Source organism: Kitasatospora sp. NPDC048194 (genome assembly GCF_043202455.1).
In the GTDB taxonomy this organism is placed as follows: domain Bacteria; phylum Actinomycetota; class Actinomycetes; order Streptomycetales; family Streptomycetaceae; genus Kitasatospora.
The window spans coordinates 112844-193835 of the sequence record NZ_JBIDAK010000012.1; the positions used below are offsets into that span (position 1 = coordinate 112844).

79 protein-coding genes (1 of these 79 only partly in view) are annotated in these 80992 nt (G+C 74.5%); 39 read left to right on the forward strand and 40 right to left on the reverse strand.

All coding sequences use genetic code 11. The features are described from left to right. Window positions 1-464 carry the 5' portion of a CarD family transcriptional regulator gene (locus ACGF07_RS17185; protein ID WP_030244332.1) on the reverse strand. 19 nt of this gene lie to the left of the window's left edge, so the window shows 464 of its 483 coding nt (coding positions 1-464); the start codon lies at window positions 462-464; its stop codon lies beyond the left edge, outside the window. 570 nt (window positions 465-1034) lie between these two features. Here ACGF07_RS17185 and ACGF07_RS17190 point away from each other — a divergent pair. Further along, window positions 1035-1748: a DUF461 domain-containing protein gene (locus ACGF07_RS17190; protein ID WP_350748260.1), complete on the forward strand. Its 714-nt coding sequence runs from the start codon at window positions 1035-1037 to the stop codon at window positions 1746-1748. Between the two features lie 151 nt (window positions 1749-1899). Here the strand turns inward: ACGF07_RS17190 and ACGF07_RS17195 are convergent, their stop codons facing one another. Together ACGF07_RS17195 and ACGF07_RS17200 are read right to left on the reverse strand one after the other, a co-directional pair. Then, a complete protein-coding gene (locus ACGF07_RS17195) occupies window positions 1900-2595 on the reverse strand; it encodes a response regulator transcription factor (RefSeq protein ID WP_030061050.1) in 696 nt (231 codons plus the stop codon). Then, entirely contained in the window at window positions 2592-4073 is a 1482-nt protein-coding gene (locus tag ACGF07_RS17200) for a sensor histidine kinase (RefSeq protein ID WP_392899491.1), read from the reverse strand. The genes ACGF07_RS17195 and ACGF07_RS17200 overlap by 4 nt, the downstream gene beginning before the upstream one ends. A 306-nt stretch (window positions 4074-4379) precedes the next feature. Between ACGF07_RS17200 and phoU the strand changes: the two genes are divergently transcribed. Together phoU and ACGF07_RS17210 are read left to right on the forward strand one after the other, a co-directional pair. Then, a complete protein-coding gene (gene phoU, locus ACGF07_RS17205) occupies window positions 4380-5069 on the forward strand; it encodes a phosphate signaling complex protein PhoU (RefSeq protein WP_350750022.1) in 690 nt (229 codons plus the stop codon). 265 nt (window positions 5070-5334) lie between these two features. Beyond that, window positions 5335-5514 (forward strand): hypothetical protein, encoded by a 180-nt coding sequence (locus ACGF07_RS17210; protein ID WP_350750019.1) that lies wholly within the window; start codon window positions 5335-5337, stop codon window positions 5512-5514. An 83-nt stretch (window positions 5515-5597) separates the two neighbouring features. Here the strand turns inward: ACGF07_RS17210 and ACGF07_RS17215 are convergent, their stop codons facing one another. Then, entirely contained in the window at window positions 5598-6194 is a 597-nt protein-coding gene (locus tag ACGF07_RS17215) for a lytic polysaccharide monooxygenase (RefSeq protein WP_392899494.1), read from the reverse strand. 275 nt (window positions 6195-6469) lie between these two features. After that, window positions 6470-7228, reverse strand: coding sequence for a phosphoglyceromutase (locus tag ACGF07_RS17220; protein WP_350740488.1), 759 nt, complete (start codon window positions 7226-7228; stop codon window positions 6470-6472). 151 nt (window positions 7229-7379) lie between these two features. Here ACGF07_RS17220 and ACGF07_RS17225 point away from each other — a divergent pair, with 151 nt between their 5' ends. Beyond that, on the forward strand, window positions 7380-8696 hold the full coding sequence (locus ACGF07_RS17225; protein WP_392899498.1) for an MDR family MFS transporter: 1317 nt from the start codon (window positions 7380-7382) through the stop codon (window positions 8694-8696). A gap of 74 nt (window positions 8697-8770) precedes the next feature. Here the strand turns inward: ACGF07_RS17225 and ACGF07_RS17230 are convergent, their stop codons facing one another. Continuing rightward, window positions 8771-9298, reverse strand: a complete 528-nt coding sequence (locus tag ACGF07_RS17230) for a YbjN domain-containing protein (RefSeq protein WP_392899500.1) — start codon at window positions 9296-9298, stop codon at window positions 8771-8773. A gap of 158 nt (window positions 9299-9456) precedes the next feature. Continuing rightward, the gene (mshA, locus tag ACGF07_RS17235) at window positions 9457-10830 is read right to left on the reverse strand and encodes a D-inositol-3-phosphate glycosyltransferase (RefSeq protein ID WP_392899502.1); all 1374 of its coding nucleotides are present in this window, start codon (window positions 10828-10830) and stop codon (window positions 9457-9459) included. Between the two features lie 241 nt (window positions 10831-11071). On the opposite strand from mshA, the gene ACGF07_RS17240 reads away from it, so the two are divergent. Next, complete coding sequence (locus ACGF07_RS17240; protein WP_392899505.1) at window positions 11072-11905, forward strand: class I SAM-dependent methyltransferase; 834 nt, start codon at window positions 11072-11074, stop codon at window positions 11903-11905. A 175-nt stretch (window positions 11906-12080) separates the two neighbouring features. Here ACGF07_RS17240 and ACGF07_RS17245 read toward each other — a convergent pair whose 3' ends face one another. Next, on the reverse strand, window positions 12081-12644 hold the full coding sequence (locus ACGF07_RS17245) for an O-acetyl-ADP-ribose deacetylase (protein ID WP_350740503.1): 564 nt from the start codon (window positions 12642-12644) through the stop codon (window positions 12081-12083). 236 nt (window positions 12645-12880) lie between these two features. Between ACGF07_RS17245 and ACGF07_RS17250 the strand changes: the two genes are divergently transcribed. Beyond that, on the forward strand, window positions 12881-14407 hold the full coding sequence (locus tag ACGF07_RS17250; RefSeq protein ID WP_392899507.1) for a SpoIIE family protein phosphatase: 1527 nt from the start codon (window positions 12881-12883) through the stop codon (window positions 14405-14407). 124 nt (window positions 14408-14531) lie between these two features. Here the strand turns inward: ACGF07_RS17250 and ACGF07_RS17255 are convergent, their stop codons facing one another. From ACGF07_RS17255 to ACGF07_RS17285, 7 genes are all read right to left on the reverse strand, one after another. Continuing rightward, window positions 14532-14882 (reverse strand): DUF2516 family protein, encoded by a 351-nt coding sequence (locus ACGF07_RS17255; RefSeq protein ID WP_350740509.1) that lies wholly within the window; start codon window positions 14880-14882, stop codon window positions 14532-14534. Window positions 14883-15026: 144 nt separating this feature from the next. Continuing rightward, window positions 15027-15515, reverse strand: coding sequence for a hypothetical protein (locus ACGF07_RS17260; RefSeq protein ID WP_350740512.1), 489 nt, complete (start codon window positions 15513-15515; stop codon window positions 15027-15029). A 2-nt stretch (window positions 15516-15517) separates the two neighbouring features. After that, window positions 15518-15925, reverse strand: coding sequence for a helix-turn-helix domain-containing protein (locus tag ACGF07_RS17265; protein ID WP_392899510.1), 408 nt, complete (start codon window positions 15923-15925; stop codon window positions 15518-15520). A 292-nt stretch (window positions 15926-16217) separates the two neighbouring features. Beyond that, window positions 16218-17297 carry a MerR family transcriptional regulator gene (locus tag ACGF07_RS17270; RefSeq protein WP_392899512.1) on the reverse strand — a complete coding sequence of 360 codons (1080 nt, stop codon included), beginning with the start codon at window positions 17295-17297 and terminating at the stop codon, window positions 16218-16220. Window positions 17298-17331: 34 nt separating this feature from the next. Beyond that, window positions 17332-18213, reverse strand: a complete 882-nt coding sequence (locus ACGF07_RS17275; protein ID WP_392899514.1) for an RNA polymerase sigma-70 factor — start codon at window positions 18211-18213, stop codon at window positions 17332-17334. Between the two features lie 17 nt (window positions 18214-18230). After that, complete coding sequence (locus ACGF07_RS17280; protein ID WP_392899516.1) at window positions 18231-18425, reverse strand: hypothetical protein; 195 nt, start codon at window positions 18423-18425, stop codon at window positions 18231-18233. Next, the gene (locus ACGF07_RS17285) at window positions 18422-21571 is read right to left on the reverse strand and encodes an SNF2-related protein (protein ID WP_392899518.1); all 3150 of its coding nucleotides are present in this window, start codon (window positions 21569-21571) and stop codon (window positions 18422-18424) included. The genes ACGF07_RS17280 and ACGF07_RS17285 overlap by 4 nt, the downstream gene beginning before the upstream one ends. A gap of 201 nt (window positions 21572-21772) precedes the next feature. Here ACGF07_RS17285 and ACGF07_RS17290 point away from each other — a divergent pair, with 201 nt between their 5' ends. Further along, entirely contained in the window at window positions 21773-22381 is a 609-nt protein-coding gene (locus ACGF07_RS17290) for a YceI family protein (RefSeq protein ID WP_350740529.1), read from the forward strand. Window positions 22382-22503: 122 nt separating this feature from the next. On the opposite strand, the gene ACGF07_RS17295 is transcribed toward ACGF07_RS17290, so the two are convergent. After that, window positions 22504-23481, reverse strand: a complete 978-nt coding sequence (locus tag ACGF07_RS17295) for a LysR family transcriptional regulator (RefSeq protein ID WP_392899521.1) — start codon at window positions 23479-23481, stop codon at window positions 22504-22506. Window positions 23482-23594: 113 nt separating this feature from the next. On the opposite strand from ACGF07_RS17295, the gene ACGF07_RS17300 reads away from it, so the two are divergent. Then, window positions 23595-24974, forward strand: a complete 1380-nt coding sequence (locus tag ACGF07_RS17300; RefSeq protein WP_392899523.1) for an MFS transporter — start codon at window positions 23595-23597, stop codon at window positions 24972-24974. Window positions 24975-24983: 9 nt separating this feature from the next. After that, window positions 24984-25463: a macro domain-containing protein gene (locus ACGF07_RS17305; RefSeq protein WP_350740538.1), complete on the forward strand. Its 480-nt coding sequence runs from the start codon at window positions 24984-24986 to the stop codon at window positions 25461-25463. On the opposite strand, the gene ACGF07_RS17310 is transcribed toward ACGF07_RS17305, so the two are convergent. Further along, the gene (locus tag ACGF07_RS17310) at window positions 25448-26026 is read right to left on the reverse strand and encodes a GNAT family N-acetyltransferase (protein ID WP_392899526.1); all 579 of its coding nucleotides are present in this window, start codon (window positions 26024-26026) and stop codon (window positions 25448-25450) included. The two genes, ACGF07_RS17305 and ACGF07_RS17310, sit on opposite strands and share 16 nt — an antisense overlap. A 192-nt stretch (window positions 26027-26218) precedes the next feature. On the opposite strand from ACGF07_RS17310, the gene ACGF07_RS17315 reads away from it, so the two are divergent. Both ACGF07_RS17315 and ACGF07_RS17320 read left to right on the forward strand, forming a co-directional pair. Continuing rightward, window positions 26219-27019, forward strand: coding sequence for a TetR family transcriptional regulator (locus ACGF07_RS17315; RefSeq protein ID WP_392899529.1), 801 nt, complete (start codon window positions 26219-26221; stop codon window positions 27017-27019). An 890-nt stretch (window positions 27020-27909) separates the two neighbouring features. Next, window positions 27910-28146 carry a hypothetical protein gene (locus tag ACGF07_RS17320; protein ID WP_392899531.1) on the forward strand — a complete coding sequence of 79 codons (237 nt, stop codon included), beginning with the start codon at window positions 27910-27912 and terminating at the stop codon, window positions 28144-28146. A gap of 128 nt (window positions 28147-28274) precedes the next feature. Here the strand turns inward: ACGF07_RS17320 and ACGF07_RS17325 are convergent, their stop codons facing one another. Together ACGF07_RS17325 and ACGF07_RS17330 are read right to left on the reverse strand one after the other, a co-directional pair. Next, window positions 28275-29555 (reverse strand): GNAT family N-acetyltransferase, encoded by a 1281-nt coding sequence (locus tag ACGF07_RS17325; RefSeq protein ID WP_392899534.1) that lies wholly within the window; start codon window positions 29553-29555, stop codon window positions 28275-28277. 40 nt (window positions 29556-29595) lie between these two features. Further along, a complete protein-coding gene (locus ACGF07_RS17330; protein WP_392899536.1) occupies window positions 29596-30120 on the reverse strand; it encodes a GNAT family N-acetyltransferase in 525 nt (174 codons plus the stop codon). 249 nt (window positions 30121-30369) lie between these two features. Between ACGF07_RS17330 and ACGF07_RS17335 the strand changes: the two genes are divergently transcribed. Continuing rightward, entirely contained in the window at window positions 30370-30897 is a 528-nt protein-coding gene (locus ACGF07_RS17335; RefSeq protein ID WP_392899539.1) for an SMI1/KNR4 family protein, read from the forward strand. 88 nt (window positions 30898-30985) lie between these two features. Here ACGF07_RS17335 and ACGF07_RS17340 read toward each other — a convergent pair whose 3' ends face one another. The 5 genes from ACGF07_RS17340 to ACGF07_RS17360 form a co-directional block, all read right to left on the reverse strand. Continuing rightward, complete coding sequence (locus tag ACGF07_RS17340) at window positions 30986-32260, reverse strand: C40 family peptidase (RefSeq protein WP_392899540.1); 1275 nt, start codon at window positions 32258-32260, stop codon at window positions 30986-30988. 239 nt (window positions 32261-32499) lie between these two features. Continuing rightward, window positions 32500-33579, reverse strand: a complete 1080-nt coding sequence (locus ACGF07_RS17345) for a hypothetical protein (protein ID WP_392899543.1) — start codon at window positions 33577-33579, stop codon at window positions 32500-32502. Between the two features lie 88 nt (window positions 33580-33667). Continuing rightward, window positions 33668-35422 carry a threonine/serine exporter family protein gene (locus ACGF07_RS17350; RefSeq protein WP_392899653.1) on the reverse strand — a complete coding sequence of 585 codons (1755 nt, stop codon included), beginning with the start codon at window positions 35420-35422 and terminating at the stop codon, window positions 33668-33670. A 609-nt stretch (window positions 35423-36031) separates the two neighbouring features. Next, on the reverse strand, window positions 36032-38398 hold the full coding sequence (locus ACGF07_RS17355; RefSeq protein WP_392899546.1) for a hypothetical protein: 2367 nt from the start codon (window positions 38396-38398) through the stop codon (window positions 36032-36034). 69 nt (window positions 38399-38467) lie between these two features. Further along, window positions 38468-40372 (reverse strand): ATP-binding protein, encoded by a 1905-nt coding sequence (locus ACGF07_RS17360; RefSeq protein ID WP_350740584.1) that lies wholly within the window; start codon window positions 40370-40372, stop codon window positions 38468-38470. A gap of 255 nt (window positions 40373-40627) precedes the next feature. On the opposite strand from ACGF07_RS17360, the gene ACGF07_RS17365 reads away from it, so the two are divergent. Continuing rightward, a complete protein-coding gene (locus ACGF07_RS17365; protein ID WP_350740587.1) occupies window positions 40628-40933 on the forward strand; it encodes a hypothetical protein in 306 nt (101 codons plus the stop codon). A gap of 71 nt (window positions 40934-41004) precedes the next feature. Here ACGF07_RS17365 and ACGF07_RS17370 read toward each other — a convergent pair whose 3' ends face one another. Then, the gene (locus ACGF07_RS17370; RefSeq protein ID WP_392899548.1) at window positions 41005-42153 is read right to left on the reverse strand and encodes a TetR/AcrR family transcriptional regulator; all 1149 of its coding nucleotides are present in this window, start codon (window positions 42151-42153) and stop codon (window positions 41005-41007) included. A gap of 196 nt (window positions 42154-42349) precedes the next feature. Here ACGF07_RS17370 and ACGF07_RS17375 point away from each other — a divergent pair, with 196 nt between their 5' ends. Continuing rightward, on the forward strand, window positions 42350-43507 hold the full coding sequence (locus tag ACGF07_RS17375; RefSeq protein ID WP_392899551.1) for an acyl-CoA dehydrogenase family protein: 1158 nt from the start codon (window positions 42350-42352) through the stop codon (window positions 43505-43507). Between the two features lie 128 nt (window positions 43508-43635). Here ACGF07_RS17375 and ACGF07_RS17380 read toward each other — a convergent pair whose 3' ends face one another. Then, window positions 43636-43902 carry a hypothetical protein gene (locus ACGF07_RS17380; protein WP_392899553.1) on the reverse strand — a complete coding sequence of 89 codons (267 nt, stop codon included), beginning with the start codon at window positions 43900-43902 and terminating at the stop codon, window positions 43636-43638. Between the two features lie 113 nt (window positions 43903-44015). On the opposite strand from ACGF07_RS17380, the gene ACGF07_RS17385 reads away from it, so the two are divergent. Continuing rightward, window positions 44016-44333 carry a cupin gene (locus ACGF07_RS17385; RefSeq protein WP_350748026.1) on the forward strand — a complete coding sequence of 106 codons (318 nt, stop codon included), beginning with the start codon at window positions 44016-44018 and terminating at the stop codon, window positions 44331-44333. 48 nt (window positions 44334-44381) lie between these two features. Here ACGF07_RS17385 and ACGF07_RS17390 read toward each other — a convergent pair whose 3' ends face one another. Continuing rightward, a complete protein-coding gene (locus ACGF07_RS17390) occupies window positions 44382-44972 on the reverse strand; it encodes a TetR/AcrR family transcriptional regulator (protein WP_350748023.1) in 591 nt (196 codons plus the stop codon). 110 nt (window positions 44973-45082) lie between these two features. Between ACGF07_RS17390 and ACGF07_RS17395 the strand changes: the two genes are divergently transcribed. The 4 genes from ACGF07_RS17395 to ACGF07_RS17410 all read left to right on the forward strand — a co-directional run bounded on the left by ACGF07_RS17395 (window position 45083) and on the right by ACGF07_RS17410 (window position 48964). Beyond that, window positions 45083-46819 carry an MFS transporter gene (locus ACGF07_RS17395; RefSeq protein WP_392899557.1) on the forward strand — a complete coding sequence of 579 codons (1737 nt, stop codon included), beginning with the start codon at window positions 45083-45085 and terminating at the stop codon, window positions 46817-46819. Window positions 46820-47116: 297 nt separating this feature from the next. Then, window positions 47117-47752 carry a class I SAM-dependent methyltransferase gene (locus ACGF07_RS17400; RefSeq protein WP_392899559.1) on the forward strand — a complete coding sequence of 212 codons (636 nt, stop codon included), beginning with the start codon at window positions 47117-47119 and terminating at the stop codon, window positions 47750-47752. Window positions 47753-48006: 254 nt separating this feature from the next. Then, window positions 48007-48279 carry a Sec-independent protein translocase subunit TatA gene (gene tatA / locus ACGF07_RS17405; RefSeq protein WP_350748015.1) on the forward strand — a complete coding sequence of 91 codons (273 nt, stop codon included), beginning with the start codon at window positions 48007-48009 and terminating at the stop codon, window positions 48277-48279. A 163-nt stretch (window positions 48280-48442) separates the two neighbouring features. Further along, complete coding sequence (locus ACGF07_RS17410; protein WP_350748009.1) at window positions 48443-48964, forward strand: ion channel; 522 nt, start codon at window positions 48443-48445, stop codon at window positions 48962-48964. Between the two features lie 85 nt (window positions 48965-49049). On the opposite strand, the gene ACGF07_RS17415 is transcribed toward ACGF07_RS17410, so the two are convergent. The 4 genes from ACGF07_RS17415 to ACGF07_RS17430 form a co-directional block, all read right to left on the reverse strand. Next, on the reverse strand, window positions 49050-49424 hold the full coding sequence (locus ACGF07_RS17415; protein WP_350748007.1) for a VOC family protein: 375 nt from the start codon (window positions 49422-49424) through the stop codon (window positions 49050-49052). A 29-nt stretch (window positions 49425-49453) separates the two neighbouring features. Beyond that, window positions 49454-51169 carry a protein kinase gene (locus ACGF07_RS17420; protein ID WP_392899564.1) on the reverse strand — a complete coding sequence of 572 codons (1716 nt, stop codon included), beginning with the start codon at window positions 51167-51169 and terminating at the stop codon, window positions 49454-49456. Window positions 51170-51774: 605 nt separating this feature from the next. Continuing rightward, window positions 51775-52815, reverse strand: coding sequence for a hypothetical protein (locus ACGF07_RS17425; protein WP_392899566.1), 1041 nt, complete (start codon window positions 52813-52815; stop codon window positions 51775-51777). Next, window positions 52812-53615: an RNA polymerase sigma factor gene (locus tag ACGF07_RS17430; protein ID WP_350749651.1), complete on the reverse strand. Its 804-nt coding sequence runs from the start codon at window positions 53613-53615 to the stop codon at window positions 52812-52814. Before ACGF07_RS17430 ends, ACGF07_RS17425 begins: the two co-directional genes overlap by 4 nt. Window positions 53616-53863: 248 nt before the next feature. On the opposite strand from ACGF07_RS17430, the gene ACGF07_RS17435 reads away from it, so the two are divergent. From ACGF07_RS17435 to ACGF07_RS17450, 4 genes are all read left to right on the forward strand, one after another. Then, window positions 53864-54589 carry a VC0807 family protein gene (locus tag ACGF07_RS17435; RefSeq protein WP_350749646.1) on the forward strand — a complete coding sequence of 242 codons (726 nt, stop codon included), beginning with the start codon at window positions 53864-53866 and terminating at the stop codon, window positions 54587-54589. Window positions 54590-54700: 111 nt separating this feature from the next. Beyond that, a complete protein-coding gene (locus ACGF07_RS17440; protein ID WP_392899569.1) occupies window positions 54701-55465 on the forward strand; it encodes a tyrosine-protein phosphatase in 765 nt (254 codons plus the stop codon). 49 nt (window positions 55466-55514) lie between these two features. Next, on the forward strand, window positions 55515-56273 hold the full coding sequence (locus tag ACGF07_RS17445) for a Clp protease N-terminal domain-containing protein (RefSeq protein WP_392899572.1): 759 nt from the start codon (window positions 55515-55517) through the stop codon (window positions 56271-56273). Window positions 56274-56443: 170 nt separating this feature from the next. Continuing rightward, entirely contained in the window at window positions 56444-56740 is a 297-nt protein-coding gene (locus ACGF07_RS17450; protein ID WP_392899574.1) for a GntR family transcriptional regulator, read from the forward strand. 32 nt (window positions 56741-56772) lie between these two features. Here the strand turns inward: ACGF07_RS17450 and ACGF07_RS17455 are convergent, their stop codons facing one another. The 3 genes from ACGF07_RS17455 to ACGF07_RS17465 form a co-directional block, all read right to left on the reverse strand. After that, window positions 56773-57078 (reverse strand): DUF6087 family protein, encoded by a 306-nt coding sequence (locus ACGF07_RS17455; protein WP_392899577.1) that lies wholly within the window; start codon window positions 57076-57078, stop codon window positions 56773-56775. A gap of 318 nt (window positions 57079-57396) precedes the next feature. Beyond that, window positions 57397-58263, reverse strand: coding sequence for a JmjC domain-containing protein (locus ACGF07_RS17460; protein ID WP_392899580.1), 867 nt, complete (start codon window positions 58261-58263; stop codon window positions 57397-57399). 85 nt (window positions 58264-58348) lie between these two features. Then, complete coding sequence (locus ACGF07_RS17465; protein ID WP_392899583.1) at window positions 58349-58588, reverse strand: hypothetical protein; 240 nt, start codon at window positions 58586-58588, stop codon at window positions 58349-58351. A 713-nt stretch (window positions 58589-59301) separates the two neighbouring features. On the opposite strand from ACGF07_RS17465, the gene ACGF07_RS17470 reads away from it, so the two are divergent. Beyond that, the gene (locus tag ACGF07_RS17470; protein WP_392899586.1) at window positions 59302-60069 is read left to right on the forward strand and encodes a helix-turn-helix domain-containing protein; all 768 of its coding nucleotides are present in this window, start codon (window positions 59302-59304) and stop codon (window positions 60067-60069) included. A gap of 189 nt (window positions 60070-60258) precedes the next feature. On the opposite strand, the gene ACGF07_RS17475 is transcribed toward ACGF07_RS17470, so the two are convergent. Next, window positions 60259-60750, reverse strand: a complete 492-nt coding sequence (locus tag ACGF07_RS17475) for an NUDIX domain-containing protein (protein ID WP_392899589.1) — start codon at window positions 60748-60750, stop codon at window positions 60259-60261. A 125-nt stretch (window positions 60751-60875) separates the two neighbouring features. On the opposite strand from ACGF07_RS17475, the gene ACGF07_RS17480 reads away from it, so the two are divergent. After that, entirely contained in the window at window positions 60876-61283 is a 408-nt protein-coding gene (locus ACGF07_RS17480; protein ID WP_392899592.1) for an STAS domain-containing protein, read from the forward strand. On the opposite strand, the gene ACGF07_RS17485 is transcribed toward ACGF07_RS17480, so the two are convergent. The 4 genes from ACGF07_RS17485 to ACGF07_RS17500 all read right to left on the reverse strand — a co-directional run bounded on the left by ACGF07_RS17485 (window position 61191) and on the right by ACGF07_RS17500 (window position 64124). Further along, on the reverse strand, window positions 61191-62168 hold the full coding sequence (locus ACGF07_RS17485) for a sigma-70 family RNA polymerase sigma factor (protein WP_350748476.1): 978 nt from the start codon (window positions 62166-62168) through the stop codon (window positions 61191-61193). The genes ACGF07_RS17480 and ACGF07_RS17485 overlap by 93 nt on opposite strands. A gap of 184 nt (window positions 62169-62352) precedes the next feature. Next, a complete protein-coding gene (locus ACGF07_RS17490; protein WP_392899594.1) occupies window positions 62353-62631 on the reverse strand; it encodes a hypothetical protein in 279 nt (92 codons plus the stop codon). Between the two features lie 181 nt (window positions 62632-62812). Continuing rightward, window positions 62813-63079, reverse strand: a complete 267-nt coding sequence (locus ACGF07_RS17495) for a UBP-type zinc finger domain-containing protein (RefSeq protein ID WP_350748481.1) — start codon at window positions 63077-63079, stop codon at window positions 62813-62815. 55 nt (window positions 63080-63134) lie between these two features. Then, complete coding sequence (locus tag ACGF07_RS17500; RefSeq protein WP_392899597.1) at window positions 63135-64124, reverse strand: helix-turn-helix transcriptional regulator; 990 nt, start codon at window positions 64122-64124, stop codon at window positions 63135-63137. A gap of 147 nt (window positions 64125-64271) precedes the next feature. On the opposite strand from ACGF07_RS17500, the gene ACGF07_RS17505 reads away from it, so the two are divergent. Together ACGF07_RS17505 and ACGF07_RS17510 are read left to right on the forward strand one after the other, a co-directional pair. Beyond that, window positions 64272-65033 carry an SDR family oxidoreductase gene (locus ACGF07_RS17505; protein ID WP_392899600.1) on the forward strand — a complete coding sequence of 254 codons (762 nt, stop codon included), beginning with the start codon at window positions 64272-64274 and terminating at the stop codon, window positions 65031-65033. 56 nt (window positions 65034-65089) lie between these two features. Then, window positions 65090-68188, forward strand: a complete 3099-nt coding sequence (locus ACGF07_RS17510) for a lysylphosphatidylglycerol synthase domain-containing protein (protein WP_392899603.1) — start codon at window positions 65090-65092, stop codon at window positions 68186-68188. Window positions 68189-68210: 22 nt separating this feature from the next. On the opposite strand, the gene ACGF07_RS17515 is transcribed toward ACGF07_RS17510, so the two are convergent. Further along, on the reverse strand, window positions 68211-68408 hold the full coding sequence (locus tag ACGF07_RS17515; protein WP_350743701.1) for a hypothetical protein: 198 nt from the start codon (window positions 68406-68408) through the stop codon (window positions 68211-68213). Window positions 68409-68750: 342 nt separating this feature from the next. Between ACGF07_RS17515 and ACGF07_RS17520 the strand changes: the two genes are divergently transcribed. From ACGF07_RS17520 to ACGF07_RS17575, 12 genes are all read left to right on the forward strand, one after another. Further along, complete coding sequence (locus ACGF07_RS17520) at window positions 68751-69395, forward strand: methyltransferase (protein ID WP_350743700.1); 645 nt, start codon at window positions 68751-68753, stop codon at window positions 69393-69395. Continuing rightward, complete coding sequence (locus ACGF07_RS17525; protein ID WP_350743699.1) at window positions 69392-69967, forward strand: TrmH family RNA methyltransferase; 576 nt, start codon at window positions 69392-69394, stop codon at window positions 69965-69967. Before ACGF07_RS17520 ends, ACGF07_RS17525 begins: the two co-directional genes overlap by 4 nt. A 265-nt stretch (window positions 69968-70232) precedes the next feature. Further along, on the forward strand, window positions 70233-70787 hold the full coding sequence (locus ACGF07_RS17530; RefSeq protein ID WP_392899607.1) for a hypothetical protein: 555 nt from the start codon (window positions 70233-70235) through the stop codon (window positions 70785-70787). A 151-nt stretch (window positions 70788-70938) separates the two neighbouring features. Continuing rightward, entirely contained in the window at window positions 70939-71871 is a 933-nt protein-coding gene (locus ACGF07_RS17535) for a 3-oxoacyl-[acyl-carrier-protein] synthase III C-terminal domain-containing protein (RefSeq protein ID WP_350743698.1), read from the forward strand. Between the two features lie 79 nt (window positions 71872-71950). Next, on the forward strand, window positions 71951-73375 hold the full coding sequence (locus ACGF07_RS17540; protein ID WP_392899609.1) for a hypothetical protein: 1425 nt from the start codon (window positions 71951-71953) through the stop codon (window positions 73373-73375). Further along, the gene (locus ACGF07_RS17545; protein WP_392899612.1) at window positions 73372-74655 is read left to right on the forward strand and encodes a type III PLP-dependent enzyme; all 1284 of its coding nucleotides are present in this window, start codon (window positions 73372-73374) and stop codon (window positions 74653-74655) included. The genes ACGF07_RS17540 and ACGF07_RS17545 overlap by 4 nt, the downstream gene beginning before the upstream one ends. Window positions 74656-74704: 49 nt before the next feature. Beyond that, the gene (locus ACGF07_RS17550; protein ID WP_392899614.1) at window positions 74705-74968 is read left to right on the forward strand and encodes an acyl carrier protein; all 264 of its coding nucleotides are present in this window, start codon (window positions 74705-74707) and stop codon (window positions 74966-74968) included. Between the two features lie 2 nt (window positions 74969-74970). Further along, a complete protein-coding gene (locus tag ACGF07_RS17555; protein WP_392899617.1) occupies window positions 74971-75840 on the forward strand; it encodes a hypothetical protein in 870 nt (289 codons plus the stop codon). Further along, window positions 75837-76574: a hypothetical protein gene (locus ACGF07_RS17560; RefSeq protein ID WP_392899618.1), complete on the forward strand. Its 738-nt coding sequence runs from the start codon at window positions 75837-75839 to the stop codon at window positions 76572-76574. Before ACGF07_RS17555 ends, ACGF07_RS17560 begins: the two co-directional genes overlap by 4 nt. Then, window positions 76571-77731 carry an acyl-CoA dehydrogenase family protein gene (locus tag ACGF07_RS17565; protein WP_392899620.1) on the forward strand — a complete coding sequence of 387 codons (1161 nt, stop codon included), beginning with the start codon at window positions 76571-76573 and terminating at the stop codon, window positions 77729-77731. The genes ACGF07_RS17560 and ACGF07_RS17565 overlap by 4 nt, the downstream gene beginning before the upstream one ends. Before the next feature lie 149 nt (window positions 77732-77880). Continuing rightward, window positions 77881-78474 (forward strand): 4'-phosphopantetheinyl transferase family protein, encoded by a 594-nt coding sequence (locus ACGF07_RS17570; RefSeq protein WP_392899621.1) that lies wholly within the window; start codon window positions 77881-77883, stop codon window positions 78472-78474. Window positions 78475-78627: 153 nt separating this feature from the next. Next, a complete protein-coding gene (locus ACGF07_RS17575; protein WP_392899623.1) occupies window positions 78628-80841 on the forward strand; it encodes an MMPL family transporter in 2214 nt (737 codons plus the stop codon). Window positions 80842-80992: the final 151 nt, after the last annotated feature.

Below are 80992 nucleotides of genomic sequence, written 5' to 3' on the forward strand. Positions count from 1 at the left end.
TCGAGCAGCGTCTCCGCCTTGTCCTCGTTGGTGTTCTCCGCCAGCGCGAGCTCGCTGACGAGGATCTGGCGCGCCTTCGCGAGCATCCGCTTCTCGCCGGCCGAGAGACCGCGCTCGCGCTCGCGACGCCAGAGGTCGCGCACAACCTCGGCGACCTTGATAACGTCACCCGAGGCGAGCTTCTCCAGGTTCGCCTTGTAGCGACGGGACCAGTTGGTCGGCTCTTCGGTGTACGGTGCGCGCAGCACCTCGAAGACCCGGTCCAGACCCTCCTGGCCGACTACATCGCGCACGCCGACGAACTCCGCGTTCTCGGCGGGCACCCGGAGCGTCAGGTCTCCCTGCTGCACCTTGAGCACCAGGTAGGTCTTGTCCACACCTTTGATCTGGCGAATTTCGATGGCCTCGATCAGCGCGGCCCCGTGATGGGGGTAGACCACCGTGTCGCCAACCTTGAACGTCATGTGACAGGACCCCTTCCGTGGCTTTCCAGAATAACACGCCTCGCGGCGCACCCGAAGGGCGTTTTCGCAGGTCAGGGCCGGTCTCGGGGCTTGACAAGGACCCCCATGACGTGCTGCGACCGGTGTTCGACAGGAGCTTCCCGCAGGTCGGAGGCGGTTCCGGCACCTGACGAAACCCTTGCGCAACCCCCCGGTAACCGTGATTGGATCTTGAGCTTTCACCCCTTTTCGAGTCGTGATCCGATCGTTATTTGATCTTGGTCGAAGCTTGTCCTCGGGGCTCCTCTCGGCCTCGCCCTTGGCGTGGCGCGGCGGGGCGACGCCTCGGAGCGGCGCCTCGGAGCGCCCTTTCGGATCGGTACCTCGGAGCGCCACCGCGGCGGGTGCGCTCGGACGGTGTCGCCGGAACGCGCCATCCCCGAGGCCTCGGGCACCAGCGCCCGTACGGCCGGACGGCCCCCAGGGGGCCCCGGGAGTGCGACACGGGGACCACCCCGTGAGGAGCGCATAAGTGAGGTCGATAATCTGAGACCTGACCTGTCGACACGTGACCTAGGAGAAGCCGCCGCCGTGAGCCGCAGCCTTCGACGCGGCAGCATCGCCGCCATCGCCGCCATCGCCATCGCCTCGCTGTCCTCCTGCGCGGCCGGCAACACGCCGGACACCCTGCAGATCAAGCCCGACAACGCGGCGGCGACCGTCGGGACGAACCTCCGGCTGAACAACATCGTGCTCGTCACCGGGGCGGGTACCTCGACCGACTACACGGGCCCCGTGAACGTGGTCGTCAACATCTCCAACACGGCCACCACGCCGGCCGAGCTGCAGTCGATCGCCGTCGGCACCAGCAGCGCCACCTTCGCGGACGCCGCCGGCGCCCCGCTGTCCAGCATCGTCATCCCGGCCGGTGGCTCGGTGTCGGTCGGCGGCCAGGGCAACCCGTCCGCCACCGTCCCGGCGGCCTCCGTCCGCGTCGGCGGCTTCGCCACCACCACCTTCACCTTCAAGGACGGCCAGAAGGTCGACGCCCAGGCCGCCGTCAGCCCGGACTCGGGCCCCGGGGGCCGCGGCCTGTACAACGGCTACGGACCGACGCCGTCGGCCACGACCTCCAAGAGCGCCACCCCGGCCTCCCCGGGCGCGACCACCCCGGCGGCCACCCCGTCCGCGGGCGCCACCACCCCGGCCGCCCCCGGCACCCCCTCGGCCGGCGCGACCACCGCCGCGGCCACGCCGTCCGGTGCCGCCGGCGCACCGACGACCGCTCCGGCCGCCGCCCACTGACGCGACGCACCGCCTCCCGCCGGCCCGCTCCGGGCGCACGGGAGAGCCGACACGCGGAAGGCCCCCACCGGTCGGTGGGGGCCTTCCGCTGTCGGAGGTCCTGCGGGCCGGGCACGACGGCCCGGGCCCACCGTTCCCGCTGTTCGGCGGCCTACGGCTCGAACTTGTAGCCGAGGCCGCGGACGGTGACCAGGTAGCGGGGCGCGCCCGGGTCGGGCTCGATCTTGGCCCGCAGGCGCTTCACGTGGACGTCCAGGGTCTTGGTGTCGCCGACGTAGTCCGCGCCCCAGACCCGGTCGATCAGCTGCATGCGGGTCAGCACCCGGCCCGCGTTGCGCAGCAGCATCTCCAGCAGGTCGAACTCCTTGAGCGGCAGGTCGACCTTGGCGCCGTCCACCGTCACCACGTGCCGGTCGACGTCCATCCGGACCGGGCCCGCCTCCAGGGCGCCCGGGCCGCCGCCGTTCTCGCCCGCGCCGCCGTCCTCGCCGCGGCGGCGCAGCACCGCGCGGATCCGGGCGACCAGCTCCCGGGTCGAGTACGGCTTGGTGACGTAGTCGTCAGCACCTATCTCCAGCCCGACGACCTTGTCGATCTCGCTGTCCTTGGCGGTCACCATGATCACCGGGACGTTGGAGCGCACCCGGAGCTGGCGGCAGACCTCGGTGCCCGGGAGACCCGGCAGCATCAGGTCGAGCAGGACGAGGTCGGCGCCGTTGCGTTCGAACTGCTCCAGGGCGTCGGGCCCGGTGGCGGCGACGGCCACCTCGAAGCCCTCCTTGCGGAGCATGTACGAGAGGGCGTCGCTGAACGACTCCTCGTCCTCGACCACCAGTACTCGGGTCACGATCGGGCCTCCGGGGCAAGCGTGGTTGGGGTTGTCAGGGGTTCTTTCCGCTCCCCGGCGGAGAGCGGGCGGGCCGTGCCGTGCGGACGGTCCGGGGTGAGGGTTCGTGGGGCGGTCCCGTCGGCGCCGTCGACGGCAGCGTCGACGTCGACGTCGACGTCAGCGGCGGCATCGGTGTCGGCGGCGTCGGCGTCGGTGTCGGCGGCAGCCGCGGGGCGGTCGCCGGTGGACCGGTCACCGTCGGCTTCGCCGGCGGGGCGGTCGTCGGCGGGCGCCTGTCCGGCGGGCAGCCGGAGGGTGAAGGTCGACCCCTGGCCCTCGACGCTCCACACCGAGACCGTGCCGCCGTGCGAGGCGGCGACGTGCTTGACGATGGACAGGCCGAGGCCGGTCCCGCCGGTCTGCCGGGAGCGGGCCGGGTCGACCCGGTAGAAGCGTTCGAAGACCCGCTCGCGGTCCTTCTCGGAGATGCCGATGCCCTGGTCGGTCACCGAGACCTCGATCAGCTCGCCGTCCGCCTCGCCGAGCGCCGCGGCGCTCGAGATCCGGCGGGTGGCGATCGCCACCCGGGTGCGGGGCGGACTGTAGTTGACGGCGTTCTCCACCAGGTTGCCGAGGGCGGCGGCGAGCTGGCCCCGGTTGCCGTGCAGGTAGAGCCCGGCGATGCCCCCGGCCGCGATCAGGATCTGCTTGGCGGCGGCCTGCTGGCGGCAGCGGTCGATCGCCTCGGCGATCAGCTCGTCCACCGCGACCGGCTCCGGATCGGCCATCAGCCGGTCGTCCTGGACCCGGGAGAGGTCGATGATCTCCTGCACCAGGCTGGCCAGGCGGGTCGCCTCGACCTGCATCCGGCCGGCGAAGCGCTGCACCGCCTCCGGGTCGTCGGCCGCGTCGGCGACCGCCTCGGACAGCAGGGACAGGGCACCCACCGGAGTCTTGAGCTCATGGCTGACGTTGGCGACGAAGTCTCGGCGGACGGCCTCCACCCGGCGGCGCTCGGTCTGGTCCTCGACCAGCACCAGCACCAGTCGGGAGCCCAGCGGGGCGACCCGGACCGACACCGCGAGCGGCTCCGCGGCACGGGCGGCGCCCGGGCGGGGCACCTCCAGCTCGACCTGCCGGATCTCGCCGTCCCGGCGGGTGGCGCGCGCCAGTGCGAGCATCGGGTCCACGGCGACCGCGCCGCCGCGCACCAGGCCCATCGCGTACGCCGCCGAGCTGGCCTTGACCACCTCGTCGCCCTCGCCCAGCACGATCGCGCAGGAGCGCAGCACGGAGAGTACGGTGTCCACCCCCGGCGGGAGCGGGGGTTCCGGGTTGCCGGTGCCCAGTGCCTGGTACCGGCCGTAGTGCCTGCCGCCGGGCTGCCTGCCCTTGGCCTGCTCGCGCTCGCTCCAGCGGAAGGCGATGGAGGCGGTGAGGCCGACGCCGAGCCCGGCTATGGCACAGGCGGCGGCAGCGGCCACGTTCACGTCCATGTGGCCAGCGTAAGCGTACGGCCAGGGCACTCCCCAAGGGCTGGATCAAGGCATCGACCACGCGTTGCCGAGAATTCACCTTCACGTAGCTGCCGATTCACCGCACCGGCCGTACGACGTCGCCCGAACGGCGGAGGGTTGGCTGTGCAGCCCGTGTGGGAGAGAACGGCGCGGCCGCCAGCGGCCACCGTCTCAGGTGTGCGCGTACGATTCGCGCCACCAGCAGCGGTCACCCGGACGCCGGAACGGCGGTCGGACGGGCTGACCGGTCGGCACCGCCACCGACACAGCTACTGAGGAGAGAACATGCGCGACGCGTACCACGAGGAACTGGACTCGATCGGCGACGGCCTGGTCGAGATGGCCCGGCTGGTCGGCTCGGCCATGGGGCGGGCCACCACCGCCCTCCTCGACGCGGACCTGGCGCTGGCGGAGAGCGTCATCGCCGCCGACGAGAAGGTCAACGACCTCCACCACGAGCTGGAGAACCGCGCCATCGACCTGCTCGCGCGGCAGCAGCCCGTCGCCACGGACCTGCGCATCGTGGTCACCTCGCTGCGGATGAGCGCCGACCTGGAGCGCTGCGGGGACCTCGCCCGGCACGTCGCCAAGGTCGCGCGGATGCGCTACCCGGAGACGGCCGTGCCGACCGACCTCCAGTCCACCGTCCTGGAGATGGGGCAGCTCGCCCAGCGGCTGGTGGCCAAGACGGGCCTGGTGATCGCCACCAAGGACGTCGACAAGGCCCTGGAGCTGGAGCAGGACGACGACGCCATCGACAGCCTGCACCGCGAACTGCTGTCGCACCTGATCGACGACCGCTGGCACCACGGCATCGAGACCGCCGTCGACATCACCCTGGTCGGCCGCTACTACGAGCGCTTCGCGGACCACGCGGTGTCGGTCGCCAAGCGCGTGGTGTACCTGGTGACGGGCGAGCACGTGGCCGAGTTCGTGGCCGCCACCGAGGCGGCAGGAGCCGTCGAGGCGGGATGACGTGGGCCGGCGGGTGACCGGCCCGGCGAGTGACCGGCAGGGGCGGGTGACCGGCAGGGGCGAGTGACCGGCAGGGGCAGGTGGCAGGCCCGGGGGGGTGACCGGCTCTCCTCCCGGAAGCGGGTAAACCTGCGGCGAGGGTGGTGCGGGCGCACGTTCCCCCGTACGTCCCACCACTGCGCGCCTGTTGACGCTCCCTCCGATCGGCCGCTTCACTCGATCTCGGGGGCACAGGAGTGCGCCCGTCAGAGGAGGGAAGAGCTCGATGAAGGCCAACCCGAGCCGACCGGCAACCGCCCATGACCCCGTCGAGCCGCCCGCCCCGAAACTGCTGCCCGTCCTCGCGGCCGGCTGCGGCTGCGGCCCGGGCTGCGGATGCGGCTGCCAGTCCGGCGCGCCCTGCCAGTGCGGCGGCGCGGACGGCGGCTGCTGCGGCGGCCACTGAGGAAACCGCCACCGAGGCGTCACGGGGTGCACGGCCGCCGAGCGGCCGTGCACCCCGCCGCCGTCTCCGACCGGGTCCCGGTGTCAGAACCGGACGTCGGTGCAGGAGTAGAAGGCGTTCCCGGTGTCGGCGATCGTCCAGACCGCGACGACCACCTGGTGGCCGGTGCGCCCGCTCGGGAGGGTCGCGGTGTGGCTGAGCGTGCCCGGCACCTGGCGGCCGTTGTACGGGACGGTGAGGAAGGGCGTCAGGTCCAGGTCGGCCCGGGTGACCGGCCGGCCGGCGTCGTAGCCCGGCTTGGTCATGTAGTACCTGAAGTCGGTGGTGGCGTGCCGGGCGGTGAACTTCCAGGTGAACGTGAGCCGCTGGCCCGCCGTCACCGCCGTGGTCGGCCAGGCGCCGCCGTGCGGGTCGTCCAGTTCGGCGAAGCGGGCGTTGCCGCCGGCGCAGATGGTCCCGTCGGAGGGCCCGGCTGCCGGGAAGCCCTTGGGACCCTCGACGCTCTGCGGCTCCCACTGGATGTCACCGCAGTCCCACGGCACGGCGCCCGCGTCGGCGTCGCAGAGCGCGGCCCGGCTGGGCGGCGTCGTGATGTAACCGTGGGACTGGGCGGGGAAGGCCAGGCCGAGCGGGACCGCCAGCGCGGCGACGGCCGCTCCGACCAGAAGACGTGTGCGCATGGTGCTCCTCCGTGGGGGTGGATGGAGTGTGCGCCGGGACGCAGGCGCGCGCGTGGGGGTGCGGCAGCCATGACCGGGGAAGTCCTTGGCATGCCTGCGCCATCCCGGTGCCCTCACGGTAGGAGCCCACGCCACCGCGCGTCAATGGTCTGAACCACTCTAGCGGCCCCAACTGACCTGGGAAACGGGCCGGTTGAACGACGAAGGCCCCGCCCCCGGCAATCCGGGAGCGGGGCCTCGGGCTGTCGGGCCTGGTTCCGGCCCTCCCCCTCGTCCTACTTCTTGCCCTGGTTCTTGACCGCCTCGATGGCGGCGGCGGCGGCCTCGGCGTCGAGGTAGCGGCCACCGGCCACGACCGGCTTGAAGTCGGCGTCGAGCTCGTAGACCAGCGGGATGCCGGTCGGGATGTTCAGCCCGGCGATGTCGGCGTCGGAGATGCCGTCCAGGTGCTTGACCAGCGCGCGCAGGCTGTTGCCGTGGGCGGTGACCAGGACCGTCCGGCCGGCGGCGAGGTCCGGGACGATGGCGTCGTACCAGTACGGGAGCATCCGCTCGACGACGTCCTTCAGGCACTCGGTGCGCGGACGCAGCTCGCTCGGGATGTCGGCGTAGCGGGCGTCACCGGCCTGCGAGTACTCCGCGTCGTCGGCGAGGACCGGCGGCGGGGTGTCGTAGGAGCGGCGCCACAGCTGGAACTGCTCCTCGCCGAACTCGGCCAGCGTCTGGGCCTTGTCCTTGCCCTGGAGCGCACCGTAGTGCCGCTCGTTCAGGCGCCAGCTGCGGCTGACCGGGATCCAGTGGCGGTCGGCCTTGTCCAGGGCGATCTGCGAGGTGCGGATGGCGCGGCGCAGCAGCGAGGTGTGCACCACGTCGGGGAACAGGCCCTCGGCGGCCAGGAGCTCGCCACCGCGGGCGGCCTCCTTCTCGCCCTTCTCGTTGAGGTCGACGTCGACCCAACCGGTGAACAGGTTCTTCTGGTTCCACTGGCTCTCGCCGTGGCGGAGCAGGATGAGTCGGTACGTCGTGTCAGCCATGGCCCCCAGCTTAGTGGAGGGCCGATAAACCCCTGGTGGGGACCTCGGACGGGTGGGTAATGTGTGCTCAGCACATCTGCCACTTACATGCGTCGGCTGACCGGGGCCTGCCTCCGCCGGTCGGCGGGCGCCTGCCCTCGGGAGCCCCCACATGCTCGTCCCCCAGGCCGCCGACGCCCGGTTCCGAAGAATGGTCCGCGAGACGGTGGGCGGGTTGCCGCGGGAGTTCTGGTGGCTCTGGGTCTCGACGCTGGTCAACCGGCTCGGCGCGTTCGTGGTCACCTTCCTGTCGCTCTACCTCACCGGCGACCGGGGGTACTCGGCTTCCTACGCGGGCCTGGTCGCCTCCCTGTTCGGGCTCGGTGCGGCGGTCTCGTCGATCGTCGCCGGCATCCTGACCGATCGGATCGGGCGCCGGCCGACCCTGGTCGCCGCGCAGGTCGGCACGGCCCTGTTCACCGCCGTCCTCGGCTTCACGGACGGCCAGGTGGCGATCGCCGTGGTGGCCTTCCTGGTCGGCTTCTGCAACAACGCCACCCGCCCGGCCATCTCGGCGATCATCGCGGACATCGTCCCGGCCGCCGACCGGGTCCGGGCCTACTCGCTGAACTTCTGGGCGATCAACCTGGGCTTCGGCCTCTCCGCAGCCGTCGCCGGCCTGATCGCCACCTACGGCTACCTCACGCTGTTCCTGCTGGACGCGCTCTCCACGCTGCTCTGCGCGGTGGTGATCTTCGTCAGGATCCCGGAGACCAGGCCCGACGCCCCGGCGGAGCGGGCGGACGAACCGGCGGTCGGCCTCGGCACCGTGGTCCGCGACAGCCGCTTCATGGCGGTGGTCGGGCTCACCCTGCTGATCGCGCTGGTGATGCAGCAGTCCTCCACCACGCTCCCGGTGGACATGGGCGAGCAGGGCATCACCTCCTCCCAGTACGGCCTGGTCATCAGCCTGAACGGGCTGCTGATCGTGCTGCTGCAGATCCCGCTCACCCGCTGGGTCGAAGGCCGCAGTCGAACGGCCATGCTGGTGGCCGCGGCGCTGCTCATCGGCTGGGGCTTCGGCATGACGGCCCTCGCCGGGGCGTCGGCGTGGTGGTACGCCGTCACCGTGGCGGTCTGGACGATCGGGGAGATCGGCTACACGCCGACCCTGATGGGTCTCGTCGCCGAGCTGTCCCCGCCCCAGGCGCGCGGCCGCTACCAGGGCGTCTACTCGCTCTCCTGGTCGCTGGCCCTGTTCCTCGGCCCGGCCGTGGGCGGTGTGGTGCTGGACCACGCCGGCGGCGGGGTGCTCTGGGGCACCTGCGGGGTGTGCGGCACCGTGGCCGCGCTCGGGTACGCGCTGCTGGGGAGGCGATCCGGCGCCCCGGCCGGCACCGGGGCCGTTGCGGCCGTTGCGGTGGCGGCGCCCGTGACGGCGGCCGGGAAGGCTCCGGCGGAGGCCGAGCAGGCTCCGACGGGCGTCTGAGCGGTCGGCCGGGGCCGGCGGGGCGCCGACCGGCGGCCGGTCGGCGGCCGGTCGGGCGGGCGATCGGGCGACGGTCAGCCGGCGAGCGGGCCCTCGGCGGGCGGGGCGGCCAGGTGGGCGAAGGCGGCCAGGTTGCGGGTGGACTCCCCGCGCTTGGTGCGCCACTCCCACTCGCGCCGGATCGCCGAGGCGAAGCCCAGCTCCAGCAGGGTGTTGAAGGGCTCGTCGGCGTTCTCCAGCACCGTCCCGAGCAGCCGGTCCACGGCCTCCGGGCCGAGTGCCTCCAGCGGCAGGCGGCCGGCCAGGTAGACGTCGCCCAGGCTGTCGATCGCGTACGCGACGCCGTACATCCGGGTGTTGCGCTCCAACAGCCAGCGGTAGACGGCCTCGTGGTTCTCGTCCGGGCGGCGGATCACGAAGGCGTTCACCGACAGGGTGTGGTCGCCGACCCGCAGGGCGCAGGTGGTGGACAGCTTCCGGGTGCCCGGAAGCGTCGCCACCAGGGTGTAGGGGTCGGCGGCGGCCGGCTCCCACGCCACCCCGGCGTCGTCCAGGGCGGTGCGCAGGAGGGTCAGGGCCTCGTCCTTGGTGCGGATAGCCATGGGGGTGACGTTACTCGGCGGTACCGCCGGACCGCAGCCCGCACCGCATGGCGGGGCCGCGGCGGACTTGGCAGCCGGCACCGCGCGGGGGCTGGAACCGCAGCCGGAACCGCGCGGCGAGGCCGGAACCGCAGCCGGAACCGCGCGGTGGGCGGGCGTCAGACCGGGCGGCGGCGGGCCCCGGCGAGGCGGCCGGCCGGCCGGGCCAGGCTCCCCGCGTACACCTCGGCGGTGGTCGCCGCGGCGGTGTCCCAGCCGAAGGCGGCCGCGTGCCGGGCCGCCGCCGCGCCGCGCCCGGCCACCAGCGCCCGGTCCGTCACGTACGGCTCCAGCGCGCGGGCCCACTCCAGCGGGTCGTGGCCGTTCACCAGGGTGCCGGACTCGCCGTCCCGCACCGCGACCGGCAGGCCCCCGACCGCGGCCGCCACCACCGGGGTGCCGCAGGCCTGCGCCTCCAGTGCCACCAGGCCGAACGACTCGCTGTAGGACGGCATCACCAGGGCCGTCGCCGCGCGGTACCACTCCGCGAGGTGCGTCTGGCCGACCGGGGGGTGGAACCGCACCACGTCGCCGATGCCCAGCTGGGCGGCCAGCTTGTGCAGGCTCTCCGGCCGGGCCAGCCCGGTGCCGGACGGCCCGCCGACCACCGGCACCACCAGGCGCTCGCGCAGCTCCGGACGGGCCTCCAGCAGCGCGGCCACCGCCCGCAGCAGCACGTCCGGCGCCTTCAGCGGCTGGATCCGGCCGGCGAACAGCAGCACCGCGGCGTCCTGCGGCAGGCCCAGCCGGGCGCGGGCCGCGGCCGAGGCGTGCGGCCCGCCGGGCCGGAAGACGTCCAGGTTCACCCCGGGGTGCACGACGGCCAGCTGGTCCGACCGGGCGCCGTAGTGCAGCGCCAGCTCGGCGGCCTCCTCGGTGGTGTTGGCGATCAGCCGGTCGGCCGCCTCGACCACCTGGGTCTCACCGATCACCCGGGCCGGGGGCTCGGGCGTGTCGCCTTCGGCCAGCGCGGCGTTCTTCACCTTCGCCATGGTGTGCATGGTGTGCACCAGCGGCACCCCCCAGCGCTGCGCGGCCAGCCAGCCGACCTGCCCGGAGAGCCAGTAGTGCGAGTGCACCAGGTCGTAGTGGCCGGGGCGGTGGCCCGCCTCGGTGCGCAGCACGCCGTGGGTGAAGGCGCACAGCTGGGCCGGCAGGTCCTCCTTGACCAGCCCCTCGTACGGCCCGGCGGTGACGTGGCGGACCAGCACGCCCGGGGCCAGCTCGACGGTCGGTGCGTCGTCCGAGCAGGTGGACCGGGTGAACACCTCGACCTCGATGTTCAGCTCCGCCAGGCGCTTGGCCAGCTCGACGATGTAGACGTTCATCCCGCCGGCGTCCCCGGTGCCGGGCTGGTGCAGCGGCGAGGTGTGGACGCTCAGCATGGCTATCCGGCGCGGGCGCCGGCGCCCCGGGACGAGCGACTGGAGCCGGCCGCGCGCGGGCCCGGCGGACTGGGCACGGCGTACCGAACGGACGGGGTGCTGGATCACCTGGCTGAAGCCTCCTCGTGTGCGGCCCGTCTCGGCGGTCCGCGTGGACGGGCCGCCGCATGTCCGGTGTGCGCTGCCCCGTCCGGGCACACATCACCACCAGTCTGCCAACCACACGGCGCCCGCCCGGCATTCCCGGCCCGGTGGGTGAGATGACAGGGACCGGCCAGCCGCGCCGGGGCCCGGGGCAGCCGTGCTGGTCAGGGGCGGTGCCGCCGTCGGCCCGACTACCCTTCTGGACATGGCCGCCTCCTTCGACCCCACGACCACCGCGCCCGCCCGCGGGCGGACCGGCCGTCCGGTGGGGAACGTCACCCGGGGCACCACCAACACCAACCGGCTGCGCCGGATGGACCGCTGGATCGCCCACGCCCTGGGCCCCGCCCTGCGGTCCGCCGAACGCCCGCCGGTGGCCGTCGACCTCGGCTACGGCGCGGCGCCGTGGACGGCCGTGGAACTGGCCGGGCGACTGCGGGCGGTGCGGCCGGACGTGCGGGTGGTCGGGATCGAGATCGAACCGGAGCGGGTCGCGGCCGCGCTGCCGTACGCCGAACCGCCGCTGCTCAGCTTCCGGCGCGGCGGCTTCGAGGTGCCGCTGGACGGCGGGGCGCGGGCCCAGCTGATCCGGGCGGCCAACGTGCTGCGGCAGTACGAGGAGTCGGCGGTGGCCGGGGTGTGGGAGCGGCTGTGCGCCCGGCTCGCCCCGGACGGGCTGCTGGTCGAGGGCACCTGCGACGAGATCGGACGGCGGCACGTCTGGGTCGCGCTCGGGCCGGAGGGGCCGCGCACGGTGACCTTCGCGGCCCGACTGGGCGGCCTGGAGCAGCCCTCCGACCTGGCCGAGCGGCTGCCGAAGGCGCTGATCCACCACAACGTGCCGGGGCGGCCGGTGCACGCCTTCCTGACCGACTTCGACCGGGCCTGGGCGGCTGCCGCGCCCTACGGGGCGTTCGGCGCGCGGCAGCGCTGGGTGGCCGCGTGCACGGCGCTGGCCGGCAGCTGGCCGCTGGTGGACGCGCGCGGCCGGTGGCGGCAGGGCGAGGTCACGGTGCCGTGGACGGCGCTCGCGCCGTAGCGGTCGGCCGCGGCACCGGCGAGCGGGCGCGGGTGCTCCCCCCGGGAGGCTTTCACTCGAACGAGTTATCGAATATCTCTGGCGCGTTGACGCTTCAGCACGCCACGATGGAGGCCGCCGAGCGGCGACACCACACGCCGCTCGGCGCCCACTCAGGCATGGCCGCGCACCACCGTCAGCCGTTCCGGCCGGGCAGCTCCGCCAGGGCCCGTTCGAACACCCCGTACATCTCCGACCCGAACAGCACGAACCGCACCTCCGCCAGCCCCGCGCCCGCAGGTTCGTCGTCGCCGTCCAGCACCTGGGCGACGGTGCCGAGCGCGATCCGGGCCGCGTCCTCCGGCGGCCAGCCGAAGATGCCGGCCGACACCGCGGGGAAGGCCACCGTGGCCGCGCCCAACTCCGCCGCCACGCGCAACGACTCGCGATAGCAGGAGGCCAACAGCCCAGCCCGCTCCTCGTACTCCTCCGCCAGGTACACCGGCCCGACGGTGTGCACCACCCACCGGGCCGGAAGCCGCCCGGCCGTGGTCGCCACGGCCCGCCCGGTGGGCAGCCCCTTGCCCCAGTGCGAGGCCCGCAGCCGGCGGCACTCCTCCAGGATCTGCGGCCCGCCCTTGCGGTGGATCGCGCCGTCCACCCCGCCCCCGCCCAGCAAGGACGAGTTGGCGGCGTTCACCACCGCGTCCACCCGCTGCTCCGTGATGTCACCCTCGACCAGGGTGATCCGCGGCACCATCAACTGTCCCCTTCCCCGGCCCCGCCCGTCGGCTGACGGGCGGGGATCCGAGCCGTCGTTCGAGTCCGATCACCACACCGCCACCGGCGTGGCAATAGCCACAACGGCGCCGGTCGGCCGAAGAAATCCCCGGAGATCACGTTATGGTCGCGAGAAGTTCCCCGACGCGAGGTGCCAGGCGGGCACCGCGGACGGACGCCGACCGTTACGCAGTCGGGGAAAGGGAGGAACGACCGATGCCCGCAACGGGAGACGGGCGGGCACCTGGTGCCGCGGACCTGCCGGGCGCCCATGACGGCGCCCCCGTCGGCCATGCCCGGAAACACCCGGCGACGACCGGACCGGCGACGGCGGCTCCCCCGATACCTCACCCCCGGTCGCAGGCGGTCCGGACCGCGCACGGCGGACGGCGCCCCCCGCACCCGGCCGAGCCCGGACGCCCGGCGCCCGCTGACGGCACCGCCGACGGCGGTGCCGCGCCGCTGCGGCTGCTGGTCATCGAGGACGATGCCTCGGACGCCCAGCTGATCAAGGCCGCGGTCGCCGACAGCGGCACCTCGATCGAGATCCACTGGGCCCGCGGCCTCGACCAGGCCGTCCAACTGCTCGCCCAGGGCTCCCCCGCCGCCCGGCGCGGACGCCCCCGCGGTGCGGAGTTCGGCTGCGTGCTGCTCGACCTCGCCGCCCCGGCCGACCTGCCGCACCCCTCCGACCCCTCGGACGGCCTGGAAGGGCTGCACGAATTGCTCCGCCGCGCCCCGCACATCCCGGTCGTGGTGCTCACCGACGCCGCCGGAGCCGAACTCGGCGCGGCCGCCGTCGCCGCCGGCGCCCAGGACTTCCTGCTCAAGCACGAGACGGACGGCCCACTGCTGGCCCGCGCGCTGCGCTACGCCGTCGAACGCAAGCGCGCCGACGAGTCCCAGCGCCGCCTCGTCGAGGCCGAACTGCGCGGGCAGGAGAACGCCCGGCTCCAGCGCCACCTCCTGCCCACCCCGCTGCTGGACGGCGCCGGACTGTCCTTCACCCGCCGCTACCGCCCCGGCCGCCGCCGGGCCCTGCTCGGCGGCGACTTCTACGACGCCGTACGCACCGACGACGGCACCGTTCACGTCGTGATCGGCGACGTCTGCGGCCACGGCCCGGACGAGGCCGCGCTCGGCGTCGCCCTCCGGATAGCGTGGCGCACCCTCGTCTTCGCGGGCCTCACCGGCGAGGCCCTGCTCACCACCCTCCAGCACGTGCTCGAGCACGAGCGGCGCAGCGACGAGATCTTCGCGACGCTCTGCATGCTCGTCATCGAGCCCGGCGCTGCCGACGGCGACCCCGGCTCGCCCGGCGCCCCGGCCGCCGACGAACGGGCCCGGCTCTACCTCGCCGGGCACCCGGCGCCGCTGCTGCTCGGCCGCGACCACGCCCCGCTGTCGCTGCCCGCCGACCACGCCGGGCCCGCGCTCGGCCTGCTGCCCTGCCACGACGGCCAGGCCGCCTGGCCCGCGCACGAGTTCGACCTCCGGGCGGGCTGGCGGCTGCTGCTCTACACCGACGGCCTGATCGAGGGGCGGGTCGGGGCCGGGTCACGCCGCCTCGGGCAGGACGGGCTGGCCGATCTGGTCGCCGACCACCAGTCCGCGGGGTTGACCAGGGGACGGCTGGTCGACAGCGTGATCGCCGAGGTCGAGGAGCTCAACGGCGGCGCGCTGACGGACGACGTCGCGGTGCTGCTGCTGGAGCGCAACCCGGTGCAGCTGATCCTCGGCTGAGTGCCGAGCCCCCCCGCCCGCGATCAGCCTCGGGGAACCGGGGAGGGCGACGACGCAGCCCGGGCGGGGATTCCCTGCCCGGGCTGCGGTGCGGTCTGCGGTGTGAGCTGCGGTCGGGGGCCGGTCACCAGGGGCCGTACGGCCCGGTGTTGCTCTGGCCGCCCCGGCCGCTGCCGCCGGTCAGGGCGCGGATCGCCGGGCGGACGTCCACCACGTAGACGATCGAGGCGACCAGGCCGACGAGCGTTCCGATGCTGCCGAGGAAGTTCGCCCCGAAGAGCAGGTCCCACCCGAAGCTGATTCCGAGGATGGCCACCCAGAAGCCCTTGGTCTTCTTGTCCGCCGCACGGTAGGCGTCCTCGCGGCGGGTGGCCGCGTCGAGCAGCGCGAAGAGCTTGTAGCCCAGGATGGCCACGGCCATCCACCAGAACGGGTTCAGGTAGGAAAAGGCCAGGATCTGGAACACTCCGGTCATCGCGATCTCCTACGTCTCTCGAGCTGCCGCACCCCCGCCGTCGCCCATCCTGGCACGGCGGCCGTCCGCAATGCGTCAACGTTCCGCCGACCCCGCACGTGCCCCGTCGGCCCGGGGAGTGCCCACCGGCCGGCGGGCCGCCGGTCAGTCCTCGGGGGTCGGGGTGCTCTTCCTGGCGCGGGAGGACTTCTTCGGCGCGGAGTCCCGGGCCTCGGCGCCGGTCGGCTGGGCGGGCAGCTCGGCGGCGTCGCCCTGCGGACGGGTCTTGTCGACCACGACCTTGCCGCGCTCGGCGAGCTCGTCGTACGTCTCCTTCGCCTTCACCGCCAGCTCGACGGCCCGGGCCACCTGCTGGAGGGCGAAGCCCTGGGCCCGCTCCTGCAGGGCCTTCAGGTCGGCGGGCAGGGTGGTGACGGCCTCGCTGACCTTGGCCGGAGCCCCGGCCAGCAGCTCCTGCGCCTCCTGGAGCTTGGCGGTGGCCTTCTCCTGGGCGCCCTTGCGGTCCGCCGCCAGTGCCTCGACCCTGCCGGGCACCTCGCGCAGCTTCGCGTAGGCGAGGTCCCCGGCGCCGGCCAGGGCGTACAGCGGGGTCGGGTCGGTGAGGGTCTTCTTGATGTCGTCCGTGATCGGCATGGTTACCGGTCCTCCCGGTGGGTGTTCGGGGTGGCTGCGACGTCGGCCGTGGGGCTGGAGGGCCGCGTCGCGTTCTCCTTGAGGAAGGCGTCGTAGACCGCGAGCAGCGACTGCTTCTGCTGCTCGGTGATCAGCGGATCGGCCAGGATCGAAGCCCGCAGCTCCAGGCCCTCGTCCTGCCGCTCCTCCAGGATCCCGGCCTGGACGTAGAGCGTCTCCGCCGAGATCCGCAGCGCCTTCGCGATCTGCTGCAGGATCTCCGCGCTCGGCTTGCGCAACCCTCGCTCGATCTGGCTGAGGTACGGGTTGGACACGCCGGCGGCCTCCGCCAGCTGGCGCAGCGAGTATTGCGCGTTGCGGCGTTGCTCGCGGATGTACGCGCCGAGGGAGCCGACGTTCAGGGAGGCCATGGGGACAGGGTGCAGGAGGGTGCTTGCAATTGCAAGCAGGGGGCGCGGTGGGGTGGGGGTGTGGGGTGGGGGCTCTCGGGAGGGTGGGTGCGGGGGCGGCTCCGGGGGTGGCCGCTCCGGGGGCTGGGTGATTTTCGGACTGCCGACTCTGTGGGTGGGGGGGCGGGCGCCGTTGGCAGTCCGAAAATCACCCGTCACGCCCCTCTCCGGGCCACCCCCTGCGCCGCCCCCTCCCGCAGCGCGTCCGTAGGTGGGGGGGTTGCTCTTACGGGCGTGCCGGGGTGCTTGGCGGTCAGGCGGGGAGGCGGACGGGCATGAGGACGGAGAAGGTGCCGGCGTCGTCCGGGGTGCGGATGGCCAGGGGGGCGATCGGGCCGCCGAGTTCGAGGAGGAGCTGTTCGGGGTGGCCGGCGTCGAGGGCGTCGAGGAGGAAGTCGCGGTTGACCGCGATCTGGAAGTCCTCGGCGGTCGGGTCGGTGGCGACGGTGAGGCGGCCGTCCTCGGTGAGGGTGAGGAGGGTGACGGCGCATTCGGCGCCGTGGGGGCCGGAGGGGAGGGTGCGGGTGGCGCCGGTCTCGACGGCGGTGCGCAGGGCGGCGGTGGGCAGGGTGATCCGGTGCTGCGGGGTGAGTCGGGTGAGGACCCGGTGGTCGGGGTAGTCGAAGTCCAGCGGGGTGCCCTCGATGCGGTGCTCGCCGGTCTCGGCGCGGAAGAGGCCGGCGGTCAGGGTGAGGTGGACCTCGGGCGGGGCGGCGGGGAGCAGGGCGCGCAGGGCGTCGACCAGGGCGGTGGGGACGATGGTGCCGGGGGTCGGCTGGTCGGGTGCGCCGGTGGCGGGCACTTCGGCGAGGGCCAGGCGGTAGCGGTCGGTGGCGACCAGCCGCAGGGCCGGGCCGTCCGGTTCGAAGAGCACTCCGGCGAGGGAGGGCTGGTCCGGGTCGCCGGAGACCGCGAAGCGGACCGCGTCCAGGGCGGCGGCCAGGTCGTCGGCGGGGACGGTGAGGTGGGTGGTGGTGGTCATCGGTTGCTCCCTCTGGTCGATCATCGTGCGGATCAGGGAGAGTTCGCGGCGGGCGTCGGCCAGGCCGTCCTCCAGTCGGCGCAGGTGCGCGTCGAGGACGTGTCGGGCGTCGCCGCTGCCGGGGGCGGCGGCGAGGACGGCGCGGATGTCGGCCAGCGGCAGGCCGACCCGGCGCAGCCGGGCCAGCAGGCGGGCGTCGGCGAGTTGGGCGGGCCGGTACCAGCGGTAGCCGGTGTGGGGGTCGACCCAGGCGGGGGTGAGCACCTCGGCGCCGTCGTAGTAGCGCAGGGTGCCGACGCCCAGGCCGCTGGCGCGGGCCAGTTCGCCGATGCTGTGCAGCTCGCTCTCCATGCCGATGACTCTCGGGGCTCGACCTGGTCGAGGGTCAAGCGAGGTGGGTGAGCTTCTCGGGGTTGCGGACGGCGCGGATGGCGGAGACCAGGGGGCGGCCGTCGGGGCCCTCGGTGAAGTCGAGGACCGAGACGGAGTCGACGGCGCCGTCCACGGTGATGAGGACGCCGGGTTCGCCGTTGACCAGGACCGGACGGGTGCCCGCGCCGGCGCCCAGCTTGCGGAGCAGGCCGAGGATGAAGCGGGCGACGTTCTCGGCGCCGGTGACCGGCCGCAGCGCGGCGCTGATCACGCCGCCGCCGTCGCTCCAGGAGGTGACGTCGGGGGCGAGCAGTTCGAGCATCCGGTTGAGGTCGCCGCCGACGCAGGCGGAGAGGAACTCGTCGGTGGCGCGGCGGCGCAGCTCCGGCGGGGCGTCGTAGCGGGGGCGGCGGGCGCGCACGTGGGCCCGGGCCCGGCTGCCGACCTGGCGGCAGGCGGCCTCGGTGCGGTCCAGGGCCTCGGCGATCTCCTGGTAGGAGAAGCCGAAGGCCTCCTTGAGCACGAAGACCGCGCGCTCCAGCGGGGACAGGCTCTCCAGCACGACCAGCAGGGCGAGCGAGACGGTCTCGGCGCGTTCCACGTCGCCGGTCGCGTCCGGCTCGGTGACCAGCGGCTCGGGCAGCCAGGGGCCGACGTAGGACTCGCGGCGGACGGCGGCCGAGTCGAGCCGGTTGAGGGCGAGGTTGGTGACCGTGCGGGCGAGGAACGCGCTCGGGCTGGCGACCGGGCCGGTGACCCGGCTCCAGCGCAGCCAGGTGTCCTGGACCAGGTCCTCGGCGTCGGCGACGCTGCCGAGCATCCGGTAGGCGATGCCGAAGACCATCCGCCGGTTGTCCTCGAAGTCGGCGAGGCGGGTGTCTGGAGTGTCGGTCACCCTGCGGACGTTACCCGTCAGCCGCGGAAGGTGTCGTAGGCGGGGGCGAGCAAGGTGGCGAGATCGCGGCCGTGCACGGTGATGCCGGAGCGGCCGAGCCGGCGCAGGGAGGACTCGTCGGGCTCCTCGTCCGGCGGGTCGGGGTGCAGGGTGAAGTCGCCGCGCCAGTAGGCGGCGACGTTGACCGGTGGGGGCTTGGTCGCTTCCGTCACGTCTCCTCCTCGGCGACGGCGTCCTCGCGGGTGAGGGCGACCAGTTCGCGCAGTGCGTCGACCGGCAGGTCGGTCAGCCAGTGCTCCCCCGCGCCCACCGCCGTGTCGGCCAGGGAGCGCTTGGCGGCGAGGAGTTCGTCGATCCGCTCCTCGACGGTGCCGACGCAGACCAGGCGGCGGACCTGGACGTCCCGGCGCTGGCCGATCCGGAAGGCGCGGTCGGTGGCCTGTTCCTCGACCGCCGGGTTCCACCAGCGGTCCAGGTGGATCACCTGGTTGGCGGCGGTCAGGTTGAGCCCGGTGCCGCCGGCCCGCAGCGAGAGCAGGAACACCCCCGGGCCGTCCGGGGCCTGGAAGCGCTGGACGAGTTCCTCGCGGCGGGTGCGGGGGACGCCGCCGTGCAGGTACAGCACCTCCTGGCCGAGCCGGCGTTCCAGGTACGGGCGCAGCATGGTGCCGAACTCGGCGTACTGGGTGAAGACCAACGTCCGGTCGCCCTCGGCCAGTGCCTCCTCCAGCAGTTCGGCGAGCCGCGCCACCTTGCCCGACCGTTCGCCCAACGGCGAGCCGTCGTGCAGCAGTTGGGCCGGGTGGTTGCACACCTGCTTGAGCTTGCCGATCGCGGCCAGCACGGTGCCGCGCCGCTCCACGCCCCGGACGCCCTCGACCCGTTGCAGCAGGTCGGCCACCACGGCCTGGTAGAGGCCGGCCTGTTCGGCGGTGAGGTTGCACCAGACGGTCATCTCCTGCTTGGCGGGCAGGTCGGCCGCCACCGCCGGGTCGGCCTTGAGCCGGCGCAGTACGAACGGGGCGGTGCGGCGGCGGAGTTCGGCGGTGCGCTCGGGGTTGCGGTGCAGCTCGACGGGGATCGCGTAGCGCTCCTTGAAGCGCTCGGCCGGGCCGAGCAGGCCGGGGTTGGCGAAGTCCAGCACGGCGTGCAGTTCGGCGAGCCGGTTCTCCACCGGGGTGCCGGTCAGGGCGATCCGGTGGCGGGTGACGGGCAGCGCGCGGATCGCCCGGGACTGCGCGGTGCCGCTGTTCTTGATGTGCTGCGCCTCGTCGGCGACCACCCGGCGCCAGCGGATCGCGCGCAGGGCGGCGAGGTCGCGCTGGACCAGCCCGTAGGTGGTGATGACCAGGTCCACGCCGTGGACGGCGGCGGCGAGGCGCTCCGCGTCGAGGCGGCCGGCGCCGTGGTGGACGTGGCGGCGCAGGTCGGGGGCGAAGCGCTCGGCCTCGCGCTGCCAGTTGCCGACCAGGGACATCGGGCAGACCAGCAGGGTCGGGCCGGTCGCCCCCTCGGCGCGTTCGGCGGCGAGCAGGGCGAGGGTCTGCACGGTCTTGCCGAGGCCCATGTCGTCGGCGAGCACGGCGCCGAGGCCGAGCCCGGACATGGTCCGCAGCCAGGCCAGGCCGCGCCGCTGGTAGGGGCGCAGTTCGGCGCGGAAGCCCGGGGGCGGCGCGGCGTCGGCCCGGCCGGCCCGGTCGGCGGCGGTGCGGCCGGCCAGCAGGTCGCCGAGCGGGCCGTCCACGCGGACGCCGGTGACCGGCAGTCCGGCGACGGTCGCTTCCGGGTCCAGGGCGAGCCGGAGCAGGTCGGCGGCGGCCAGGAGGCCGTCGCGCCGCTCGGTGAGGAAGGCGAGGGCGGCGGCGATCTGGGCCGGGTCGGCCTCCAGCCAGGTGCCCCGGACGCGCACCAGGCCCTGTTTGGCGGCGGCGAGTTCGGCGAGCTCGCGTTCGGTGAGCGGGGTGCCGTCCGGGCCGAGCGCGGCCTGCCAGCGGAAGGCGACCACGGCGTCCCGGTCCACCTGGCTGGTGACGGCGAGGGTGCCGGGGGCGGGCGGGCTGACGGCCCGCAGGGCGAGCCCGAGCCGGGGGCGGCGGCGCCACCAGGCGGGCAGCAGCACACCGAAGCCGCTCTCGGCGAGGGCGGGCGCGGCGGTGCTCAGGAAGTCGAGCGCGCCGGCCCGGTCGAGCGGGAGCGCGGACGGGCGGGAGCGGTGGCGCAGCCCGTCCAGGGCGGGCCAGCGGTGCGCGGCGCGGGCGAGTTCGGCGACCAGGATGTCGGCGGGTTCCCGGCCGCCCGTGGTCGTACGGGCGAGCGCGGCGTGCGCGGCGCCGCCCTGGTGCAGGTCGGCGGCGCGGACCAGGAGGGAGGGTTCGTCGACGGCCTGGAGCAGGAACTCGAGCTGCCAGGCGTCGTCGGAGGGGCGGCCGTCGGGGTCGTCCGGGTCGGGGCCGAGCGGTTCGAGCAGGCGGAAGCAGAGCCGCAGCGCGGGGTCGGCGGGTTCGGCGGCGGCGTACCAGGTGTCGATCCGTCGGCGGAGTCCGGCGACGTCCTCGGCGGGGACGCCGGTGAGCTCGCCGGAGGGGGTGCTGAGGGCGTGCAGCCACTGCTCGACGGCGGAGCGGCCGCCGGCGGGGAACGGCCGGTCGGCCAGCGCGGCACGGGCCTCGGCGTCCACCAGGGCACCGAGCGCGGCTTCCAGCAGCGCCTCCCCGGTGCCGGCTCCGGTGGGCCACTCCCCCAGCAGGACGGGTGGGCAGCCGGCCGCCAGGGCGGCCGCCTCGCGACGGCCGGCCGGGGTGAGGTCGGGCCGCCACCGGGCCCGGGGGCGGCCGCCGTCGGGGACGGGCAGGGGCAGCAGCCGGCCCCGGCCGACGGCGCGCCAGGCGAGGTCGTGCACTCCGGTGAGCCAGCGCAGCGCGGGGCCGTGGACCACTTCGACCCGGCCGGTGCCGGGCAGGTCGGTGACGGTGACGGCCCAGTGCGGGTCGTGCACCTCGCCGAGCAGTTGCGCGGCGGCCGGGGGGTCGAAGAGCAGGGCCGGGACCCGCCAGGGGCTGAGGTGGGCGCCGCCGCGCGGCGGGGTGACCGGCAGGTCGGGCGAGGGGGCGGGGTGGGCGCCGACGGTGGGCAGGAGGAGGGTGGCCCAGCGCTCGGGGGCCTGGCTTGCGAGCCAGCCGAGGCCGGGCCCGATGCCGCCGAGGACGGCGGCCAGTTCGCCGGCCGGGCAGGCGTACGGGTGGGCGCGCGGGGCGGGCCGCTCCGGCTGCGGTTCGGCGGTACCGGGGTGGGCGCGGGCGTCCTCGGCCCAGAGTGCCAGCCGCCCGTCCGCCCGCCAGAGCGCGTGGAGGACGAACATGAGGGGCCTCTCGGGCGGGGAACCGTTGTTCGCAGCCTAGCCCCGGGGTCCGACAGGGGCGGTCGGACCGGGGCGGCGGGCCGTCCGGGTGAATCCTGGGGCTCGTCCGGGTTCCATGGTTGAAATTTGAACGAAGGCGGCGTACGCTCGAACCAAGAAGTTGAAGCCTAAACAAAATGGCTTCGGACCCGAGGAGGAGCCATGGGCCTGTTCACCCGCACCAAGACCGCCGCCACCCCCGTCGCCGTCCAGCCCCAGGCCGGCCCCGACCTGTCGCACCTGAGCGGCGACTGGACCGTGGACGCCGCGCACAGCGAGATCGGTTTCTCGGTCCGCCACGCGATGGTCACCAACGTCAAGGGCCGCTTCACCGAGTACGACGGCAAGCTGCACCTGGACGGCGCCGAACCGGCCAACTCCTCGGCCGAGTTGGTGATCAAGGTCGCCAGCATCGACACCAACCAGGCCCAGCGCGACGAGCACCTGCGCACCGGCGACTTCTTCGCCGCCGACACCTACCCGGAGATCCGCTTCCGCAGCACCTCCGCCGAGGCGCTCGGCGACGACTCCTACCGGATGACCGGCGAGCTCACGATCAAGGGCACCACCCGCCCGGTGGTCCTGGACCTCGAGCACACCGGCAGCGCCACCGACGCCTACGGCGCCGAGCGGGTCGGCTTCGAGGGCAAGGCCGTCGTGGACCGTACCGACTTCGGCCTGACCTACAACGCGGCCCTGGAGACCGGCGGCGTCCTGATCGGCGAGAAGGTCAAGCTGACCTTCGACATCTCGGCCGTCAAGGCGGCCTGACCCGACCGGCCCCGCCGCCGGCCCCGCCCGGTCGGCCCCGCTGGGCTGACCCCGCCCGGTCGGCCCCGCCGCCGCCCGCGAGCCACCGCCCCTGCCCGACCCCCGGGGCAGGGGCGGTGTTCTCATCCCGGCACGAGCGCCGCGTCCGCCGCGGGCAGCCAACTGCCCGGCGGGCGCCGCAACCAGCCCTCGGCCGCGCCGAGTCCGGCCGCCGCGGCGGCCAGCGCCCGCAGCCCGGGATGGCGTTCGCCGGGCCGGTGCACCAGGCTGACCAGGCTCAGCGGCACCGGCTCCACCAGCGGCACGTTGACCGCCCCCGGGATCCGCGGGCCGCCGACCGTGGTCAGCATCGGGTCGCCGTGCCGGGCCAGGTAGCGGGCCGTCTCGTCCAGGCCCACCGGCGGGACATGCGGCGCGGCGGCGGCCAGGCCGTGCTCGCGCAGCAGCCGGTCGCCGAGGTCGGCCCACTCGGTGGTGGCCGGGTTGCCCGCACAGATGTCGACCGGGTGGCCGACCAGCTCGGCCAGCCGCAGCACCGGCCGGCCGGCCAGCGGATGGGTGTCCGCCATCATCACCGAGACCTGCTCCAACCGCACCGGAATCTGGGCGAGTTGGCCGCGCACCGGGGCGGGCAGCCCGGCGAAGCGGCCGAACGAGGCGTCCAGCCGGTGCGCCAGCAGCTCGGCGGCGGCCGCGGCCAGGCCGCCGTGGAAGCGGGCCAGCAGCTCCCCCTCCGGCCAGGCGGCGCGGGCCCGTTCGAGCACCCGGTCGCCGGTCAGGTCCGGGCCGGTGACGTCGCTGTTGAGATCGAGCAGCAGCGGGCGGGCGGACGCCCCGGCTCCGGCCTCGGCGAGGATCTCGTCGTGCAGGGCGAGGAGCCGGCGGGCCCGCGGCAGCAGCCGCCGCCCCGCCGGAGTGAGCTCGACGCTGCGGGTGGTGCGGGTGAACAGCGGCTCGCCGAGCAGCCCCTCCAGGGATCGGACGTCCCGGCTGAGCGCCTGCTGGGCGACGTGCAGCCGCTCGGCGGCCCGGCCGAAGTGCAGGGTCTCGGCGGTCGCGAGGAAGCCGCGGAGCAGACGGGGGTGGAGGTCGCGGGGCATGCGCGGCAGATTAACAACACCCTGTTGTGAGTGCGGCGAAACAGGTGTTGGACGCCCCGCCGCCCGCGCCGCCAGGGTGGGGGCATTCCCCGACGTCCTGCCCAGGAGCCCGCGTGCCCTCCCCCGCCCTGCTCACCTCCTACCGCCGGCTGTTCTCCGCCCCCGGCGCCGCCGCCTTCACCCTGGCCGGACTGCTGGGCCGGCTCGCGCTGTCGATGAACGGCGTCTCGCTGGTGGTGCTCCTCGCCGAACGGCGCGGCTCCTACGCCCTGGCCGGGACGGTCTCGGCGGCCGGGCTGGTCACCGGCGCGATCGGGATGCCGCTGCTCGGACGGCTGGTGGACCGCTACGGGCAGTCGCGGGTGACCGTGCGGGCCGCGCTGTACAACGCCGTCCCGCTGCTCGCGCTGCTGCTCTGCGTCCGGCTCGGCGCGCCCGACTGGACGCTGTACCCGTGCTGGGCGGCGGGCGCCGCCGCGCCCAATCTCGGCGGCATGGCCCGGGCCCGCTGGGCGCACCTGTACCGGGACGACCCGGCCGCCCGGCACCTGGCCAACTCCTTCGAACAGGCGCTGGACGAACTCTGCTTCATGGCCGGGCCGGTGCTCGCGATGCTGCTCTGCACGGCGCTCGCCCCCGAGGCCGGGCTGCTCACCGCCGGCACGCTCGGCACCGCCGGCGCCCTGCTGTTCGCCGCCCAACGGCGCACCGAACCGCCACTGCCGGCCGCCCGGGACACCGCGCGCGAGCCGGGGCGGGAGCGGGGGCAGGAGCAGGAGCAGGAGCGGGTGCGGGAGCCGGAGCGGGAGCGGGGGCGGGACCAGGAGCGGGGGCGGGAGCGGGCGCACGGCTCCCCGGTGCGGGCGCCCGGGCTGCGGGTGCTGGTGCTGACCTTCCTGGCCACCGGCATGGTCTTCGGCGCGACCGAGATCACCACCGTGGCGTACGCCGACGCGCTCGGCCACCGGGCGGCGGCCGGCTGGCTGCTGGCCCTGGTCGCGGGCGGTTCCTGCGTGGCCGGGTTGCTGTTCGGACTGCTGACGCCGCGTCGCGCCGCTGGGGTGCGCTTCCTCACCGGGGTCGGCGCGATGGCCGGCATGCTGCTGCTGCCGCTCGCGGCCGGGCTCGGCGGAGCCGGACTCGGGGTGCTCGGCGCGGCGCTGTTCGCCGCCGGCACGGCCACCGCGCCGACCATGGTGACCGGGATGACGCTGGTCCAGGAGCTCCTCCCGCAGCGGCAGTTGAACGAGGGCATGGCGCTCGCGGTGTCCGGCATCGTGGTCGGCATCTCGGCCGGCGCGGCGCTCGCCGGAACGGTCGCCGAGCACGCCGCCCCCGGCACCGGATACGCCCTGCCGGCCGCCGCCGCCGCGCTCGCCCTGGTGGTCGGCCTGGCCGGCCGCCGCCACCTGACGGCGCGCAAGCGGCCGGCCGCGGCGCGGGAGGAGCGGGCGGCGGAAAATTCCGAGCGGGCTGTCAGTGCCTCCGTCTAACTTCGAGTCATGGCAGGAATCACCTACGTCCGAGGCGATGCCACCACGCCCCAGGGCAAGGGCGTGAAGGTGATCGCGCACGTCTGCAACGACCTCGGCGGCTGGGGCAAGGGCTTCGTGCTCGCGCTCTCCAGACGCTGGCCCGAGCCCGAGAAGGCGTTCCGGCGCTGGCACCGGGAGCGGGCGACGAACGACTTCGGCCTCGGCGGCCTGCAACTGGTGCAGGTCGAGCCGTACGTCTGGGTGGCCAACATGGTCGGCCAGCGCGGCATCCGGACCGGACGCTCCACCGGAGCGCCGGTGCGGTACGAGGCCATCGACTCCGCGCTGGCCGCCCTGGGCGAGCGCGCGCTCGAACTCGGCGCCTCCGTCCACATGCCGCGGATCGGCTGCGGACTGGCGGGCGGCCGCTGGGCGCAGGTCGAGCCGCTGGTGGCGGCCCGGCTGACGGCGCGCGGCGTCCCGGTGACGGTCTACGACGTCGACTGACCCCTGGTCGACGACCGTCCGAGGGCCGGCCCGGGCGCGGCCGGCCAGGCGTACACGTACTCGGGCAGCACATGGCCGCCCGGGAAGACACCCTCCTGCACCCTGACCCGCACCCCGCCCTCCCGCTCGTAGAAGGCGACGGCACGGGTGTTGCCGCTCAGCACCTCCAGGTACAGCTCGGCCCCGGGGTGCCGTTCGGCGGCCTGGGCGCGGGCGGCGGCCAGCAGTTCGCGGCCGATGCCGCCACCGGTACGGCCGGGGCGGACGTGCAGGTTGTCCACCAGGACCCGACCGTCGGGCTGGGGCACCACGTAGACGAACCCGACCACGGCACCCGCCTGTTCGGCGACCTGAAGGACCGGAGTGTTCTCCGGCTCCCCGTAATCGGCCTGGAGGCGCAGCTCCCACAGCTCGCGCCGCTGGGCGGCCAGCCCGTCCCCGAGCGCGTCGTCGGGGACGATCCCCCGGTACGCGGTGCGCCAGCTGTCGGCGTGCAGCTCCGCGACGCTCGCGGCGTCCTGCTCTCCGCCGTACCGGATCCGGAGCGGGCCTGAAGTGATCACCTGACCAGCCTCCCACACAGATGGAGTTGAACATGTTCAATCGAACCGGATACAGTGCTCCCGCGGTTTTGAACGCGTTCGAAATCACGGGGGTGCGGTTCGTGGTACCGGATGCGGAGGGGGCATCCGGTACCGCGAGCACCGACAGCACCGACACCGGGTGGAGCGTCGTGTCCCGCTAGGCTCGTCCCCGTGGACGACCTGGCAGCGACGAACCGAACGGACGACGGGAAGGGTGCGGCCGAGCCCTCGGCCGCACCCGGCACGGAGACCGGGCCCCTGCCCGGCGGCCGGGCCCAACCGAAGACGGACAAGAGCGAGGCGACCCGGGCGCTGATCCTGGAGACGGCCATGCGGCTGTTCCAGGAGCGGGGCTACGAGAAGACCACGATGCGCGCCATCGCCGGCGAGGCGGGAATTTCGGTCGGGAATGCGTATTACTATTTCGCCGGAAAAGAGTTCCTAATTCAGGGCTTCTATGACCGGATGACTCATGACCATGCCGCGAATGCGCGAAATCGAATGACAGAAACGCGCGACTTTGCCGAGCGGCTGGAAATTGCCATCACGTCATGGATCGACACTGCGGCGCCGTACCACGAGTTCGCCGCCCAGTTCTTCCGGACAGCAGCGGACCCGACCAGCTCACTGAGCCCGTTCTCCAACGAGTCGCATCCGGCCCGTGCCACCGCCGTCGAGCTGTTCCGGGAAGTACTGGCCGGCTCCGACCTGGCACCAAAGCTGGATGCCGAGTTGGTCGGACTGCTGCCGGATGTCCTGTGGCTGCATCTCATGGTTGTGGTGCTTTATTGGGTCTTCGACCGGACCGAGGACACCGCGCGGACCCGGGAATTTGTCCGCAGGTCTACGCCCATGGCTGCCAGGTTGATCAACCTGTCGCGCTATCGAGTGTTCCGGCCGATCGTCCGGGATGCCAAGGGCCTGATCCAGGACTTCATCCTGCCGACCATAGGGAAAGTAGCCACGAAATAGTGAGCTTGAACTCGTGATGGCGGGAACGGGTTGGGCGTCGGGCCGACCTCAGGCCCATGGGCGGGCCAGCTTGATCACTGCCTGACACCAGCGGTCGAGCGATTCGCAGCTCGGCAGCCGCGCCGGTGGTGGCGAGTCGCATCCTCCGTTACCGGTATGATGCTCAGCCCGCTTCCGAGAGACCCTGGACAGTAAGGATGCGATCCTAGCCGTTTGCGGAGGGCGATATGTCCGCATGGCAGAAAATCCGGCGATTCCGGGGCCTGTATCGGGGCCGGATCTACTATGAGTACCCGCAAAGCTTGTGCCCTCATAGGCGGGTAAAAGTGCTGAGCAAGCAGTACATTGAGCTCCCAACGGGTGTCTCCTATTACAAGGACCCGGCCACCCAATTTGAATATAAGTGCAAACAATGCGGGCGCCAATGGACGGACGATGTTAGACACTATTAGGCACCTCACACTTCAGGGCTACCGGCGCTGGCCCTCCGATGTCAGGCGAACGGCGCTGACATCCCTCGATCAAGTTCGGTAGCCGTAGGTCCCGGCCACCTGTCAGACGGACGACGGGTTCGGCCGGGGCCTGTGGTGTGGTCCGGTCAGCTCACCTGGTGGCGCTCGGCTTTGACGGCAGCAAGAGCGACGACGCCACGGCCCTGGTGGGCGTGGACGTGGAGACCGGCCACGGGTGGGTGGTCGGCGTCTGGGCGCCGGGCTCCGGGGCACCGAGGCCGGCCAGGACAACCGCGTCGACCTCGGCGGGGTCCAACCAAGAATCGCTACTTGCGACCACGTGGTTGAGACAGAAGCGGTGCATCTCGCTGGGGTCGCTGGCGGGGTTGCGAGGTCCTCCAGGGCTCGGACCTGGCGCCGAAGCTCGACGCCGAACTGGTGGAGCTGCTGCCCGACGTGCTCTGGCTGAACCTGATGGTCGTCGTCCTCTACTGGGTCTTCGACCGGACCGAGGACACCGAGCGGACCCGGGAGTTCGTCCGCCGGTCGACTCCGATGGCCGCCCGGGTGATCAACCTCTCGCGCTACCGGGTGTTCCGGCCGATCGTGCGCGACGCCAAGGGGCTGATCCAGGACTTCATCCTGCCGACGATCGGCAGGACGGCGGTCAAGTAGCGCTGGGGGCCGGCGTCGGGGTCGTGGCCGCGGTGGGCCCGGCTTCGGCCGCCGGGACCGGGACGTCGGAGAACACCCGGGGGCCGGCCCGCCGTGCGCGGGCCGGCCACCCGGCGCGTCCGGGCGGTTCAGAACTCGGTCGGCGTCCACGGCTGCAGCGGGGCGCGCAACAGCAGGTCCGCGGCGGCCGCCGCGCCCGGACGCAGTTCGGTGAGCAGGGCCGCCGCGGCCAGCCTCGGGGCCGTCTCGCAGCCGAGGTAGAGCGAGCCCAACTCGGAAGCGCCGAGGGCGAGATCGGCGTCGTCGGTGGTCCGGGTGCAGCGGCCGCTGCCGTCCTCGGCGACCTCGATCGCGAAGCGGCCCGAGGCATAGCCGAGCCGGTCCTCGACCTCCAGCACCACCCGGCCGGGGGCGCCGTAGCTGCGGGCGCCGAAGGCGGCCTCGACGTCCAGCAGCCGCAGCCACATGAAGTCGGAGTTCTCCTCGTGCGGGGTGGCCGCGCGCGGGTCCCGGAGGAGCAGCGGCAGCGGGTCGTCCGGGGAGAGGTTGTCCACCACGACCTTGCGCACCCAGTCGACGGACAGGACCAGCCGCCACAGCTCGACCGCGGTGGGCAGGTCGAGGGCGAGGAAGTCGTCCACCGTGAGCGTGCAGTCGGGGTAGGAGCCGTCCCACTTGTCGTCGACCCGGTACACCACCAGGCCGGTGACCTCGCCGTCGGCGTCGCGGTGGACGGCGGCGAAGGGCTCCTTGAAGTCGTCGCCCGGCACCTGGATCTCGTTGGTGCGGCGCTGCCACCAGATGTCGTCCCGGGCGATCGCGCCGGGCTGGGTGAGCCGCCACCGGTCGTACAGCGGGGCGCCGAGTTCGCGCAGTTCCGCGAGGGTCGCGAAGTCGATCCGGCCGCCCGGCACGCCCGGCAGGCCCTCGCGCAGGCCGCCGGCGCGGCCCAGGTCGACCTTCCAGCCGCTGCCCCGAGTGGCCGGGCCGAAGCCGAACCGGCCGTAGATGCCGTACTCGGCGGCGACCAGGATGGCGACCGCGCAGCCGCGCTCGGCGGCCGAGGCGAGGTCCCGCCGCATCATCGCGCTCAGCAGGCCCCGGCGGCGGTGCGTCGAACTGACCGTCACATTGGTGATCGCGTCCGCCTGGACGACGGCACCGCCCGGGACGGTCAGCTCCACGTCGAAGCTGCGGAAGGTGGCGACCTGCCGGTCGCCGTCCAGCCCGGCCAGCATCCGGCCCGGCTGCCACTGCCTGCGGCGCAGGTCCGGCGCGACGCCCGCGTGGGGGCGCAGGAAGCCGAGATTGAGCGCCCGGTTCCAGGCCTCGACCTCGTCCACGGAGACGGCCCGGACCTGGAGCCCGCTCACGGTGTCAACGGCGGCTTCATCGTTGCTGTTGCCCATCCGGCCACCGTACGGCGGCCCGCCGGGCGGGGCATCCGATTTATTCCGTACCCGACCCGGTGTGCTCGCCCGGGGTCACCACCCAGTGGTTGGTGCGCAGGATCCGGCCCGCGAAGTCGACGTCCCGCTCGCCGAGCAGCCGGAAGCCGAGGGTGCGGCAGATCCCGTTGGAGGCGCCGTTGGCGACCCCCGGGTTGGCGTGCACCTCGCCCCAGCGGCCGTCCTGCGCCGCGGCGTCCAGGACCGCACGCGTCGCCGCCTTGGCGAAGCCGCGGCCCTGGTACTCGGGCAGCACCATCCAGCCGATCTCGCTGACGACGGCGCCGTCCTCCTCCTCGGCCTGCCAGAGCATGACGGCGCCGGCCACCTCCCCGTCGGCGGCGCCGTCCGGGACGATCATCTTGGCCCAGGCGCTGTCCTCCGCCACCAGCCGGAGGTCCTTGCGCAGCCGCTCCTCCACCGCCTCCCGCGGCAGCGGGCCGCCCAGCTCGGCCATCATCCCGGCGTCGCACCGCATCCGGACGTACGCCTCGACGTCGCCCGCTTCCACGTTCCGCAACCGCACGGTGCCTCCTCAGGGGTGATCGGACCGGCCACGCTAGCGTCGGCCACTGACATCCGCGGCCGACGCCGGTCACGGCCGCGGGGCCCGGGGCCCGGAGCTCGCGGCCCGGAGCTCGCGGTCGGCGGTAGGTCGCGCCGTCGTCCACGGCGTCCCGCCCGGCCGAGGTGGGTCGGTAGGAGGTGCGGCCTCGCCCCGGGCCGCGTGCCGGGGCGGCTCTCCGGTGACACCGGTGATCGCTAGCCTCTGCGCGTGACACACACCGACGACCGACGGTTCCCTCCCGCACTCGCCGCCGCCCTGGCCGCCCCGTTCGACTTCGACGACGGCGAGGGGATCGACTTCGAGCCCTTCCCGACCTTCCTGTCCGCCGAGGACACCACCGACTGGTTCCGGGCCTGGACCGGCAACACGGAGCTGAACGGCGACGACTTCCGGGTGTTCGGCCAGGACGGTACCGGCGGATACGCAGCGTTCTGGCTGATCCGCCCGGACCGCCCGCTCCCTGACCAGCCCGTCGTCTTCCTCGGCTCCGAGGGTGAGACCGGTGTCCTGGCCCGCGACCTGGGCGACTTCCTGTGGCTGCTGGCCGGCGGCTTCGGCCCCTGCGAAGCAGCCACCTCGTACGAACCCGACCGGACACCGCGGCCCGACCCGGAGCTCACGGCCGTCGCGGAACGATTCGCCCCCGACCGACGGCAGCCGCCCACTGCTGTCGTGGAGCAAGCGACCCTGGAGTTCCCCGACTTCGAGGACACGATCATGGATCTCTGCCGCTGACTCCGTGGGCCCTGTCCCGGCCTGTTGCCGGGGCTCCGGGCCGGGCGGACCGCTGCGGGCGGGCGGACCGCTACGGGCGGCCGGACCGCTACGGGCGGGCGTAGAAGTCCGGGGTGCCCATGATCCAGAGGCTGGCCTGTTTGACCGGCATGCCGACCCGGGGGGCCTCGATCATCTGGTCGTCGCCGATGTAGAGGCCGACGTGGTGGATGTCCTCGGCACGACCGGTGTCCGTCCAGAAGACCAGGTCGCCGGGGCGCAGGTCGCGGTAGGTGATCGGGGTGGACTGGGCGTACTGGTCGGCGGCGAAGTGGTTGAGCTGCTTGCCGCCGGTGCGCCAGGCCATCATGGTCAGCCCCGAGCAGTCGTAGCCGTCCGGGCCCTCGCCGCCCCAGACGTAGGGCAGGCCGATCGTGGAACGGGCGAAGGCCACGGCGGCGGCCGCGCCCTGCTCGGACCAGGGCCGCGGCTGCGGCGGTGCTGCCGGGGTGGCGGCGGCAGCGGCGGCTGCTTCGGCTTCGCGAGCCGCCTGTTCGGCCGCGGCGCGGGCGGCCGCCTCGGCCTCGCGGGCGGCGATCGCCTCGAGGGCGTCGCGGCGCCTGCGTTCCAGCTCGACGGTGGTGTGCCGAGCGGCGGCCAGTTCGGCGAGCAGCTGCTCGCGGCGCCGGGTGGCGGCGGCCACCTCGCCCTGCTGGACGGCGAGCCGCTGTTCGGCCCGCGCCCTGGCGGCGCCGACCTCGGTCGCGGCCTTCTCGGCGGCCGCGGTGGCGGTGCGGGCGGTGGCGGAGGCGGCCTTGGCGGCGGCGGCCGTGGAGGTGGCGGCGTCCAGGATCTGCCGGGTGCGCTCGCTGACCACGCCGACCGCGGCCGCGCGGTCGCCGGCGTCCCGCGCGCCGTGGGCGCCGAGCAGGGCGTTGAGTGCGGACAGTTCGGCGCCCGCGCCCTGGCGGTACGTCTCCGCGGCGAGCCGGGCGGCGTCCTCGGCGGCCTCGGAGCGGGCGGCCTCGGCGGCGGCCGCGCGTTGGGCGGCCGCCGCCTCCTGGGCGCGGGCACGGCTGAGGGCGAGTTGCGCGCCGTTGTAGGCCTCGACGGCCTGTTCGGCGCCGCGCCCGGCCCGGTCGAGTTCGGAGCGGGCGGTGGTGAGCGCGGCCTCCAGCGCGGCGACCGAGGCGGCCTTGCCGTCGGCCTCGGCGCGGGCCCGGTCGATCTCCTCGGGGGTCGGGTACGGCTCCGCTCCCGCGGCCGCGCCCCGGAGCGGTCCGGCCGGCGGCTCGGGATCCGCGGGGGCGGCCTGGGCCGCGGGGAGCAGCCCGAGCAGAGCGGTGAGGGACAACAGCAGGGTCGGCAGGAGCCTGCGCGCCACGGGACATCCCTTCTCGTGGGTCCGGAGGGACGGGCGGCGGACGCCGAGCGGCACGGGCGGGCGGCGGCCCGGGCGGCGGAAGGTCCGACGGATCATCCCATCACATGACAGAACGGTCACTGACGGACCATGTTCTCAATTCCGGCGGATTTCGCGCCGGGAACGCGCTCCGCCGGTCGGGTGAGCATCCGATGATCTGATCGGGCATCACGCCCGCGCGCTCGGGCGCGGCGCGCGGACTACCGCCGGATCCGGCGGGTGCGCGGCCGCAGGCGGGGGTGCCGTTCGGGCCGCGTCTCCTGCCCCGCGGTACCGAGCGCGTACGTCCGGTTGCGCCCGGCCCGGACCGTACGGCGCCGCTGCTGCGCCCCGCGGGTGCGGCCGGGGCCGCTGCCGTGGACGGCCTCGGCCGGCTGCGCCGGTGCCGCGGGCGAGTGCGGCGCCCCGGCGGCGGCCGAGCGCCGGTCGGCCAGGCGGGCCCGGCGGCGGGCCAGCGAGCGGGCCGCGTGCGCGTCCAGGTGGGCGGTGGCCCGGGCGGCCATCCGCTCGGCGACCCGATGCGCCGCCGGGTGGTTGGCGGGCACCTTGTCGGGCGCTCCGGCGATCAGGTCGAACAGCCAGGTGCGGGCCCGGTCCGCACGCCGGTGCAGCAGGCGCTCACGCCGGAGCGCGCGCGCCCGGCGCCGGGAGTGCGGCTTGTAGCGCCAGCGGGCCCACGGGCTGCTCGGGCGGGCCAGCCGGATCGCGCCGATCCAGGAGAGGCCGGGGACCATGATCCCGAGCAGGCCGGTCCACACCTTGCCCTTGAGCAGGGTGATCACCGAGGCCAGGGCGTTGACCGAGATCACCGTGATCAGCCCCCACCGGGTGTCCTCTCCGGGCAGGGCGCCGAACGGGACGTACCCGATCAGGAGCAGGGCGGTGAACAGGATCCCGAAGATCACCGCGTCCACCGACTTGCGGCCCTGCTCGCTCCAGTAGACGTCGTTCAGGTGCAGGATCAGCGCGAACTCGTCCAGCACCAGACCGCAGCCGATGCCGAAGACCAGGCCGAACCAGTCGATCCAGGGGGCCCCTCCGTAGGTGGCGAACACCCCGATGCCGCCGACCAGCAGGAAGCCCAGGCCGAACACCATGTGGTGGATGTGCAGCCCGCCCGGGGTCACGTTGCCGGGCCACCAGCGCACCTGGGCGCGGATCATCCGGACGCTGAACCGGATGAAGACGAAGGAGACGATGAAGCCGACCAGCAGCAGGAACAGCGGCTGCTTGTGCGCGTTGACGATGTGCTCGCGGTAGCCGTCCAGCAGTGTGGTCATGGGTCTTACCTTCGTTCCTGGTCCTGCGTACTGCCTGCCGTGACATGGCCCGGAGCCCAACGCTGCTCCAACACGGGTCAACGCACGGTCAGAACCCCCGGGTGCGCTTCGCCGCCCGGCGGGGCACCACCGGGGGCAGCGACGGCAGCTCGGCGCCGACCGGGAGCTTCAGGAACAGCCGGGCGATCTCGCCACCGAGGTTGACCCCGACCGCCAGCGCCATCGCGATCGCCGCCGCCCGGAACACCGACACCAGGCCGGTGCTGGAGTGCCCCTGGGCGAAGGCCAGCATCCCGAGGTAGAGCGCCGAACCCGGCATCAGCGGGCCGATCGCGGCGGTCACGTACGGCAGCGCCGAGCCGTTGCGGTAGCGCGCCATCAGCTGGCCGAAGAGGCCGACCAGACCGGCCGCCACACCCGTCGCCGCGATCTGGTTGACCCCCGCGTTGTAGACCAGCGCTCCGTAACTGGCCCAGCCGATGCCGCTGTTGGCGGTGACCAGGGCGAGGGTGCGGCGGTCGGTCTGCAGCAGCATCGCGAAGGCCAGGGTCAGCAGCATCGCGGCGACCATCTGGATCGGCGGGGAGCTGACCCCGGCCAGGCTCTCGTCCGGACGCAGCTTCGCCTCGAAGCCGACGCCCAGGTAGAGGATCACCATGACGCCTATCACGATGCCCGCGACCAGGTAGATCACCTCCAGCAGACGGGCCGCCGCGGTGATGTAGAAGCCGGTCAGGCCGTCCTGGACGGCGGCGACCAGGGCGCGCCCCGGCAGCAGGGCGAACAGGCCGCCGGTGATGACGACCGAGCCGCGCAGGCCCCAGTCGTTGAAGGACAGGATGATCCCGGAGGCCGCGGCCGGCATCGCGGCCGCCACGAACTGGTAGAACTCCGGCAGCCGGCGCCGGGCCAGCGCGGAGGCCAGCCGGTCGCCGAGGACCGCCGCGACGAAGGCGCTGGCGAAGACCAGCCAGGCCTTGTCGTCGGCCTGCCCGCCGACCAGGAAGGTCGCCGCGCCGGCCAGCAGACCGGTGGTCAGGGCGAGCAGCCAGGCCGGGTACGGGTGCCGGTTGCGGCGGATCAGGGCCAGCCGCCGGTAGGCGTCGTTGACCGTCACCTTCTCCGCCGTGATGTCCGCGACCAGCTCGTACACCGCGTTCAGCCGGGTGTAGTCGGAGGTGCGGCGGCGCACCACGCGGTCGGCGGTGACCGGCGGCTCCACCAGCGAGGGCTGGTGGGAGATGCCGATCAGGGTGAAGGTCACCTGCGGCTCGCAGTGGTCCAGCCGGTAGGCGTGGGCGATGCCGAGCATCGCGGCCTCGACGTCCTCGGCCGCCTCGCCGCTGGCCAGCATCAGCTCGCCGATGCGGAGGGTGAGGTCGAGGATGCGGGGGACGTTGCGGGCTGCGCCGGCCGAGGGGTGCAGCTCCCGGGCGGTCCGCTCGAAGGCGGGGCGCTCGGACATCGGGGTGCGCAGCAGGGTGCGCATCCGGTCCGGCCAGGGCGCCTCGCCGGGGGCACCGGGGGTGAGCTCGGGGATCGGGATGCCGGTGGGCGGGGTGTAGCCGGCCGCGCGCCACTCCTCGGGGGTGAGGGTGTCCTCGGCGACGGAGCGCCGCCGGGCCGGGCGGCCCGCCTCGGGGCGGGCATCCCGGGGGCGCAGGTCGACGGTGAGCTCGGGGTGCGGTTCGGTCCCGGGCTCGGCGTCCCGGGCCGGGGACCGCTCCGGTGCCGGCCCCGCCGGTTCCGGCCGCGCAGCCGGTTCCCCAGCCGGTTCCGGTGCCGACGTCGGTGCCGGTTCCCCAGCCGGCTCCGGCGCCGGCCCCGCCGGTTCCGGCGCCAGCAGCCCCCTGGTCTCCGGGGCGGGCGGGACGAGCGGGACGACGGTGGTGGGCTCGACGGGCGGGGCGGGGTGGCCGAGCAGGCCCTCGGTGGGCGGTGCGTCCGCGGGGTGCACCGGCTTCGGCGGCGCCTGCCGTGTCTGGCGTACCGCCCGGCCTCCCCTCGTCCGCTTGCCCGCACCCGGTCGGCCCCGCTTCGGCACTTGCGCTCCTCGCCGCCCCTGGTGGCCGCCGGCCACCGTTCGATCTCGGGTTACACCTTGCCCGATCGAACAGCTTGACGCACATGTACGAGACGTCCCGCGACCTGCGTCGCGATCGCCCACCCGGCACGGTGGGGCGGGCGGCCGGTACCGAGCCGGACGGCGGGACCCGGAGCCCGCAGCGGCTCGACCGCCCCGGAGACCGACCCGGGACGGTACGGCACACCGCGACACGCCACGCCACGGGACGCCGCGACACGCCACGGGAACCGCGCCACGTCAGGGCCACGGCGCGGGGCCCCGGGGATCACCATGGGGACCCCCGAGGCCGGCAGGATGCCGACCGGACGGCCTCGGGGTACCCCGGCGGACGGTGGGCGCGGCGGGACGGGACGGAGCGGGCCGGGCTCAGAGCCCGTAGCGATCGATGATCTCCGTGTGCCGGCCGATGTCCGCGCCCGCGGCCTTGGCCAGGTCGAACCAGGCGAGCGGATGCTCCCAGTCGGCGGTGAGCCGGTGCATCAAGGCGTCGGCCTCGGCGGCCGAAGCGGTCGGCGGCACCCCGAGCGCGGCGTAGACGCCCGGCAGCGTCATCGCCTCCTCGTCCTCGTCCGCCGGGTCGTGGACGTGGTACTGCTCACCGCTGTACGCCCAGACCGCGTGGCCGGCCTCCCGCAGCCCGTCGCGCAGCGCGGTCCAGGCCTCGTCGCCGGGCCAGGCCCCGTCGATCCAGTAGGTGGTGTAGCCGGCCGGGTCGAGCAGGGTCAGCAGCTCGAACACCGGACGCCAGCGGACCCGCTCCGCCTCGGGGACCCCCTCGTCCGGCGGCTCCTCCAGCAGGGCCGGGGCGAACACCACCACGTCGCCGTGGTTGAGCGCCACGTCGTCGCCGAGCACCGGCAGGATCCGGGCGGTGGCCGGGCCGGTCCGGACCGCGGGCAGGTCGGCCGTCGAGCCGTTGGTGCGGGTGGCCCGAACGGTGACGAGCTGCCACTCCTCGTCCACCGGGCCCTCGGGCGCGTCGAACTCGATGCCGAGCCGGGCACCGGTGGCGCGGACCACGGCCCAGTCCCGGTTGGCGGTGGCCGCGGTGATCAGGTGCCAGAGGTCGGGCTCCTGGACCGTCCGGTGCAGGTCCTCCTCCGCGGCCTCCTCGGCCGGCAGGGCGTGCTCCAGCAGCTCCTGGTAGAGCCGCTGCGCGGTGGCGTGGTCGCCCAGCCGGGTGGCGGCGGCTGCGGCCAGCCGGCGGGTGTTGATCCGGCTCGCGTCCAGCGCGAGGATCGCCCCGCACTGCTCCAGCACCTCGGCCCAGCGGCCCTCGGCGGCGGCCCAGCGGGCGCGGACCCAGTGCCCGTCGGCCGGGCTGGTGGCGGCCAGCCGGTCGGCGAGGCGGCGCACGCCCTCCGCGTCGGCGGCCTGGATCAGGGCGTGGCCCAGGGTGCCGATCAGCTCCTGGTGGTCCGGGTCGGCGTCCAGCCGGCGCCACAGCAGGTCGGCGGCGGCGCGGGCGTGGCCGAGCCCGCCCAGCACGTTGGCCAGCAGGAGGACCAGCTCGGTGGCGCCGGCCTGCTCACCCCGGTACCGGTCCAGGGCGACGGAGAGCAGGTCGGCGCCGGTCTCGAAGGGCACCCGGGCCTCGGCCAGGTGTGCCGTCAGTTCGCCGGGCGGCACCGGCAGCTCGGGCACCGGGAGCGCCTCGGCGGCCGCGCGCAGGGCCCCGACGTCCTCGGCCACGTCGTCGGTGCGCCGCAGCCGGGTGAGCTTGCGCTCCGCGGTCGCGGCGAGCGTGAGGGCCACCGTGCGGGCGCCGCGGGCGACGGCCAGCCGACCGGCCGCCAGGGCCAGGTCCACGCAGGGGCGGTGCGAGCCGGTGCCGTCCAGGTAGCCGACCCAGCCGGCCAGGACGGCGCCCAGTTCGGCGTCGTTCTCCCAGGCGCCGGCCGCGACCAGGAGGGCGACCGTCTCCGTCCAGGCGTGGCGCAGGTCGGCGTGGCGCTCGGCGGCGTCCCGGGAGGGCAGCAGCGGGAGCGCCTCGTCCGTCCGGCCGAGCGAGGCCAGCGCGCGGGCCCTCAGCAGGCCGCCCCAGAGCCGGTCGCTCTCGTCGATCTCGCGGCCCCGGGCGCGCTCGGCCCGTTCGGCGGTGTCGATCAGGGCGAGCACCTCCTCGTGCCGGCCCAGACGGTGCAGGGTGCCGGCCCGCGAGTGGTGGAAGTGCAGCGAGAGCCGCTCGCCGGCCGCCTGTATTCGGGCGGCCGCGGTGTCGAGGTGGCTGAGCGCCTCGGCGGGGCGGCCGTCGTCCTCGAGCGCGTCGGCGTACTCGCGGGAGAGGCAGTCGAAGCAGGCGCGGGCGGGCTCGATCCTGGCCAGTGTCTCGCCGAGCACCTCCAGCCGCTCCGGCACGTAGCCGGGGCCGTCGACCCGGGCGTGGCAGATCGCGAAGTCCTGCACCACGCAGACCGACTGGGGGCAGCCGACGGTCTCCTCCCGGTGGGCGAACTCCAGCAGGTCCACCGCCTCGGGCAGGGCCTGCTCGCCCTGGTGGCGCTTGTTCAGCAGGTTCTGCATCCGCCAGTGCCGCAGGTAGACCTCGACCCAGGGCAGGCCGAGCGCCCGGGCGGAGGCCACCGCCTCCGGGTAGACCGCGTCGAGCTGGTCGTTGCGGCCCTCGTTGGCGTGGCCCGGGAGCTCGTAGATGGCGTCGGCCAGCCGCCTGTGGCCGGCCTCGGCCAGCTGGCGGTGGGTGTCGTGCACCCAGGCCCAGATGTCGGTCGTCATGGGATCTCCCCCTGCGTCGTGCTCATGAGTTGTCTACCGCGGGCCACTGACAATCCGTCGGGCGGACCGTCACGCCTGCTCCGGCAGCGCCCCGGGGCTGTCCGGGACGGCCGGGAGGCCCGCCGGCACGGCGGCGGTCAGCGCGGAGACCGCCGTGCCGATGCCGGCCAGCGCGGCGCCGAGGTCCCCCTCGGAGGGGCCGGCCGAGGCGGAGGCCATGATCACCTTGAGCGAGCGGAGCAGCCCGGCCGCGGTGGCGCTGCCGGTGTGCCCGGCACGGTAGGCGGTGAGCAGGTCCTGGACGGCCGGGCAGGCCAGGTTGAGGTAGAGCCGGGCCTTGACCTCGCCGCCGGTGCGGGCGGTGAACGACCGCGCCAGCCGCAGCGCGGCGGACGGGATCCGGGCGTCGGCCTGGTCGTCCTCGATCCTGGCCTTCAGCTCGGCCTCGCGGTCGGGAACCAGGACCAGCGGCAGGCCGGGCGGGTCGAAGCGGGCCGGGACGAGCTGCTCGCCCGGGTCGGTGAGGGCGCCGGCCAGCCAGGCCGACTCCTCCGGCGGCAGCGGGCGCTCCGGGTCGCGGAACAGTTCGCGGTTGCCCTGCTCGCTGCCCAGCTCGACCAGCCGGCAGCCGCGCAGCTGGGCGTAGCGGCGCAGGAACGGCAGGACGGCGTAGCGGTCGCCGCGGGCGATCGGCACCCGCATGGCGCGGTAGAGCATCTCCTCGAAGCCGCCGCCGCTGCCGAGCGCGACGTGCACCGCTCCCCCGCCGGCCGCGCGCAGGCCGCCCGCAGTGAGGTCGCCCTGCGAGGTGGGCACCGGGACGTCGTCGGCGAGCAGGGTGAACAGGCGTTCGTCGCAGAGCGCGGCGCCGAGCAGGTCCTGGCCGTGCCGGGTGAGGATGCGCCGCCAGACGGCGGGCCGCAGCCGGGCCGTCTCGTACAGGCCGTCGACGACGGCGTCGGCGAGGGCCCGCTGCAGGGCGCGGTAGTGCTCGTCGCGCTGGAGGTCCTCGCGGCTGGCGGTGGGGGTGAGCCGGTTGGACTCGACCACGCCGCCGATGAACCCGGCCCAGCCGGGCAGCAGGTCGCGGGCGTCCTCGGCGAGCAGCATGCCGCGCAGGTAGACGGCGAGGTCGCGGTTGTCGGTGCTGCCGTAGGTGCCGCCGTCCTGGACCCAGAGCAGGCCGACGGCGTCGGTGGCGCCCTCGACGGGGTGGACGGGGAAGGCGGTGAGCGGTTCGAAGCGGCGGCCGAAGGCGTTGGCGAAGCGCATCCGGGCGGCGTGCTGGTCGCCGTCGACGGGCCGGCGCCAGGGCACCTGGACGGCGTTGACGGGCTCGGTGTCCTCGCCGACGTAGACCGGGATGGGCAGCAGCACGCAGTAGCGTCCGAGGACTTCGCGCAGGGCGTGCTCGTCGGCGAGGTGGGCGTGCTCGGGCTTGAGGGCCAGTTCGACCACGGTGCCCGGCTGCGGCCTGGCGGCGACCCGCTCGACCCGGTACTGCTCGCCGCCGCGGCTGCGGTAGCGGTGGCCGAGCCCCGGCTCGCGGTGCGAGGTGGTGGTGACGGTGACCTCGTCGGCGACCGAGAAGGCGGACAGGAAGCCCAGGCCGAAGGCGCCGATCAGCTCCTGGTTGCCGGTCAGCTCGCGCAGCATCCGGGTGTAGCCGGTGCCGACGGTGGCGAGGTAGGAGTGGATCTCCGGCTCGGTGAGGCCGGCCCCGGTGTCCTCGACGGCGACGGTCCGCCGCACGGCGTCGGCGCGCACCCTGATCATCGGGCGGTGTTCGCCCTGGGGGTCCTCCAGGAGCCGGCGGGTGTGCGAGTCGTGGGCGTTCTGGACGAGTTCGCGCAGGGCGACCAGCGGCGTGGAGTAGAGGTGGGTGGCGAGGACGTTCACCAGGCCGCCGAGATCGACCTCGGTGGTGCGCAGGTCCTCGGCGGGGGTGGGCTCGGTCGGGGCACCTTCAGACATGGGTCCCCAGTGTGCCAGTGCGACAATCCGGCGACCATTTCTTTCTTCGCGGGATGCCGGGCATGACAGCGGGCCGGTGGCGCCGCGCGGTCAATGCCGGATCGGCCGGACCCCCCATCGGGGGAAATGCCACCCGTTCGGTGGAGTTCGCCCACGCCGCCGGTGAATGCTGATCATGCGACGTCAGACAACGGCGCCACGGAGCGGCCACTCCGGAGCGCGCCACCCGGGCAGTTCCACTCCAGGGAGACCAGCGTGTCCCGTATTCGCGCAGCCGCCGCCGTCACCGCCCTCGGGGCCTTCCTCCTCGTCGGCGTCGGCGCCGCCACCGCGCACGCCGACAGCGGCGCCGGTGCGGCCGACCACTCCAACAGCAGCGTCGTGAGCAACACCGGCTCGGGCAACGTGATCGGCAACGTCCACGGCAACGTGGTCAACACCCAGCAGACGGCGACCGGTTCGGGCGCGAGCAACCAGAACAACGGCCTCGCGGTGACCGGCAACGGCGGGAACATCGGCGCCCTCCAGGGCAACGGGAACTCCGACACCCAGGGCCAGTGACGGCGTGACCGCCGAGCGGCCGGGCGCCCGCCCCGTCGAAGCGGGGCGCGGACGCCCGGCCCGTCCGTGCGTCAGGACAGTCCCAGCACCGCCCGGCCGAGGCGCCCCAGGCAGTCCCCGAGGTCCGGGCGGGCGCTGTGCGGCCGGTTCCGCACCCCGTCGTTGACCAGGGCGAACAGCGCGTGCACCCGGATCCGGGCGCTCACCGCGTCGCACTCGGGGCGCACCTGCCGCAGCAGAGCGACCCAGGTGCGCAGGAAGTCCCGGCGGAACTCCACCGCGGCCCGGCGGTCCGGTGGCGCGAGCCGCTCGGTCTCACTGAGCATCGCGCCCAGGTAGTCCCCGTTGCCCAGCGCGAAGTCCACGTACGCGCCGAGCCCGGCCGAGAGCGCCGCCCGGGGCCCGTCGGCGGCCCCGATCGCCCCCTCCACCTCCTGGCGGAGCCGCTCGCGGCTGCGCTCCAGGGAGGCGGCGAGCAGGTGGGCCTTGCTGTCGAAGTGCCGGTAGACGCTCGGGCCGGAGATGCCGACGGCGGCGCCGAGCTGGTCGGTGCTGACGTTGTCGAAGCCGCGCTGGTGGAACAGCCGGACGGCCGCCGCGAGCAGTTCCTCCCGGCGGCCGCGGGGGCGGGGTTCCGGCGCGGGGGCGACCCCGGGACCGGCGGCCGTGCCGTCCAGGGACACCGCGAGGACGGCCGCGACGATCTCGCGCAGCAGCGCCTCGGCCCGCCGGGGCTGCGGCGCGGCGCTCTGGTAGGACAGCCCCGAACAGGCCGAGAGCGCCGCCCAGCAGAGCAGTTCGGCGTCGGCTCCGCCCAGTCGGGGCCGTTCGGCGCGCAGCAGCGCGGTCATCAGGGCGACGTCGGCGCGGAGTTCGCGCCGCAGCGCCGCCCGCCGGGCCGGCGGCAGCAGCCGGGCGTCGCGCTGCACCAGGGTGCCGAGCGGGCGGTGGCCGACCGCCACGGCGGCCAGGACGGCGCCGAGTTCGGCGGTGCTGCCGGCCGCCCGCAGCCCGTCGCCGAGTGCGGCCAGGCCCAGCCCGAGGGCGCGGTCGAGCAGTTCGGGCTTGCCGCGGAAGTGGCGGTAGAGCGCGGGCGCGGTGATGCCGACCCCGGCGGCGACCTCGGTCATCGAGACCTGGTGGTACCCGCTGCGGTGGAAGCGGTCGGCGGCCACGGCGAGGATCTGGGCGCGCCGGCCGGGCGGCCGTCGGACCACCATGGCGCACCTCCCTCGGGCCGCTTCGAACGCCGTCCGAAGGCTAGCAAGGATTCACTTGACGCTGCCGTCCGCCCGGAATTCCGGGCCGGTCGACTCTGGACACCGGAAGCTACCCGGGATTAACTTGTCGGGCCACCACCTGGGCCGTTCCGCCGTGGCCGGTACGCCGGCCGGCGTCGTCGAAGGGAGCGCCGCCGTGCGCCGCACCGTGTTCAACGAGGACCACGAGGCCTTCCGGGAGACCATCAGGGACTTCATCGCCCGCGAGGTCGTCCCGGTCTACGAGAGCTGGGAGGCCGACGGCCACCCGCCGCGCGACTTCTACCGCAAGCTCGGCGAGCTCGGCGTCTACGGCATCGAGGTGCCGGAGGAGTACGGCGGCGCGGGCGAGAGCGGCTTCAAGTACCAGGCGGTGATCGCCGAGGAGACCGCCCGGGCGGGCGTGAGCTTCGGCTCCTCCGGGGTGCACACCGGACTGGTGCTGCCCTACCTGCTGGAGTACGCCAACGAGGAGCAGAAGCGGCGCTGGCTGCCGGGCTTCGTCTCCGGCGACATCATGACCGCGATCGCGATGACCGAGCCGGGCGCCGGTTCCGACCTCGCGGGCATCGCCACCACCGCGCGGCTCTCCGGGGACGGCACCCACTACGTCCTGAACGGCGCCAAGACCTTCATCACCGGGGGCGTGCTGGCCGACCTGGTCCTGGTGGTCTGCCGGACCTCGCCGTACGACCCGCAGGACCGCCGGGCCGGGCTGTCCATCGTGTGCGTGGACACCACCTCGCCCGGCTACACCGTCGGCCGCAAGCTGCAGAAGATCGGCCTGCGCAGCTCGGACACCGCCGAGCTGGCGTTCAGCGACGTCAAGGTGCCGGTGGAGAACCTGCTCGGCGAGGAGGGCAAGGCCTTCTCCTACCTGACCCACAACCTGGTGCAGGAGCGCCTCGCGATCGCCGTCGGCGCCTACGCGGCGGCCGCGGCGGCGGTGCGGTTCGCGGTGCAGTACGTCAAGGACCGCAAGGTGTTCGGCAAGGCGGTGGCCGAGTTCCAGAACACCAAGTTCACCCTGGCCGACTGCGAGTCCCAGGTGATGGCGCAGCAGTCGATGGTGGACCGCGCGCTGGAGCTCTACCAGAACGGTGAGCTGAGCGTCGCGGACGCGGCCGCCGCGAAGCTGTTCTGCACCGAGTCGGCCTCCGTGGTCATCGACAAGTGCCTCCAGCTGCACGGCGGCTACGGCTACATCCTGGAGTACCCGATCGCCCGGCTCTACACCGACAACCGGGTGTTCCGGATCTACGGCGGCACCAGCGAGGTGATGCGCAGCATCGTCGCCAAGTCGCTCGGACTGTAGGCGCGGCGCGGCCGCCCCGGAAGCGCCGGGGCGGCCGCGACCCGTGGGGCCGTGCGCACGGTGAGCGGTGCTCGGACGGGCGAGCCGCGCTCAGTTGGGTGAGCGGTGCTCGGACGGGTGAGCCGTGCTCAGTTGGGTGAGCTGTGCTCCGCACGCCAGGCCTCCCAGCCCGCCGCGGAGGCCGTCTTGACATCACGCAGGGCCCGCTGGGCGAGTGCGGCCGGCGGGGTCTCCAGGCTGCGCACCCACTTGCGGCCGGCGGTGAGCAGCGCCGCGCACACCATCGCCGCCCCGGCCGCGCCGAGCACCGAGCCGATGGCGGTGAGCACCATGCCGCCGGCCAGCATCGAGCGGTTGACCCGTACCTCGCTGAGGATTCTCCGGTTGGTCACCATGCCTCCACGATGGGGGCAGTCGGCGGCGGGTGCACCTCGGGTGCGCCATCGCGGGCCCTCCGGGTGCGGTTCGGGAGCGCGTCCGCGACCCTGGGCACAGGCGAGGAGGAGCGATGCCCGATCTCGAACAGCTCACCGCGGAGCACGCCGCCCTGGCGGCCGAGAGCCCGCACGGACGCAGCGCCCATCTGGTGCTGCACGACGGCGTGCTGCGGCAGACGGTGATCGCGATGACGGCCGGCACCGCGCTGGACGAGCACACCCCGCCCACCGCCGGCAGCGTCCAGGTGTTGCGCGGCCGGGTGTCGCTGACCATCGCAGGGCGGCGGACGGAGTTGTCCGTCGGGGAGCTGGAGCCCGTCCCGCAGGAGCGGCACGGGCTGCTCGCCCACGTCGACTCGGTGGTGCTGCTGACGGCCGTCACGGCGTGACGGCGGCCGCCACGGCGCGTGGCGGCCGACCGGGAGCGGCACCGGCCGTCAGGGGGCGGCGGTGCCCAGCACGCTGCCGCTGACCAGCCGGAGCCCGCGGAGGAACTCCCGGCCGCTGGGGACCAGTTCGGGCGCGGCGAGCCACTGGGCGGCGTATCCGGCCAGCAGGATCTGGTAGAAGGTGCCGCGGGCGAGCTCCTCCTCGGTGTCCGGCACCTCGGGCACCCCCTGGAACAGGGCGGCGAGGCCGAGCCGGCCGTCCTTCTGCGCCTCCGCGAAGGCCTGCGCGAGTTCGGGCTCCTGACCGGCCTGGGCGAGCGCCTCGAACTGCGCCGCCCAGAGGCCCCGGTGCTCGACGAAGACGCCCTTGAGCCCCTCCCAGGCCGCGGCGAAGCGCTCCTCCGGGTCGTCGGAGCTCCGGTTGGCGGCGGCGACCACCGCGCCCAGGCTCGCTCCCAGGTCACCGATCGCCTCGATCATCGCGGCGTTCAGCAGGGCGTCCTTGGAGCCGAAGTGGTAGCCGATGGCGGCCAGGCTGACGCCCGAGGCGGTGGCGATGTCCCGGGCGGTGGTGCGCCCGTAGCCCTTCTCGTACAGGCAGCGCTTGGCGCCGGCCATCAGGTCTTCGCGGTTTCCCATGCCAGTGATCCTACGGAACGCCTGCACAGATGTCTTGCACGGCCGTCTCGGACTATCGTTTTACACATATGTACTAGACAGGCGTCTGACACGCCCGTACCGTCTTCCCCATGACCGCAACCACCGGCCGCGCAGGCCGTCGCGAATGGATCGGCCTGGCCGTCCTCCTGCTCCCGACCCTCGTGCTCTCCATGGACATGGGCGTGCTGTTCTTCGCCGTCCCCTACATCTCCACCACGCTGGCGCCGAGCGGCACCCAACAGCTGTGGATCATGGACATGTACTCGTTCCTGCTGGCCGGGCTGCTCATCACCATGGGCGCGCTGGGCGACCGGATCGGCCGCCGCCGACTGCTGATGATCGGCGCGGCCGGCTTCGCCGGCGCCTCGCTCCTCGCCGCCTGGTCCGGCAGCGCCGAACAGCTGATCGCCGCGCGCGCCGTGCTCGGTGCCGCCGGGGCCACCGTGATGCCCTCGACCCTCGCGCTGATCCGCAACACCTTCCACGACCCCAAGCAGCGGCAGGCCGCCCTCGGCGCCTGGGGCGGCGTGCTCACCGCCGGGGCGACCCTCGGCCCGGTTGTCGGCGGGCTGCTGCTCGACCACTTCTGGTGGGGCTCGGCCTTCCTGGTCGCCGTCCCGGTGATGGTCCTGCTCCTGCTGGCCGCCCCCGTCCTGCTGCCCGAGTACCGCAACACCGCCCCCACCGGCCGCTTCGACCTGCCCGGCGCCGCGCTGTCGCTGGCCGCGATCCTGCCGCTGGTCTACGGGATCAAGACCCTCGCCGTGGACGGCTGGAGCATGCCGCCCGCCCTCGCCGTCGCCGCCGGGCTGCTGCTGGCGGGCGCGTTCGTGTGGCGCCAGCGCACCGCCGCCAGCCCGCTGATCGACCTCGGCCTGTTCCGGATCCGCACCTTCAGCGGGGCGATCAGCGTCAACACCGTCGCGATGTTCGCCATGATGGGCTTCGCCCTCTTCACCTCGCAGTACCTGCAACTGGTCAAGGGCATGAGCCCGTTCACCGCCTCGCTCTGGTCGCTGGTGCCGAGCGTCGGCGTCGGCGCGGCCGTCGGGCTCGGGGCGGCGCTGGCCGGCAAGGTCCGTCCGGCGGTGCTGATGGGCGGCGGCTTCCTGGTCGGCGCGACGGGCTTCGCGATGATGACCCGGGTCGGCGCGCACTCCCCCCTCGCGCTCATCCTCACCGCGGCCGGCGTCCTGGCCGCCGGAACGGTCGGGACCATGACGATGACCGCCGAGATGGTCGTCTCCGCCGCCCCGGCCGAGCAGGCCGGCGCCGCCTCGGCCACCTCCGAGACCGCCGTCGAACTCGGCAGCTCGCTCGGCATCGCCCTGCTCGGCGCGGCGGGCGCCGCCGTCTACCGCCACCAGCTGGACGGCGCCCTCCCGGCGGGCGTGGACGGCCAGGCCGCCGACGCGGCCCGGGACACCCTCGGCGGCGCCGTCTCCGTCGCGGCCCACCTGCCCGGACGGCTGGGCGGCGACCTCCTGGAGACCGCCTTGCACCGCCTTCACCGACGGCCTCCACGTCGCCGCCGTCGTCGGCCTGGTCACCGCCCTCGGCGCCGCGCTGCTCGCCTACCGGCTCCTCCGCCACCTGCCGGCCACCCAGGCGGCCGCGGCCCCCGAGGCCGAGGCCGTGACCGTCTGACCGGCCGCCGGGCCCGGACGGCTCCGCGCCGACGGGCCGGACGGCCCCGATCCCCGCGCGTCATCGAGACCCCCGCCCACCCGGGCGGGGGCTCTCCGCCGTCCCCGCCCGCCCGGGGTTCCGCTCGACGTCGAGCATCGACATGGCGCCGTGGTCCGGGGCACGCTGCAGCCCGGTGAGGCGGTGGAGGGTCCGTACCGCATCCGGCCGGGGCAGCTCGGGGAGCCCCCGTGCGGGCGGGCCGAACCGTGTGACGCCCCCATCGCGGTCAGCCGTGGTGGTCCCGGAGCATCGCCGCCATCTCCTCCCGGGAGACGGACCGCTCCGAGCCCTCATGGCCCGGACGAACCGGTCGTCCATCCCTCCGGGCGGCGCTCGGGCCGGCGCTCGGCACTGGAACGGGGCCGGGCCGCGGCCGGGGGTGAGGCATCCGCGGGGGGTGGTCCGGGTCGGGAGGGCCGTGCCAGGGTGGGGGCATGGTGACCGGTCACGGGCGGGTGCGCGGGAGTTACGACGCGGTGGCGGAGGAGTACCTGGGGCGGATCGGGGGTGAGTTGGCGTACAAGGTGGTGGACCGGGCCCTGCTCGGGGCCCTCGTGGAGGAGGCGGCCGGCGGGCTGATCGCCGACCTGGGCTGCGGGCCCGGGCACGTGACGGGGTGGCTGACCGGGCAGGGGGCCTCGGTGGTGGGGGTCGACCTGTCGCCGCGGATGGTCGAGCTGGCCCGGCGGGAGCAGCCGAAGGCCGAGTTCCGGGTCGGCGACCTGCTGGCGCTGCCCGCCGCCGACGTGGAGTTCGCGGCCGCGGTGGCGCTCTACTCGGTGATCCACCTGGAGGCGGAGGAACTCCTGCCCGCCTTCGTCGAGATGCGGCGGGTGCTGCGGCCCGGCGGGGTGCTGCTGGTCTCCTTCCACCTGGGCGACGAGGTGCGGCGGATGGAGGAGTGGTGGGGCCACCGGGTCGACGTGGACTTCCACTTCCTGGAGACCGACGCCGTCGCCGGCCGCCTCGTCGAGGCCGGGTTCGGGATCGAGGCGCGGCTGGAGCGGGAGGGCCTGCCCGAGGAGGCGCCCACCCGGCGCGGGTACCTGCTGGCGCGGCGGTCGGGGTGAGACGGGGCCGGTCTCGGGGTGAGACGGGGCCGGGTCCCGAGGCGAGTCGGGGGTAGGTCCCGGGGCGAGTCGGGGCGGGACGCCGCCCACCGGGGCACGCAGGACCAGCACCGCCGCTCCGCCCAGGTGGCACCTGGTTTTCGGCCAGCGTTTCCCGGCCGGTGTATCCGTTCGCCGTCAGGGCCAGGCATACTGGCGAGCATGGGCGCTAGCGCCCTCCGTGACTCTAGACAAGAAGGGACCGGTGGCCAGGGATGCTGCGGAACGGTCTTGAGCCCTGGCACATCTTCGTGGTGCTGGCGGTCGTCATCCTGCTGTTCGGGTCGAAGAAGCTGCCGGAGATGGCCCGCGGCCTCGGCAAGTCGATGCGCATTCTGAAGGCGGAGACCAAGGCGATGCGGGAGGACGACCCGTCGACGGAGGCCGGCACCGCGCAGAGCACCGCCGACCGTCCGGCCGTCACGCCGACCAACGTGACGAAGGCCACCGAGTCGACCGACGCGAAGCGTCCCGAGACGACCGCCTGAGTCGTCCGACGTCCCGCAGAGCCCCCGACGGATCTCCCGTCGGGGGCTCTGCGCGTGCCCGGGGCCGTCCGCACCGAGGGGCTGACCGCCCGGGGGCGGGCGGCCTGACCCGTTCGGGGGCGCCGACGGGCGCCCGGGGCGCCGCGGCGGCAAGCTGGGCGGGATGTCCGAGAACCCGCCGCCGCACGCCACCCCGGCCGCCGCCGTCTGGCTGCTGGGCGCCTGCACCGTCCTGATGGTCGCCTACTTCACGCTGCCGCTGCGCCTCCTCGGCCAGCAGCGGCCGGTGCTCAGCTGGCTGGTGTTCGGGGCCGCGCTGACCGGGTTGAGCTGGCTGCTGCTGGCGAAGATCACGGCCGTGCTGCAGGGGCGGGCGAGGCGGCCGGTCGCCTGGCTGGCCTTCCTGATCTTCCTGGCGATGACCGTCTTCTCCGCCGCCTACTACGTGCTCGCCGCCCGGCCCGGCGAGTTCGCGGGGATGGACACCCGGCTCGACGCGCTCTACTTCACCGTCGTCACCCTGGCCACCGTCGGCTACGGCGACATCACGCCGGCCGGGCAGGCGCCGCGGCTGGTGGTGATCCTGCAGATCGGCTACAACTTCGTCTTCCTCGCGGCCGCGGCCGGGACGCTGTCCCGGACGATCCGGGCGGGCGTGGAGAGCCGGGTGCGGCGGAAACCGTGAGGCCGGGGGCAGGGAGCCGGGGGCAGGGGGCAGGTGTCCGGGCCGGAGGTGCGGCCGGCGTTGTCCACAGGCTGTGGACAACGCGTCAGGAGCGACCGGCGTCGATCACGCAGAAGCGGTTGCCCTCGGGGTCGGCGAGGACCACGAAGTCCGGGTCCTCGGGGTAGCGGTCCCAGTCGACCCGCTCGGCGCCCAGGGCGACCAGGCGCTCGACCTCGGCGGCCTGGTCGGCGGCGTCCTCGGCGTAGAGGTCCAGGTGGACCCGCGGGTGCGACTGGACGGGCGACTCGCTGAGACCGAGGGCCAGTTGCACCCCGCCGCCGCCCTCCGCGGGCACCAGGACCGTCCAGCGCTCCTCCACCACCCCGCCGCGCGGGACGAGGCCCAGGGCGGCCGTCCAGAAGGCGACGGCGCGCGTCATGTCGGAGACACCGAGGACGAGGGAACCGATCGTCAGCATGAGCCCATTCTGGCGCAACGTCAGCGGCCTCAGTCGTCCTGGAGGTTCGCGGCGGCGTGGAGAGTGGCGAACAGGGCGGAGAGGCGGGCGTTCCAGTTGGCGTAGGTGGGGGCGTCGACGGCGTGCCTCTTCCCCATGTCCTTGATCACCTTCTGGGCGCCCCTGAGCTGCTGGGCGGCCTCGTCCGGGTTGCCCTCGTTGAGGCTGGCAGCGGCCCCGTCGAGGATCCGCAGCAGCTCCGCCTGGCGGTCCCGCTCCTTGGTGATCTGCGCCTGGGCGACCGCCTGGCGGAAGGACTGGAGCTGCAGTTCCGCGGGCTGGTTGCGGGGCACGGCCGGGGAGGCGTTCGGCGGCGCGGGAGTGGTGGGCGCCGCCGAGCCGGGAGCCGCCGTCGACGCGGCACCGGCGGTCGACGCGGCGGTGGGCGAGGTGGCCGCCTTGGAGGCGGTGGCGGCGGGCGGGGCCTTGGGAGCGGCGGCGTTGCCGGCCGGCTCGTCGAAGGCGGCGACGGCCAGAGCGGTGATCCCCGCCAGCCCGGCGATGCCGAGGGCGCCGATGACCAGGGGCTTCCTACGGCGGTTCCGGGCGGGGGCGGAGGAGGCGTGGCCGGAGGACGGGTGCGCGGCGGCGGGGCCGGGGGCGGTCGGGCCGAGGGTGGTCGGGCCGGGGGTGGTCGGGCCGGGCGGGACGGGAGCCATCACGGAGGTGGCGGCGGGAGCGGAGCGGGGCGGCTGGGGTGGGAGGAGGGTGGTGTGCTGCTGGTCCGGGTTCGCGTGCGGGTGGTCGGGGGCCGCGGTGACCGGCGGGAGCAGCTGGGTGGCGGAGGAGGCGGAGGCGGACGCGGCGAGGAGTTCCGCCGTCGGGTCTCCGACCGCCAGGCCCGGCACGGTGGCCAGCAGCTCGGCGCGCGCCGCGGCGGCGTCGGCCGGGCGGTCCGCCGGGTCCTTGGCGAGCAGGCGCAGCACGGCCGCGTCCAGGGCCGGCGGCAGGCCGGGGCGCCGTACGGACGGGGGCAGAGCCTGCTCGCTGACGTGCTTGAAGGCGATCGCCACCGGGGTCTCGGCGGTGAACGGGGTCTCGCCGGTGAGCATCTCGGTCAGCACGCAGCCGACGGCGTAGAGGTCCGTGCGGCCGTCCAGGGCGGAGGCGGTGGCCTGCTCGGGGGACAGGTAGGCGGCCGTGCCGAGCACGCTCGCGGTCTGGGTCAGGTTGCCGGAGGACCCGGCGCGGGCGATGCCGAAGTCGACGACCTTCACCCCGCCGTCGTCGGTGATCATGATGTTCCCGGGCTTGATGTCCCGGTGCACCAGCCCGGCGCCGTGCGCGACCACCAGCGCCTCGCAGACGGCCGCCGCGATGCCGACCGCGCGTTCCACCGGCAGCTGCGGCTGATCGGCCAGGACGGCGGCCAGCGAGCGGCCCTGGACCAGCTCCATGACGATGAACGGGGTGCCCTGGTCCACGCCGGAGTCGAAGACCATGACGATCCTCGGGTGCACCAGCATCGCGGCGTGCTGCGCCTCCCGGCTGAAGCGCTCGGCGAAGCGGGGGTCGTCGGCGAGGCCTCCGTTGAGGACCTTGACGGCCACCTGACGGCCCAGCACGTGGTCGACGCCGCGCCAGACGGTGGCCATGCCGCCGACGCCGAGTATCCCGACCAGTTCGTAACGCCCGTTCAGCGCCCGTCCGATCACCTGCAGCTCCCCTCGTGTGCGGCGGCCGGGGGTCCGGGGCGCCGGGTGCACCTGTGCACGATAGCCGTGGGGCGGGGCGGGGGGCGCCGGGGCGGGGTGGGGCTCTCGGGAGGGCGGGTGCGGAGGCGGGTGCGGGGGCGGCCGCTCCGGGGGCTGGGGGTGGTGCGGGGCCGGGCGGTGCAGGGTGGGGCGCCGGGGGCGGACGGGGGACCGGGCAGCGGTCCCCCGGCCGCCGGCGCGGGGGTGGGGGCCCCCCCCCCCGCCGGGGGGGGGGGGGGGCGGGGGCGGGGCCCGCCCCCCCGCGGCGGGGGGGGGGGGGGGGGCGCGCGGGGCCGGCGGGGCGGGCCGGGGGGCGGGGGGGGGGGGGGGGGGGGGGGGGGGGGCCCCCGGCCCCCGGGGGGGGGGGGGGCGCCCCCCCGGGCGGGGGGGGGGGGGGGCCCCACGGTTCCGGGCCGATCGAGCCGGCGGCGCGTACGGGGTGGGCGCCGCTCGGGCCGGTCGGGCCGGCCGGGTGGACGGTGGGCACGGGGGAGCCGACCGGCCACCCGGGGTCTTCGGGTGGTTGTGCGTCCTGCGGGTGGTGCGGGTGGTGGTGCGATCCGGGTGGGCGGCGAGCCCGGGGGGAGTCGCTCGCCGCCCACCCGGAGTTCTGGGGGTCACCTCCGGGTCGACTGCTCGTCCTCGGAGGGGACGGTCCTGCTCGGACGGATGTCCGGCGGGGTGGGTGGGGCCGGTGGGGTCGGTGCGGTCACGCCGTTCTTGCCGGGTTTCGTGCGGCCACCGCCGCCGTCCTGGCCGTTGGTGCCGCCGCCGTTGGCGTTCGAACCGCCGTTGGCGTTGCCGTTCGAGCCGCCGTTGGCGTTGGACTTGCCGTTGTCCCCGCCGTTCTTGCCGCCGTCCGTCGCGGGCGAGGTACGGGCGGGGGTGCTCGGCTGTGCCGTGGCGCCCTGGCTGCCGGACGTGCCGTCGCAGTAGCCGGCCACGCCGTCCGCTCCGCCGGCCGCCGCGACGAGCGGGGCGAAGAGCGGGTCGGCGGCCAGCTGGCGCGGGTGCTCGCCCTTGTCCGTGCGGTCCGTGAAGCCCTGGCAGAGCGGGACCAGCGCGGGCGGCAGGGAGGGCCGGGCGCCGTGCTCGCCGGTGCCGGTCGTGCCCGGAGCCGCCGTCTGCGGGCCGCCAGAGGCGGTGCCGGACGGCCGGGCGGACTCGAACGGCGCCGCGGGTCGGGTGCCGGCCGCGCCGGAGTGGGGCGCGCCCGGGGAGCTGCCGGACGAGCCGCCCGGGACGGTCGGCGGACGCTGCGGCTCGGACGGGCCGCCGCCCAGCGGGGACGGCAGGTTTCCGGTACCGGCGGCGACCGCGACCCCGCACAGCGCGGTGGCCCCGAGCACGGCGGCAGCGGCCTTCGTGCTGAAGGCCCTGGCCAGCGCGGCGGTTGCCATGGATCGTCTCCGGACGGGGGTCACGACGGGGTCGGGCGCGAGACTCGCCTTCCGGAACGCGGCCAGGGCGGCCTCCTCCCCGGCCAGTTCCGCTGCCGACGCCGGGGCGGCGGCCGCGGCCAGCACCCGGGCGACGTGCCCGGGACCGTCCGGTCCGGTGAGCGAGGCGTCCTGCCCGGCCGACGGGCCGCCCACGGCACCACTGAGCAGCTGCTCGGCGGTGTCACGGTCGATCCGGCGGGATCGGTTGGTGCTCATCTCATGTCCTTCAGCGTCGCGGCCCGGCGTTCTGTCACACCCTGCGGAGAACTTTTTTCCGCGGGTTCCTGCGGCGGGCCCGGCGGCCGGTCCCCGGCCCCCGGTTCGGCGCTGCGGGCGGCGGGGATCCCGGCCCCGGAGGAGGGGTGGTCCAGCAGCTTGGCCAGTCGCCGCAGCCCGCGGTGGGCGGCCATCCGGACGCTGCCGGCCCGTTTGCCGAGCACCCGGGCGGCGCTCTCGGCGTCGAGTTCCATGACCACTCTCAGCAGCACCGCCTCGGCCTGGTCGCGCGGCAGCCGGGAGATCAGCGCCAGGGCGTCGGCGGTGCCCACGGTGGTGAGCGCGGCGCCCGCGGTGTCGTCGCCGGACGCGAGCTCGGCCAGGTACTCGACGGGCAGGTCGGCGACCGGGCGGCGGCGCCGGGCGCGCAGGTGGTCCAGGGCGCGGTTGCGGGCGATGGTGGCGGCCCAGCCGCGGAAGCCGTCCCCGTCGCCGGAGAAGCCGCGCAGGTCGCGGGCGATCTGCAGCCAGGCCTCGGAGGCGATGTCCTCGGCGTCCTGCACGTCCTCGGGCCGTCCGCCGACCAGCACCCGCAGGTAGCGCAGCAGGCCCGGCTGGACGGTCCGGAACAGCAGCCGGAACGCCTCCTCGTCCCCGTCCTGGGCGGCGCGGACCGCCTCGGTCAGATCGGGCGCGGGGGCCGGGCCCGGTGGGGGGCCGGCTGCTGGGACTGGTCCGGGCCGGCCGAGGGGGCTGCCGGTGCCCGCTCCGGGGCCTTCTGCACTCTGCACCCGCCCCATCATGCGTCATCCGGGGAACCGGGTCGGCGCCGGTCGCGGGTCCGGGCCGCCCGGGGCGGGCCGCCGGCGGCGCTCCCGGCGGTCCTGGGCCGGTCCCCGCAGGTCGGAGGCGGTGTCACGGGGCGCGCCGTGACAACTGTCATGCGGATCCCGCAACGGACGGCACTGCTGCGGCGGGGGGCCGGACGGAAAGACTGGCGGCACGCCGAGGGCAGGGGCCCGCGGCACCGGACGGGGAGGAACCCACCATGAGCAGCCAGAGCGTCAGCGCCGCCACGACTTCCGCTCCCGCGACGGGCGCCGCGCACGCCGAGGCGCCGAACCCGCTGCTCTCCGGTCTCCGCCCGCTGGCGCTCGACGTGGCCGCCCCGATGGCCGGGTACTACGTGCTGCACTCGACCTTCGGTCTGAGCGAGTTCGCCGCGCTGGCCTGGAGCAGTGCCTTCCCGGCCGCCCGGACGGTCCTCGGGCTGCTGAACGAGCGCAGGCTCAACCTCTGGGCCGCGCTGATGCTGGTGGTCAACCTGGCGGGCCTGGCGCTGACCTTCGTCACCGGCGACGCCCGACTGATGATCGCCAAGGACGGCGCGCTGAGCGGCACCGTGGCGCTGGCGATCCTGGTCTCGGCGCTGGTCGGCCGACCGGTGATGACGCCGGTGCTGATGCCCTTCGTGACCAAGGGCAGGCGGGACCGCGCCGCCGCCTGGCAGCGGCTGGTCGAGGGCCGGGCGGCCGGCTCGCGGGCCTTCCGCCGGCACGAGCGGGTGTTCGCCGGGATCTGGGGCACCGCGCTGCTGGCCGAGTGCGCGGCCCGGGTGGTCGGCGCCTTCACCCTGCCGGTCTCGACCATGGCCTGGCTGTCCACCGTGTTCCTGATCGCCGCGATCGCGGCCGGCTCGATGCTCGGCCAGATCGCGGTCGAGCCGATCGAGAAGCTGGTCGGCGCCGAGGCCGAGCACCCGACCGCCGCGTGAACCGCCGGTGCCGGGGGTTCGAACAGCCAGGAACCATCGGGATCTCCCCGGAGTCCTTATAACGAGGGGGTAACGGGACCCCCCGAGACGACCGACCCGGGGAGCCCCACCATGCGGACGAACGCGCTGAGCACCACCGAGGACCGCACCCTCGACTGGGACGGCTGCCTGAACGTCCGCGACCTGGGCGGCCTGCCCACCGCCTCCGGCCGGCTGACCGCCCGCGGCGCGATAGTCCGGGCGGACAACCTGGACCGCCTCACCCGCGAGGGCTGGGACGCCCTCCTCGACCACGGGGTCCGCACCGTGGTCGACCTGCGCGACGACGAGGAGTACCGGCCGCTCCTCCCGCTCCCCGAGGACGTCGACCTGGTCCGCGTCCCGCTGGACGCGCTGGCCGGCTCCGCCTGGTGGCGGACCTATGGCCGGCTGGACGGCACCCCGCTGGCCCTGCGCCCGTACCTGGACCACTGCCCGCACGCCGCCGCCGCGCTGGTCACCGCGATCGCCGGAGCCCGCCCCGGCGGGCTGGTGGTGCACTGCGGCGCCGGTCGCGACCGCACCGGCCTGGCCGCCCTGCTGCTGCTCGCCCTGGCCGGTGTCGACCGGGCCGCGATCATCGAGGACTACCTGCTCAGCGGCCCGAACGTCCGACCGCTCTACGGGATGCTCGGGCTGCCCGACCCCTACCACCGGATCGACGCGGTGCTGGCCGAGGCCGGAACGACCGCCGAGGCCGTGCTGGAGTCGACGCTCGACGGGCTCGACCCGGCGGGCTACCTGCTGGCGGCCGGGGTCTCCCCCGCCGCGATCGCCGCCGTCCGGGCCCGGCTGCTGCCGGGCCGCCAGCGGTCCGAGGACGTTACCGGGTGGTAGCGTCAACCGATGGTTGACGATGCGGGGATCGACAACCTACGGTTGACGCATGGAGAATCCCGTCGTTCCCAACACCACTCCGCTGCGCCTCGACGACCTGATCGCCGCGATCAAGAAGGTCCACACCGACGCGCTCGACCAGCTGTCCGACGCGGTCATCGCCGCCGACCACCTCGGCGACCTCGCCGACCACCTGATCGGCCACTTCGTCGACCAGGCCCGCCGCTCCGGCGCGTCCTGGACCGACATCGGCCGCAGCATGGGCGTCAGCAAGCAGGCCGCCCAGAAGCGTTTCGTCCCCAAGGACCCGGGCACCCCGAACGACCTCGACCCCAGCCAGGGGTTCAGCCGCTTCACCCCCCGGGCCCGCAGCGTCGTGGTGGCCTCGCAGGAGGAGGCCAGGAAGGCGGGCAACGCCGAGATCACCACCGAGCACCTGCTGCTGGGCCTGCGCGCCGAGCCGGAGGGCATCGCCATGAAGGCGCTCGCCGCCCAGGGCGTCACCCCGGAGGCCCTGGGGGCGGCCGCCACTGCCGCCCTGCCGGCCTCCGCCGGGGAGCTGCCCGCCCTGATCCCGTTCGACACCGGGAGCAAGAAGGTCCTGGAGCTCACCTTCCGCGCGGCGCTCAAGCTCGGACACAACTACGTCGGCACCGAGCACATCCTGCTCGCCCTGCTGGAGCAGGACAACGGCGAGGGCGTCCTCGCCGGCCTGAACGTGGACAAGGCCGAGGTGGAGACCTTCGTCTCGGAGGCCATCACCGCCCTCATCGCCGCCCGGAACGCGGAACCCCAGCAGCGGGATTGAGGACCAGGCCCGGCGCAGCGGGGTTGAGGGCAGGCCCCGGTACAGCGGGTTGCGGACCACCCTCGGTCCGGCCCAGGCGCCGCGCCCCGGGCGGAACTCCCGCCCGGGGCACGGCGACTCGGGGCCAGGACACGGATCCGCCGCCAAATCCGGCCCTGGAGGTTCCGGGCGTGCCGGACCCCCTGTACCCCGACCACCGCACCCCGCTGATGGTTGTCGGCGGCTACCTTCATGGCATGGAGTTCGACCCGACCCGCCCCAAGTGGAAGCAGATCCGCGACGAGATCGCCCGAAAGATCGAGAACGGCGAGTACCCGCCCGGCCACCTGATTTCGGCAGTGCAGCTCGAACGGGACTTCGGCGTGGCTCGTGCGACCGTCCAGAAGGTCACAACGGCACTTCGCAAGGACGGGTTGATCCGGACCGAGACCGGCATGGGGAGCTTCGTCATCGACCGCACGAAGTAGCCCAGCCTGTCAGCCCCGTGTGCCTGCTGTTCTTAGCTCTTACGGTGTCGCCCTGTGCCCTTTCGGAGCAGAGCAACAGGGGTGTCGGCTTGCGGCGGAACGGATTCGGAACCCCGCCGGACGATGACCGCGTACGCCTCCGAGTAGTTCGCGGCCACGCCAACCGGCTGCCACTCCGCCCCGTCCCACTCGACCACCAGGCGGGGCGTGTCCTGGAAGAGGAGACCGTTCCGGACCTCAGGATCCAGGACCATGGCGTCCCGCGTACCCGGCGGCCGGTGTCGATCACTCCGAGCGGCGTACCACTCAGACACGGTTTCGTCGTCGGGTTCGAGCACGGGTCCTCACCTCTCCCTCGCCGTGCATCAGAGGCTAGTGGCCAACACCGTTCGGCGGTAAGGGCCACCCCAGTAAGGCGAAGGGTGCCCGCTCCTCCAATGCTTTGGCGTACTCGTCCCCGTCGAACTCGATGTAGTCGGTGATCGGATCTTGCGCCGCGTACAACATCGCAAGAGCACAGCCAAGGCAGAAGTCGCGCGCGGTGTCGAGGTCCCGCAGGTTGGCGTAGTTCTGACACCCGCCCCATTGGCACATCCGTCGGTGCCTGCCGCTGGTAGCCCGATCCGCGCTCATCCCGACAGTGTTCCCCAGCACCCCTACTGCGGCGTCCCGTGGTAGATCGACATCCGTTGCGCGGATCGGACCCGCATGACCAGTTCCTCCGCCGGCTGACCGAGCAGCCACTTCACCAGCGTCGAACGAAGGTGCTCCGCGAGAGCTTCGAAGTCACTGCCCGCAAGATCCGGCGGCAAGGCGCCGCGCAGTTCCACCGACTCCCCGCCAGCCTCCAGCATCTTCGTCAACGCCCAGTGTTCAGTAAGGAGTTGCACGCCGAACGTGATGTGGAGACTGTGTCGATCGCTGGTTCGACCGGCGTGGACCCATCCGCGCGGGATGAAAAGGACTTGCCCCGCCGTCAGGTTGAACTCATAGTCCGGGTCCGTCGTCTCGAAGCGCACCTTGTCTTCCGGGTCGAACCCGATCTTGGACCAGTTGTGGTGTCGGTGTTCCAACGGGTCCACGAACGTCGGTCGGAAGAGCTGCCACAGTTTGGCGCCTTCGGTCTGGGCGAGGAAGACGTGATGGCAGTCCCAGTGCCAGCCGAATCCGCGCGCCTCCCCAGCGGGAGTGAGGTAGAGGTTCCCGGTGATCGGGTGTCCCAGCTGCGCGGCAAGTTCCTTGCAGAACGCCACGATCGGCGGGTAGCTCTGGTGCAACCCGTTGCAGACGAGCGTGTCTGTGGGGTGGTCGGCGGACGCCCGTTCGGCGGTCAGAACGCCGCTCCGGACCATGCCGAAGGAGTAGGGGCGGATATCCGGGTTGGCCAGGATTTCACGCGCCGCTTGGCGGGTGGCGAGGAGTTGAAGATCTGCGGCGTCCCGGTCGTACACCGTGGGCACCGAAGGCCACGCAGCCCGGAAGGCGGACGGGTCGGTGACCAGCCTGGAGAGTGCAGTCTGCACGGTGGCTCTCCGTTCTCGTAGGGTGGAGAAAGGGCGACCGCCCCACTCGAGATGGGGCGGTCGCTCTCGCTTGCTTGCTGGTGTGTCAGGCGCCGATCAGGTGGTCGTACTGCCCGGCGGCGAAGGCGGCCTTGAGCTTCCGCAGCTCACCGGCGGTACCGGTGATCACGGCGCTCTCGTTGTCGATGTTGGCGATGGCCACCCGGCCGTTGCCGGCGTCCGCGACGGCGAAGCACTGGACCTGGTCGTCCAGCTGGCTCTGCATGGCCACCGACCACTCCAGGCCGGGGTGCGACGCTGGGTTGAAGTTCAGGGACTCGCTCATGAACGTCCTCCTTCCGATGTTTGGTACGGCGGGTGCCGCACCCTTCGGGGTGTTGCGGCCCGTCCCAGCCAGCGAGCGCCAGGCGGGACGGGAGCCTGTAGGGGTTACTCAGCGGGCTTCTCTGTCAGCCTCAGCCGTTGCCGGTCAAGCTCCGCGCGAAGCGCCAGGCGTCGCCCGTAGACGCGTTCGTCATGGACGATCCGTCGTCGCCTCGGGCTGACCATCGTTACCGGCCACATGAACTGGACGTGCAGGCCCCAGAGCATCTGAGCCGTGACTACCGGGTGTCTGATCCGATGGAGCCAGAGTCGACACCGGGACCGCCCGATCACGCGGCCACCGGCGTGGCGCCGGTCCGGGTGCGCTTCCGGCCACAGACCTGAGCGCGGTCGTCGCTCCGGTGTGTCGGAACGTAGTCCAGCGGCAGCAAGTAGCCAAACCGCCGACACGTGCACTGCCACGTGAGGATGCCGTCCGATCCCGGCGGATCGGGCCGGATCAGCGCGCCACACGGGCAGACGTCGCGGCAGCTCTCGGCCCCGAGGCTGATTACCTCTGCTTGAGCTGTTCTGCGCTTCACCACCGGTGCTCCTCCACGCTGTTGGAGGGCTTGATGGTGCCCTGAGAGGACAGACCATTGCGACGCCGCTGGGGCGTCCCTTCGGTGTCGTGGCAAGGCGTCATTTCGGTGTCGTTCAGAGGAAGTCAGTCCTATGGTGAACCTCATGACGACGCCGAACGAGACCCTGCGGTCCGTACGCCTTGGACTTCGCCTCAGCCAAGACGAGTTCGCGAAGCGCCTGAGGGCAGCAGGGGACGCCCAGGGAGAACCCAATGACGCAAGCAAGCGCCTCGTGCAGCGCTGGGAGTCGGGAGACGTCAGGTTTCCCCGCCCGGTGTACGTTCGAGCCCTTGAGGCGGTCACCCAGCTCTCCGTGGACCGTCTCGGTTTCGACTCACCACAGCTACCGCCAAGGGTCAGCGTGGACGGCGCGGGAGGTCATGACGTGAGCAGCAACGAACCGGGCGTGCCCGTGCAGGCTGCGCCCGCCCCCACGGGTGAGGACTACTCGGGGGTCTGGATCAGCCACTACGAGTTCTTCAGCAGCAGCCGGGAGAACACGTTCACCGGCCTGCACCACGTCGTGCTGTCCCAGAACGGGAACCGGATCACAGGGCGGTCCCTCCCCGGCGCGTCGTCCAATCCGGACTCGCCGCTGTCGTTCGATCTCACTGTGGATCGGAACGTCGTAACGGGCTCGTGGGTGGAGCAGACGGCACAGGACGGCTATTACCAGGGGGCCAGGTACCACGGCGCCATTCAACTGCTGGTCGATCCGACCGGGCGCCGCATGGCCGGTAAGTGGGTTGGCTTCGGCAAGGAGTTCGACGTCAACACTGGGCCTTGGGAGCTCCGCCTACTGGACAAGTCCACGGCAGAAGACGTCCTGAGTCGCTACAGCGTGCCGCCGGAGGCGTAGCGAGAGCCAGGGCTTCCGGGCGGGGCGTGTGAGCGTGGCCGTCGACATGACGGGCCTCGGTCTGACCAGCGGAAACGGTCCGCTACCCGGGAGGTGTCAGGGTGTTTTCACCTACCTGGGTGGTGACGATCCGGGCCCGGACCGGCGCACGGAACCGGGCGCCGGGTCCGGGCACTGGAGGTCCCGCCCCTAGAAGCCGGAGACGTGGGTGGTGACGATCCGGACCCGGCCGTCCTCGGCCGCTTCCAGGGCCGCCCGCAGCCGGGCCGAACGGGCCGGGCCGAGCAGGTCCAGGGCCTCCTCCAAGGGCGCCCAGCGGTGGGTGTCCAGTTCGCCGGCCGGGACGGTAACGGGGGTGCCGTCCGGGACGGTGCCGAAGTCGAACATGAAGTGCTCGGCCGGGTGGTCGAGTTCACCCGAGGGGTGGGTCCAGGAGATGGCCAGCAGGTCTCCGGCCGTCCGGACGATGCCGGTCTCCTCCTCCAACTCCCGCTCGGCGCACCGGACCGGCCCCTCGCCCAGGTCGATCGTCCCGCCCGGGAACTGCCAGTGCTCCCGGTAGCCGGCCTTCACGATCAGGATCCGGCCGGACTCGTCCCGCAGCAGGCAGCCCGCCGCCGCGTAGACCCGGGGCAGCGAGGCCAGCCATTCCTCGCGGGACTTCAAGGGCTCAGCCGTCACGGCGCTCCTCCTGGGGCAGGTGGGGTTCGGTCGCTCCCACTCTGCCACCCGCCCCGGCCGCCGGGCGTCCGGCACCGAGCCGCGGCGGACCGATGAGTCGGCGCCGCCGGGACGGTCCAACGGGTATGAGGACCACTCCGGGAGAAGCCGTACTGACCTGCGACCTGGGCGCGCTGACCGCCCCCGACCTGGCCGTCGTCGACGCGCTCGCCAGGCTGCGGTCGGCCGCCGCCCGCCACGGGGTGGGCGTGGTGCTGGTGAACGCGGACGGCCCGCTGCGGGAGCTGCTCGCGTTCGCCGGGCTCTCGGCGCTGCTGCCGGGAGCGGCCGATCCGCTGGACTCCGCGGGCCTCGCAGACCTCCCAGACCTGGCAGACCTGGCAGACCGCCCAGGCCTCGCAGATCTCCCAGGCCTCGCGGAGCCGGCCGGGCGCTCGGGACTACTCGGCGTCGAGACGGGGCGGGAGGCCGAACAGGGGGAAGAGCACGTCCGTGTCCAGGAAGTTGGTGACTCCGGTGATCCGGCCCTCTGACACCTCCAGCACGATCAGCGACCACGGCTCGTGCCCGCCCGCCGGGCTCGGCCGGTACTGGGCGAAGGCCGGGCCGCCGTTGGCCGTCACCGGGAGCAGCCGGGAACCCCGGCAGCCCTGCCCCGGGCCCAGCATCCACGCCCGGATCTCGTCCTGCCCCCGCAGCCACATCGCGAACGGCGGCATGTTGAGCGTGACGTCCTCGTGCAGCAGCGCGGCCAGGCCGTCCATGTCGTACGCCTCGAAGGCGCGGACGTAGCGGTCCAGCAGTGCCCGGTGGTCCGCGTCCAGGGCGGGCGCCGGCCGGGCCGCCGAGGCGTCCGAGGCGAGGACGGCGCGGGCGCGTTGCAGTGCGCTGTTGACCGAGGCGACCGTCACGCCGAGCAGTTCGGCCACCTCCGCGGCCTTCCAGCCGAGCACTTCGCGCAGGATCAGCACCGCCCGCTGCCGGGGCGCGAGGCGCTGCAGCGCGGCGACGAAGGCCAGCTTCACCGACTCGCGCTGGGCGGCCACCTCGGCCGGATCCCCCGTCTCGGGGAGCACCCGGCCGTCCGGCGCGGGGCCGATCCACGTCACCTCGGGCAGCTGGGCGTCGCTCGCGGTGGCCACCGTGACCGGGCCGGCCAGGTCCATCGGACGGGCCCGGTTCTTGCGGCCGTTCAGCGCGTCCAGGCAGACGTTGGTGGCTATCCGGTACAGCCAGGAGCGCAGCGCGGACCGCCCCTCGAAGCCGCGGTGGCCGCGCCAGGCGCGGATCATGGTCTCCTGCACCGCGTCCTCGGCCTCGAAGACCGATCCGAGCATGCGGTAGCAGTAGCCCGTCAACTCCGTGCGGTACCGCTCCAGCTGGAGCTCGACCGGCTCCTCCGTGAGCACCTCGGCCATGGTCACCCCTGTCGTGCTGCGCCTTCCCGGTGTACGGACAGGAACGTAGCGCACGGCACCGACAACGGCCGCTGACCGGCCGTCAGGGGCGGCTGCCGGGCTCGGGTTCCAGGAGCCGTCGCGCCGCCCCCGCGGGACCGCCGGACGCGGTCGGGCGCCGCCGCCCGTCGGCGCCTCGGCGCGGTCAGTGGGCGGAGTGCTTCTCCGCGCCGCGGTGCCGGTGCCCCTTGAGCTCCGCGTGCGCCGACGGGGCGGCGTGCATCGCCGGGGGTGCCGCGTCGCGCCCGCCGTGGCGGAAGGCGCCGCCGGGGGCGGGGAGCGGGCCGGCGCCGGAGGAGGACATCGTTGCGCCGCGCGGCTCCGGTCCGAGGCGGCTGGGCGTGCTCACCATGCCCCGGCTCTCCAGCAGGGCCTGGGCGCCCTGGCGGAGCTTGGCGGTGCTGCCCGGGATTCGCTTGGTCATCGTCGGCCTCCCTTCGGCGGCCGCGGCCGGACGGATGCCGGCCGGAGGGCCGCATGGGCGTCTTGTCCGGATTTTAGCCGGACCGGGCGCCGCTGCCACCGCGCGGCCGTCCGTCCGCCCCCGACCGTCCTCCGCCCGACCGTCCGGGCCGTCCGGGCCGTCCGGCCGCCGTCCGAACTGATCAGCCCATGACCTCGTGGACGAAGCACCAGCGCCAGTCCTCCCCCGCCTCGTACGAGCGGATCACCGGGTGGGAGGTGTTGTGGAAGTGCGCGGTGGCGTGCCGTTGCGGCGAGAAGTCGCAGCAGCCGATGTGGCCGCAGTCCAGGCACACCCGCAGGTGGACCCAGTCCCGGCGGCCCTGGGCCAGGCACTCGGCGCAGCCGTCGGTGGGCGGAAGGGGCTCGATGTCCCGGGGGGCCAGAGCGAGGTCTTCGCAGGCGCTCATGTTCGAAGGCTACGACGGCCGGAACCGGGATGCCTCAGGACGGGACCGGGATGCCTCAGGAGGAGGCGCCCGGTGCCCCGGCGGCCGGCCCGGGGCCCGTGGCGGTGGTGTGGGCCGCGCGGGAAGCCGCGTCGGCGGCTGGGGAAGGGACCGCGTCGGCACCCCCGGAAGGGGCCGTGCCCGGGGCCGTGCCCGGGGCCGTCCAGCTGGCCAGCAGGGTCAGCTTCTGGGCGGTGGGCGAGTCCGGCGGGGCGGTGTAGACGACCAGCACCTGGTCCGGCGAGCCGTTGACGCCCAGGGTCCGGTAGCCGAAGTCGAGTTCGCCGACCAGCAAGTGCCCCAGGAGCTTGCTGCCGCTGCTCTTCTCCCGGACCAGGTGGTCCGCCCAGAGCCGGCGGAACTCCTCGCTGCGCACCGACAGTTCGCCCACCAGCGCGGTCAGGGCCGGATCCGCGGGGTGCAGCCCGGCGTCCCGGCGCAGGTAGGCGACCGTCTCGGCGGCGACCGCCTCCCACTGGCGGTAGTGGTCGCGGGCGGCCGGGTCCAGGAACACGTGCCGGGCCTGGTTGGGCGCGGCGTTCGGATTGGTCTCCGAGCGCGGCCCGAGGTCCCGCCGGGAGGAGAAACCGCTCACCGCGTCGCCGAGCGCGTTCCAGGCCAGCACGTCCATCCGGCGGCCCAGGACGAAGGCGGGCACCCCCGTCATCAGGTCCAGCAGCAGGCGCGTCCCCGGCTCGACCTGCTGGTGCCCCCGCGCCCGGGCCGCCGGGGCCTTGGGCGGGCGGGTCAGCGACCGCAGGTGCGCCGCCTCCGTCGCGTCCAGCCGCAGCACCCGGGCCACCGCGTCCAGCACCGCGTCCGAGGCACTGCCGCCGCGGCCCTGCTCCAGCCGCACGTAGTAGTCGACGCTGACCCCGGCGAGCTGCGCCACCTCCTCGCGGCGCAGGCCCTGCACCCGGCGGCGGCCGTGCGAGGACAGCCCCACCTCCTCCGGCTGGATCCGGGCCCGGCGCGATCGGAGGAAGTCCCCCAGGGTGTTCTCCATGGCAGGCAGGGTAGCCCCGGGCCCTCGCCGTGAGGGTGGTACTGCCGTTCCCAGGAACGGGGTTCCCAGGACGCGCACAGCCCTGGGCCGGGACGCGCGGCGGTCGCAGAGTGGTCGTCGCCAGCCCGATCCTCCCGAGGAGTCCCGATGAGCTACCCCGCTCTCGCCACCCGCACCGCCGTCGTCACCGGAGCCGCCAGCGGCATGGGCGCCGCCACCGCCCGGCTGCTCGCCGCCGCCGGCGCCCGGGTCGCCCTGCTCGCCCGCCGCACCGACCGGATCGAGGCGCTCGCCGCCGAGATCGCCGCCGCCGGCGGGCAGGCCGTCGCCGTCACCACCGACATCACCGACCAGGCCTCGGTCGACGCCGCCGCCGAGGCCGTCCACGAGGCGTACGGCCGGGTCGACCTGGTGGTCAACAACGCCGGGGTGATGCTGCCCAACCCGCTCACCGCCGGTCGGATCGACGAGTGGACCCGCATGATCGACACCAACCTGACCGGCGCGCTGCGGATCGTCCGCGCCTTCACCGAGGACCTCACGACGGCCGCCGCCGACGGCCGCACCGCCGACCTGGTCAACGTCTCCTCCATCGCCGCGCACGTCATCTTCCCCGACTACGCCGTGTACGCCGCCACCAAGGCCGCGATCTCCCAGCTGTCCGCCGCGCTGCGCTCCGAACTCGGTCCGCGCGACGTCCGGATCAGCGCGATCGAGCCCGGCCTGACCGACACCGAGCTCGGCGGCCACATCGACAACCCGGACCTGCGCGACCAGCTCGGCGGCATGTTCGACGTGATCCCGGCGCTCGGCGCGGAGGACGTCGCCGACCTGATCGCCTACACCGTCAGCCGCCCCCGGCACGTCAACCTGCGCCACCAGGTGGTGCTGCCGACCCGGCAGGCGTGACGGCCGCGGCGCGATCCCGGCTCCCGGGCCACGGGTGGCATGGGAGCATGCCACCCGTGGCGATCGTGACGGGGAGAGAAGACGGCGGCACCGGCGAGGGCGGCGGCGTCCCCCTCCCCGGGCGGCCGGACACCGGCGGGGGCATACCCCGGCAGCCGGAAGCCCGGCAGCCGGCCGGGGAGCCCGGCGCCCGGCCGGCCCGGATGCGGCCGCTCACCGACACCGGCCGGATCCGGCAGCCCGCCGCCCTCCTCCGGCTGCTCACCGGCCTGCTCGCGATCGCCGTCACCCTGCTGCTCGCCGACTACGCCCGGGCCACCACCGGGGGCATCGCCGCCGACGTCGCCGAGGCGGTCGCGATCGTGCCGCGACCGCTCGCCGGCCTCGCCGGCGGGCTCACCACCGCCGCCGTCCTGCTGCTGCCGGTCGGACTCGCCGTCCGCCGGGTGCTCGGCCCCGACCGGCGGCGCGCCCTCCAACAGGTCTCCGACGGGCTGCTCGCCGCCGTCCTCGCCTACGGCGCCACCCTCGCCCTCGGCCTGTGGGCCGACGACCTCGCCCCCACCTCCCTGATCACCGCGCTCACCCAGCCGCTGCCCGGCGACGTGCTCCACCACACCGAGCCCGTCTACGGCTACCTCGCCCCCGTCCTCGCCTTCATGACCGCCTCCGGCAGCCGCGAACGGCGCCTGCCCATGGCCGTCCTGGCGCTCTCCGGACTCGCCGGGCTCGCCGGCGGCTACGCCACCCCCACGGCACTGCTGCTCGGCCTGCTCATCGGCTGGACCGGTGCCCACGGCACCCTGTACGCCGTCGGCACCCCGGACCCGCGGCCGCGGCCCGGCGAGGTGCTGCGGGCCCTGCGGGACAGCGGGCAGCACCCGGTCGAGGCCGTGCCGGCGGGATCGGACCGCTACCGGGTCCGGCAGGCCGACGGGTGGCCCGCACTCGACGTCCAGCTCCTCGACCGGCAGGCCGTCACCGTCGCCGCCGTCCAGCGCGCCTGGCGCCGCCTGCGGCTGCGCACCGCCCCGCACCCCCGCGCCCTGCGCTCCCCGCGCACCGGACTGGAGCACGAGGCCCTGGTCACCTACGCGGCCCTGGCCGCCGGCGTCCGCACCCGCCGCATCGCCGCCACGGTCGGCCTCGGCCACGACACCGCCCTGATCGCGTACGAGCACCAGGCCGGCCGCACCCTGGACCAGCTCGCCGACGAGGAGATCACCGACGAGCTCCTCGCCGACGCCTGGCGCCAACTCGCCCTCCTCCAGCGTCGCGAGATCGCCCACCGCGCCCTCGTCCCCACCTCCCTGCTGATCGACGACACCGGGGCCGTCCACCTGGTCGACTTCGCCGACGGCGACATCGCGGCCAGCGAACTCGTCCTCCGCTGCGACACCGCCCAACTCCTCACCACCCTCGCCCTGCGCACCGGCGCCGCCCGCTCCGTCCGCAGCGCCGCCGCCGTCCTCGGCCCCGAGCCCATCGCCGCCGCCCTGCCCCTGCTGCAACCCATCGCCCTCGCCCGCACCACCCGGCAGGCCCTCAAGCAGCACGCGAAGGCGGGGGGCACGGCCGCACCGGGGGCGGCACCGGGGGCCGCCCGGGGCCGGGCGGGCGGCGCGGCGACGGGGACGGGGACGGACCTGGCCGACGCCGGGGGACGCGCCGGTCCGCGACCCGCGCACCGGGCGGCCTCCGGCACCCGGCCGGAGACCAGCACCCAGGCGGCGGGCGGCGCCGGGGCGGCGGGCGGCGCACGGCTCCCCGCTCAGGGCGTGCGCCGATCCGGACCACCCGGCGGCGGGACCGCCCCCGAACGGGGCGACGCCGCACCGGCGGTCCGGCCCTGGACGGGTGCGGGCGGCAGCCCGGGCAGCGCTGCCGCCCGCACCCCATCGCACGGGGACGCCCACGACGCCGCCGGACCCACGGCGGGCACAGTGCCCGGGGCGGGCACGGCCCCGGCGGCGGGGACGGCGGCGGCCACGGTCCCGGCAGCGGGCACGGTCCCGGCGGCGGGCATGGCGTCGGTGGCAGGCACGGTGCCGGTGGCGGGCGGCGGATCCACCGCGGCGGCCGCGGACGGCCGCGAGACCGCCGCCGTCACCGCCAGGCACCCCGGAGGCGGCGACGCGCTGCCCGGGGGGCTGCTGGAGGAGATCCGGGCGGAGGTCGCGCGCGGCCGGCCGGAGGCGGTCGGGCGGCCGGTGCGGCTGGAACGGCTGCGGCCGCGGACCCTGCTGGCCGTGGTGGGCGGGGTGGTCGCCGGGTGGCTGCTGATTCCGCAGTTCTTCGCGCCGGAGGACAACCCGGTCGCGGCGTTGGCGGACGCCGATCCGTGGTGGCTGGTGTTGGCGCTGGTGGCGGCCGGGTCGAGCCACGTGGCGGCGGCGATGGGCTTCGTCGGGTTCGTGCCGGAGCGGCTGGACTTCCGCAACGCCGTACTGGCGCAGCTGGCCGGGGCGTTCGTGAAACTGGTGTCGCCCGGGGGCGTCGGCGGGATCGCCCTGAACACCCGGCTGCTCCAGCAGGCGGACATCCCGACCGCGCAGGCGCTGTCCAGCGTCGGCGTGGGGCAGGTGATCGGGCTGGTGCTGCACCTGTTGCAGCTGGGGGCCTTCGTCTACCTGCTGGACCTCCAACCCGGCGGGTCGGAACTGGACGCGCTGCCCGCCGTGGTGGGCGGGCTGGCCGCGGCGGCCGTCCTGCTGGCGCTGGTGTGGGCGGTCCCGCCGGCCCGGCGGTGGCTGACGACGCGGCTGCGGCCGCTGACGGCCGAGGTGCTGCCGCGGCTGCTGGACCTGCTGCGCAACCCGGGGCGGCTGGCGGTGGGGGTGGCCGGGCAGCTGCTGGTGTCGATCTGCCTGATCGCCTGCCTGTACTGCTGCGTGCGGGCGATCGGCCGGGTCCCGTCCTTCGCCTCGGTGGCGGTGGTGTTCCTGGTGGGCAACGCGGCGGGCAACGCCGCGCCGACCCCGGGCGGGGCCGGCGCGGTGGACACGGCGCTGACGCTGGGGCTCCAGCAGAGCGCGTCGATGGAGAAGGGCGGGGCGCTGGCGGCGGTGGCGCTGTTCCGGCTGCTGACGCTGATCCTGCCGGTGCTGCCGGGCTGGGCGGCGATGGCCTGGCTGCAACGCCGCAAGGCGCTGTAGGCCGCTGCTGCCCCGTCGGCCGCTACTCCCGGTAGTCGTCCTCGTCGAGCTGGACCACCCGGCTCTGCTCGGCGGCGTCCGCGACGTCGGTGGCCGGGTCCGCGCCGAGGGCCCGGCGCTCGGCGACTTCGTCGTACTCGTCGCCGGTGGGTTCCTCGTCGTCGGGCTCGACGGCCTCGTCGGCCTCGTCGATCAGGTACTCCTCGTGATTCTGCGGCATGGCGTCCGTCCTCGGTGTTCGGATGCTCCCACGGATGGCGTACTGGCAGTATCCGCCGCCGGACGCCCGCACGCGATCAGCGCGAGCCCTCCGGGCGTGTTGCCAGGGCCGCAACCGGGCCGCAACCGGGCCGCAGCCCGGTGGGTCGCCGTGCACGGCGCCGCGCGCGGGTCGCCGTCCGCCCGGCGACGGTGCCCCGGCGGCCGCGCGGACCGCCCCGCAGGCCACCGGGGGTACGATCGGTGCCGTACCCAGGGCTGACCCGCACCCACCCGGTGGCCCCGAGGCCTTGACGAACGACGGCCCCCGCGAAGGACGGCCCTCAGGAACGACGGGAAGCGCATGTCCGGCTCGCACTACTTCACCGGTGCACCCGAGGTCGCCAGCGAACGCCGGCCGATCACCGTCTCCCTCCCGGACGTCACCCTGGAACTGACCACCGACGCCGGGGTGTTCTCCCGCAGCCGGCTCGACCCGGGCACCCGGATCCTGCTGGAGCACGCCCCGCAGCCGCGGGTGCGCGGCCCGATCCTGGACGTCGGCTGCGGCTACGGCCCGATCGCGCTGACCTGGGCGACCCGCCGCAAGCGGCTGCCGGTGTGGGCGGTGGACGTCAACGAGCGGGCGCTCGAACTGGTCCGGCTGAACGCCGAGGCGCTGGGGCTGGGCAACGTCCGGGCCGCGCTGCCCGACGACGTCCCCGAGGACGTCCGCTTCGCCACCATCTACTCCAACCCGCCGATCCGGATCGGCAAGGCCGCGCTGCGCGGGCTGCTGACGCACTGGCTCGGGCGGCTGACCCCGGACGGGTCGGCGTTCCTCGTGGTGCAGAAGCACCTGGGCTCGGACTCGCTGCAGAAGTGGCTGAACGAGCAGGGCTACCCGACCTCCCGGGTCACGTCGGTCAACGGGTTCCGGATTCTGGAAGCACGGCCCCGCCCGGAAGCGGGCGAGGGCTCGGAGAGTGGACGGGGAACGACGTCGTGAAGCAGCTGCGCGGGACCGAACTGAAGCGTCTGCACCGCTCGTGGCGGCGCAGCAACGAGTTCCGGCTCGCGATGATCCTGGAGAACCTGCAGTCGCCGTTCAACGTCGGCTCGGTCGTCCGGACCGGGGCGGCGATGGGCGCCGAGAAGCTGTACCTGACCGGGGACACCCCGTCGGTGCGCTCCTCCGGCGCCCAGAAGGCCGCGATGGGCACCGACAAGTACCTGAAGGTCGAGCACTTCCCGACCGTCGCCGAGGCGGTGGCGGCCGCGAAGGCGGACGGCTTCAAGGTGGTCGGGCTGGAACTGGCGGACGAGGCGGTGCCGATGTTCGCCGCCGAGCTGACCCCGGCGGTGGCCTTCGTGCTCGGGCACGAGGACCGCGGGATCACGCCGGAGGCACTGGCGCTCTGCGACCAGGTGGTGTTCGTGCCGCAGCTGGGCCGGGTCGGCTCGCTGAACGTCTCGGCGGCCGCGACGGTGGCCTGCTACGAGGCCCGCCGCCAGGGGTACGCGATCAGCGGCACCCCGGACGGAACCGACGCCGGGGGCGACTTCGGCGACGAGGACTGACCCGCGACCTCGGCGACGAGGACCGACGCGCGACCGCGGCACCGACGAGGCCGCGCGGCCGTCGGACGACCGGGAGGGGTGGGCCGGGAAGGCCCACCCCTCCCGCCGCGTCCGGGGCGCCGCGTGACTCCTGCGGAGGATGACCGCTTCCCCCGCCGGGGGGAGCCGGTCCCTCCGCGCGGTGGAGGCCGTGGCCACGGCGGATCGACAGGCTGGAGGCAGCCGGGCAGCAGCCCGTACTCCTTCGAGCCCCTGAGGACCGACCATGCGCACACCCGCCGCCGCCGTCGCGCTCGCCGCCGCCGTCACGGCCCTCGTCGCCGGAACGGCCGGCACCGCCGCGGCCGCGCCCGGAGCGGCCGACCACCTCGAACTGCACAGCTGGACCCTGCTCAACCCGCACGACGCCGGCCCCAACCCCGGTCAGCGGCTCACCGCGACGGTCGACGCCCGGGCGGACCGCGGTCATGCCCGCGGGCACGCCGTGGTGCAGCACGTGTTCATCGGGACCGGCACGGTGCGGGTCGAGTTCGACGTCGACTGCCTGACCGTGGGGAGCGACGGTTCGGTCACCGTCACCGGGCCGACCCGCACCGCCAGCGCCGTCCCGGACGACGGCGGCCCGGCCACCACCGGCCCGGCGGGCTGGCACCCGGAGACCGGTCTCACCTTCTACCCGGCCGACGAGCGGGGCGAGCGGCGGGTCGGCTGGGCCGGTGCCGACCTGAGGGATCCGAGCAAGCCGGCCCGGGCCAGCCGGTGCACGCCCGTCCCGGCGAGCGACTGGGTGATCGGCGGCGGGACCGTCCTGCGCCGGTAGGGGCCCTCGCGCGGTCCCCCGGGCGGGTCATTCCCCGGGCACCCGGCTCCGGGCGCGGCGTGACGGGTGCCGGGGGTGCGCGCCGGGGCGGCGCCGGGGCGGTCAGCCCGGCGTCAGCTGAGCGTCAGCGCCGCGCGCGACCGTAGTGGGCATGACGTCGATCACGGCAGTCTCCAGCTGCCTTCCCGACACCATCCCGATCGCCCGCTTCCAACAGGAACTGCAGCTGACGGACGTCCAGTTGCGGCGCTACCAGCGCTTCTACGGACTCGCCGAGGTGTGCCGCGACCCCGAGGCCACCGAGACCGAGCTGCTGCTGCGCGCCGCGACCAAGCTGGTGGAGCTGCGCGGACAGGAACAGCGCGTCAAGTACGTCCTCCAGGCCCGCACGATGCCCTCGCCGCTGCCCTACCCGATGACCTCGCTGCGGCCGCTCCAGACCGAACTGGGCCTGGAGCACGCCGCCGCGTTCGTCGTCTCGCACCACGCCTGCGCCTCCGGGCTGCTCGCCCTGGACCTGGCCGGCACCCTGCTCGCCGCCGACCCGGACCCGGACGCGCTGGCCCTGGTGGTGGCCGGGGAGAAGGCCTGCACCACCCGCACCCAGTCCATCCCGGACGTGACCGTGATGGGCGAGGGCACGGTGGCCCTCCTGGTCAGCGCGGACCGCACCGGGCCGGACCGCATGATCGGCTACGCGGCGCGCACCCACCCGCGGTTCGGCGACGAGTTCATCATGGGCGAGGAGGCCGCCAAGGAGTTCCAGGACCTCTACGGGCCGGGCCTGTGCGAGGTGATCGACGCCGCGCTGGCGGAGGCCGACTGCAAGCTGGACGAGCTGGCGCTGGTGCTGCCCCACAACGTCAACCGGCTGTCCTGGCTCGGCGTCTGCCGGGACCTCGGGCTGCCGGTCGACAAGGTCTTCCTCGACCTGATCGGCGACACCGGCCACTGCTTCTGCGCCGACCCCTTCATCAACCTGCAGAAGGCCACCGAGCTGGGGCGGCTGCGCCCCGGCGACCGCTACCTGATGACCAGCGTGGGGCTCGGGGCGACCTTCGCCGCGATGGTCCTCGAGCACTGACGGCGCCGACCGCACCGCGGGCGCCGACCGCACTGCGGGCGCCGTCAGGACCGCGGGCGCGGTCAGCACCCACACGAGAATGGACGAGGTCGAGATGCACCTTCCCTCCGCCGGCTTCAGCGCGCGCCTCAAGCGCGCGGTGACCGGATCCGCGGACACCCCGCTGGTGTTCCTGGGCAACTTCGAGGTGGAGAACCACTGGGCGCTCGGCGAGCCCGCGCTGCCCCGGGTCGCCGCGCACGCGGGCAGCGCGGTGGTGAACCGGATGGACGAGTTCGCGCTGCTGCTCGGCGGCAAGGACGACCACGTCGTGCTGAAGACCCCGCTGGACCGGGGCTACCGCGGCTACCTGGAGGCCCTCGGCCTGGAACTGCCCACCGTGCACGTGGTGTCCGGCCAGGATCCGCGGCGCACCGTCAGCGAGGACGCCCTCGCCGACCCGGCGCTGTGCGCCGCCCTCGCCGACCTGGCCGCCGAGGGCGCCCGGCTGAGCGCGCACGGCGTCTCCGCCGTCGAGGAGCAGCTGTCCGCCCGTACCGGGCTGCCGCTGGCCGCGCCCACCGCGGCGGTCTGCAAGAAGGTCAACAGCAAGGTGTACAGCCGTCGGCTCTCCGACGAGCTGGGCATCCGGCAGGCCCGCGGCTGGGCCTGCGAGACGCTGGAGGAGCTGGCCGGGGCGGTGGCCGCGGCCGGCGAACTGCTGGACGCCGGGCGCAAGGTGGTGCTCAAGGACGCCTTCGGGGTGTCCGGCAAGGGCATCGTGGTGCTGGACAGCGCGGCCCGGCTGGGCCGGCTGCACCGGATGGCCGTGCAGCAGGCCGAGAAGGCCGCGGCGGCCGGGGGCGGGGCGCCGCGCACCGCGCTGGTGATCGAGGAGTGGGTCGCCAAGCGCTGCGACCTCAACTACCAGTTCACCGTCGGCCGGGACGGCTCCACGCACTTCGACTTCGTCAAGGAGCTGCTCACCGAGGGCGGGGTGCACAAGGGCCACCGCATCCCGGCCCGGCTGTCCGAGGCGCAGGTCGCCGAGATCGCCGGGACGGCGCTGCGGCTCGGCGAGCGGCTCGCCGCCGACGGCTACCACGGCGTGGTCGGCGTGGACGCGATGGTCGACCCGGACGAGGGCCTCTACCCGGTGGTCGAGATCAACGCCCGCAACAACATGTCCACCTACCAGAACGTGGTGCACGAGGGCGGCCTGGCCGGGACCGAGGAGGTCGCTGTCGCCCGGCACTACCCGCTGCGGCTGACCCGCCCGCTGCCCTTCGCCGAGCTGGCCGGGGTGCTGGACGGGCTGCTGCTGACCAGCCGCGGCCCCCGCCCGCGCGGCCTGTTCGTCAACAACTACGCCACGGTGAACGCCGCGTGGTCCGAGGACGCCGCTGACGGCGTCGAGGGCCGGCTGTACGGCGTGCTGGTCGGCGCCTCCGACGAGGAGATCGCGGCGATCGACACCGACATCACCGGCCGCCTCGCGGCCCTCCCGGAACGGAGCCGAGCGTGAGCGTCGCATTCGAGGTCCAGGGCCTCGGGATCACCGAGCTGGCCGAGGAGTTCGGCACCCCGCTGTACCTGTACGACGGCGAGGAGATCACCACCCGGTTCCGGGGGCTGCGCGCGGCGCTGCACCCGGCGATGGAGGTCTTCTACTCGCTGAAGGCCAATCCCAACATCTCGATCTGCGCGCTGCTGCACAGCTGCGGCGCCCGGGCCGAGGTCTCCTCGCTGACCGAGCTGGTCACCGCGATCCGGGCCGGGGTGGGCCCGCAGGACATCGTCTTCCTCGGCCCCGGCAAGAGCCGCGCGGAGGTGGCGGCCTGCCTGGACGAGGACGTCCACGCGATCGTCTGCGAGTCGGTCGAGGAGCTGGGCCTGATCGACGGGCTGGCCCGCGAGCGCGGCACCGTCGCGCGGGTCGTGCTGCGGGTCAACCCGAGCTTCCAGGTCAAGGGTTCGGGGCTGACCATGGGCGGCAAGCCGCGGCAGTTCGGCACCGACGAGGAGCTGCTGCTCGCCGAGGGCAAGGGACTGGCCGGACGGTACCCGAACGTGCGGCTGACGGGCGTCCAGGTCTACCTCGGCACCCGGATCCTGTCCGAGGAGTCGGTGGTCGAGAACACCCGCCGGATCTTCGAGCTGGCCGAACGCCTCTCCGCCGAGCTGGACTTCCCGCTGGAGACGGTGGACGTCGGCGGCGGACTCGGCATCGCCTACTTCGACAACGAGAAGGACCTCGACGTCCAGGTGCTGACCGCCGGGCTCAACCCGCTGATCGAGGACTTCGCCGGGCGGCACCCGGGCACCCGGCTGATCATGGAGCTGGGCCGGTTCCTGGTCGCCGCCTCCGGCACCTACGTGACCAGGGTGCGCTACACCAAGACCTCGATGGGCGAGAACTTCGCGGTCACCGACGGCGGCACCAACCACCACATGGCGGCGGTCGGCATCGGCTCGTACGTCAAGCGCAACTTCCCGATGGCCGCGCTGGAGCGGCTGGACGAGCCGGCCACCGAGCCCTGGCACATCACCGGCCCGCTGTGCACGCCCAACGACGTGATCGGCAAGAAGGTGCCGATGCCGCCGCTGCGGCCCGGCGAGCTGATCGGCGTGCAGCGCTCCGGCGCGTACGGGCCGACCGCCTCCCCGGTGCACTTCCTGAGCCACGGCTACCCGGCCGAGGTGCTCGTCCTCGACGGCCGGGCGCACCTGGTCCGCAAGCGCGACGACGTGGACGCGATGCTGGCCGGCCAGCGGCTGCACCGGCCCGCCGGCCACGACAACTGACCCGAACCCGGCGCCGACCGGCGGCCGGGACCAGAGCGAGGAGCACACCGTGAGCGACACCGTGACCGACCCGAAGTACGTCGACGCCGTCCGCCAGGGCCTCTCCCAGGTCCTCGACAAGGACGTCTCCGGCGCCGGCGAGAACGTCCGGCTCTTCGACGAGCTGGGCCTGGACTCCAGCAGCGCGCTGGAGCTGCTGATCACCATCGAGGAGATCCTCGACGTGCAGTTCGACGCCGACGAGCTGGACATGACCCACTTCGAGACGGTGGGCTCGCTGGCCGGCTTCGTCGCGGCGGAAGCGGACGCCTGAGCATGTTCCGCGCGACCGCGCCGGTACGGCGCACCCACCCGGCCGGCCCCGCGGCGCTGCCCCGGCTCGTCCGGGCGGCCGCGTACGCCCCGCCCGGCCCGGGTGGGCCGTACCGGCCGCAGGACGCGCGGGAGCGGGAGGAGTTCTACGCCGAACTCGGGGCGCCCTACGGGCTGTCCTTCGACCGCGACCAGTTCGCCGCCGCCGGGCGGCGCACCTCGGCGCAGCTGGCCGACGGCGCACTGGACGCGCTCGGACCGCTGACCGCCGAGGACGCCCCCCAGCTCGCGGTGATCGCCTACGCCGCACCGGACTTCGAACACAGCGAGCTGGTCGCCTCGTGCGTGAAGCGGCGGCTGCCGGGCGGGCCGCTCGCCTTCGCGGTCTCCGACCAGGGCCGGCTGGCGCCGTTCAGCGCGCTGCGGGCGGGCGTGGAGTACGCCCGGCGGTGCGGCTGGACCCGCCTGCTGCTGCTGGCCGTGGACCAGGGCACCCAGCCCTTCCCGCTGCCCGCCGAGCCGTCCCCGGACGCCGTGCGTGGGGACGCGGCGGTCGCGCTGCTGCTGCGCTGGGACGGCGGCGACCGGCCGCTCGGCGGCCTCACCCAGGGGCGGCCCGAGCCTGCGCTGTTCGCCGCGTGGCCGGACGGCGCGGCCCTGGCGGCCGGCTCCGGCCTCGCCGACTGCCCCGGACTCCCGCCGCACCACGGGCCCGCGGTGCGCGCGCACAGCGGCCGGCCGGCCACCGGGAGCTGGAGCGCACTGCTCGCCGTCGACGGCGGCGACCGGCCGGTGGTCGTCGCCGACTACGACCGGCAACGCGACTTCCTGGCCTACTGCACGCTGCACACGGGGGAGTTGAGACACGGATGACCGTTCCGGCCGAGGTGCGGGAGCACTGGCGGGAGGCGAGGACCGGTGCGCGCACCGACGGACTCGTTCCCGCCCTGACCCTGCTGTCCCGCGCGCTCTCCCCGGGCGCCCCGCCCCGGGGACCGCGCGGCCACGCCGTGGTGCCGCGCGAACTGCTCGACGAGTACGGCGGGTACGGCGGGTCGGCGGAGGACGGCGAAGCGGCGGGAGCCGACGACGGCGCCCTCGCGGGCCTCGCCGTCCTCCACCCCGCCGACGATGCGCGGACCCCGCCCGGCCCCGATCCGCAGCTGTGGGGCACCGGCCTGGCCTGGCTGCGGCTCGGACACTCCGAGCGGCTGCGCGGGGCCTGCGTCGCGTACCTCGCCGCCCGCCGGGTCGAGGGCACCTCGCTGCTGCTCCAGCAGATGGTCAAGGGTGCCCTCGCCGACGCCCTGATCGAGCAGCTGGAGATCGCCGGCGTCCTGGAGCAGCTGACCGAGGCCGCCGACGGCGCCGAGGAGGGCGAGGACCCGCTCGCGCCCGCCCGCCCGCTGGACGCCCGCGCCGTCGCCCGGTTGCAGGCCCAGATCACCGAGGTCGACCGCGCGCTGCTGCGGCTGCTCGGCGCGTACGGCTTCACCGCCGAGGGGCCCGGCCGGGCGGCGTACGCCTCCGAGCTCCTCGCCGACGTCTACTGCGGCTGGCCCGGGCCCGCCGAGCACCGCCGCGACACCTCCGAGGGGATCGTGTGAGCACCCTGCCAGGCCCGCTGCGCACCACCCACCGCTTCGTCCGGCAGTGGGCCGACGACCTGCGGGCGGGCGCCCTGGAACTGGACCGGGACCCGGACGCCGTGCACCGCTACCTGGACCTGCCGGCGGTCCGCTTCCTGGCCGGCCACCTGACGCCCCCGCAGTGGGAACGCGCCGACGACGGCCCCGGCAGCGGCCCCGCGCACGGCCTGGCCACCCTGGAACGCGTCCTGATCAGCGAGGAACTGGCCCGCGGCGACGCCGGGATGATGCTCGGCTCGCCCGGCGCCTCGATGACCGGGGTGCTGCTCGGCGTGCTGGGCAGCCCGGCCCAGCGGGAGTGGGTGTACGGCCGCCTGGCCGAGCGCCCGCGCTGGACCTGCTTCGCCCTCACCGAGCCGGACCGCGGCTCCGCGATCGGCGAGATGACCACCACGCTGACCCCGGTCGGCGACGGCTCGTACCTGCTGGACGGCGAGAAGCGGTACGTCGGCAACGCGGCCCGGGCCGACCTGGGGGCGGTCTTCGCCCGGGTGGCCGGGACGGAGCGGCTGGGCGTGCTGGCCGTCCTGGTGGACACCGCCGATCCCGGCTACCGGGCGGAGCCGCTGCCCACCCTGGGCCTGCGCGGGGTGCAGCTGTGCCGGGTCGTCCTCGACCGGGTGCACGTCCCCGCCGAACGGGTGCTCGGCACCCACCTGCCGCCGACCCGGCGGGGGATGTGGGGCATCGTCTCGGTCTTCAACCGGCTGCGCCCGAGCGTCGCGGCGATCGCGCTCGGCATCGCCCGGGCCGCGCACGACTACGTCGCCGAGAACCGCAAGGAACTGCGCGGCGCGGAGCGGGACGAGCACGAGGCGCTGGGCCGGCGGATCGACGCCGCACGGCAGTTGACCTACCGGGCGGCGCTCGCGGTGGACCGGAGGCCGTCCGACGGCCACCTGGCGTCGGCGGCGAAGGCCCGGGCCTGCGAGGTGGCCGAGGAGGTTACCCTGCGCGCGCCCGGCTTCTTCGGCCCCGGCGCCCGACTCGACCACCCCCTGCTGGACAAGCTCGCCCGGGACGCCCGGGGCGTGGAGTTCATGGAGGGGACCCGCAACATCCAGAAGCTCAACCTCTTCCAGGGACTGCACACCGGAAAGGTGGACCGGATCTGAACGGCACCGGAGTACCGGTCGAGATCCGGCTGATCCCGCTGTCCGGCGCCGACGGCCCGGACGCGGAGGATCAGCCGGTTCCGGCCGCGCTGGAGGAACTGCTCGACCCGGACGAGCGGGCGCGCGCCGACCGCGGCCGGCTCCCCGGGATGCGGCGCCGGTTCGTGCTCGCCCACGCGGCCGTCCGGATCGTGCTCGGCGAGCGCCTGGGCCGTCCGCCGGACGGGCTGCGCCTGGTCCGCGGCCGCTGGGGCAAGCCGTCCGTCGCGGACGCGCCCTGGCTGCACTTCAGCCTCTCCCACTCGGGCGATCTGGCGCTGCTGGCGGTGGCTCCGCGGCCGGTCGGGGTGGACGTCGAACTGGTCCGCCCCGGCCTGGACGCCGACCGGCTGGCCCGGCGCTTCTTCCCGCACCGGGAGAGGGAGTTGGTGGCCAGCGGCGGACGTCCGGCGTTCGCCCGGCTGTGGACCAGGAAGGAGGCCTGCGTGAAGGCGGCCGGGGGCCGGCTGACCGAGGGCATGGTGCTCCCGGTCGCCCACGCCGCCGCCCAGGCCACCGTGCGCGGCCCCGCGGGCGGACCGCTCACCGGGCCCTGGAGGGTCGCCGACCTGTCGCTGCCGGAGGGGTACGCGGGGTCCGTCGCGCTGCTCGGCGACGGACCCTTCGCCGTGTCCTCGGCCGTGTGGTGTCCGGTGACGCCGGAGACCACCGGGCCGGGGATTCGCCGACCGGGCGTCAAGTAGAGAAAACTCCCCCACGAGTCGGCGGTTTTGCACCCGTGAGCCCGCGCCGGAGCGTCACTAGATTTCTCCGGGGCGAGCGCACCTCGCACCGCACGGCCGGACTCCAGAACCGGCCCGCGCCGGCTCCGGCGATTCCGCCGAGGAGGAGGGACCGTGATCGTGGAAGGCAGGAACGTGATCACCAGGGCAGCCCGGTGGAGCGCCGTGCACCCCTGGTGGGCGATCGCGATCTGGGTGGCGTTCGTGGTCGGCGCCCTCGTGGTCGGCGGCCTCACCGGCACCCGGCAGGCCACCGCCTCCGACCTCTCCATCGGCCAGTCCGGACGGGCCGCCGCGATCGCCCGCAGTGGCGGCCTGCAGGAGCGCGCCGTGGAGAACCTGCTCATCACCTCCTGGAACGGCGGACCGCTCGACACCGACCGGGCGCAGTCCGCGGCCGAGGCCGCCACCCGGGGCCTGCGCACCCTCGGCGGCATCGCCGCGATCGGGCAGCCGCAGCCCGCGCCGGACGGCTCCGCGCTGCGCGTGCCGGTCACCCTCGACGGGGACCCGGAGACGGCCGCCGGGCGGGTGCAGCCGCTGCTCGACCGCGTCGCCGAGGCCCGGCAGGGGCACAGCGACGTGCGGATGGAGCTGGTCGGCGCGGGGTCGATCAAGGCCGGGCTGAACGACATGCTGGGCCGGGACCTCCGCAAGGCGACGGTGCTCAGCCTGCCGATCACCCTGCTGGTGATGGTCCTCGTCTTCGGCGCGGTCGTCGCCGCGAGCGTCCCGGTGGTGATCGGCCTCTCCTCGGTGCTGGCCGGCCTCGGCCTGTGGGGGGTGGCCTCGCAGGTGGTCCCCGATCCCGGGCCGGTGGGCCAGTTCATCGTGCTGACGGGCATGGCGATCGGCGTCGACTACTCGCTCTTCTACCTCAAGCGCCAGCGCGAGGAGCGGGCGCTGGGCGCCGACACCATCGACGCGATCGAGATCGCGGCCGCCACCTCGGGGCACTCGGTGCTGGTCTCCGGGGTGGTCGTGATGGTGTCGATGGGCGCGCTCTACCTCGCCGGGCACATCGCCTTCGAGGGGATGGCCACCGGGGCGGTGATCGTGGTCGCGATCGCGATCATCTCCTCGCTGACCGTGCTCCCTGCCCTGCTCTCCCGCTTCGGCCGCTTCCTGGACGTCCCCCGCCTGCCGATGGTGTGGCGGTTCACCGGGCGGGGCGGGGTCAAGCCCCGGCTCTGGTCGACGATGCTCAAGCCCTCGCTGCGCCACCCGGTGATCGCGCTGGTCGCCTCGGTCGGCGTCCTGCTGCTGCTCGCGCTGCCGGCCCTGGGGCTCAAGCTCAAGGCCACCGGGATCGACGACCTGCCCCGGTCGATCCCGGCGATGCAGGCCTACGAGCGGCTGACCCACTCCTTCCCGAGCCAGTCCGACACCCACACGGTGGCCGTGACGGCCCCGGCCGGCCGCTCGGCGGAGCTGGGCGCGGCGGTGGCCGAGCTGGTCCAGCAGGCGATGGCGGACGACCTCTTCGTCCACGACCCGGGGCCGGTGGTGCGGACCTCCGCGGACGGCACGGTCGCCACCGTGGCGATCGGCACCCGGTTCGCGAGCGGCTCGGCGCAGGCCCGCGCCTCGCTGGACCGGCTGCGCACGGACCTCGCCCCGCACACCCTCGGCGCGGTCGAGGGCGCCCGGTTCGCCGTCGGCGGCAGCGACGTGGCGTACGACGTGGACTACCGGGCGAACGTGATGGACAAGCTGCCCTGGGTGCTCGGGGCGGCACTGGCGCTGACCTTCCTGGTGATGGCGCTCGCCTTCCGCTCGGTGGTGCTGGCCGCGATCACCGTGGCGCTCAACCTGCTCTCCGCGGCGGCCTCCTTCGGCCTGCTGGCGCTGGTCTTCCAGCCGACCTGGGCGCAGGGGCTGCTGCACTTCGAGTCCACCGGGCGGGTGGTCGCCTGGATGCCGCTGATGCTCTTCGTGATCCTGCTCGGGCTCTCGATGGACTACCACGTCTTCGTGGTCAGCCGGATCCGGGAGGCGGCCCGCGGCGGGCTGTCGCTGCGGGAGGCGGTCGAGCAGGGCATCACGCGCACCGCCGGGGTGGTGACCAGCGCGGCGGCGGTGATGGTCTGCGTGTTCGCGCTGCTCGCCTCGCTCCACTACATCGAGATGAAGCAGCTGGGTGTGGGCATGGCCTGCGCGGTGCTGCTGGACGCGACGCTGATCCGGATCGTGGCGCTGCCGGCCGTGATCACCCTGGTCGGCTGGAGGACCTGGTGGCCCTCCCGGCTGGCCCGCCAGTCCTCCGGCCGGACGGCCCGGATGCCCGCGATCGTGGCGGCCGCGGCGGCCCGCACGACGCTTCCGTAACAGCCGGCCCGACCGGCACGGCCAGGTGGAACGGCCGGGGGGGGGGGGGGGGGGGGCCCCGCCCGGGCCCGCCGGGGGGGGGGGGGGGCCCGCCCCCCCCCCCGCGGGGGGGGGGGGGCGGGGCGGGGGGGGGGGGGGAGGGGGGGGGGTG

Excerpts from the sequence above, each read along its gene's own strand:
- ACGF07_RS17480 (WP_392899592.1), top strand. The coding sequence starts at position 60,876 with ATGAGGACCACTCCGGGAGAAGCCGTACTGACCTGCGACCTGGGCGCG.
- ACGF07_RS17470 (WP_392899586.1), top strand. The coding sequence starts at position 59,302 with ATGGTGAACCTCATGACGACGCCGAACGAGACCCTGCGGTCCGTACGC.
- ACGF07_RS17260 (WP_350740512.1), bottom strand. The coding sequence starts at position 15,515 with ATGCCGATCACGGACGACATCAAGAAGACCCTCACCGACCCGACCCCG.
- ACGF07_RS17530 (WP_392899607.1), top strand. The coding sequence starts at position 70,233 with ATGCGCACACCCGCCGCCGCCGTCGCGCTCGCCGCCGCCGTCACGGCC.
- ACGF07_RS17230 (WP_392899500.1), bottom strand. The coding sequence starts at position 9,298 with ATGGCTATCCGCACCAAGGACGAGGCCCTGACCCTCCTGCGCACCGCC.
- ACGF07_RS17290 (WP_350740529.1), top strand. The coding sequence starts at position 21,773 with ATGGGCCTGTTCACCCGCACCAAGACCGCCGCCACCCCCGTCGCCGTC.
- ACGF07_RS17495 (WP_350748481.1), bottom strand. The coding sequence starts at position 63,079 with ATGAGCGCCTGCGAAGACCTCGCTCTGGCCCCCCGGGACATCGAGCCC.
- ACGF07_RS17490 (WP_392899594.1), bottom strand. The coding sequence starts at position 62,631 with ATGACCAAGCGAATCCCGGGCAGCACCGCCAAGCTCCGCCAGGGCGCC.
- ACGF07_RS17250 (WP_392899507.1), top strand. The coding sequence starts at position 12,881 with ATGCCCGCAACGGGAGACGGGCGGGCACCTGGTGCCGCGGACCTGCCG.
- ACGF07_RS17360 (WP_350740584.1), bottom strand. The coding sequence starts at position 40,372 with ATGTCTGAAGGTGCCCCGACCGAGCCCACCCCCGCCGAGGACCTGCGC.
- ACGF07_RS17395 (WP_392899557.1), top strand. The coding sequence starts at position 45,083 with ATGACCGCAACCACCGGCCGCGCAGGCCGTCGCGAATGGATCGGCCTG.
- ACGF07_RS17535 (WP_350743698.1), top strand. The coding sequence starts at position 70,939 with ATGACGTCGATCACGGCAGTCTCCAGCTGCCTTCCCGACACCATCCCG.
- ACGF07_RS17425 (WP_392899566.1), bottom strand. The coding sequence starts at position 52,815 with ATGAGCACCAACCGATCCCGCCGGATCGACCGTGACACCGCCGAGCAG.
- ACGF07_RS17295 (WP_392899521.1), bottom strand. The coding sequence starts at position 23,481 with ATGCCCCGCGACCTCCACCCCCGTCTGCTCCGCGGCTTCCTCGCGACC.
- ACGF07_RS17560 (WP_392899618.1), top strand. The coding sequence starts at position 75,837 with ATGACCGTTCCGGCCGAGGTGCGGGAGCACTGGCGGGAGGCGAGGACC.
- ACGF07_RS17345 (WP_392899543.1), bottom strand. The coding sequence starts at position 33,579 with ATGACCACACTGCTGGACGGCTACCGCGAGCACATCGTCAACGCGCAC.
- ACGF07_RS17380 (WP_392899553.1), bottom strand. The coding sequence starts at position 43,902 with ATGGTGACCAACCGGAGAATCCTCAGCGAGGTACGGGTCAACCGCTCG.
- ACGF07_RS17370 (WP_392899548.1), bottom strand. The coding sequence starts at position 42,153 with ATGGTGGTCCGACGGCCGCCCGGCCGGCGCGCCCAGATCCTCGCCGTG.
- ACGF07_RS17220 (WP_350740488.1), bottom strand. The coding sequence starts at position 7,228 with ATGGCTGACACGACGTACCGACTCATCCTGCTCCGCCACGGCGAGAGC.
- ACGF07_RS17240 (WP_392899505.1), top strand. The coding sequence starts at position 11,072 with ATGGCCGCCTCCTTCGACCCCACGACCACCGCGCCCGCCCGCGGGCGG.
- ACGF07_RS17435 (WP_350749646.1), top strand. The coding sequence starts at position 53,864 with ATGAGCAGCCAGAGCGTCAGCGCCGCCACGACTTCCGCTCCCGCGACG.
- ACGF07_RS17255 (WP_350740509.1), bottom strand. The coding sequence starts at position 14,882 with ATGACCGGAGTGTTCCAGATCCTGGCCTTTTCCTACCTGAACCCGTTC.
- ACGF07_RS17465 (WP_392899583.1), bottom strand. The coding sequence starts at position 58,588 with ATGAGCGAGTCCCTGAACTTCAACCCAGCGTCGCACCCCGGCCTGGAG.
- ACGF07_RS17355 (WP_392899546.1), bottom strand. The coding sequence starts at position 38,398 with ATGACGACCGACATCTGGGCCTGGGTGCACGACACCCACCGCCAGCTG.
- ACGF07_RS17520 (WP_350743700.1), top strand. The coding sequence starts at position 68,751 with ATGTCCGGCTCGCACTACTTCACCGGTGCACCCGAGGTCGCCAGCGAA.
- phoU (WP_350750022.1), top strand. The coding sequence starts at position 4,380 with ATGCGCGACGCGTACCACGAGGAACTGGACTCGATCGGCGACGGCCTG.
- ACGF07_RS17385 (WP_350748026.1), top strand. The coding sequence starts at position 44,016 with ATGCCCGATCTCGAACAGCTCACCGCGGAGCACGCCGCCCTGGCGGCC.
- ACGF07_RS17305 (WP_350740538.1), top strand. The coding sequence starts at position 24,984 with ATGGCAGGAATCACCTACGTCCGAGGCGATGCCACCACGCCCCAGGGC.
- ACGF07_RS17505 (WP_392899600.1), top strand. The coding sequence starts at position 64,272 with ATGAGCTACCCCGCTCTCGCCACCCGCACCGCCGTCGTCACCGGAGCC.
- ACGF07_RS17440 (WP_392899569.1), top strand. The coding sequence starts at position 54,701 with ATGCGGACGAACGCGCTGAGCACCACCGAGGACCGCACCCTCGACTGG.
- tatA (WP_350748015.1), top strand. The coding sequence starts at position 48,007 with ATGCTGCGGAACGGTCTTGAGCCCTGGCACATCTTCGTGGTGCTGGCG.
- ACGF07_RS17215 (WP_392899494.1), bottom strand. The coding sequence starts at position 6,194 with ATGCGCACACGTCTTCTGGTCGGAGCGGCCGTCGCCGCGCTGGCGGTC.
- ACGF07_RS17415 (WP_350748007.1), bottom strand. The coding sequence starts at position 49,424 with ATGCTGACGATCGGTTCCCTCGTCCTCGGTGTCTCCGACATGACGCGC.
- ACGF07_RS17270 (WP_392899512.1), bottom strand. The coding sequence starts at position 17,297 with ATGGAGAGCGAGCTGCACAGCATCGGCGAACTGGCCCGCGCCAGCGGC.
- ACGF07_RS17285 (WP_392899518.1), bottom strand. The coding sequence starts at position 21,571 with ATGTTCGTCCTCCACGCGCTCTGGCGGGCGGACGGGCGGCTGGCACTC.
- ACGF07_RS17210 (WP_350750019.1), top strand. The coding sequence starts at position 5,335 with ATGAAGGCCAACCCGAGCCGACCGGCAACCGCCCATGACCCCGTCGAG.
- ACGF07_RS17445 (WP_392899572.1), top strand. The coding sequence starts at position 55,515 with ATGGAGAATCCCGTCGTTCCCAACACCACTCCGCTGCGCCTCGACGAC.
- ACGF07_RS17390 (WP_350748023.1), bottom strand. The coding sequence starts at position 44,972 with ATGGGAAACCGCGAAGACCTGATGGCCGGCGCCAAGCGCTGCCTGTAC.
- ACGF07_RS17265 (WP_392899510.1), bottom strand. The coding sequence starts at position 15,925 with ATGGCCTCCCTGAACGTCGGCTCCCTCGGCGCGTACATCCGCGAGCAA.
- ACGF07_RS17555 (WP_392899617.1), top strand. The coding sequence starts at position 74,971 with ATGTTCCGCGCGACCGCGCCGGTACGGCGCACCCACCCGGCCGGCCCC.
- ACGF07_RS17515 (WP_350743701.1), bottom strand. The coding sequence starts at position 68,408 with ATGCCGCAGAATCACGAGGAGTACCTGATCGACGAGGCCGACGAGGCC.
- ACGF07_RS17485 (WP_350748476.1), bottom strand. The coding sequence starts at position 62,168 with ATGGCCGAGGTGCTCACGGAGGAGCCGGTCGAGCTCCAGCTGGAGCGG.
- ACGF07_RS17225 (WP_392899498.1), top strand. The coding sequence starts at position 7,380 with ATGCTCGTCCCCCAGGCCGCCGACGCCCGGTTCCGAAGAATGGTCCGC.
- ACGF07_RS17430 (WP_350749651.1), bottom strand. The coding sequence starts at position 53,615 with ATGGGGCGGGTGCAGAGTGCAGAAGGCCCCGGAGCGGGCACCGGCAGC.
- ACGF07_RS17200 (WP_392899491.1), bottom strand. The coding sequence starts at position 4,073 with ATGGACGTGAACGTGGCCGCTGCCGCCGCCTGTGCCATAGCCGGGCTC.
- ACGF07_RS17500 (WP_392899597.1), bottom strand. The coding sequence starts at position 64,124 with ATGGAGAACACCCTGGGGGACTTCCTCCGATCGCGCCGGGCCCGGATC.
- ACGF07_RS17570 (WP_392899621.1), top strand. The coding sequence starts at position 77,881 with ATGCGGCGCCGGTTCGTGCTCGCCCACGCGGCCGTCCGGATCGTGCTC.
- ACGF07_RS17325 (WP_392899534.1), bottom strand. The coding sequence starts at position 29,555 with ATGGGCAACAGCAACGATGAAGCCGCCGTTGACACCGTGAGCGGGCTC.
- ACGF07_RS17540 (WP_392899609.1), top strand. The coding sequence starts at position 71,951 with ATGGACGAGGTCGAGATGCACCTTCCCTCCGCCGGCTTCAGCGCGCGC.
- ACGF07_RS17400 (WP_392899559.1), top strand. The coding sequence starts at position 47,117 with ATGGTGACCGGTCACGGGCGGGTGCGCGGGAGTTACGACGCGGTGGCG.
- ACGF07_RS17245 (WP_350740503.1), bottom strand. The coding sequence starts at position 12,644 with ATGGTGCCGCGGATCACCCTGGTCGAGGGTGACATCACGGAGCAGCGG.
- ACGF07_RS17410 (WP_350748009.1), top strand. The coding sequence starts at position 48,443 with ATGTCCGAGAACCCGCCGCCGCACGCCACCCCGGCCGCCGCCGTCTGG.